The organism is Pseudomonas marginalis (genome assembly GCF_900105325.1).
GTDB lineage: Bacteria > Pseudomonadota > Gammaproteobacteria > Pseudomonadales > Pseudomonadaceae > Aquipseudomonas > Aquipseudomonas marginalis.
Window position 1 is genome coordinate 508,599 of sequence record NZ_FNSU01000001.1, and the last position, 115,343, is coordinate 623,941.

Sequence of the window (115,343 nt, forward strand, 5' to 3'; positions counted from 1 at the left end):
GCTCTGCGGTCGGCAAGGGCCTGGCGCGATTGGAAGCGCGCCTGGGCACATGCCTGTTGCAGCGCTCCACCCGCCGCCAGCGTCTGACCGAGGACGGCCAGGCGTACTACGAGCATTGCCTGCGCGCGTTGGCGGAACTCGAGGCGGCCGAATCGGTGCTGGAAAGCGGCCGGCAACACCCACGCGGCCGCTTGCGGGCGAGTTTGCCACTGGCCTTCGGGCATCACTACGCGGCCCCGGCATTGTGGGGGTTGATGGCGCGCTATCCGGAACTGGAGATCGAGATCAGCTTCGCCGATCGGCTGGTGGACCTGGCACAGGAAGGCTTCGACGTCGCTGTGCGGATCGGCCCGCTGCCCGACACCGACCGCCTCAGTGCACGTCGCCTGGGCGAACAGGCCGTTGGGCTGGCGGCGTCACCGGCGTACTTGCAGCGCGTCGGGCCGATTGAATGCATCGAAGACCTTGCCGGCCATCGCGGCATTGCCTATCGCAGCACGACCTCGCAGCGCAATCCCGTGGCCTCGCCGTTGATGATGGACGACCTCCAGGCGGTGGCCGATGCCGCCATCGCGGGCGTCGGCCTGGCCTGGTTGCCGAGTTGGTTGATTGCGCACTATGTGCTGCGGGGGCAGTTGGTCGCGGTGTTGCCCGGCTATCGCGAGCAACCTGCGCCGATCCATGTGATCTGGCCGACAGCCGTGCATATGCCGGCCAAGACGCGTTGTGCAATCGACGCTCTGGTCGCCGCCACCCCCAGTTGCCTGGCGGGCAGTTAGAACGCGATAGAGGTCTGCACGTACAGCGTACGCGGCTCACCCACGTATTTGCCCTTGTTGTTGTCGTCGAACGAGCGGGTGAAGTACTGCGTGTTGAAGATGTTCTTCACGCCGACCGCCACATTCAGATCCGAAAGTTGCGGGCCGAAGTCATAGGCTGCGCGGCTGCTGAACAGCATGTAGCCGGGGATTCGACCGTTGGCGCCGTCAGCACTTTCTGCCTGAGTGTTGGCGTTGTCGGCGAACTGGCTGCTCTGATAGCTGCTGTCCACATTGAGTTTCCAGCGCCCTTCGGTGTAACCCACGCCAAGGGTGCCCTTGTGCTTGGACGAGAAGGGCACGCGGTTGCCTTTGTTCGGGCCGTCTTCGCGGATGGTGGCGTCGACGTAGGCGTAGGTAGCGTACACATCGAAACCGGCCAACGCCGGGCTCAAGCCATCGAGGGCGTAGTTGACGCTGGTTTCAATACCCTGGTGGCGCGTTTCGCCGCGGGCGATCACCGAATCGTTGGTCTGGTTGCTTTCATACTGGTTGTCGAAGTTGATCAGGAACGCGCCGATCTCTGCGCGCAAGGTGCCGTCGTCATAGCGGGTACCCAGTTCCCAGGTGCGGGCTTTTTCCGGTTTCACTTCACCGCTGGTCACACGGTTGGGCATCTGGCTGTACTGCACGCTGCCGAATGAACCTTCGGTGTTGGCGTACAGGTTCCAGTCGTCAGTCAGGTGATAGAGCACGTTCAACGCCGGCAGCGCGGTGTTGTAGTCGCCTTTGTGTTTGACGTTGGTCAGGTTGTTGCTCTGCTGGGACTCGATCATCTCGTAGCGGATGCCCGGGGTGATGGTCCACTTGCCGATATCAATCCGGTCATCGACGAAGAACGCATTGGCTTCGGTGCCGCCGCGGGTGTCGCGGTCGTTGCGGCTGTCGGTGCTGGGGATTTGCTGGTTGTTGGCGGAAATCGGCGTGCGGTAGCGCAACTCGTGGCCGGCTTCGTTGATGTAGCGGTAGCCGACGCCCACTTCATGGCTGGTCGGGCCGAGGTCAAAGCCTTGGGCGAAACGGGTTTCCAAGCCGCGCACCCAATACTCACGCGGGGACAGCGACAGGAAGGTGCCCTGGTCCAGGTAGCCGCTGCGCAGGGTCTTGGTGAAGAAGCTGTTGACGGTGAATTCGCGGCGGTCCTGCTCGTAGCGATAGCCGACGTTGAACATCGTACGGCGGCCCCAGAATTTGTCGTAGGGACGGGTGGACTGATATGGATCGGCCTTGTAGTCCGCGACGTTCAAGCCCCCAGGCATATCGGCCTGGCCTTCATAGTACTGCGCCATGGCGTTGAAGCTGTTGGCGTCGTCGAGCTGGTATTTGCCTTTGAGGATCAGGTCGTCGATGCGCGTGTTGCTGTTTTCGCGCCAGTCGCCGCCACGGGTGCCGGAATACAAAATCGCGCCGCCCAGGCCATTCTCGGCAGTGCCGCCGGCCAGCAGGTTGCCGGTGGTCTTGAAGCCGTCATGGCTGGAAGACGGGCTGGTCTCGGTCTGCAAGCCACCTTTGACGGTGGGTGCATCCGGGATCGCGCGGGTCACGAAGTTGACCACGCCGCCGACGTTCTGCGGGCCGTAGCGCACCGCGCCGCCGCCACGCACCACGTCCACGGCGTCCATGTTGCCCATGCTGATCGGCGCGAAGGACAGCTGCGGCTGGCCGTACGGCGCGAAGGGCACAGGGATGCCGTCCATCAGCACCGTTGAGCGCGAGGCCAGGCGCGGGTTGAGACCGCGAATGCCGAAGTTCAGCGCCATATCGTGGCTGCCGGTGCCGTTATTGTCCGGAGCGTTGACGCCGGGGATGCGGTTGAGCACGTCCTTGGCCTGGGTGGCGCCCTGGCGTTCGAACTCTTCGCGGCGGATCACGTCACGGGCGCCGGGGTGTTCGAAGACATTGGTTTGCGCCGCATCGCCGAGCCAGTCGCCGACCACGCTGGAGGTCGCCAACTCGACAGCCGCCGGCGCCGTTGCCGGTTGCAGGCTGTAGGCGTTGTCGCCTTCGGCACGGGCTTGCAGGCCGGTACCTTCCAGCAGCTTCTGCAGGCCTTCGGCGGCGCTGTAGCTGCCGGACAAACCACGGCTTTGCATGCCCGCCGTGACTTCGGAACCGAAGGAAATCAACACGCCGGCTTCACGGCCAAACTGGTTCAGGGCTGCTTCCAGCGAGCTTGGGGCGATGTGATACGGCTTGGTATCGGCCGCCATCACGCAAGGCAGTACGGTCAGGCTGAGGCTGGCGCCCAGCAGCAGTTGGCGCAAGGTGCGGGCGAGAAGGGTGGGTTGCTGGGGCATGGAGGGCGGTCCTGAGAAGGAAGGATCAAGGTGGCTTTCCTTCTCTGTCACGCGAGGTGCGGAAAACGGCTCACGGTGGCTGAAAATAATTTATGCACGTGCCTGGACGCTCACCCAATAGCGGGTAAAACGCCGCACCTTGACCGGCAGGCTGACCTCCAGCAGGTCGAGGATGCGTTCGCTGTCGTCCAGCGGGTAGCTGCCGGACAGCAGCAGGTTGGCGACTTGCGCATCGCAATTGAGCTGGCCACGGCGGTAGCGACCCAGTTCGGCGAGAAAGTCCTCCAGGCGCATATGCGCGGCCACCAGCATGCCGTCGGCCCAGGCGCCGCTGTTGGCGTCGGTAGGGCGCGGAGTGTCCCAGCCTTTACGGGTGAAATTGACCTGGCGCGCCGCTTCGACCGTCAGGGGCAGGCCGCTGTAGGTGTTGGGCATCACCTCGACGCGGCCGTCCAAGACCGCCAGTTGGGTGTGGTCGTTGAACTGGCGCACATTCAGGCGCGCCGCCTGGCTGCTGAGCAGGCCCTGGCCGGTCAACACCTGCAGCGGCGTGCTGCCGGCATTGCCGGTGAGCAGGATCTCGCCTTCGAGCAGGCGGATCAGCCGTTGCCGGCCGTCGAAGTGCACATCCACGGCGCTGCTGGTATTGAGCTGTAACTGGCTGCCGTCGGCCAGTTGCACCTTGCGCCGTTGGCCGACGGGGCTGCGGTAGTCGGCGCTCAACGGCGGCAGGATATGCTGCTGGCGCAGGCTCCAGGCGGCGGCTGAACCGGCGCTGAGGATCAGCAACAACTTCAGCGCCTGGCGCCGGCTGCTGGACTTAGGTGCGTTCAACGCCGCATGGACCAGGGGCGAGGGCATGCCGCGCAGGCGCTGGTTGACGCGCTGGATATGGTCCCAGGCGCGCTGATGTTCGCTATGGGCATTCAGCCATTGTTGCCAGGCCGCCTGCTGGCGTGGGTTGAGCGCGCCTTGCTGCATTTCCATCAGCCAGTGCACGGCCTGTTCGGCAACCTGGGTCGAGACATTCATAGGGCGAAATAGCAGCGCATGGCGGCTTTATTCAGGTGGCGTTTGACGGTGGCGATGGAGATGCCCAGTTCGGCGCCGATCTGCGCATACGTCAGGCCGTCGAGCTGGGCCAGCAGGAACGTGCGTTTGACCTGGGTGGGCAAGCCATCGAGCAACTGGTCCAGCTCCAGCAGGGTTTGCAGGATGATCGCGCGCTCTTCTTCTGATGGCGCTACCTGCTCAGGCATCTGCGCCAAGGCGTCGAGGTAGGCGCGTTCCAGGTCCTGGCGGCGGTAGAAGTTGAACAACACACGCTTGGCGACCGTGGTGAGGAACGCGCGGGGCTCGACCAGCGTCGGCGCCTCCCGTGCGGTCAGGACCCGGATGAAGGTGTCCTGTGCCAGGTCTGCAGCACTTTCCGGGCAGCCGAGCTTGCGTCGCAACCAGCCGGTGAGCCAGTGGTGATGGTCGTTGTAGAGCACTTCGACAGTGTTGGACGGCTGCAACGCGATCTCCCTTTTGTGCATGCCGGCAAAATCTAGGCATGCTTTAGAGAACAAGAATTGTTCGCATTGTAGGGCGCCGCCAACCGTTCGGCAATGCGTGAAGGCAGGTGTTTCATCCGTTCTGTTTTGCTTATGAGAATATTTATCATTAATATTGCGCGCTGATGAACCTGGCGCCTCCCGCATGAAAAGCAAAACCTCACTGCCTGCTTCCTATCGTCTCGCTGTCACATCGCGGGTGCTCGCCGCTGTGGTTGGCGGTTACCTGATGGCGTCCCTGGCCAGTATCTGCCTGGCACTGTGGATGCCTGTCTCCCGCGCCGATGCGGTGATCACCGGGATGATGAGTTCGTTCGTGTTCTACCTGTTGGCAGTGCTGTGGTGCTTCGCCTGCCGTACGGCATGGCGCGCGTGGTGCGGCGTGATGCTGCCGAGCGCGGCGTTCGCCACCTTGGCAGGCCTGGGCTTGTGGATGGCACGCACATGAAAGAGGGCTTTCGTCAGGCCATGGCCTGGTTGCATACCTGGGCCGGGCTGATCTTTGGCTGGCTGCTGTTTGCGATTTTCCTGACGGGCACCCTGGCCTATTTCAAGGATGAGATCAGTCACTGGATGCAGCCCGAAGTGCAGGCCCATCCCCTGGATGATGCGCGCAGCCTGAGTGTCGCCCAGGACTACCTGCAGAAGGTCGCACCCACGGCCGCACGCTGGTTCATCACCTTGCCGGATAGCCGCGACCCTGGCCTGTCAGTGATGTGGCAAGACAAAGTCGACCCCGGCAAACGCGGCAATTTCATTCAGAAAACCCTCGACCCCGTGAGCGGGCAGGCCGTAGAGGCCCGGGAAAGCATGGGCGGGGATTTCTTCTACCGCTTCCACTTCCAGCTGCAAATGCCTTACCCGTGGGGCCGCTGGCTGTCGACCATTGCAGCGATGGTGATGTTCGTGGCGTTGATCACGGGCATCATCACCCACAAGAAAATCTTCAAGGACTTCTTCACCTTCCGCCCCCGCAAAGGCCAGCGTTCCTGGCTCGACGGGCATAACGCGGTGGGTGTGCTGGTGCTGCCGTTTCACCTGATGATCACCTACAGCAGCCTGGTGATTTTCATGAGCATGGTGATGCCGGCGCCGATCGTGGCCTCCTATGGCAACGACACCCGGGCCTTCTTCAATGACGTGTTCCCCGCCACCAACAACGCGCCGGCGCTGGGCCAGCCAGGCCAATTGCTGTCATTGCTGCCGATGTACGAGCAGGCGAGGGCGCAGTGGGCGGGTGGGCATGTCGGGCGGCTGGCGGTGAACAACCCGAGTGATGTAAACGCTTCGGTGAACCTGTTCCGTGCCAGCTCCGACCGCGTGGTGCATGACTTCGGCAGTACCGTGTCGTTCAACGGCAACACGGGTGAGTTGTTGCGGGTCAGTGCTGAACAATCGCTGCCGGCGGCGATCGGCGGCAGCTTCTATGGCCTGCACATGGGCCATTTCGCCGGTCCGGTGCTGCGCTGGTTGTACTTTATCTGCGGCCTGGCGGGCACGGCGATGATCGGCACGGGACTGGTGATCTGGCTCGGCAAGCGGCAACTCAAACATGCAAAAAGCGGCGTGATGCCGTTTGAACTGCGGCTGGTGGAAGTGCTGAACATCGCCAGCATGTCCGGGCTGTTGATCGCCATTGCAGCCTTCTTCTGGGCCAACCGTTTATTGCCGGTGGGCTTTGCCGAGCGCTCCGATTGGGAAGTGCAGGCCTTCTTTATCGCCTGGGGCCTGAGCCTGTTGCACGCGATCCTGCGCCGGGGCCGCCAGGGTTGGGTTGAGCAATTGAGCTTCGCAGCACTGCTGTTTGCCGCAATCCCGTTGCTTAATGCCCTGACCACGTCGCAGCACTTGGGCGCTTCACTGGCGACGGGCGACTGGGCCATGGCGGGCTTCGACCTGACCTGCCTGGCCAGCGGTGTGTTCCTCGCCTGGGCAGCCTGGAAGATGCAGCACCGCAAGGCCCCGCAGCCCAAGACCGAACGGGCGCGGCCGCTGCAGCTCAAGCAGGAGGCGAACTGAATGCTCCTCGCGCTGCTGATGTGTTATGCCGGGTTTACCGCCTTGTGCCTGTCCACCGACCGTCACCACGGCGAACTGCTGCACAGCAGGCCATCACCTCGGCGGCGTATTGCTTTGCGCGTCATCGGTTGGCTGCTGCTGACCGTCTCGATCTGGCCCGCTGTGGCTGTCGCCGATTGGGGCCAGGGTCTGGTGGAGTGGTGCGCGGTGTTGATGCTCAGCGCCCTGTTGCTGGTGCTGTTGTTGCCGTATCGGCCAAGGCTGGCCTTGATCCTGGCAGGCGTCGGCCTGCTGGCCTGCCCTGTTGCCGCCTTCGCAACGTTCTGAGCCGCCGCCATGATGATCAGCACCCCACCCGATTCCCAGGACAGCCCCCAGGCTGACGCGGCGGGTGGGCGCGCGCATTTCCTGCAGGTGTTCTTGTCCCAGCGTTCGCAGATGGAAGCGTTGGTGAGCCGCCGTGTCGGGTGCCGCGCCACGGCGGCCGACCTGGTGCAGGACCTGTTCCTGCGGTTTTGGCGTCGGCCATTGGTGCAGGTCGAAGAACTCAGCACCTACCTGTTGCGCTGCGCCGGCAATATCGCCATCGACCACCTGCGCAGCGAAGGCGCGCGGGTGCGCAGCAGTGAAGGCTGGTTGCCGGAACAGCAGGATAACCAGGGCTCCGAACCCCAGGCGGCGCTCGAGGCGGGCAACGACCTGCGGCATGTCGAAGCCGCCCTGCGCAGCCTGCCGGAGCGCACCCGGCAGATCTTCCTGCTCAACCGCATTCACGGGCGCAAGTACGCGCAAATCGCCAAGGCCATGGGCCTGTCCCAAAGCGCCGTGGAAAAACATATGATGCGTGCCCTCGAAGCCTGCAAAGCCAGCCTTCGCGAACCATCGCCATCGCGCACGCCAGGGAAAGCACCGTGAATCCGACCCCCACACCTGACCAGGAACAAGCCGCACTGGCCTGGCTGAGCCTGTTGCACGACCAGCCCAGCAGTGGCGACCAGGCCACGTTCAGCCGCTGGCTAAGGGCAGATTCTGCGCACGTCGAAGCCTATGCCCAGGCCCAGGTGCTCTGGGAGTTGAGCGAAGTGCCGGCACGCCAACTGGCGGATGAAGACGCGCTGGCATTGCAGGGTTACCTCAATGCGATGAACACCCCGACGCGCTCGCGGGTGGTGCGCTGGTCCGGCGCATTAGCCATGGCGGCGTGCCTGGTGTTGATGGTGTCCATGGGCGCCGGTTGGCAGCCTTCGCGGTGGATCGATGACTTCGGCGCCGATTACGTGAGCGCACCGGGAGAAGTGAAGACCGTCACCCTGGCCGATCAATCCCGGGTCACGCTGGATGCGGACAGCGCCATTGCCGTGGACTTCAGCGACGGTGAGCGGCATATCCAATTGCGTCGCGGTGCAGGTTTTTTCAGCGTCACCCACACCGGCGAGTCCTTTGTGGTCGAGGCGGGCGGCGGCGAAGCGCGGGTGCTGGGGACGCAGTTCGAAGTGCGCCTGCAACCGGCGGGGGCCGAGGTGACGGTGTTGTCGGGACGGGTGGGCGTGACCGCGTCGAAACAGGGCCCGCAGCAAATTCTGACGGCGGGCCAGCAAGTGGCCTACGCCGATGGCAGCGCCGATCCCTTGCACGCGGTCGACAGCGAATCCCGCCTGGCCTGGCGGGATGGCTGGCTCAACTACTACAAGGCGCCGCTGGCGGAGGTGGTCAAGGACTTGGGGCGTTACTACCCTGGCCGCATCCTGCTGCTCAACGAAGAGATGGGTGCCAAGCGCGTCAGCGGCAGCTTCCCGAGCAAAGACCCGCAGGCGGTACTCAACGCCTTGCAAGCGGTATTGGGGTTCGAGCAGCACAGCCTGTTGGGGCGGGTAATCGTGGTGCGCTGATTATTTCAGCGCGGCCATGATCGCGTCAGGGTTGTAGTCGCGAATCAGCGTCCCGTTGACGTCCACAAACGGAATCCCGCCACCACCCAGCGCCTCATACGCCTTGCGCGCCTGGGCGTCCTTCTCGATATCGACGGCCTGGTACGGAATGCCCTTCTGGTCCAGGAAGCGGCGGATCTGCTTGCAGTAGCCGCACCACTCGGTGGCATACAGCACCACCCGCGCCGAGGCTCGCGTCTGCTCCGGGACCACCTGGGAGGGGTTGAACAGCCGCTCGATCTTGCCCCAGTTCTGGATAACCACCACCACCAGCAACACCAGCAGGACTTTCTTGAGGACCCCGCCGAGCATCAGTTGCGGCGCTTGAGCTGGTCGGTCAGTTGGGTCGGCAGGCCCTTGATGATCAAGGTGCCGGCGGCCTCGTCGTACTCGATCTTGTCGCCCAGCAAGTGTGCTTCAAAGCTGATGGACAAGCCCTCGGCGCGCCCGGTGAAGCGGCGGAACTGGTTGAGGGTGCGTTTATCCGCCGGGATTTCCGGCGACAGGCCGTAGTCCTTGTTGCGGATATGGTCGTAGAACGCCTTGGGCCGATCTTCATCGATCAAGCCCGACAGCTCTTCAAGGCCCATGGGCTCGCCGAGCTTGGCCTGGCTGCTGGCGTAATCGACCAGGGTCTTGGTTTTTTCGCGGGCGGATTCGTCCGGCAGGTCTTCGCTTTCGACGAAGTCGCTGAAGGCCTTGAGCAGGGTGCGCGTCTCGCCCGGGCCGTCGACGCCTTCCTGGCAGCCGATGAAGTCGCGGAAGTATTCCGAGACCTTCTTGCCGTTCTTGCCTTTGATAAACGAGATGTACTGCTTGGACTGCTTGTTGTTCTGCCACTCGGACACGTTGATACGCGCTGCCAGGTGCAACTGGCCCAGGTCCAGATGGCGCGACGGGGTGACGTCCAGCTCGTCGGTTACCGCCACGCCTTCGCTGTGGTGCAGCAGGGCGATGGCGAGGTAGTCGGTCATGCCTTGCTGGTAGTGGGCAAACAGCACGTGGCCGCCGGTGGAGAGGTTGGACTCTTCCATCAGTTTTTGCAGATGTTCGACGGCGGTGCGGCTGAACGTGGTGAAATCCTGGCCACCCTCGAAATATTCCTTCAACCAGCCGCTGAACGGGTGCGCGCCGGATTCGGCATGGAAGAAACCCCAGGCCTTGCCTTGTTTGGCGTTGTAGCTCTCGTTGAGATCGGCAAGCATGTTCTCGATGGCGGCCGACTCGGCAAGCTCGGAGTCGCGGGCGTGGAGAACTGCAGGTGTGCCGTCGGGTTTTTTGTCGATCAGGTGGACGATGCAATGACGGATCGGCATGGGCTTCTCGGCTGGTTGAAGGGGAGCGGTCGGCCTCCCCGAAAAGTCGCCCAGTGTACCGCACCCATTGGTCAAGACACGCGTCGAAGGGCATTTTGGGTGCTCTCGGACGAGGCATATGCCTTTTTTTCACGGTTTAGAGCGATAAAGCTGACCAAATGGGTAGGTAGAGGCGGATATTTCCCCGTCTCTGTGCTAGTTTTGCCCCGTCTTACGCCAAGTCTCGGCGATAAGCGTGCATTCAGCATCTGTCAGGTCGAACCAATCCCCGTTTCAAGCATCTATAACCCCGATCTCCGTGGTTATAGCCGGGGGTGCCAGGCCATGACGGTCGGGCTCGACGGCTGACACTGCACTCTGCAATCCATATGAATTTGATAGGGAAGGAACACCACAATGGCTATTACTAAAGACCAACTGATCGCTGACCTGGCTGAAGCAGTAGACGCACCGAAAACCACCGTGCGCGCTCTGCTGGACCAACTGAGCCAAGTTGTTGCTGACCAGCTGGAAAACGGCGGCGAAATCACTCTGCCAGGCGTTGGCAAACTGAAAGTGACCGAGCGTCCTGCCCGTACTGGCCGTAACCCTTCGACTGGCGCTGCCATCGAAATCGCTGCCAAGAAAGTTATCAAGCTGGTTGTGGCCAAAGGCCTGACCGACGCTGTTAACAAGTAAGACGCAGCAAAAAAAACCGTGCTCCGGAGCGATCCGGGCACGGTTTTTTGTTGCCTGGGATTTGTCTCTATCGCACCCAGCGCTGGCGCCAGATCTGCTGTTCGTTCTTGGTCTGGAAGGTCCAGGCCACGAAACGGCTCTGCTTCTGGCCCTGGGACATTTCCACCACCTGGCTTTCCAGCACGCCGGCTTTTTTCAGGGCGGTCTCGATCGCGGGCAAGTTTGACGCTTTTGACACCAGGGTGCTGAACCACAACACCTTGTGGGCAAAGTGCGCACTCTCGGCGATCAATTGCGTCACGAAGCGCGCTTCACCGCCTTCACACCACAACTCGGCCGATTGGCCTCCGAAGTTGAGCACCGGCAATTTGCGCTTGGGATCGGCCCGGCCCAGGGCGCGCCACTTGCGCTCGCTGCCCTTGGTGGCTTCGTCCATGGACGCATGGAACGGTGGGTTGCACATGGTCAGGTCAAAACGCTCACCCGGCTCCAGCAGGCCCAGCAGGATGTGCTTGGGGTTTTCCTGCTGGCGCAACTGGATGACCTTGCTCAGGTCGTTGGACTGCACGATGGCCTTGGCGGCGGCCACGGCGATAGGGTCGACCTCCGAGCCGAGGAAGTTCCAGCGGTACTCCATATAGCCAATCAGCGGGTAGACGCAGTTGGCGCCCATGCCGATGTCCAGCACCTTGACGATTGAACCGCGCGGGATCTTGCCCTCGTTGACACTGGCCAGCAGGTCGGCGAGGAAGTGCACGTAGTCGGCACGTCCCGGTACCGGCGGGCACAGGTAATCCGCCGGGATGTCCCAATGCTGGATGCCATAGAAGGCCTTGAGCAACGCCCGGTTGAACACCCGCACCGCGTCCGGGCTGGCGAAGTCGATGCTCTCTTTGCCATAGGGGTTGATGATCACGAATTGCGCCAGTTCCGGCGTGGTCTTGATCAACGCCTGGAAGTCGTAACGGCCTGTGTGGCGGTTGCGTGGGTGCAGGGTAGCCTCTTTGCGCGGCGCGACGGGTTTGGCCGTGGCTGCGGTCTTAGGCTTCTTGCGTGGAGGTTTGGGCGTAGTGGGGGCGGTCATGATGATTCTGGTGTTGGCTCAAAGTGGCGGCCATTGTCACACATTCCCGAGGATAACTCGGTCAAATGTGGGAGCAAGCCCCCTCCCACATTGACCGCAAGCACAAAAAAAGAGACCCGAAGGTCTCTTTTTTCACACGGATTGCCCCTTAGAGGCTGGAAATCCGCGCATGTTGCTCCGCCAGCTTGCCCAAAGCCTGTTCGGCCTCGGCCAGCTTGGCGCGTTCCTTATCGATCACTTCAGCCGGTGCCTTGTCGACGAATGCCGCGTTGGACAGCTTGCCGCCCACCCGCGCCACTTCACCTTGCAGGCGCAGGATTTCCTTGTCGAGACGGGCCAGTTCCGCGCCCTTGTCGATCAAGCCGGCCATCGGCACCAGCACTTCCATCTCGCCGACCAGCGCGGTCGCTGACAGTGGCGCTTCGGCGCCATCCGCCAATACGGTGATCGATTCCAGCTTCGCCAGCTTCTTGAGCAGCGCATCGTTCTCGGTGAGACGACGCTGGTCTTCGGCGCTGGCGTTCTTCACGAATACCGCCAGTGGCTTGCCCGGGCCGATGTTCATTTCGGCGCGGATGTTGCGCGTGCCGAGCATCAGGGTCTTGAGCCATTCGATGTCGCTTTCGGCCGCCTCATCGATACGTGCTTCGTTGGCCACCGGCCAAGGTTGCAGCATGATGGTCTTGCCGTCTTTGCCGGCCAGCGGCGCGAGGCGCTGCCAGATTTCTTCGGTGATGAACGGCATGAACGGATGCGCCAGGCGCAGGGCGACTTCGAGCACGCGTACCAGGGTGTGACGGGTGCCGCGCTGACGTTCGATCGGCGCGTTTTCGTCCCACAGCACGGGCTTGGACAGTTCCAGGTACCAGTCGCAATACTGGTTCCAGATAAACTCGTACAAGGCCTGTGCGGCCAGGTCGAAACGGAACTGGTCGAGTTGACGGGTCACTTCGGCCTCGGTGCGCTGCAGCTGCGAGATGATCCAGCGGTCGGCCAGGCTAAGTTCGATGGCCTCGCCGTTCTGGCCGCAGTCTTCGCCTTTGTCCAGCACGTAGCGCGCGGCGTTCCAGATCTTGTTGCAGAAGTTGCGATAGCCTTCGACGCGGCCCATGTCGAACTTGATGTCGCGACCGGTGGACGCCAGCGAGCAGAAGGTGAAGCGCAGCGCATCGGTGCCGTAGCTGGCAATGCCGTCGGCGAATTCGTCGCGGGTCTGCTTCTCGATCTTCTTCGCCAGTTTCGGCTGCATCAGCCCCGAGGTGCGTTTCTGCACCAGGGTTTCCAGGTCGATGCCGTCGATGATGTCCAGCGGGTCGAGGACGTTGCCCTTGGACTTGGACATCTTCTGGCCCTGGCCATCCCGCACCAGGCCGTGCACGTACACGGTCTTGAACGGTACCTGCGGCGTGCCGTCCTCGTTCTTCACCAAGTGCATGGTGAGCATGATCATCCGGGCAACCCAGAAGAAAATGATGTCGAAGCCGGTGACCAGCACGTCGGTGGAGTGGAATTTCTTCAGGAATTCGGTCTGCTGCGGCCAGCCCAGGGTGGAGAACGTCCACAGGCCCGAGCTGAACCAGGTGTCGAGTACGTCGTTGTCCTGTTGCAACGCCACGTCCGGGCCGAGATTGTGCTTGGCACGTACTTCGGCTTCGTCGCGGCCCACGTAGACCTTGCCCGACTCGTCGTACCAGGCCGGAATACGGTGGCCCCACCACAGCTGGCGGCTGATGCACCAATCCTGGATGTCGCGCATCCACGAGAAGTACATGTTTTCGTACTGCTTGGGCACGAACTGGATACGGCCGTCTTCCACGGCAGCAATCGCCGGCTCGGCCAGTGGCTTGGTGGACACGTACCACTGGTCGGTCAGCCACGGTTCGATCACGGTGCCGGAGCGGTCGCCCTTCGGCACTTTCAGGGCGTGGTCGTCGACGCTGACCAGCAGGCCTGCAGCGTCGAAGGCAGCAACGATCTGCTTGCGCGCTTCGAAACGGTCAAGGCCGGCGTATTCGGCCGGGATCTTGCCGTCGATGCTGTCGTTCAGCGTACCGTCCAGGTTGAACACCTGGCAGGCCGGCAGCACGGCGGCATTCTTGTCGAAGATATTCAACAACGGCAGGTTGTGGCGCTTGCCGACTTCGTAGTCGTTGAAATCGTGGGCCGGGGTGATTTTCACGCAGCCGGTGCCGAATTCAGGGTCGCAGTAATCGTCGGCGATGATCGGGATGCGGCGGCCTACCAGCGGCAACTCGACGAACTTGCCGATCAGTGCCTGGTAGCGCTCGTCGTTCGGGTTGACCGCGACGGCGGCGTCGCCAAGCATGGTTTCCGGACGGGTGGTGGCGACGATCAGGTAATCGTTGCCCTCAGCGGTCCTGGCGCCGTCGGCCAGCGGGTACTTGAGGTTCCACAGGAAACCTTTCTCGTCGTGGTTTTCCACTTCAAGGTCGGAAATCGCCGTGTGCAACTTGGTGTCCCAGTTGACCAGGCGCTTGCCGCGGTAGATCAGGCCGTCTTCATGCAGGCGCACGAAGGCTTCTTTCACCGATTCCGACAGGCCGTCATCCATGGTGAAGCGCTCGCGGCTCCAATCCACGGACGAGCCGAGGCGACGGATCTGACGGCTGATGTTGCCGCCGGACTGGTCTTTCCATTCCCAGATTTTTTCCAGGAATTTCTCGCGACCCAGATCGTGACGGTTCTGGCCAGTGGCTTCGAGTTGGCGCTCCACCAGCATCTGGGTGGCGATACCGGCGTGGTCGGTACCCGGCTGCCACAGGGTGTTGCGGCCCTGCATGCGGCGGAAACGGATCAACGCATCCATGATCGCATTGTTGAAGCCATGGCCCATGTGCAGGCTGCCAGTGACGTTCGGTGGCGGAATCATGATGGTGTAGGACTCGCCCGCGCCTTGCGGAGCGAAATAGTTCTCGGACTCCCAGGTGTTGTACCAGGAAGTTTCAATAGCGTGCGGCTGGTAGGTCTTATCCATGCGCGGCGGGACCCTAGTTGGCATATATTCAGGAAAGCCGGCAAGTATAACGGGGGATAGGGCGCAGGGCGAGGCGAAGGCGGGCTTAAGGTGCAGGCAATCAAATGTGGGAGGAGTTTGCCACCTCCCACAGGGGATCTATGGACGGTTTAAGACTGGTACTGGCTGAGCAGCCGCTCCATCCGCGCATCCATCCGGCGCTTGATCTCGGTTTCGATATGGGGGGCAAAGTCGTCGATCACGTCTTGCATGATCAATTGCGCAGCGGCACGCAGTTCGTTGTCCAGGTGCAGCAGCAGGGCGTCGGGGCCCTTTTCAGCCGCAGCAGGGGCAGCGTCCACCACAACGGGGGCTTCGACAACCGGTTCCGGGGCGACCTGCTTGCCGCCGACCATGTCGAACAACAGCGGAATCTGTACCTCGCCATCGGCCTGTTCGGTCAATAGCGGCGGTTGCAAGTCATCATCACCCAGCAACTGACGGATCGACTCGAGGTCGTCCAGCAGGTGGTCATCTTTTTTTGTCGGGTTGGGAGTGTCCATCATGTACTCAAAGTCGTTGTAGCCGGTGATCTTGCAAAGGATAGCCCTGTTCGCGGTAGAAACGGAAACTCTCCCGCGCGGCCTGACGAATAGCCGGATCTTCCACCACCACTTCCGCCACACGGGCGAAGGCCTTGGCAAAAGGCGGTACTTTCAGGTCCAGGTTGACCAGCAGGTCCTGGTGATTGCCGCAACTGTCCCCCAAACCCAGGACAACCGGGCCTTCGGGTTCTGATTCTGCGGGGCCGTGGGGCACGAAGCTTTCGCCCTTGAAACGCCACAGGCGGGCGTCGAGCTCGTCGCGTTGGGCGGCATCGCTGCAATGCAGGTAGATGCGGTGGCCCATGCGCCAGGCTTTTTCGGTGAGTTTGCAGGCGAAGTCCAGGCGCGCGAGCGGATCGGCGCTGGGCAATATATAGAAGTCGACTTGGGTCATTGCGGTTCCTGGGCTGCCGCGCCTGCCGCCGTCATAATGTAGGAGCGAGCTTGCTCGCGAAGAACCTGAGAACAATGCGTTCATCCAAGATGAACGCGTTATCGTTGACGCTCTTCGCGAGCAAGCTCGCTCCTACAGTTGACCGCGGCAGGCAGCTGGGCAGGTGTTTAGGCTTTGGCGCGGTCCAGCAGGTATTGGGTCAGCAATGGCACCGGACGGCCGGTGGCGCCCTTGTCCTTGCCGCCGCTGGTCCAGGCCGTGCCGGCGATGTCCAGGTGCGCCCAGTTGAAGTTCTTGGCGAAGCGCGACAGGAAACACGCAGCGGTGATGGTGCCGGCTTTCGGGCCGCCGATGTTGGCGATGTCGGCGAACGGGCTGTCCAGCTGTTCCTGGTACTCATCGAACAGCGGCAGTTGCCAGGCGCGGTCGTCGGCGGCCTTGCCGGCGCTGAGCAGCTGCTCGATCAACTCGTCGTTATTGCCCAGCAGGCCCGAGGTGTGGGAACCCAGGGCAACGATGCAGGCGCCGGTCAGGGTGGCGATGTCGATCACGGCCTGTGGCTTGAAGCGCTCGGCGTAGGTCAGGGCATCGCACAGCACCAGGCGGCCTTCGGCGTCGGTGTTGAGGATTTCCACGGTCTGGCCGCTGAGGGTGGTGACGATGTCGCCCGGACGGGCCGCGCCGCCGCTCGGCATGTTTTCGGCGCAGGCCAGAATGCACACCAGGTTGATCGGCAGCTTCAGTTCCAGCACGGCGCGCAGGGTACCGAACACGCTGGCGGCGCCGCCCATGTCGTACTTCATCTCGTCCATGCCCAGGCCCGGCTTGAGGCTGATGCCGCCGGTGTCGAAGGTGATGCCTTTACCCACCAGGGCGTAAGGCTTCTCGGACTTCTTGCCGCCGTTGTATTGCATCACGATCAGGCGTGGCGGTTGGTCGCTGCCCTGGCCCACGGCATAGAACGAGCCCATGCCCAGTTCCTTGATCTTCTTCTCATCCAGGACTTCGACTTTCAGGCCCTTGAACTCTTTACCCAATGCCTTGGCCTGTTCGCCCAGGTAGGTCGGGTGGCAGATGTTCGGCGGCAGGTTGCCCAGATCGCGGGTGAACGACATGCCATTGGCGATGGCCTGGGCGTGAGTCACGGCGCGCTCGACTTCAGCCTGGGCGGCCTTGATGGTCAGCAGGGTGATTTTCTTCAGGGCGCGGGGTTCGGTTTTCTGGCTCTTGAACTGATCAAAAATGTAGCCGCCGTCCACCAGGGTTTCGGCCAGCAGGCGGGTCTTGCCGTAGCTGTCACGGCCTTTTACGACGATTTCATCGAGTGCCAGTGCCGCATCGCTGCCGCCCAGGCCCTTGAGGGTGTTGAGGATGCCGCTGATGATCTTGCGGAACGGACGGTCGCCCAGTTCAGCGTCCTTGCCCACGCCCACCAGCAATACGCGGTCGGCTTTCAGGTTAGGCAGGCTTTGCAGCAGCAGGCTCTGGCCGACTTTGCCGGCCAGGTCGCCGCGCTTGAGAACCGCGCTGATCGCGCCGCCGCTGAGTTCGTCGAGCTGCCTGGCGGCTACGCCGAGCTTGCGGCCTTCGCCGATGGCGACCACGAGGGTGGCGGTTTTCAACGTTTCGGGGCTAACGCTTTTTACAACCAATTCCATTTTCGGGTCCCTTATATAAGGTCTGAGAGCCTGGCGTCTGTACGCAGGCTTTAAAGCGTGGCGGCTGTGTAAACCACCAGCGACAAAGGCCGCAGTTTGAACCTCGCCGACGGAGCCTGACAACCCTTTGTGCCTGCGCATGAGGTTGCGCAGTGACAGGCGCGGTCAATCACAGGATAATGCGCCATCTTTTTAGCCGGCCCGGTGCAAACGGGCTGACTCGGTATGCTTGCTTGTTTGGCCGCCTTAGCCTGACAACCCTGGAGTGTCTGGTTTGATCGTCTTCCGTTATCTGTCCCGCGAAGTCCTGTTGACCCTGAGTGCCGTGAGTGCGGTCCTGCTGGTCATCATCATGAGTGGTCGTTTCGTCAAATACCTGGCCCAGGCTGCCTCCGGCGCCCTGGACCCAGGCTCGCTGTTCCTGATCATGGGCTTTCGCCTGCCGGGATTCTTGCAACTGATCCTGCCGCTGGGCCTGTTCCTCGGCATCCTGCTGGCCTACGGCCGCTTGTACCTTGAAAGTGAAATGACCGTGCTCTCGGCCACCGGCATGAGCCAGCAGCGCCTGCTGGGCATGACCATGATTCCGGCGGCCGGCGTTGCGCTGATCGTGGCCTGGTTGAGCCTGAGCCTGGCTCCCCAGGGCGCGATGCAGTTCCAGTTGGTGCTGAACAAACAGGACGCGATGACCGAGTTCGACACCCTCGAGCCGGGCCGTTTCCAGGCACTCAATGATGGCTCGCGGGTGACTTACACGGAAACCTTGACCGACGACCGCGCCAACCTGGGCGGTGTGTTCATCTCCGAGAAACGGTTTGGCCAGGACAAGAAAGACCGGGGCATTTCCGTACTGGTGGCCGATTCGGGCCGCCAGGAAGTGCGTCCTGACGGCAGCCGCTACCTGATCCTGGAAAATGGCTATCGCTACGATGGCAGTCCAGGCATGGCCGACTATCGCGCGATCAAGTACGACACCTATGGCGTGATGCTGGCCCGCCCGGATATCAGCGACGAAGTCACCGACCGCGACGCCATCCCCACGGCGGACCTGCTCGGCAGCAAGGAACTGCGCTCCATCGCCGAGCTGCAATGGCGGATTTCCCTGCCGCTGCTGGTGTTTATCGTGACCCTGATGGCCGTGCCGCTGTCGCGCGTCAACCCGCGCCAGGGCCGTTTCCTCAAGCTGTTGCCGGCGATCCTGCTGTACATGGCTTACCTCACCATCCTGATTTCCGCCCGTGGCTCCCTGGAGAAAGGCAAGCTGTCGCCGGTCCTGGGCCTGTGGTGGGTGCACGGCATGTTCCTGTTGATCGGCCTGGGGCTGCTGTATTGGGAGCCTATTCGTTTGAAAATGATGAGCCGTCGTGGCCAGAAGGAGTTGGCTCGTGGCTAAGCTCGATCGCTACATTGGTAGCAGCGTCCTGATCGCCATCCTGGCGGTACTGGGCATTATCCTGGGTCTGGCCTCGTTGTTCGCCTTCATCGATGAAGTCGGCAACGTCAGCGACACCTATACCGTATGGGACGTGCTCGGCTACGTGGCACTCACCGCGCCGCGTCGTCTCTACGACATGATGCCGATGGCCGCGCTGATCGGTTGCCTGATCGGCCTGGGCAGCCTGGCCAGCAACAGCGAACTGACCATCATGCGCGCCGCCGGTGTGTCCATCGGGCGTATCGTCTGGGCGGTCATGAAGCCTATGTTGCTGCTGATGCTGTGCAGCGTGCTGATCGGTGAGTACGTAGCGCCGCCGGCCGAAACCACCGCCCAGGCCAATCGAGCCCTGGCCCAGGGCTCGGGCGATGCACAAAGCGCCAAGCATGGCCTGTGGCACCGCCAGGGTGATGAGTTCATCCACATCAACGCCGTGCAACCGGGCGGGCTGTTGATCGGTGTGACGCGCTATACGTTCGACAAGGAACGTCACATGCTGTCGTCCAGTTTCGCCAAACGCGCGCAGTACGGCGACGAAAAATGGCAACTGACCGACGTCACCACGACTTACTTCCGCAATGTCGGCCAAGGCACCAAGGCCAGCACCGAAGTGATCAATGTGCCGAGTGAAGAGTGGGATATCGCCCTCAAGCCGGAACTGCTCAATACGGTGGTGATGATCCCCGAAAGCCTGCCGATCTCCGGGTTGTGGGGCTATATCCACTACCTGAAGGATCAAGGCTTGAATAACGGTCGTTACTGGCTGGCATTTTGGGTCAAGGTGTTGCAGCCGGTGGTGACCGCCGCACTGGTGCTGATGGCGATCTCGTTCATCTTCGGTCCGTTGCGCTCCGTGACCCTCGGCCAGCGGGTATTCACTGGCGTGCTGGTCGGTTTCACCTTCCGCATCGCCCAGGATCTGCTCGGCCCGTCGAGCCTGGTGTTCGGGTTCTCGCCGCTGTTTGCAGTGCTGGTGCCGACGGCCATCTGCGCCCTGGCCGGGTTCTGGCTGCTGCGCCGGGCCGGCTGATACCGCACCGTTGGATAAAAAATGCCCCGCTCGGATGAGTGGGGCATTTTTGTTCTGGTCAGCAAAGATGACGCCCGGCCTGAGCATCAGGTACAATTCCCGGCTATTTTTCAGCGGGCAATCTGCCTGCAGCCTTTTTGAGTGTTGATCCGTGAGTGATTTGAGTCATATCCGCAATTTCTCCATCATCGCCCACATTGACCATGGTAAGTCGACGCTGGCCGATCGATTCATCCAGATGTGCGGCGGCCTTGCCGAGCGTGAAATGGAAGCCCAGGTGCTGGACTCCATGGACCTCGAACGCGAGCGCGGGATCACCATCAAGGCCCACAGCGTTACCCTGTACTACACCGCCAAAGACGGTATCAAGTACCAGTTGAACTTCATTGACACCCCGGGCCACGTGGACTTCACCTATGAAGTCAGCCGCTCCCTGGCGGCCTGCGAAGGTGCGCTGCTGGTGGTGGACGCGGGCCAGGGCGTTGAAGCCCAGTCCGTGGCCAACTGCTACACCGCCATCGAGCAAGGCCTGGAAGTCATGCCGGTGCTGAACAAGATCGACCTGCCACAGGCCGATCCGGACCGCGTAAAAGAAGAAATCGAAAAAATCATCGGCATTGACGCCACCGACGCCGTCGAGTGCAGCGCCAAGACCGGCCTGGGCGTCGACGAAGTGCTCGAGCGCCTGGTCAAGACTATCCCGGCCCCCACCGGCAACTACGAAGATCCGCTGCAGGCGTTGATCATCGACTCCTGGTTCGACAACTACCTGGGGGTTGTCTCCCTGGTACGCGTGCGCCACGGCCGTGTGAAGAAGGGCGACAAGATCCTGGTCAAGTCCACCGGCAAGATCCACCTGGTGGACAGCGTCGGTGTATTCAACCCCAAGCACACCGCGACCACTGATCTGAAAGCCGGTGAAGTAGGTTTCATCATCGCCGGCATCAAGGACATTCATGGTGCGCCGGTGGGTGACACCCTGACCTTGAGCTCCACCCCTGACGTCGACGTGCTGCCGGGCTTCAAACGCATCCAGCCGCAGGTCTACGCCGGCCTGTTCCCGGTCAGCTCCGACGACTTCGAAGACTTCCGCGAAGCCCTGCAAAAGCTGACCCTCAACGACTCGTCGTTGCAGTACACCCCGGAAAGCTCCGACGCCCTGGGCTTCGGCTTCCGCTGCGGCTTCCTCGGCATGCTGCACATGGAAATCATCCAGGAGCGCCTTGAGCGCGAGTACGACCTGGACCTGATCACCACGGCGCCGACGGTTATTTTCGAGCTGCTGCTCAAAAACGGTGAAACGATTTACGTCGACAACCCGTCCAAGCTCCCAGACCTGTCTTCCATCGAAGACATGCGCGAGCCGATCGTGCGGGCCAATATCCTTGTGCCGCAGGAACACCTGGGCAACGTCATTACCCTGTGTATCGAAAAGCGTGGCGTGCAGCACGACATGCTGTTCCTCGGTACCCAGGTGCAAGTGACCTACGATTTGCCGATGAACGAAGTGGTCCTGGACTTCTTTGACCGTCTCAAATCCACCAGTCGCGGCTATGCTTCGCTGGATTACCATTTCGACCGTTACCAATCGGCTAATCTGGTGAAACTGGATGTGCTGATCAACGGCGACAAGGTCGATGCCCTGGCACTGATCGTGCACAAGGACAACGCGCACTACAAAGGTCGCCAGTTGACCGAGAAGATGAAAGAACTGATTCCGCGCCAGATGTTCGACGTCGCGATCCAGGCCGCCATTGGCGGGCAGATCATTGCGCGAACCTCCGTCAAGGCACTCAGAAAGAACGTACTGGCCAAATGCTACGGTGGCGACGTCAGCCGTAAGCGCAAGCTGCTTGAGAAGCAAAAGGCCGGTAAAAAACGCATGAAGCAAGTGGGCAACGTGGAAATTCCACAAGAAGCCTTCCTTGCGGTGCTCAGGTTGGATAGTTAGGTCCTATGTCGCTAAATTTCCCGCTGTTGCTGGTCATCGCCGTTGCCGTTTGCGGTCTCCTGGCGTTGCTCGATCTGGTGTTCTTCGCCCCGCGTCGGCGGGCGGCTATCGCGTCCTATCAGGGCAGCGTCAGCCAGCCCGATGGCATGGTGATCGAGAAGCTGAACAAAGAGCCCTTGCTGGTTGAATACGGCAAGTCGTTCTTCCCGGTGTTGTTCATCGTGCTGGTGCTGCGCTCGTTCCTGGTGGAACCGTTTCAGATCCCGTCGGGCTCGATGAAACCTACCCTGGACGTGGGCGATTTCATCCTGGTGAACAAGTTCTCCTACGGGATTCGCCTGCCGGTGATCGACAAGAAGGTCATCGAAGTCGGTGATCCGCAGCGCGGCGACGTGATGGTGTTCCGCTACCCGAGCGACCCGAACGTCAACTACATCAAGCGTGTGGTAGGCCTGCCGGGCGACGTGATTCGCTACACCAGCGACAAGCGTCTGTTCATCAACGGCGAGTCGGTGGCCGAGAAGCTGATCGGTTCCGAACCGAACAGCCTGGGCAGTGCCGAGCTGTACCAGGAAAAACTCGGTGCGGTAGAGCACGAAATCCGCAAGGAAATGAGCCGCTACCGTGCCATGCCTGATGGTGAGTGGAAAGTGCCGGCCGGGCACTACTTCATGATGGGCGACAACCGCGACAACTCCAATGACAGCCGTTACTGGGATGACCCGAGCATTCCCAAGGACCTGCTGGGCATGGTTCCCGACCAGAATATCGTCGGCAAGGCCTTTGCGGTCTGGATGAGCTGGCCGGAACCCAAGCTCAGCCACCTGCCGAACTTCTCGCGGGTCGGGCTGATCAAGTAATACAAGCGGCGCTGTGCACACAGCGCCGAATGCTTTTCTGGGGCCTGGACATTTCCCGTCCCCGTGCAATACCAACCAGGATTTGAATTTGAACACTGCGTCAATCGTCGATGGCCGCCGGTGCCACCACACAGATATGGGTAAACCGTGACCGTTTCTCTAAGTCGTCTCGAGCGCCAGCTCGGCTACACCTTCAAGGATCAGGAATTGATGGTCCTTGCCCTCACACACCGCAGCTTTGCAGGGCGTAACAACGAACGCCTGGAATTCCTCGGTGATGCCATCCTCAATTTCGTCGCCGGTGAAGCTCTGTTCGAGCGCTTTCCCCAAGCCCGTGAAGGCCAGCTGTCGCGTTTACGCGCACGCCTGGTAAAGGGCGAGACCCTGGCCGTACTGGCCCGTGGTTTTGGCCTGGGTGAGTACCTGCGCCTCGGCTCCGGTGAGTTGAAGAGCGGCGGGTTCCGCCGTGAGTCGATCCTGGCCGATGCGCTTGAGGCATTGATCGGCGCGATCTACCTCGATGCAGGCATGGAAGCGGCCAAGGAGCGCGTCACCGCGTGGCTGACCTCCGAGATCGAAAGCCTCACGCTGGTCGACACCAACAAGGATCCGAAGACCCGACTGCAGGAATTCCTGCAATCGCGCGGTTGCGACCTGCCACGCTACGAAGTGGTGGATATCCAGGGTGAGCCCCATTGCCGCGTGTTCTTCGTGGAATGTGAAATCACCTTACTGAATGAAAAAAGCCGAGGTCAGGGTGTGAGCCGTCGCATTGCCGAACAGGTAGCGGCCGCTGCAGCACTGATTGCCCTGGGCGTGGAGAATGGCCATGACTGATTCAACCGCAACACGCTGTGGCTATGTTGCCATCGTCGGCCGCCCGAACGTGGGCAAGTCCACGCTGCTGAACCATATCCTCGGCCAGAAGCTTGCAATCACCTCGCGCAAGCCGCAAACCACCCGCCACAACATGCTGGGCATCAAGACCGAAGGCAGCGTGCAAGCGGTCTACGTCGACACCCCGGGCATGCACAAGGGCGGCGAGAAAGCCCTTAATCGCTACATGAACAAGACGGCCTCGGCGGCGTTGAAAGACGTGGACGTGGTGATCTTCGTGGTCGACCGCACCAAGTGGACCGACGAAGACCAGATGGTTCTCGAGCGTGTGCAGTACGTCACCGGCCCTTTGATCGTCGCGTTGAACAAGACCGACCGCATCGAAGACAAAGCCGAGCTGATGCCGCACCTGAGCTGGCTGCAGGAGCAACTGCCGAACGCCCAGATCATGCCGATCTCGGCCCAGCACGGCCACAACCTCGAAGCCCTGGAGCGCGTGATCGCCGGCTACCTGCCGGAGAACGAACACTTCTTCCCGGAAGACCAGATCACCGACCGCAGCAGCCGTTTCCTCGCCGCCGAACTGGTGCGTGAGAAAATCATGCGCCAGATGGGCGCCGAGCTGCCGTACCAGATCACCGTTGAAATCGAAGAGTTCAAGCAGCAGGGCAAGACCCTGCATATCCATGCGCTGATCCTCGTCGAACGTGACGGCCAGAAGAAAATCATCATCGGCGACAAGGGCGAGCGCATCAAACGCATCGGCACCGAAGCGCGCAAGGACATGGAATTGCTGTTCGATTCCAAGATCATGCTTAACCTGTGGGTGAAGGTTAAGGGTGGTTGGTCCGATGATGAGCGTGCGTTACGCTCCCTTGGCTACGGCGACCTGTAAGGACACCGCAGGGCAAAAAATGTGGGAGGGGGCTTGCCCCCGATAGCCATGGATATCTACACAATTTTCCGTGGTCTGTGGCGAGGGAGCTTGGGCCCGTGGCGGCCTTCGGGCCGACCGCTTTTTGGGGTTTGGGGGAGTACATATCCGTTGCTGCGGTCACGGCGACTTAGGGTTCCGCCCTTACGGCGGGTCACTTTTGGAAGAGCCCAAAAGTAACCAAAAGGCTCTCGCCCCACCACTCGGTATCTCGCCTAGGCTCGGTATGCCCGAACGCAGGCTTGAATCCGTGGGCCGCCGTCATGGGCCATCCCTGGCCAGGACGGCTAACCCGGCGTCCTGCCGGGTTACCCACGGATTCAAGCCTGCGTTCGGCCAGCGTGGTTAACGGGGCGCCTGAGATCAAGATCAAAAGCCAGAGCCAGAGCAGATCAAAAGATGGCTGACTTCGTCAGCGGTTAAGGAAGTAGAAGCCACACCGCGTACGCTTCAAAGATCAGGTCGGCTTTAAGGCCGCCTCGTCTTGTTTTTGATTTGGGATCGCCCCGTCAAACACGCTGGCCGAACGCAGGCTTTGGAGTGTGGGTAACCCGGCAGGACGCCGGGTTAGCCGCGCTGGGCCATGGATGGCCCATCGCGGCGGCCCACGCTCCAAAGCCTGCGTTCGGGCACACCGAGCCTAAGCGAGGTGCCGAGTGTTGGGGCGAAGGCCTTTTGGTTACTTTTGTGCCTTTACAAAAGTGACACGCCGTAAGGGCGTAACCCTAAGTGGCCGTTACCGCAGCAACGGATATGTACTCGGTCAAATCCAACGACATGGTCGGCCCGAAGGCCGCCACGGGCCCAAGCTCCCTCGCCACAGGCCGCTGAAAAAAGTTGTGTAGATACTTATGCCCCGATAGCGGTGGGTCAGTTAACCAATAAATGACTGACACACTGCCATCGGGGGCAAGCCCCCTCCCACATTAGGTTTGTGTTGTTTTCAAGATAGAGAACCCATGTCCCAATCCCAACCCATCAGCCAACTCGCCTACGTCCTGCACAGCCGCGCCTACCGCGAGACCAGCGCCCTGGTGGATTTCCTTACGCCCCAAGGCCGCCTGCGCGCGGTGTTGCGCAGCGCGCGGGGCAAGGCGGGGACATTGGCGCGACCTTTCGTGGCGTTGGACGTGGAGTTTCGCGGCAAGGGCGAGTTGAAGAACGTCGGCCGCCTGGAAAGCGTCGGCACGTCCGCCTGGCTCAATGGCGATGCACTGTTCAGCGGCCTCTACCTTAATGAACTGCTGATCCGCCTGTTGCCCGCCGAAGACCCGCACCCGGCGGTCTTCGATCACTACGCCGCCACCTTGCTGGCCCTGGCCGAGGGCCGCCCCCTGGAGCCGCTGTTGCGCGCCTTCGAATGGCGCCTGCTCGACGACCTGGGCTACGGCTTCGAACTGCACAACGACCTGCACGGCGACCCCGTCGCCGCCGACGGCATGTATCGCCTGCAGGTGGATGCGGGCCTGGAGCGTGTGTACCTGCTGCAACCGGGACTGTTCCAGGGCACCGAGCTGCTGGCCATGAGCGAGGCCGACTGGAGCGCCCCCGGTGCCTTGTCCGCCGCCAAGCGCTTGATGCGCCAGGCCCTGGCCGTGCACTTAGGCGGACGGCCGCTGGTCAGTCGCGAGTTGTTTCGAAAGCCCTGACATCCCCGTGTATGCTGTGCAGCGTTTCTTTCCCCTTTTCAGGAGCGCTTCCGTGACCACCAGCAATCGCATTCTTCTTGGCGTCAACATCGACCACGTCGCTACCCTGCGCCAGGCCCGGGGCACCCGTTACCCTGACCCGGTCAAGGCCGCGCTGGACGCCGAAGAAGCGGGCGCCGACGGCATCACCGTGCACCTGCGCGAAGACCGCCGCCACATCCAGGAGCGCGATGTGCTGCTGCTCAAGGACGTGCTGCAAACCCGCATGAACTTCGAGATGGGCGTCACCGAAGAAATGATGGCCTTCGCCGAGCGCATCCGTCCGGCGCACATCTGCCTGGTCCCGGAAACCCGCCAGGAACTGACCACCGAAGGCGGCCTCGACGTGGCCGGCCAGGAAGCGCGGATCAAGGCCGCCGTGGAGCGCCTGTCGAAGATCGGCAGCGAAGTGTCACTGTTCATCGACGCCGACGAACGTCAGATCGAAGCGTCCCGCCGTGTCGGCGCGCCGGCCATCGAACTGCACACCGGCCGTTACGCCGACGCCACCACACCGACCGAAGTGGCGGATGAACTGCAGCGCATCATTGACGGTGTGAACTGCGGCCTCAATGAAGGCCTGATCGTCAACGCCGGCCACGGCCTGCACTACCACAACGTCGAAGCAGTGGCTGCGATCAAGGGCATCAACGAGCTGAACATCGGCCACGCGCTGGTAGCCCACGCGCTGTTCGTCGGTTTCAAAGGCGCGGTGGCCGAGATGAAAGCCCTGATCCTGGCGGCCGCCAAGCGCTGATCGCAGATCCGCGGCAATGCGAAGCCTTACTGTTTAGCCAATGCAGGTGTATCGTATCCGCCCTTTGCAGGCCCTGCGCCTGCGGCAGATACGTGAGGTTGTTGTGTCCCGATCCTTTTCCCGTCGACAAATCCTGGGTGGTCTTGCCGGCCTGGCCGTAGTGGGCGTCGGTGCCGGTGGCGCCTACCGCTACTGGCTGGGGAAAGTCGCCGAAGCCGAGGCGGGGCACGATTACGAATTGATCGCCGCGCCGCTCGACGTAGAACTGGTGCCGGGGCACAAGACCCAGGCCTGGGCCTTCGGCCCTTCGGCACCGGGCACCGAGTTGCGCGTGCGTCAGGGTGAGTGGCTGCGGGTGCGCTTTATCAACCACTTGCCGGTCGCCACCACGATCCACTGGCACGGCATCCGCCTGCCGCTGGAAATGGACGGCGTGCCCTACGTCTCGCAATTGCCGGTGCTGCCCGGCGAATACTTCGACTACACATTCCGCGTGCCCGACGCCGGCAGCTACTGGTACCACCCCCATGTGAACAGCAGCGAAGAACTCGGCCGCGGCCTGGTCGGCCCGCTGATTATCGAAGAACGCGAACCCACCGGGTTCAAGCACGAACGCACCCTGAGCCTGAAGAGCTGGCATGTGGACGAAGAGGGCGCCTTTGTCGCCTTCAGCATTCCCCGTGAGGCCGCGCGCGGGGGCACGGCCGGGCGGTTGTCGACCATCAATGGTGTATCCCAGGCGGTGATCGACCTGCCTGCCGGGCAGATCACCCGTGTGCGCCTGCTCAACCTCGACAACACCCTGACCTATCGCATCAACATCCCCGACGTCGAAGCGCAGATCTACGCCCTGGACGGCAACCCTGTCGAACCGCGCCCGCTGGGCAAGGAATACTGGCTGGGTCCGGGCATGCGTATCTGCCTGGCGATCAAGGCGCCGCCGGCGGGGGAAGAACTGTCGATCCGCAACGGCCCGGTGCGCCTGGGCACTTTCCGCTCAGTCGCCAACACCGACGCACCGACCGAATGGCCCCCGGCATTGCCCGCCAACCCGATTGCCGAGCCGGACCTGGCCAATGCGGAGAAACTCAACTTCAATTTCGAGTGGGTCGGTTCAGTGTCGGTGAATGTCGATAATGGCAAGCCGCCGAGCCTGTGGCAGATCAACGGCCAGGCCTGGGACATCACCGACAAGACCTGCGCCGACCGCCCGATTGCCAAGCTGGAAAAAGGCAAGAGCTACATTTTCGAATTTAAGAACATGACCCAGTACCAGCACCCGATCCACCTGCACGGCATGAGCTTCAAGGTGATCGTCTCGAACCGCCATAAGGTGATCCCGTACTTCACCGACACTTACCTGCTGGGCAAGAACGAACGTGCTCGAGTGGCCTTGGTGGCGGATAACCCAGGGGTGTGGATGTTCCATTGCCATGTGATCGACCACATGGAAACCGGCCTGATGGCCGCCATCGAGGTGGCGTGATGCGCCAGTTTCGCCCCACGGCGATTATCGACCGCAGCCGCGATCAGGATTTCATGCGCGAAGCCCTGGCGCTTGCCGCCCAAGGCGCGGCGCTGGGCGAAGTGCCGGTGGGCGCGGTGCTGGTGCAGGACGGTGAAATCATCGGCCGCGGCTTCAACTGCCCGATCAGCGGCAATGACCCCAGCGCCCATGCCGAAATGGTCGCCATTCGCGCCGCTGCGCACGCTGTCAGCAACTACCGACTGCCGGGCAGTACGCTGTACGTGACCCTGGAACCGTGCAGCATGTGCGCCGGGCTGATCGTGCATTCACGCATCGCGCGGGTGGTGTATGGCGCGTTGGAGCCGAAAGCGGGGATCGTGCAAAGCCAGGGGCAGTTTTTTACCCAAGGGTTTCTTAACCATCGGGTGTTGTTTGAAGGCGGGGTGCTGGCCGAGGAGTGCGGCACGGTGTTGAGCGAATTCTTCAAGGCCCGCCGAGCCAAGCCCCCGCTCTAAAGAACACTTCATTTTTTCAGGGAGTTTGGGGGCTTACTTTTTAGCGATGATCACCGCCCGCATCGGCGCCGGCAGCCCTTCAATCGTCTTGCAGTGATCCTGTGGATCGAGGAAGTCGCTGAGGGACTGATACTTCATCCACTCCGTCCCGCGCTGTTCCTCCACCGTGGTCACGCTCACATCCACGCACCTCACATCACTGAACCCGGCACGCCGCAGCCACAGCATCAACGCCGGCACTGAGGGCAGGAACCACACGTTACGCATCTGCGCATAACGGTCTTCCGGCACCAGCACCTGTTGCTGGTCGCCTTCCACCACCAAGGTTTCCAGGACCAGTTCGCCGCCCTTGACCAAGGTGTCCTTCAGCGCCAGCAAATGCTCGATCGGCGAGCGGCGGTGATAGAACACCCCCATGGAAAACACCGTGTCGAAGCCTTCCAGGTTCGCCGGCAGGTCTTCAAACGGGAACGGTAGGTGCCAGGCCTTGGGTTCGGACAGGTAACGCTGTACGGCCTGGAACTGGCAGAAGAACAGCCAGTTCGGGTCGACGCCAATCACGCTGTCGGCCCCGGCGCCGAGCATGCGCCACATGTAGTAACCGTTGCCGCAACCGACATCGAGAATGCGCTTGCCCTTCAGGTCCAGGTGCGGGGCCACACGCGACCACTTCCAGTCCGAGCGCCATTCGGTGTCCACATGCACGCCGAACAGGTGGAACGGGCCCTTGCGCCACGGGCTCAAGCCCATCAGCGCGGTGTGCATTTGCGCACGGGTGGCATCGTCGCAATCGGTGTCCAGCACCAGGCCGTTGAGTAGGTCGACTTCACTGGGCTGGATCTTGGGCAGCGCGTCCAGGGCACTCTGCCAACGCTCCAGGTCGCCATGACCCTTTTCCATCTTGCTATCGAGCTGCGCTTGCAGGCCTTGGGCCCATACAGCCAGGGGGGTACCGACCAGATGGCGGGCGAGGGGGGACAGATCAATCATGGCAAGGCAATCAACGAGGCAAAGTTAAGACACTGGAACCACGGCACGACTTTCGAAAACCCGGCCGCCAGCAGGCGTTCGCGGTGTTCTTCGAGGCTGTCGGGCTTCATGACGTTTTCGATGGCGCTGCGCTTCTGGGCGATTTCCAGTTCGCTGTAGCCGTTGGCGCGTTTGAACGCGATATGCAGGTCGGTGAGCAGCGCATGTTCTTCCAGGTCGTTGAAGCGCAGCTTTTCCGAAAGGATCAGTGCGCCGCCGGGCAATAACGACCGGCGGATACGCCCGAGCAACGCCAGGCGCTCATCCGGGGCGATAAATTGCAGGGTGAAGTTCAACGCCACCACCGAGGCCGGTTGGAACTGCAGCGCGAGGATGTCGCCGTCGATCACCTCGACCGGCAGCAGCTCCTGGAACATCGAGTCCTGGCCATTGAGGTATTCGCGGCAGCGCTCGACCATGGCCGCCGAGTTATCCACCGCGATCACGCGGCAACCGTCGGTGCGCACATGACGGCGCAAGGCCTGGGTCACCGCTCCCAGGGACGAGCCCAGGTCGTAGAGCACGCTGTGTGGTTGGGCAAACTGCGCTGCAAGCACGCCGAGGTTTTCGACAATCGTCGGGTAACCGGGCACCGAACGCTTGATCATGTCCGGGAACACCCGCACCACGTCCTCGTTAAAGGCGAAGTCCGGCACCTGGGGCAGGGGCTGGGCGAATAGGCGATCGGGTTCTTTGCTCACGGTTGTTCCGGCGACGAAGGGGAAAGGCCGGCATTTTAGCCAAGTTGGCCCTCGTGTGCGCGGGTTGTCTGATGGAAAGCCGAGGCGGTGATGCCCCACTGTCCGAGCCAGTAGGTGACGATCAACAAATACGGCGCGGCGTCGAATGACAGCACAAACCGATTGATGCCGATCAGCGTGTCGGAAAACACAAACGACACCGCGCCCGCCGCCGCCAGCAGCGCCGAGCGTTTCGGTACATCGCTGCCCACACGTGCCAGCGCGCGCCAGAGCATGGCGCTGATCACCAGTGCGTAAATCACCACCGGTACCAGCAGTTCGCCAAGACCGTGGGAGATCAGGATGCCCAGCAGGATCGCGCCCACGCCCAGCGCCAACGCCAACGGCAGCAGCGCCAGACGGCGGCAGTCGCTGAAATAGGCTCTGAGATAGGCCAGGTGGGCACACAGGAAAGCGCCGAGGCCGAAGATAAACAGGTCGCCCGGCCAGGCCAGCAATACATCGCCGACCAGGGAAAAAATCAGCCCGAGGCTGATCCAGCGTCGATAGTCGGTCGGCGGCGCATCATGCAGCCAACCCAGCAGCGCCAGCACCGGCAGCGGCTTGACCAGCAGGCACAGCAACGTGGCATGGGTGCTCAGGCCGTAGATAAAGGTGCCTGCGCCCATCAACGCAAGAATCAGCCATGGCATATCAGTTCACCGTAATGGCGCAATCGAAGGTCTCTGCGGGCTCGGCTTCCGGTTCCCAGGGTTGCTGGGAGGTCAGGCGCAAACGACCCTGGCCGGCCGTGAATGCCTGGAAGCGCCAGGTGGACTGGCCGCCGCCGCCGATTACACCGGATTCCGAGCTGCTGTAAACCTCGGGGCCCAGGGCCCGCAATACGCCGCCGGCGGAATCCTGGATGGCCCAGCGGTAGCCGGTGGTGGGGTTGCTCGGCAGGGTGAGGATCAGGTTTTGCCCGGTCTTGAGTTGCAGCGGGCAGGCGCTCTGGTTGTCCACGGTGACGTTTTGCTTCGGCGCACTGGCGCAGGCGGCGAGCAGGCAAAGGCTCAGGGGGAGAAGCAGGCGGGCGGCGATCATGGGGGCTCCGTTGTTTGGCGACGAAGACCGAGCATAACCGAAGATGAGACAAGGTGTGACAAGAGGGCTGCCGGGTGCCGTTTGTGGCGAGCAGGCTTGCCCTGCGTTGGGCTGCGAAGCAGCCCCTCTTAAAAAGCCCCCCATTCTTTCTGAAAGAACAGGGTCGTCAGTTTCGGGGCTGCTGCGCAGCCCAACGCAGGGCAAGCCTGCTCACCACAGGGGCCCACTCGGGCTAATGAGGTATCAGAAGAGCACCTTCGCCACATCCGCAAAGCGCTTGGCAAAGTGCACGGTCATGCCTTCCTTCAGGTACTCCGGCAACTCTTCAAAACTGCCGCGATTGGGCTCCGGCAAAATCAGCTCGTGAATCTTCTGGCGGCGCGCCGCAATCACCTTCTCGCGTACCCCGCCAATCGGCAGCACATGCCCGGTCAACGTCAGTTCGCCGGTCATGGCCACGCCTTTTTTCGGCGCTTGATTGCGCGCCAGGGACAGCAGCGCGCTGGCCATGGTCACCCCGGCGCTCGGGCCGTCCTTCGGCGTGGCGCCTTCCGGTACGTGCAAGTGCACGAAGGCTTCGTCGAAGAACTTCGGATCGCCGCCAAACGACTTCAGGTTGGAGCTGATGTAGCTGTAGGCGATTTCGGCGGACTCTTTCATCACCTCACCCAGCTGCCCGGTGAGCTTGAAGCCGCGATTGAGGGTGTGGATACGGGTCGCCTCGATCGGCAGGGTCGCGCCACCCATGCTGGTCCAGGCCAGGCCGGTGATCACGCCGGTACCCGACAGCACCTGTTCGTTGCGGAACACCGGCATGCCGAGGGAGCTTTCCAGGTCCTTGTTGCCGATCTTGATCACCGAGTTCGGTTCGTCCAGCAGCTTGACCACCGCCTTGCGCACCAGTTTGCCCAGTTGTTTCTCCAGCTGGCGCACCCCGGCTTCACGGGCGTACCCGTCGATCAGTGCGCGCAGGGCGCCGTCACTGATGCTCAGGCTGTTTTTCGAAACGCCGGCTTTTTCCAGCTGTTTTGGCCACAGGTGGCGTTTGGCGATGGCGACTTTTTCTTCGGTGATATAGCCCGACAGGCGAATCACTTCCATACGGTCCAGCAGCGGGCCGGGAATCGAGTCCAGGGTGTTGGCGGTGCACACGAACAGCACCTTGGACAGGTCCAGGCGCAGGTCCAGGTAGTGGTCGAGGAATTCGACGTTCTGCTCCGGGTCGAGGGTTTCCAGGAGTGCCGAAGCCGGATCGCCCTGGAAGCTCTGGCCCATCTTGTCGATCTCGTCGAGCATGATCACCGGGTTCATCACTTCCACATCCTTGAGCGCCTGCACCAGCTTGCCCGGCAGGGCGCCGATGTAGGTGCGGCGATGGCCCTTGATCTCGGCCTCGTCGCGCATGCCGCCGACGCTGAAGCGATAGAACGGCCGCCCGAGGGACTCGGCGATGGACTTGCCCACGCTGGTCTTGCCCACGCCCGGCGGGCCCACCAGCAGCACGATGGAGCCAGCGACCTCGCCTTTATAGGCGCCCACCGCGAGGAACTCGAGGATGCGGCTCTTGATGTCATCCAGGCCGGCATGGTGCTTGTCCAGCACCTTGCGTGCGTGCTTGAGGTCGAGTTTGTCCTCGCCATACACGCCCCAGGGCACCGAGGTGGCCCAGTCCAGGTAATTGCGCGTGACGGCGTATTCCGGCGAGCCGGTTTCGAGGATCGACAGTTTGTTCAGTTCTTCATCGATACGTTTTTTCGCCTGGGCCGGCAGCACCTTGCCTTCCAGGCGTTGCTCGAACTGTTCGACGTCGGCGCTGCGGTCGTCCTTGGTCAGGCCCAGTTCCTGCTGGATGACCTTGAGCTGTTCCTTGAGGAAGAACTCGCGCTGGTGTTCGCCGATCTTGCGGTTCACCTCGGCGGAGAGTTCTTTTTGCAGGCGCGCGACTTCCACCTCCTTGCGCAGCATCGGCAGGACTTTTTCCATGCGCTTGAGCATCGGCACGCAGTCCAGCACTTCCTGCAGCTCATTGCCTGTGGCCGAGGTCAGCGCGGCGGCGAAGTCGGTGAGGGGCGACGGGTCGTTGGGGCTGAAGCGGTTGAGGTAGTTCTTCAGCTCTTCGCTGTACAGCGGGTTGAGCGGCAGCAGTTCCTTGATCGCATTGATCAGCGCCATGCCGTAGGCCTTGACCTCGTCGGTCGGCTCGCTCGGCTGGTGCGGGTATTCCACTTCCACCAGGTACGGTGGGCGGTGGTGCTTGAGCCAGGTCTTGATCCGCACGCGGGTCAGGCCCTGGGCGACGAATTGCAGCTTGCCGTTCTCGCGGCTGGCGTGGTGCACCTTCACCAGGGTGCCGTACAGCGGCAGGGCGGAGGTGTCGAAATGGCGTGGATCTTCCGGCGGCGTGTCCATGAAGAATAGGGCCAGGGAGTGATGGTCGGATTTGCTCACCAGCTCCAGGGTCTCGGCCCACGGCTCTTCGTTGACGATCACCGGCAGCACTTGCGCCGGGAAGAACGGCCGATTGTGGATCGGGATGATGTAGACCTTGTCCGGCAGGTTTTGCCCAGGCAGGGCCAGGCCGGTATTGGACGAAGGGGTTTCAGCGTTTTCGGGGTCGGCGTAATCGTTGAGGTCGTAATCAGGGAATTCTTGCTGGTCGCTCATGGGGCACCTGCATAAGGAAGTATGCAGCTTAGATGGGGCGGGGCAGCAGTGGTTTCAATGGTGGGGGTGAGATAGCAACATATTGCAGGAAATTACTGCGGCGACATTGGTCAATCTGGGTCAGCTGATTTTGTGGAGGTAGGCGGGGAGTGGCTGTTCTGGCAGCACCGAGAGCACTTTCAGGCGCTGCAACATCCGCTGCCGCGCCCGCTGCAAATGCTCGCGCAGGTTCAACGCCGCCGCATCGAATGCGCCATGCAGCAGCAGCTCCAGAATCAATCGATGTTCGGCAAGCATCGCCGGATCAGCGCCGATCCCCAGCAATCGGTAAAAAATCCGGCTGATGATCATCGGGCTCTGGCCCTGGCGAATCAGCGCGGCAATCTTGCGGTTTTGCAGGCCGGCCAGGCAGCGCTGGTGCAGGTCCTCTTCGATCTGCTCGATGGCTTCCAGGCTGCACTGGGGGCTGTCCTGGGCATCCAGCACGCGCTGCAGCATGGCTTCCAGCATGTCGCGGTCGAGGTTCGGGGCACTCTGGCGCAGGGCTTCGGGTTCCAGGCAGGCGCGCAGTTCGTAATCTTCGGTGACTTCCCGCGCGGTCAGGGGCCCCGCCAGCCATTGGGAATAGGGCTCTTTTTCCACCAGGCCGCGGTCGCGCAGGCGCATCAGCGCTTCACGCACCACCGCGCGGCTGACGCCGTAGTGGTCGGCGGCGGCTTGCTCATCCAGGCGGTAATGGCCAAAGGCGATACAGGTGGACAGCGCCGCGCCGATTTCCTCGACGATGCGCTCGCCCAGCGGCCGGGTGTCCACCAGTTCGGCTTCGCCATTGAGGCCCAGGTGCCCATGGCTCAAGGGCAGGCGCAACGGCTCCATGGCCAGGCCGTCGGGGTTGATCAGGTAGCCCCGGCCGTTGAAACGGCAGATCAAGCCCTCAGCGTGCAGCAGGTCCAGCGCCTTGCGCACCGGCACGCGGCTGGTGCCGAACAGCTCGGCCAGGGGCGCTTCCAGCAATACCAGGCCATGGCGGGCGGTGCCATTGACGATCGCGTCGCGCAACACCTGGTGAATCATCGCGTAACGGGAGGCCGAGGCGGACACTGCTTTCATCGATTTCTCAAAGGCATGTAGGACGATGGCCGGGGATTCTCTCATAAGTTGCGCCTGTCACTCTGCGCCACGTCGGTGGCACTTTTTTGGGGCCTTGAATGTAGGAATGTTACTTTTCTGCACCAAAATGTACTTATTAATAAAAGATACATTATTTCATTGAGGACGCTTCGTAACCGTGGCGCAAGATTTTTTTCCATCGATCAACACCATCTATCCTGTAGCTCTGGGTAAGAATGCGTAATCGCGCCAAGAGCGCTACGCAGAGACTGGCACGAAAGCTGCCTTTGTAAAATGTACATTTTATTAATATGTACGTTTTATGAGGTTTCCCTGATGTCAGACGCCACTTCACTGGCCGAGGATTTCGCCAGCGGTCGCAGCGACCCGGTGCAAGTCCTTGAGCAGGCACTCGATCAAGCGAGCCGCTCGACCAGCGTATTTATTGCCCTGACCGCCGAGCGCGCCCGCCGTGAAGCCGAAGCGTCCGCCGCCCGGTGGCGTGCCGGCCAGCCCTTGAGCGTGTTCGATGGCGTGCCCCTGGCCTGGAAAGACCTGTTCGACGTAGCCGGCAGCATCACCACCGCCGGCGCCGCTTACCGCCGTACTGCGCCCGCCGCGTTGCTCGACGCCCCCAGCGTGGGCCTGTTGTGCCGTGCCGGGATGGTCAGCGTCGGCAAGACCAACCTCAGCGAACTCGCCTATTCCGGTTTGGGTCTGAACCCGCATTTCGGCACGCCGCACAATCCCCATGACACGGACCAGGCGCGCATTCCCGGCGGCTCGTCGTCCGGGTCGGCGGTGGCGGTTGCGGCCGGTATCGTGCCGATCGCCATGGGCACCGACACCGCAGGCTCCATCCGCATTCCGGCAGCGCTCAACGGCCTGGTGGGGTACCGCAGCAGCAGCCGACGCTACAGCCGCGACGGTGTGTTTCCCCTGGCCCGTTCCCTCGACAGCCTTGGCCCGTTGACCCGCAGCGTGCGCGATGCCTTGGCCATCGACGACCTGCTCCATGGCCGTGCCCGGCAGCACAGTGCCCGTCGCCTGAAAGGGCAGCGTTTTGTGTTGGAACAGGGTGTGCTGGCTGACGTGGAGCCTGCCGTGCGCAACAACCTGCTGCGCGCCGTTGAGCGACTGAAGGCGGACGGTGCGCTGATTGAAGAGCGTGAAAGCACCCCGTTCCAGGCCACCCTGGACCTGATCAAGCACCAAGGCTGGCTCGGCGCGTTCGAAGCCTTCGCCCTGCACCAGGACCTGCTCGACAGTGTTGACGCCGAACACCTCGACCCCCGTGTGCGCCGCCGCCTTGAAGCCGCGCGCGCATTGCCGGCCAGCCAGTTGATCCACCTGACCGACGCACGCCGTCGCCTGCAACAGCAACTGCTCGACGCGCTTGACGGCGCGATCCTGATCACCCCCACCGTCGCCCATGTCGCCCCGGCGTTGGCACCGCTTGAGGCCGACGACGAACTGTTCGTCAAAACCAACCTCGCCACCCTGCGCCTGACCATGCCCGGCAGCTTTCTCGACATGCCAGGCGTCAGCTTACCCAGTGGCCGCGATGCCCAGGGCCTGCCCACCGGGCTGCTGCTGAGCGCCCCGAGCGGAGAAGACGCGCGGCTGTTGCGTGCGGCCTTGTCCGTCGAGTCCGTACTTAACTTTTAAGGAGACACACCATGGCTAAAGACATCCTCTGTGCATTTGGCGTCGACGTCGACGCCGTCGCCGGCTGGCTCGGTTCCTATGGCGGCGAAGACTCGCCCGACGACATCTCCCGCGGCCTGTTCGCCGGTGAAATCGGTGCGCCGCGCCTGCTCAAACTGTTCGAGCGCTACGGCCTGCGCACCACCTGGTTTATCCCCGGCCACTCGATGGAAACCTTCCCCGAGCAGATGAAGGCCGTGGCCGACGCCGGCCACGAAATCGGCGTGCATGGCTACAGCCACGAAAACCCGATTGCGATGACCGCCGAGCAGGAAGAAATCGTCCTCGATAAATCCATCGAGTTGATCACCCAAGTCACCGGCAAACGCCCCACCGGCTACGTCGCGCCGTGGTGGGAATTCAGCAAGGTCACCAACGAGCTGTTGCTGAAAAAAGGCATCAAGTACGACCACAGCCTGATGCACAACGACTTCCACCCCTACTACGTGCGCAAGGGCGACAGCTGGACCAAGATCGACTACAGCCAGCACCCCGACACCTGGATGAAACCCCTGGTGCGCGGCGAAGAAACCGATCTGGTGGAGATCCCGGCCAACTGGTACCTCGACGACCTGCCGCCGATGATGTTCATCAAGAAAGCCCCCAACAGCCACGGCTTCGTCAACCCGCGCCACCTCGAAGAAATGTGGCGCGACCAGTTCGACTGGGTCTACCGCGAGCACGAACACGCGGTATTCACCATGACCATCCATCCCGACGTGTCCGGCCGCCCGCAAGTGCTGCTGATGCTTGAACGCTTGATCGAACACATCCAGAGCCATGCCGGCGTGCGCTTCGTCACCTTCGACGAAATCGCCGACGACTTTATCCGCCGCCAACCGCGTACCTGATCCCAACCCTGTAGGAGCGAGCTTGCTCGCGAAAAGCCTGAGAGCACCGCGTGCATTCAGGATGCCCGCGTCATCGTTGACGATTTTCGCGAGCAAGCACGCTCCTACAGAAAGCCCACTCCACCTCCCGAGGCGCGATTATGTCCATCTACAACAAGCTTGACCTGACTGGCTGGAAACCCCGGCAACTGACGTCCCAGGAAGTGCGCTTCGCCACCTGGATCGCGTTTTTCGCCTGGGTGTTTGCGGTGTACGACTTCATCCTGTTCGGCACCTTGCTGCCGGAGATCGGCCGACACTTCGGCTGGGGTGAAGTGGAGCAGGCTGAAATCGCGACCTGGGTGGCGGTGGGTACCGCCGTGGTTGCCTTGGCCATCGGGCCGATCGTCGACAAGCTGGGGCGGCGCAAAGGGATTATTTTCACCGTGGCCGGTTCCGCACTGTGCTCGGCGCTGACCGCCATTGGCGGGGCGTGGGGCAAGTCGCCGCTGATTCTGATTCGTTCGCTGGGCGGCCTGGGGTATGCCGAAGAAACCGTCAACGCCACCTATTTGACCGAGCTGTATGGCGCCTCGGAAGACCCGCGACTGACCAAGCGCCGCGGCTTCATCTACAGCCTCGTGCAGGGCGGCTGGCCGGTCGGTGCGTTGATCGCCGCCGGCTTGACCGCGCTGTTGCTGCCGATCATCGGCTGGCAGGGTTGCTTCATCTTCGCCGCGATCCCGGCGGTGGTGATCGCGATCATGGCGCGCAAGCTCAAGGAGAGCCCGCAATTCCAGATCCACCAGCGCATCAGTCAGTTGCGTAAAAGCGGCGCGGTGAAAGAAGCACAAAACGTTGCCGTGACCTACGGTGTGGACTACGACGAACACAGCAAGGCCGGCCTCAAGGCGGCCTTCCGTGGCCCGGCCCGTCGCGCCACCCTGGTGATCGGCGCTGCGCTGCTGCTCAACTGGGCAGCGATCCAGGTGTTCAGCGTGCTCGGCACCTCGGTGATCGTCAGCGTGCACCACATCTCGTTCGAGAACTCGCTGATCATCCTCGTGCTGTCCAACCTGGTGGGTTACTGCGGCTACCTCAGCCACGGCTGGATGGGCGACAAGATCGGCCGTCGCAATGTGATCGGCCTGGGTTGGATGCTCGGCGGCCTGGCGTTTGCCGGCATGCTGTTTGGCCCAAGCAATATGCCGATGGTGGTCGGGTTGTACAGCCTGGGCCTGTTCTTCCTGATCGGGCCGTACTCGGCGGCGCTGTTCTTTATCAGTGAAAGTTTCCCCACCAGCATCCGCGCCACCGGCGGCGCGATCATCCATGCCATGGGCCCGATTGGTGCCGTAGTCGCGGGCTTTGGTGCGACCCAGGTGTTGTCCGCCGGCAGTGACTGGCAGACCGCCGCGCTGTGGTTCGGCGCGCTGCCGTGCTTCTTGTCCGGCGCCCTGATGTTTGCCGCCCGCCATGTGCGTCCGGAAACCGTTCAGTAAGGAGAGTTCGATGAGCCGTAAAGTTGCCTTGATTACCGGCGCCGCCAGTGGCATCGGCCAAGCCCTCGCCGTGGCCTATGCACGTTGTGGCGTGGCGGTGGTGGGCGGGTATTACCCGGCCGATCCCCACGACCCGGGCACCACCGTGTCGTTGGTGGAAGAGGCGGGGGGCGAGTGCCTGATGTTGCCGCTGGACGTGGGCGATACCGTCTCGGTGGACGCCCTCGCCGAACAGGCGGTACAGCATTTCGGTCGGCTGGATTACGCGGTGGCCAACGCCGGTTTGCTGCGCCGTGCGCCGCTGCTGGAAATGACCGACGAGTTATGGAACGAGATGCTCAATGTCGACCTGACCGGGGTGATGCGCACCTTCCGCGCGGCGACGCGGCATATGAACGAAGGCGGCGCGCTGGTGGCGATTTCTTCGATTGCCGGCGGCGTGTATGGCTGGCACGACCACAGCCATTACGCTGCGGCCAAGGCCGGTGTGCCGGGGTTGTGCCGTTCGCTGGCGGTGGAATTGGCGCCCCTGGGCATTCGCTGCAATGCGGTGATCCCGGGGTTGATCGAGACGCCGCAGTCGCTGGATGCGAAGAACTCGCTGGGTCCGGAAGGTCTGGCAAAAGCGGCGCGAGCGATTCCGTTGGGGCGGGTAGGGCGCGCGGATGAAGTGGCGTCGCTGGTGCAGTTCTTGACCAGTGAAGCGTCGAGCTATTTGACCGGGCAGAGCATCGTTATCGACGGCGGCCTGACCGTACGCTGGCCCGACTGACTGATGTACTCAATCCAAATGTGGGAGGGGGCTTGCTCCCGATAGCGGTGGGTCAGTCACAGCAGTTCTAACTGAACCACCGCTATCGGGAGCAAGCCCCCTCCCACATTGAAACTGTGTTTGCTTCAGGAGATTTAACATGTTCCAACTGACTGACCGCCGCGCCGTGATCACCGGCGCCGGCAGCGGCATCGGTGCCGCCATCGCCCGCGCCTATGCCGTTGAAGGCGCGCGCCTGTTATTGGCCGACCGCAACTCCGCCAGCCTCGCCGAAACCGCGATCACCTGCCGTAACCTGGGCGCCGAGGTGGTCGAGTGCGTGGCCGATGTGGGCACGGTCGAAGGCGCCCAGGCCAGTGTCGACCGTTGCGTCGACCACTTCGGCGGCATCGATATCCTGGTCAACAATGCCGGGATGCTCACCCAGGCGCGTTGCGTCGACCTGTCCATCGAAATGTGGAACGACATGCTGCGCGTCGACCTCACCAGCGTGTTCGTCGCCAGCCAACGTGCCTTGCCCCATATGCTCGCGCAGCGTTGGGGACGGATCATCAACGTGGCTTCGCAACTGGGTATCAAGGGCGGCGCCGAACTGACTCACTACGCGGCCGCCAAGGCTGGAGTGATCGGTTTTACCAAGTCCCTGGCGTTGGAGGTGGCCAAGGACAATGTGCTGGTCAATGCCATCGCCCCCGGCCCGATCGAGACGCCGTTAGTGGGCGGTATCAGCGACGATTGGAAGAGCGCCAAGGCCAAGGAGCTACCCCTGGGTCGCTTCGGCCTGGCGGACGAAGTGGCGCCCACCGCCGTGCTGCTGGCCAGTGAACCCGGCGGCAACCTGTTCGTCGGCCAGACCCTGGGCCCGAACTCCGGCGATGTCATGCCATGAGCGGGGTGTAGCCATGTGCGGACTCTGCGGATTGCTCGGCGAAGACCTGCACTGGAGCGACCCCTTGGGTGATGAATTGCCCAGGCGCCGCGAACGCCTGCGCCGTATCGCCGCGATCAACCAGGTGCTGGCGGTGTTCCGGCTCAAGGTCGAAGACTTCCAGGGCGCGTCTTATCTGCTGTTGGGCGCCACCGGTAAACAGGCACTGGCGAGCGGCTTGGATCAACTGTGGCAGGCAGCTGAAGCCATGCTCGGCCGGCCGCTGGATCCCCTTGATCCGCGTCTGCTTGACCACCTGGAAAACACCCCACTGTAGGAGCGAGCTTGCTCGCGAAAAACGTCAACGATAACGCGTGTTGTCTGGATGTACGTGGCGCTCTCGGGTTTTTCGCGAGCAAGCTCGCTCCTACCGGGCGTGGAGGTAAATATGAGCATTGCTCTAAATGTGATCACCGGCTTCCTCGGCAGTGGCAAGACCACCTTGCTCCAGCGCCTGCTGCAAGGCGAAAGCCTGGGCGACACCGCGTTGCTGATCAACGAATTCGGCGATATCGGCATCGACCATCTGCTGGTGGAAGAAGTCGCGCCGAACACTGTGCTGCTGCCCAGCGGATGCATTTGCTGCTCCATCCGTGGCGAGCTCAAGGACGCGTTGCTCGGCCTGTTGCAACGCCGCGAGCGTGGCGAAATTCCTGCGTTCAAACGGGTGATCCTCGAGACCACCGGCCTGGCCGACCCGGCCCCGATCCTCGCCACCTTGAACAACGATGTGCAACTGCGCGGGCGTTTTCATATCGGCCTGGTGGTGACGCTGGTCGACGCCAGCCACGCCGCGTTGCAGGAACGCCTGCACCCGGAATGGCTGGCCCAGGTTGCGGCCGCAGACCGTTTGCTGCTGAGCAAGACTGATCTTGTGGATGACTGCGAACCGCTGCGTGCGCACCTGCAGGCGCTCAACACCGGTACGCCGATCCTCGATACCCACGCTATCCACAGTGGCGACCAACTGTTGCTCGGCGAAGGCCTGCGCAGTGCCGAACCCGCCCTGGAAGTCAGCCGCTGGCAATTGCACCAGACCACCAGCGCCAGCCATGGGGCGGCCCAAGTGTGCAGTATGACCTTTGACCAGCCGCTGGACTGGGTCGGCTTCGGGGTGTGGTTGTCGATGCTGTTAAGATGCCACGGCGAACGAATCCTTCGCGTCAAAGGACTGCTCAACGTGAACGCCAGTAACGCCCCCATCGTCATTCATGGCGTGCAGCATTGCCTGCATGCCCCGGTCCATCTGCCCACGTGGCCAGGCACCGAGCGGCAATCGCGGCTGGTGTTTATCCTGCGTGGCCTGGACCCCGCGCTGCTGCAGCGCTCGTTTGAGGTGTTCTCGCGGCGGTTCGCCGAATGATCACCTTACGAGTGCTCGGCACCTCGGTCACTTTGCTCGAATGCCTGCGCGTGCGCGCCGAACAGGAACTGGGGATTCGCCTCGTGTACCAGGTGCACGATGTGGAACAGGCCCAGCGCATCGCAGTGATGCAGCCCGACAGCTACGACCTGTACGACCAATGGTTTCACAACGTCGACTTCGTGTGGCCGGCCCGGGCGATCCAGCCCATTGACACGCGGCGCATCGCGCTGTGGCACGAGATCAACGACTTGCCCAAGCGCGGTCGCCTGTCACCCAACGACCGGCTGGGCAGCGGCAGTGTGCCCAGTGAGCGGTTGTTCGTGCAGCACGATGGCAGCCTGGGCAGCACCGTCACCGAACGCATCAGCATGCTGCCCCTTACCCACAATGCGGACAGTTTTGCCTACCGCCCCGAGCGCCTGCCCGAGGGTTTTTGCCACGGCAACGAAAGCTGGGGCTGGCTGCTGGACCCGGCCTGGCGTGCCCGCACGGCACTGCAAAGCGACGCCGCCATCGGCGCCCTGGATGCGGCGCTGGCGGTGCAGGGCGCGGGGCTGGCGCGCTTCAACGACATCGGCAATATGAGCATCGAAGAGATCGACGTGCTCGCCGATATTCTGGTGCGCAAGCAGAAGGAAGGGCATTTCGCTGCGTTTTGGTCCGACGATGAAGAGGCGGCGCAACTGATGCTCAGCCCGAGCATCGATATCCAGAGCCTGTGGTCGCCAACCTTGATGCGCCTGCACCGCGCCGGGGTGAAATACCGCCTGGCGGTGCCCCGCGAAGGCTATCGCGCCTGGTTCGGCGGCTTGTCATTGTCGCGCCATGCCCAGGGGCCGGTGCTGGACGCGGCCTACGCGTACCTCAATTGGTGGTTGTCCGGCTGGCCGGGCGCGGTGATGGCGCGCCAGGGTTACTACATCGGCAACCCGGCGCGCAGCCGTGATCACCTGAGCAGTGCCGAGTGGGATTACTGGTACGCCGGCAAGCCTGCGCGGGAGGAGCTGCTCGGCAGTGATGGGTTGCCGTTGATCGATATCGGCGAGGTGCGCGATGGCGGCTCCTATGAGCAGCGCATGGGGCATATTGCGGTGTGGAACTCGGTCATGGATGAGCACAACTATCTGGTGCGGCGTTGGGGGGACTTCATGCGCGCCCGCAGCTGACAGGTGGGTATGGCCAAGCGGTTGTCGCCAATAAAATGACAGTTAAATCCCCGGTTTTATTCGGTGCGCTTCTGCTCTGTCCCAGCTACTCTGCTAAAACAAAATGTCCAGTCTAAATAGATGTTTTTTTGACGGCGGGTTTGGGCGCAGGGACTGCACATGACTAAGGGACGCGGCGGCAGAGAGAGGCGAACGCTGCCAGAGGGCACTGCCATGACATGGCGCCATACCTTTCAAACCCGCATCGCCGGGGTGTTGGCGCTGTTGCTGCTGGTGGTGGTCGCCGCCACCTATTTCGCCGTCAAGAGCGCCACCCGCCGTGCCGTGGAGAACCAGGCACAAGTCCAACTGAAAACTGGAACCCAGGTATTCGAGCGTCTGCTGGACCTGCGCGGGCGGCGCCTGCAATACGGGCTCGACTGGCTCGCCGGCGATGGTCCGTTCAAGCAGGCCGTGGCCGGAGGCAAGCCCGCGCCGATCCTGGCGGCACTGCGTCGCCACGGCACCGGCATCCGTTCCAGCGACGTGTTTGTGCTGGGCCTGGATGGCAAGGTCATGGTCAGCACACTCCCTATCCTCACCCGCGGCCAGCCGTTCCCCTATGACGCCGCCTTGCGCCATGCGCGGCGCAATGGCCTGCACATGGTGATCGTGGCCCTGGATGGGCGGCCTTACCTGCTGGTGCAGGATGAAGTGCGCGACCCGTTACCCATCGCGCGCATCGTGATGGGCTTTGCCATGGACCAACTGTTCGCCTATGAACTGCGCTCCATGAGCAACCTGGAAGTGTCGTTTCTCAGTGTGCAGGACGGCACGCCCGGCCCGCTGTTCAGCACCCAGCCCGACGCGTACCGGGCCACCGCCCTCAGCCTGCTGCACGACGCTCCGCTCAACCCTGAGGCACAGATCCATGGGTTCCACGGTCAGCGCGTGCTCAGCCGCGTGCTTCCATTGGCCAATACCGGCGACGGCGATGACGTGCGCGTATTGCTGCAAAGCCCGCTGGACCATGCGCTGGAATCCTTTGCGCCGCTGGACCGGCAGTTTCTCGGGATTGCCCTGGCGGTGCTGCTGGTGTCGTTGGCCGGCGCGTTGTTCCTGGCGCGGCGGGTGTCGCGCCCGCTCAACGCCCTCGTGGAGGCGGCGGGGCGCATCGGCGCCGGTGATTACCGCACGCCGGTGCGGGTACGCAGCCACGATGAGTTCGGTTTGCTGGCCCGCGCCTTCAACGCCATGCAAAGCGGCATCGCCGTGCGCGAACGGCAACTGGCCCACAACGCCCTGCACGACCCACTCACCGGTCTACCCAACCGGGCGCTGGCGATGGAGCGCCTGGGCAGCGCGATCAGTGCGCGGCGGCCGGTGGTGTTGCTGTACTTGGGCATCGAGAACTACCGGGTGATCAACGAAGGCTTCGGCCCCGAGGGCGTGGAGGAGATGATGCGTGAAGCCAGCCGGTGTTTGTCCATGAGCCTTCTGGCCAGCGATACCGCGGCGCGCATCACCGGCAGCGAATTCCTGCTGTTGCTGGAGAACACCGAGATCGACCGTGCAGTGACCCGCGCCGACCGCCTCTACGCACTGCTCACCGAGCCCCAGCGCATCGGCAATGACGAAGTGCGCCACGAAGTCAGCATCGGCATCGCCGCCTATCCCGCCGATGGCCAGCAGGTGGAAGAGTTGATCAGTCGCGCCGCCATCGCCCGCCACGATGCGGCGACGCTGCCGGGTTATCTGCAGATCTACCAGCAGGACCGCGACCTCGCCCACCAGCGCCAGATCACCCTGATCCGCGACCTGCGCCGGGCCGTCGTCGAAGGCGAGTTGTACCTGTGCTACCAGCCCAAGCTCGACCTCAAGCTTGGCGAGGTGTGCCAGGCCGAAGCCCTGCTGCGCTGGCAGCATCCCACCCTGGGGCTGGTGTCGCCCGCCGAATTCATCCCCCTGGCCGAGCGCACCGGCAGCATGGGCGGCCTGACCCTGTGGGTGATCGAAGAAGCCATCCGCCAGATCGGCGAGTGGTCGCAGCGCGGCATGCACATTCAGTTGTCGGTGAACATCTCGGTGGATGACTTGGCCGATGATGACCTGGCGACCCGCGTCACCACCTTGCTGGCGCACTACCAGGTGCCCGCCCAGCAGCTGATTTTCGAGATCACCGAAAGCGCGATCATGCACAACCCGCAACAAGCCTTGAGCGTGCTGGAGCAACTGCGCGGCTGCGGCATCAGCCTGTCGGTGGATGACTTCGGCACCGGCTACTCCTCACTCGCGCAATTGCAGCGCCTGCCGGTGCAGGAGTTGAAGATCGACCAGTCGTTCGTGCGCAACCTCGATAGCGCCACGGGCGACGGCGTGATCGTGCGCTCCACCATCGAAATGAGCCACAACCTGGGGCTCAAGGTGGTGGCCGAAGGGGTGGAGTTCGAGCCTAGTCTCAAGTTGCTCAAACAGTGGAACTGCGACACGGCCCAGGGCTATCTCATCAGCCGACCGTTGAATGCCCTGGCGTTCGAGCGGTGGATGCGGCGTGAGCGGGTGGCACCGTGACTGACCTATTCCATGCCGTTTTGGCTGGGTGAAACAGCTTCTAAAATTTTCGTCTCGCCGATTTTTCTCCAAGTTGCACTCAGGTTACTCCGGAACTCTCTCCGGCCTTTCCTAACCTTGGCCCGCTCTCGGCGGGCCTGTGAGGGGCAATTCATGCGCACCATTCCTACAACCGTCCTCCCTGGCCAATCTCGCCCTGAACTTCAGTCGCCCCTGCCCTGGGAAGGGCATCAGCGCGAACCCATCCAAATCCATGATTCAAGCTCGCCACCCGCAGCCGTGCAGGTAAACCCTGGGCGCTCGCTGCAAAGGTCACTGTCTAGCTCTGAACAGAGCCTGGATGAAGCGAGAGAACGGCTTGGCAATACCCGCAACACGCAGAGCCTGATAACGGCCTTGGGGGCGGTGCAAAAGGCCGCGCTGGAAAACCCGAGCCTGAAGGTTGCAACCTTGTTGGACCGTCAGATGATGCCTGCTGATGCCCTTTCAACGTTTGGACGCGAAAATCGGCTTGAGCCTGCTTCGCAAGTGCCGGTGGCCTGGTTTCTAAGGGAGTCCGGCTTGAATGTTCCACACACCCCGGAACAACTGGCAGACCTGCTCTACGCGAGTTCAAACCCTCTGCCCGAGCCGCTTGAACGGGGCAACTACTGGGGCCTTTTGTCCACGCCGCTTGCGCTGGACGCAGAGCAAAGGCGTCGGCTGCAGGCGATGGTCTCGCAGACCCTGGCCGAGGTTTCGCCTGGCAAGGGTTTGTTCGCGCTCTTTCAGGAGAAACACGTTGATTCAAGTCGACCCGCAGGCGTCGTGCAGCGGATTGAACAGATGATTGAAAGTCCCGAAGTCCAAGCGTTGGGGAAAAAACTCGAGGCGGCTTTCGACGGCGTATCTACACCTTCCAGCGCCGCTCAATGGGCGATGGCAGCGATGGTGCTGGAACTTGACCCGCACGCAGGCAGCCAACGCGGGCAGGTGGCCGGGTATGACTTGCTGGCGCCGGCCAACTGGGGGGTAAGCCCGGCCGTGGTAGTGGAGCGATTGAGCCAGCACTTGGTGGCGCAGGGCAAAGTCACCTCCGCCTTGGCTCCTGCGGCGGCCTGGCTGCTGCTCGTGGGCGCGGCACCGACCTTTCTTGTGCCTGATATGCCCGCCAATCTGGTGGTGGGGTCACCCGCCTGGATGAGGCTCACGGCAGTGGTTGAGGCCAGCGAACACGCGATACCGGGTGTTGCCGCGTGCATTCCTTTTGGCGAGTGGATGACGCGTGAGAGCCATGGTCCGGTCTCGCTGACTCAGGCAATCGTCGAGCGTCACGCCCAGGAGCAGGCGCTGGTCGATTGGGGCATTGCCCAGGGCAGAGTCCCGGCCAATCCGAGGGTGTATACGCCCGAACAACTGGATGGGTTACGGACAACCTTCAATGAAACCATGACCAGGCTGCAAAAGGCGCAGAGTCAGTTGGCCGCGACGATGCCCACCCGAAGAGACATTGCGCTTGCCGAACTGAAAAAAGCCTATGGAGACGATGTTTCTTTTGAAGTCCCAAACATCAGCATCACCCACATTGATGCCAGCGAGAGTGAGCTGCACTCACTGCTGGACATTTACATGGCCGGCAAAATGGACCGTATCCCGCGAGGGGTGCGTCACGATTTTTCCCTGGGTAATCGGCATTACAGGGTCACGCCGCTGCCTGACGTTGGAAAAATCTTCGATGAGCAATTCGATGCATACGTGAGTGGCCTGAAGGCGAGTCTCACGACATTGGTCGCACATCAACTCTCGCAATTGCCGCTGAGCGACAGGCAAACCATCGCGTCCGGCCAGGTAGAGTTTTTTTCCTTGCGCAAGGCCAGTGAGGCCCAGGCCGAGGGGCTGGAGTCCGACGCCCAAGCGCAGGCCGCCGTGGCGCGCTACGGTTTGTGGATGCGGGTCCTGACCCCAAGGGACAAGCGTGACACTGGCCGGGCCTATGCCGACTTCAAGCATGCGTCCTATGAGTTGTTCCCGTTGCAGGGGCTCATTCGAAAGCGCGAGGACCTGCCCAGGAATCCGCCGAATCCAGCGCCCCGAGTGGCGGATCCTGAGGGGTATGCAGCCCGTCAAGCCAAAGGGATCGGCGAATGGCTGGACTACGAGGCTTACCGTTCAGGCACTGCCCCGCGACCGGGCACGTACTCCCATGATTTATTGACCGAAAAACTCAATGCGCCGCTCTTGCCCGAGGACAGAAAGGCGATGGACGACGCGGTTCCGACTATCGACCATCCTCGCTTCGGCCAGATTGCTGAGGTCATGGCCAATCACCTGCTGTATGACCCAGCAGCGATGAAAGCGGCCGCACGCGGGTCGACGGCGGTGGAAGATGAGGAGGCGCAGATCAAGGCCGGACATGATTTTGTCACGGGTTTGATTCCGCTCAAAAACGCGATCGAGAATGCCGCCAACGGAAACGTCGGTGCTGCTGTGCGCGATTTTGCGCTGGATATCTTTGGTTTCGTCGTGCCAGTCGGCAAGGGGCTGGGTTCGGCGGCGAAGGTGGCTGGCAAAGTGACTGAGCGGCTTGGAACGCGAGCGTTCAAGGCGTCTGACATCCTGTTCCGGGCCGCCCTCAGCGGTCTGAACCCGGTGGAAGGTCTAGGGGGCTTGGGGCTGCGGGCCACCCAAGGCATCAAAACGCTCTGGCAGGCCGGTCACAGGGAACTGAAATGGCTGCAGGGGCAGGGTTTCAATCTCAACGCCTACGCAAAAATGTCGGGTGCTGTCGAAGGTGAGATGGGTTTGGCGAGTGCATCGACGCAGGGATTGAAGGTTATTGCCAAGCGTCATCGGGGCAAGTGGCATGCCTACGATGTCACTACTCGCACGGCCTATGGCCCGGCGCTCAAGGATTTTCGCCCTGTCAGCCCACCCGCAGTTGCGCCGGGTGCCGTTGATAATGTGCACTTCGACAAGTATGCGGTCAGTAAAGCGAAGTTGGCGGGGTTGACGCCTGACAGCCAGGGTATCTACCGAGGGGAGGACGGCGCACAGTACATTCGCAACGCGGACGGCTCGGGGAAAACCTCGGTTTATAAAGTTCGCGAGGTGTCGCAGGCCGGCAGCCCGGGGAGTGTGCAGGCGCGGCTGATTAACCCGAAGACCAACCGGCAAACCGAGTTCCTGTTCAGCAACCGTGGCAACGAACAGTGGCGTCGCTTGGGGTTACAGGGTGGAGACGGCATTGCGTCACAGGACTACAAGCTGGTTGAACTGCCGATGGACGAGGTTGAGCAAGTGGTGAGGAGGGATGGGCAAATAACCTTTCTCGCTAACTTTACGACTGAAGTCAGGTTTGATGCCGAACTGGGCGCTTGGCGTAAAATCGGCCGGGGCGATGCGCTGGGTGATGTTTTCTGGCGAGCCGGGCCTTACGACTGGCGCGCCGGGCCGTTACAGGAATACTTGAAAGTCAAAGACACATTGCCTTCGCCCAGCAGTATCAGAACCGTGCGCGTTGCAGCGCTGCCTATTCCCCAGGCAGCCACCGCCATCCCCAAGGAGATCAATTACATCTGGGCGGGCGGCAGCATGCCGGATGATCGGCTCGCCACTGTTCTGAGTAACGCAGAAAAGACCTCTGCTTATAAAACCATTGTGCATATCGATGCGGACACACCGCAGGTGTTTGAGCAGATAAAAGCGCAACTTCAGGGCAAAGGCCGCAACCTGGACGTGCGTAACTTGAACGATGATGCCTTTTTCAAAGCCTTCAAGGCATCGGATTCCGGCGAGGTTTATCAGTTCTTCCGCCAAGGCGCGGGGCAAAACTACGCGGCGGCCAGTGATGCATTACGTTACCCGCTGATCAATCACCGGGGCGGTATTTACCTGGACAGTGATGACGTGGTCACGGCCAATATCGGTGAGGTGGAGCTCAAGGCGACGGGTAATCAGGTGTTATTGAACTCGCATGTTTCCTATGCAGACACCGATTTTATTGGCTACAACACCAGTGTGTTTGCAAGTCATCCCAATAATCCTGTGCTGCGCGATATCAGCGATGAGCTGTACCGTCGTTTCAAAGGCAATCAGCAATGGCTCGAAGGTAATCGCCCTTACTTGAAGGGAACCCCTACCGCCGAGCAGATAAAGACGTTCAATGAGTACCAGACCAGGATTTTTGAAGTCACGGGGCCGACCTTGTTCAACGACGTGCTGAGGAAAACCATGGGCAGCGCCTATGACTTGAGTTGGGCGGCAACGGATCCGTCGCTCGCGGGTATCAAGCTGTCTTCTTCAGACGCCACAGCCTTTGCCGAGGCTTACAACCATTACTTGCCCTTCAACAGCAAGTTTGCGGTAGAGATCGGTTCGCAAACCAGCATGGCCAGGGCAGTAGATTGAGGTAGCCGTGGCGGCCGGAAAAAACGGGCGCTCGGCTACAGCTTTCTCTTGAATGGTCGACATCCTCTACAGAGCTTGACCGATTGCATAGGTTTTTGCCGACCAACGGTCAAGCCTCATCTCATAATCAGTGATGGCATTTTGCCTTGCTTGCGGCATCATGGCTGTGCTTCGTTGTGCCAGGGCTGGCCGCTCTTTTTCCATTTTTTGCGGATATCCCATGGCTCGAATGACTGACTTCTTATCCCGTGTAGCGCTGGTGCTGGCAGTGGCATGCCCCGCGTCGGCGGCCACGCTTGAGGTCTCGATGCGCCAGGCCGATGGCAGCCCGGTTGCCGATGCAGTCGTGACCCTCCAGGGCCCGGCAGGCGCGCCTGCCGGTGTGCTCAAGGCCAATATGGACCAACGTGGCCAGCGTTTTGCCCCACATGTGCTGGCGGTCCATACCGGCACCCAGGTGCGTTTCCCCAACAGCGATAACATCCGGCACCAGGTGTATTCCTTCTCCGCGGCCAAACGCTTCGAACTGCGCCTGTATGAAGGCACGCCCAGCGAGCCGCTGCTGTTCGACAAGCCCGGCGTGGTGGTCTTGGGCTGCAATATCCATGACTGGATGCTCGGCTATATCTACGTCACCGACGATCCGCACTTTGGCGTCAGCGATGCCCAGGGCCAGGTGCGCCTGGAGCAACTGCCTCCCGGCGATTACCACGCCACCCTGTGGCATCCGCAATTGGCGAATATGCAGCCCTTGGATGGCGGCACCCTGCATGTTCCCGCCGCCGGCCTGAGCCACCGCGTGGTGCTGGCCCTTGAGCCCGCGTCCGAAGATCTTCCACCCACACCGATGCCAAGCGCCTTTGGCGATGCCTTCAACCGAGCTGCCCGTGAACCTGCGCAGTAGTTTCCAGGCGCGGGTCGCCAGCGTTCTGATCCTGCTGCTGCTGGTGGTGATCGGTGCGCTGTACTTCAGCGTCAAGGCCGCCACCAGCTCGGCGGTGCGCAGCCAGGCGCTGGCCCAGTTGGACGTGGGCGCGCGGGTGTTCGAGCGCTTGCTGGACGCACGCGGCCGGCGCCTCGCCGACGGCGTGCAATTGCTGGCGGCCGACTTCGGTTTTCGTGATGCGGTGGCCAGTGGCGATTCGGCGACGATGCGCTCGGTGCTGCTCAACCACGGCAAGCGCATCAACGCCAGCGACATGATCCTGCTGGGCATGGACGGCAAAGTCCTGGCCAGCACCCTGAGCGAAGTGCCCGAAGGTTCGACCTTCCACTATGACCAATCGCTGCGCGAAGCCCGGCGCAATCGCCAGGCCATGCTGATCGTGCCGCTGCAAGGCAAGCCGCACCTGCTGGTGGAGGCCTCGGTGCTGGCGCCGTTGCCGATTGCGCGGGTGGTGATGGGCTTCAGCATGGACGGCGTGTTCGCCGATGAGTTGCGTTCGTTGAGCAACCTCGAAGTGTCGTTCCTGGCGATTGATAAAGACCAGCCCGGCGAGTTGGTCACCACCCAGCCCCAGGCGCTGCGCGGGAGTATCCTGAGTCTGATGCAGGGCGATTCCACGCGCCGTGGCGTGTCCACCACCGATCATCTGGAGCAGAGCTTCCTCAGCCAGTCGCTGGTCTTGGCCAGTGATGAAAACGGCAAGGTCCTGGCCTTGCTGCAAAGCCCGCTGGATGCGGCGATGCAGGCCTTTGTGCCGTTGGATGAAAAGATCCTCGGTATCGCATTGATCGCATTGCTGGCCTCGTTGATCGGTGCCTTGTTGCTGGCGCGCACCGTATCGCGCCCGGTGCAGGCGCTGGCCCTGGCGGCCGAACGCATTGGCCAGGGCGATTATCAGACGCCGGTGGCCCTGGCCCGCAGCGACGAACTGGGCTTGCTGGCCCATGCGGTCAACTCCATGCAAAGCGGGATCGCCGAGCGCGAACAGCAGCTTGCCCACAACGCCCTGCATGATCGGCTCACCGGCCTGCCGAACCGCGCGCTGGCCATGGAGCGCCTGGGCAGCGCCATTGCGTTGAATCGGCCGGTCGCGCTGATTTACCTGGGCATCGACAACTTGCGCGCCGCCAGCGAAACCGCCGGGCCGGATGCGGTGGACCAATTGCTGCTGGCCGTCAGTCGTCGCCTGGAGGCGGTGTTGCGTCCCGGCGATACCCTGGCGCACTTGATTGCCGACGAGTTCCTGCTCCTGCTCGAAGGCGCCGGCAGCGACGAGGCGGTGGGCATGGCCGACAAACTCCAGCAACTGTTGCTGCGCCCCCAGCGCATCAACGGCCATGACCTGGCGCTGGACTGCCGCCTGGGCATCGCGGCATTCCCGGCCGATGGCGAAAGCCCGCACACCTTGCTCGAGCGCGCAGCCATCGCCATGAAAGACGCCGCGCAAATGCCCGGCCGCCTGCAAATCTACGAGCAGGGCCGCGACCTCGCGCACCGCCGCCAGATCACCCTGATCCGCGACCTGCGTCACGCGCCCAACCAGGGCCAACTGCTGCTGCATTACCAGCCCAAGCTGGACATTCGCCAAGGCCATGTGCGCCAGGCCGAAGCCTTGCTGCGCTGGCAGCACCCGCAGTTCGGCATGGTCTCGCCAGCGGAGTTTATCCCCCTGGCCGAACGCTCGGGCAGCATCCAGTTGTTGACCCATTGGGTGATCGAGGAAGGCATTCGTCAGTTGTGTGAATGGAACCGCCGTGGCCTGTACCTGCAGCTGTCGTTGAACATCTCGGCAGACGACTTGCTCGGCGATGAGCTGGCTCACCGAGTCTTGGCGTTGTTGCGGCGCTATAACTTGCCGGCGGAGCAGTTGGTGTTTGAAATCACCGAGAGCGCGGTGATGCGCGAGCCGGAAAAAGCCCTCAAAGTCCTGCACCTGCTGCGCAATTGCGGCATCAGCCTGTCGGTGGATGACTTCGGCACTGGCTACTCGTCCCTCGCGCACCTCAAGCGCTTGCCGGTGCAAGAATTGAAGATCGACCAATCCTTTGTGCGCAACCTCGATGAAACCAGTGAAGACGCAGTGATCGTGCGTTCCACCATCGAGATGAGCCACAATCTGGGCCTCAAAGTGGTCGCCGAGGGCGTTGAATACGCCCACAGCCTGCGTCTTCTGGAACGCTGGCAGTGCGATACGGCCCAGGGTTATCTGATCAGCCGGCCCTTGAGCGCCGACGCTTTCGAAGCCTGGGTGGCCTTGCCCCTCAGTGCGCAAACTTCCCTGGTTCATTGAGTGGCTGACGTGCGTCTTTCTCTAGTGATCGGCTGCCTGGCCGCCCTGACGGTGCAAACCACCCTGGCCGATAACGGTCGCCTGATCGCCACCGGCGGTGCCAGCAGCATCGAGGGTACGGCCGGCGGTGGGATCACGCCGTGGGCGGTGTTGACCGGCTACGGCGAACAGCACGAGTGGGGTGCCACGGCGTTCGCCACCACGGTCAACCTGCCGGATTATCGGCTGGACGTGGCCGGGTTGGCGCTGGCCTATGACAACCGGGTCGAAGTGTCTTTCGCCCGCCAGCGCTTTGACCTCGGTAGCCTGGTGCATAAGCTCAACCTGCCCGAAGACAACCTCGGCCAGGATGTACTGGGCGTGAAGGTTCGCCTGTTCGGTGACGTGATTTACGACCGCTTGCCGCAGGTGTCCCTCGGCCTGGAATACAAGCACCAGACCAATTTCGATATCCCCAGCCTCGTCGGCGCCAAGCGCGACAGCGATGTGGAGGGCTACCTCGCCGCCAGCCGCTTGTTCATGGGCGCCGCGTTTGGCTACAACGTGCTGGTCAACGCCAGCCTGCGCTACAGCCGCGCCAATGAAACCGGCCTGCTCGGCTTTGGCGGCGACCGTCGCGACAGCCGCAGCCTGCTCAAGGAAGGCTCGCTGGCGCTGCTGTTCAACCCGCGCTGGGCGGTGGGCGTGGAGTACCGCGAGAAACCCGACAACCTGTCGTTCGCCGGCGAAAGCGACTGGGCCGATGTGTTTGTCGGCTACTTTCCCAATAAACACCTGTCGTTTGTGCTGGCCTACGCCCACCTCGGCGAAATCGCGACCTTGGATAACCAGAACGGCACCTACCTGTCGGTGCAGGGGAGTTTCTGATGCGCTTTCTACCCATCGCCCTGGTGCTGCTGCTCAGCGCCTGCGCCCAGCAACCGCCCAAGGACGACAGCCTGTACCGCGACCTCGGCGCCATGCCCGGCATCACGCGGATTGTCGAAGGCATGCTGCTCAACATTGCCCGCGATGAGCGCATTGTCGAACGCTTCCGACGCATCGATATCCAGCGTTTGCGCAACAAGTTGATCGAACAGTTCTGCGTCGAGGCAGGCGGGCCGTGCACCTACACCGGTGACAGCATGGCCGAGAGTCACAAGGGCCAGAACGTGAGCCGCAGTGACTTTAATGCGTTGGTGGAGGATTTGATCAAGGCGATGGACCGCGAGGGCATTGCGGTAGCGGTGCAAAATCGATTGATTGCCCGGCTGGCTGCGATGCGTGGAGAAGTGATCGAGCACTAGTCTGCTGAACACCACATTCAGTCCTGCATCACACATGAAAAAGGCGGCTACCTGTTGAGGGTAGCCGCCTTTGTTTTACCGCCAGTCTTGCTTAATCCGGCAGTTTAAACGCCATCACATAGTCACCCTGCTTGGTCCCCAGGGAACCATGGCCACCCGCCACGACCAGCACGTATTGCTTGCCGTCCTTGCCGGTGTAGGTCATCGGTGTGGTTTGCGCGCCGGCTGGCAGGCGGCCTTCCCACAACTGCTTGCCGTTTTTCACGTCATAGGCCCGCAGGTACTGGTCGAGGGTACCGCTGAGGAACGACACGCCACCGGCCGTGGTGAAGGTGCCGCCCAGGCTCGGTACGCCCATGGTCAGCGGAACCGGAACCGGCGAGCTGTCACGCACGGTACCGTTCTTGTGCATCCAGATAGTCTGGTGGGTGGTCAGGTCGACCGCGGCCACATAACCCCACGCCGGTGCCTGGCACGGCAGGCCCAGGGGCGACAGCAGTGCTTCGAGGATCACGCCGTACGGCGCGCCTTTGTTCGGCTGCACGCCCTGGGTTTCGCTGACGCGAGGGCCTTGCTTGGCGATATCGGCCGCCGGGATCAGCTTGGATTTGAACGCCATGTAGCTCGGGTTCACGAAGGCGATCTGGCGTACCGGGTCGACGGAAATACCACCCCAGTCGAACACGCCAAAGTTACCTGGGTAAACGATCGAACCTTGCAGCGATGGCGGGGTGAACGGGCCGTCGTAGCGCATGGATTTGAAATCGATGCGGCACAGCAGTTGGTCGAACGGTGTCACGCCCCACATGTCACGCTCCTTGAGGGGCGGTGGCATGAAGTTCAGCTCGGACTTCGGCTGGGTCGGGGAAGTACGGTCGCCCGCGACAGCGCCCTGGGGCACGGCCACTTCGTGGATCGGCACCACCGGCTGGCCGGTGGCGCGGTCCAGCACGTAGATGCTGCCTTGCTTGGTCGACGCCATCACCGCTTGCTTCACGCCGGCTTCGGTCTTGATGTCGATCAGCGACGGCTGGCCGCCGACGTCCATGTCCCACAGGTCATGGTGAGTGAACTGGAAGGTCCACTTCACGTGGCCGCTGTCGATGTCCAGGGCGGTCAGGCCCGCAGCGTATTTCTCGGAATCGTCGGTACGATCACCGCCGTACTGGTCGGGCATCTGGTTGCCCATCGGCAGGTAGAGCATGCCGAGTTTTTCATCCACGGCGAACATGGACCACATGTTCGGCGAGTTGCGGGTGTAGGTCTTGCCTTCGGCCAACGGGGTAGTGTCGTCCGGGTTGCCGCTGTCCCAGTTCCACACCAGCTTGCCGGTGTGTACGTCGAACGCGCGGATCACGCCGCTGGGCTCGTCGGTGGAGACGTTATCGGTGACGTGTCCACCGATCACCACCAGGTTTTTGGTCACGGCCGGTGGCGAAGTGGAGTAGTAACCGCCTGGGGCGAAGCTGCCGATGTTGGCACGCAGGTCGACCTGGCCTTTGTCACCGAAGTCTTCGCACATCTTGCCGGTGTCGGCGTTCAGGGCGATCAGGCGGGTGTCGGCGGTCGGCACGAAGATGCGTTTCGGGCAGGCATTCGGTGCGGCGGCCGGGCTGGCGCTGCCGGTCGGGCTCTGCTCGGAAGCGTAGGCGGCGTCATCGTGATACGACACGCCACGGCAGGTCATGTGCGCCCAACCCTTGAAGTTCTCGGCACCCTGGCTGCTGATCTTCGGATCAAAGCGCCAGATTTCCTTGCCGGTGTCCGGGTCCAGCGCAATCACCTGGCTGTGGGGTGTGCACACGTAGAGCATGCCGTTGACTTTCAGCGGGGTGTTTTCCGCGGTGGTCTCGCCTGGATCGTTCGGGCCGGGGATGTCGCCGGTGCGATAGGTCCATGCCGGTACCAGCTGGTGCGCGTTTTCCGGAGTGATCTGCGCCAACGGCGAGTAACGATCACCGTAGGCCGAGCGGCCATAGGAGTTCCAGTCGCCATCGGCCTGGGACGGTGCAGCGCTGGCCATGCCCGGTACCGCGTCGCGGTCCAGTTGGCCGGTCTTGACCATTTCACCGGGGTTGGTGAATTGGCTGGCCAGGGCGGTTGCACCGGCCAGCACCACGGCCACGCTCAGCGCACCAGTGCCCAGCGGGGCAGGTTGGCCGCGCAGCAACGGACGGCGAAACCACGGGAGCAGCATGACGATGCCCAGGGCGAACAGCAGCGCCAGGCGCGGCACCAACTGCCACCAGTCCAGGCCGACTTCCCACAAGGCCCACACGGTACTGGCGAACAGCACCAGCGCGTACAGGCCCAGCGCTGCGCGGCGGGTAGCCAGCAGCAGGAGGCCGGTCAGGGTGATGCCGATACCGGCCAGCAGGTAGTACAGCGACCCGCCGAGCAGGCTCAGCTTGACGCCGCCGGCCAGCAAGGCCAAGCCCATGATCAGCAGCAAGATCCCCAGCAGCCTGGGCAGCAGGCGGCTTGGGCTCGAAGCACCATCAGTGCTCATAGTGTGTTTCTCCGTGACGTTGGAATAATTGTGTAACCCCGTGCTTCATTCACTGTAGATGACGATTCGGCACGGGCTTGGTTCAGCGTTAATTCGGTTTTTCTGGGGAAAGCGAGGTTATCCACAGGCAGGTGATATATCCCCAGGCGCAGGTCGATGTAAGACAGCGCTGTCTTGGTGGGCAGGAATAATCAGCAAGATAGGATCGACCGGGGAAGTGAAACGTTTCAGTTTATTGCCGACAAGGATAAAGCGCGGACGCGCCGAGAGAAAGCGCAAATCGCAAGATGCATCATTTCCGATTTGGTAACAGTGACAGATCGTCGCTGCCAAATAACGGTGGGAGGGGCAAGCCTCCTCCCACAGGGGAATTTCAGTGTGTTTAGAAGGTGGTGCGGATGCCCAATTGCACACTGCGTCCCGGTGCCGGCGCGATATCGCGCAGGATCGAGCTGGCATAGCGCACGGTCTGGTTGGTCAGGTTTTCACCGTTCACAAACGCCAGCCATTGGCTGCCGCCGACATTGAAGTGATAACCGGCGCTCGCGCCCAATGTGGTGTAGCCATCGGTGCCGCTTTCGTTATCCGGCACACGGCCCTGGCCAGCGGCGTGTTCGACGTCGATGCGTGCCTGCCAGCGGTCCAGTTCCCACAGCAAACCGCTGTTCAAGCGCAACGGGGCGATGCGCGGCAAGGCTTCGCCGGTGTCGAGGTTGGTGGCGCGGGTGTAGTCGCCTGACAGCTCCAGCGCGAATTTGCCGTAGGCGCCTTCGCCGAGCTTGATGTGATCCTGGGCTTCGAAGCCGGCGAAACGTGCCCGCACGCCGGAATATTCGTACTCAGGAATGCCATCCGCGTCTTCTTCGCCTTCATCGTTCAGCGTACGACCCGTGCCCAGCAGGCCGATGTAATTGGAGAAGCGGCTGTAGAACACGCCGAAGCTGCCCTTGTGCGTGCCATTGTCAAAGCGCAGGGCCAGGTCGCTGGACACGGCCTTTTCTTTTTTCAGGTTGGCATCGCCCAGTTCATAGGTGCCGGTGGCGACGTGGGCGCCGTTGGCATACAGCTCGTAGAAGGTCGGCGCGCGCTCGGTGTAGCCCAGGGTCGCGGCCAGGGACCAGATGGGCGTCAGCGTATACACCGCGCCGGACGACAGGCTGCCGGCGGTGAAGTCGTTGGTCTTGTCGGCACCGGCAAAACGCGCGTTGCCCTTGGCGTCCGGGTCGACGCTGGTGTGCTCCAGGCGCCCGCCGAGGCTGAGCTTGAGGCGCTCGGTGGCCTGCATTTCTTCGAGGATAAACAGCGCGCCGGCGTTGGTGTCGGTCTGCGGCACGAAGGCTTCTTCACCGAGGGCCGAGAATTCGTTGCGGGTTACTTGGGCGCCCACCACGCCATCGAACGGGCCAACGGGCTGGTGACGCGCTTCGACGCGGGCTTCATAGCCTTTGTTCTTGAAGATCGTGCCGGTTTCGCCGCCTTCGATTTCGCGGTGCTCGTAGTCGGTGTAGCCCGCGTCGAGTTTGACCGAGGTGAACGGGCCTTGCAGGTTGCGGATCTCGGACGCAAAGGCGTAGTGCTCCTGCTTCATGCGGATGCGCACTTCCTGCTCGGCCGGCGAGCCGTAGTTGCTGTCGTAGTTGCTGTAGGACAGCCCGGCGTAACCGTCGTCCCAGGTGTAGGAGCCGCCTACCGCACCGCCGTCCTGGCGCCCGTCGCTGTTGCCCAGGCGGCCGTTCCTGCCGGGTGCGTCATCGCTGTCCGGGGCGTGGCGGCTGCGGGCCTGGCCGGGGATTTTCAGGTCGTTGAATTCCCGCGCGTTGGCGTCCAGGTGCAAGGCGAAGGTGCCATTGCCCGCTTCCAGCTTGCCCGCACTGCTGCGCGTGGTGTCGGCGCCGCCGTAACGCAATTCACCGGCGCCGTGGATGCCCTCGATGGCTTCGGTGGGGATGCGGTTGTCGAAGGTGTTGACCACGCCACCGATGGCGCTGCCGCCATACAACAGCGCTGCCGGGCCGCGTACGATTTCAATGCGTTCGACGTTGACCGGGTCCAGCGGCACCGCGTGGTCATAGGACAGCGACGACGCATCCAGCGCGCCCACGCCGTTGCGCAAAATGCGTATACGGTCGCCGTCCTGGCCACGAATGATCGGCCGGCTGGCGCCTGGGCCAAAGTACGAGGAGGACACGCCCGGTTGCTTGTTCAGGGTTTCGCCGAGGCTGCCTTTTTGTTGCAGGGTCAGCTCATCGCCCTCCAGCACGGTGGTCGGCGAGGCGAGTTGCTCGCTGCCCAGCGGGTTGCCGGTGATGACTTGGGGTTGCAGTTCCAGGGCGTGGGCTTCCGAGCTGATCAACAGGGCGGCGGCGAGCGGCGACAAGCGCCACAGGGAGGAGAGGGACATCGGACATTCCTTGGCAAAACGACGAAAAAGATTTGAGATTTATAGTTACAATATAACATCTCTTTTTTGCCGGGAGCGGGAACTTTTTTTACCTGCCAGGGCGGAGTGATAAGGTGTGCGCCTTCGTGAGCACTTTTTCATAGGCCCGGCATGACCGCGACAAACAACGACCCCCTCCACGGCGTGACCCTGCAACACGTCCTCACCACCCTGGTGGAACACTACGAATGGGCAGGCCTGGCCGAACGCATTGATATCCGTTGCTTCAAGAGCGACCCGAGCATCAAGTCGAGCCTGACTTTCTTGCGCAAGACCCCATGGGCGCGGGAGAAGGTCGAAGGCTTGTACGTCAAGCTGATGCGCACCAAACGCCCGCTGGATTGACCTCATGAAGCGGTATGTGGCGGCAGCGGCGCTGGCCGGTTGGGTGGGCCTGGCGATTCAGCAATACCTGATTTTCTATTCGCGCTGGGAGTCCGGCGCCAGTCTGCTCGGCGGGCTGATCAACTTCTTCAGTTTCTTCACGGTGCTGACCAATACCCTGGCAGCGGTGGTGCTGAGCTATGCGTGGGTGAAGCGCGATTCTGCAGCCAGGCGGTTTTTCCTCGCCCCCGGCGTCAGCAGCGGCATCGCCGTCAGCATCGTGGTGGTCGGCTTGGCCTACAGCCTGTTGCTGCGGCATCTGTGGCAGCCCGAAGGCTTTCAATGGATCGCCGATGAACTGCTGCACGACGTGATGCCGCTGCTGTTCGTGCTGTACTGGTGGCGCTGCGTGCCCAAGGGCCAGTTGCGCCTCAAGCACATTGGCCTGTGGGTCATCTACCCGCTGGTGTACTTCGGCTATGTGCTGCTGCGCGGGGATTTGCTCGGGCAGTACCAGTACCCGTTCATCGATGTCGGCACCCTGGGTTATCCACAAGTGTTTGTGAATGCCGGGGGGATCCTGCTGGGGTTCGTGCTGGTTGCCCTGGCGGCGGTCGGCCTGGACAAGACCTTGAAGTCACCCCGAATTTAACCTGTACGGATCTCTGGGCAGGGAGCAACTCCCTTCTCCCAGGCTTTAAGCCTCGTCATTCCCCCCGCTGCGCACCGTCAATGGTTTTCCATTGAGCGGTGTTTCGCCACGTCGCGCACTTATCAACACGTTAGTTGATGTGCTCCAGTAAATGTTGTTATTTTTCGTTGAGTGTAATCCCTCTCTTACAGTTATATCTGAAGACAAGCTTTTGCAACTAAGGCCGATGTAGTCCAATTCTTACGGATGTTTTTAAAGTTTTGGCAATTTGCCATGTTTTTCCTATGTGTTTAAGTGTTGCAGGGCTACGTAATTAGAAGAACTGGCCGACTTATGTTTTTGGAATCTGGTCGGGATAATCGCCTGGCTTCAAATGAGCTGGTTTGCAATACAAGTAATTGGAATAAATAGAGGAATTCTGTGCGCCACGGCGGCGGAATCACTTAAACGACGTTTATTACTAATGTGGGCATCTATAAATGAAAGCTAAAATGAAAACCGCGCTGTTCTCTATCGGGCTGTTGGTGGGGTCGATGTCCGTTGCCCAGGCGGCGGACGGAACTGTCACGTTCTTGGGGTCGGTCCATTCGGGTGCCTGCTCTATCAAGCCTGATTCGGTCGATCAGACCATTCCCCTTGGCGCAATCGCCAAACATCAATTGCAAGCGGGCGGGAAGTCCGAGCCGCGTCGCCTGCTGATTGAACTTGAGGGCTGCGACCTGGCGGGTCTCACCGATAACACCGTGACCACCACCTTCACCGGAGCGCCATCGAGCGTTGTGCCGGGTGCGCTGGGCACCGTCGGGAGCGCGGGCAATGTGGGCATCATGATGACCCATGGCAGTAAACCCGTTGAATTGGGCGTGGCTACCACGCCGCAAGTGATTGCCGCCGGTGACAACACGCTGGAGTTCGGTGCCTATGTACAAGGCGCTGCCACGGGCGACATCGTGCCAGGCGACTTCAGCGCGGTGACCAACTTCACCTTGGCTTATCAGTAAGCGTTTTCCCCCGCCACCCAGCGTGGCGGGGGAGGCTGGTGGAGGCACAGGTGAAAACATTCATAAGTCTCGCTATCTCCTCTTCTTTGGCGATGTTCATCAGCCCTGGGGTGGTTGCCCAGGAGCCTGCTCAAGGTGATGGGCTTGTCACGCTGGGAGGAGAGGTCGTCGACTCGGCCTGCGGGCTGGAGTTGGTCAGCGTCGATCAAACCATCGATACGGACCCCGAGCCCATTGGCCGGTTCCTGCGGCGCGCCAGGGGCCAGGACCAGTCCTTCCAGTTGCGCCTGGTCAATTGCACCTTGAGTCGTACCGATCCATCCCGTCCAGGGGTGACGCTGCCCGACTGGCAGCACCTTCGGGTGACGTTTGACGGCCCCACCGACAGAGGCGGTCGTTCTTTTGCGGTCTTTGGTGGCTCCCAAGGCGTTGCGATGAATATTGAGGATTCCGCTGGCCAGTTAAGTGTTCCGGGTCAGCCGATGACTCCACATCCGTTAACGGAAGGCGATATGACGCTGCACTACACGCTTCATTTTGTCGGTAACGGATTGCCCATAGTGGCCGGAGCCCACCGTACTGCCGTGCGGTTCAAGTTGGAATATTTTTGAACGTTGATGGGTTGCTTGCATGTTAAATACAGCGAAGGTCAAAAATACGCTGCGCCCAAGCCTTTTTGGCGGGTTGATATCATTGGCAGGCACTGCACTGGCTGCTGGGGATATTGAGTTTAATACTGATGTTCTTGATCTGAGTGATCGCACTAATATTGACTTGTCTCAGTTTGCCCGCAGCGGGTTTATTCTGCCGGGCACCTATTCGATGGTAGTGCAGATCAATGCCCAGCCCATTGCTGAGCAATCGGTGGCTTTCTATCCCCCGATAATGACCCTAAAGGCAGCCAGGCATGTTTGTCGCTGGATCTTGTCGATCAATTGGGTCTCAAGGCGTCGGACGCGGCCAAACTCAAATGGTGGAAAAACGGCGAGTGCCTGGATACCGAAAGTTTGCCTGGCATGGAGGTCAGTGGCGACCTGGCCACCTCCACACTGAACATCAACCTGCCCCAGGCCTACCTCGAGTACAGCGCCATCCATTGGGATCCGCCGTCCCGGTGGGATGAGGGGGTGCCGGGGCTGCTGGTTGACTACAACATGACGGCGCAGTCCAGCTATCAAAAGAATGACGGCACCCGCAACAACCTCAGTGGTAACGGAACCCTTGGCGCCAATGCCGGGGCCTGGCGCCTGAGGGCCGACTGGCAGGGGCGGATCGAGAAAGGCGTGGAAGGGGCACCCAGGGATCAACAACAGTTGGAGTGGAGTCGCTACTACGCCTATCGCGCAGTGCCTGCACTGAAGGCACGCTTGACGGTCGGAGAGGACTACCTGTACTCGGACATCTTCGACAGCTTCCGTTTTACCGGGGCTTCGCTGATCTCGGATCAAAGCCAACTGCCACCCAACCTGCGTGGCTACGCACCGGAAGTCGTCGGGGTCGCCAAGACCAACGCAAGAATCATCATCAGCCAGAAGGGCCGCGTGCTGTATGAAACGCTGGTCGCCGCAGGCCCTTATCGCATTCAGGACCTCAGCGACGCCGTGAGTGGCACTCTGGATGTGCGGGTCGAGGAGCAGGACGGTTCGGTTCAGACCTTCCAGATCGATACGGCAGGCGTTCCCTACCTGACACGTCCTGGGCACGTTCGATACAAGCTGGCGACCGGGCGCCCGTCCGATCTTCAGTACGGTGCCAACGGCAGCGTTTTCGGCACCGGCGAATTCTCCTGGGGGATCAGCAATGGCTGGTCGCTGTTTGGCGGCGGGATAACGGATAACAACTACCGCGCATTGTCTGTCGGGGTCGGTCGCGACCTGCTGGCGTTCGGCGCCGTATCGCTGGATGCCACCCAGTCCCACGCCAGTGTGTGGAACCAGGCATTCTCGGGCAAATCCTACCGCCTTCAATACTCCAAGCACTTCGAGCAGTACGACAGCCAGGTCACGTTTGCCGGTTACCGGTTTTCCGAGAAAAACTACTTGAGCATGAGCGAGTACCTGGACGCCCGTCATTACGGGTTGAACGGTGAGCGCGGCGGGATCGAGCGCGGTGAATACATCGAGGGCTGGAAGCCGATTGGCGACAGCAAGGCCCTGTATACGGTGACGCTCAACAAGCAGTTTCGTGACCTTGGGGCGACCGTCTACGCCAGCTACAACAAGCAGACGTATTGGGGGCGCCCGGACACTCAGCGTTGGAACCTGTCGATGTCGCGCTACTTCAATGTGGGAACCGTCAGGAACATGAGCCTGTCCCTGAACATGTTTCGCACCCAGGAGTATGCCTACAAGGATAACGGAATGGCGCTGACGGTCAGCCTGCCGTTGGGGCGCAGCGGCACCCTGTCGCTGGACGCCAACAGGACCTCGGGTAAAGAGAGTTTCTCGACGCGCTACAGCGATCGCCTCGATGAGCGCAACAGTTACCAGCTCAATGCAAGCGACCGCTCCGCCAGCGGCTATCTGAGTCATATCGGCGACCAGGCCGACATCGATCTCAGCGCCAGCACCCAGGAAGGCAGTGGCAGGACCCTCAGTGCATCCATTCGCGGCGGCGGCACGCTCACGCCCTACGGTGCGGCGCTGCACCGAACCAATGGCACCGGTGGCACCCGCCTGATGCTCGACACCGGAGGTGTGCCCGATGTGCCTGTGCGTGGTTACGGCACATCGACCCGCACCAACGCGTTCGGCAAGGCAGTGATTTCCGATATCAGCAGCTACCAGCGTACGGCCGCCAGTGTCGACCTGGAGAACCTGCCGAGCAACGTTGAAGCCACTCAATCGGTGACCCAACTGACCCTTACCGAAGGGGCCATTGGTTATCGGTCCCTGGACGTGATTGCCGGTGAGAAGGCCATGGCTGTCCTGCGCCTGCCGGATGGCAGTGCACCGCCCTTCGGCGCGACGGTGAAGAACACCAAACAGCAGGACACCGGGATTGTGAACGACGGTGGCGCTGTTTACCTGAGCGGTATTCAGGCCGGTGAGCAAATGATCGTCAGTTGGGGCGGCATCGAACGCTGCCTGCTCACGCTGCCCGTCGCGCTGCCCGCAGACAGTTTGACCGATGCCTTGCAATTGCGCTGCCAGAGCGTAGCCACTGATCAATCCTCACCCGAGCCAGCAGCGCTGACCGGGAAGCGTACCGATACGGAGAACAACGCCTCATGATGCTCAATACGCACCCCACACTCCTGGTCTTCGCACTGCTGGCTCTGGGTCTGAGCCAGAGTGCCGGCGCCGCGGTTGGCCTGGACCGAACCCGGGTGATTTTTGACGGTGGCAAGGATGCGACCAGCGTGAATATCACCAATAACAACACCCAACTGCCGTACCTGGCCCAAGGCTGGATCGAGGACGAGGAGGGCAACAAGATCACCTCGCCCTTGATCGTGCTGCCGCCGGTTCAACGTTTGGAGCCCGGCAAGCAAAGCCAGGTGAAAGTGCAGGCGTTGCCGGCGGCCAAGTCGTTGCCGCAGGATCGCGAGACGGTCTACTACTTCAACCTGCGGGAGATTCCACCGCGCAGCGACAAATCCAACACCCTGCAAATCGCGCTGCAGACCCGGATTAAATTGTTCTACCGACCGCAGGCCATCGCTCCCAGTCAGCAAGACCTGTCCAACCCCTGGCAGGAAAAGCTGACCCTGACCCGCCAGGGCGACCGTTACCAGGTGAACAACCCTACGCCTTACTACGTGTCTCTGGTGGATGCTCGCAGCAGCAAAGACGGCAAGACCGTGCCGGGTTTCGAGCCCGTGATGATCCCGCCTAAAGGCACGCAAACCCTGGGGCCGACGGCCAAGGCGCTGGGCAATTCACCCTACCTGGCCTACGTGAATGACTACGGCGGGCGTCCATTACTGGCGTTCACCTGCACGGGCGAAACATGCAAGGTGAACTTGCAAGTCTCGACGCCTAATGAGTAGCAGCCTGCAGCGGGAGAGCGTCATGAAGTTGCACAACGTGAAAGTCCTGGGCTGTGTGTTACTGGTCCTGGCAACGCGCGCGGGCGCCGAGGATGACGATGGAATCGATGGCCAGCGTGGCCGGTTGAACGTTTCCGGATCCATGCATGAGTCCCCTTGCACGCTGGAGATGACATCGCTGCATCAAACGGTCGACTTGGGCGCCGTGTCTGCCAGTCAGCTGCAACGACCTGGCGATCAGGCCCCATCGAAGCCGTTTCAACTGCGTTTTCAGGATTGCCAGCGCACCGCAGGCAGTATCCGCAGCGAACGTACCGGGAACCTGGCATGGAGCGCTCACCAACCGGTGTTGTCGGTGACGTTTGTTGCCCCTGCCGATGCCGACGACCCACGACTGGTCAAAGTGCAAGGCATCACCGGGATGGGACTGCGGTTGACCGATGCCCTGGGGCGCGATGTACAGCTGGGCTCCAGGGGCGAACCGTTGTTTCTGAGCGAGGGCAGCACGACCCAGACGTGGAATGTTCAACCCACGCGTACCTCCGCGCCGTTGACCAGCGGAGCGTTTCGGGCCGTGGTGGATTTCAGGCTCAGTTATGAGTAAGGGCAAAACAATGGCTAAGTCAGTCGGCTCGCGGGCCATTCTTATCGTGGGGGGCCTGTTGTGGGCGGTCAGTCAAGGCGCGCAGGCCGAGACCAGCCTGATCATCCGCGCAGTCATCATTGCGCCTCCGCCCTGCGTCATCAATGGCGGCGGTACGCTCAATGTGCCTTTTGGCAATGACCTTCTTACGTCACGGATCGACGGGGTCAACTACCGTCGCAACGTGCCTTACACCGTCACCTGTGACGCCCCGTTCAGTAACGCGATGACTCTCCAGCTCAGGGGGACCGGGGCTTCGTTCGATGGGCGTGTGCTCTCGACCCGCAACCCGGACCTGGGGGTCAAGCTGTCGCTCAATGGCGCTGACTGGGCGCTGAATTCGAGCGTGAATTTTACCTATCCGAACTTTCCCGTGGTGCAGGCGGTGCCTGTCAAGCGCGCGGGCAGCCGGCTGGTGGGAGGCGCATTCGACGCTGCCGCCACCTTCGTGATCGATTACCAGTGATGAGGAGCGCGCAATGACATGCTGGCAGCAGCGAGCCTTGCTCGCTTTGTGTTCCATCGGCCTCTGCCATAGTGCGTCGGCCAACGTAACGTTCAGCGGAACGCTTAACGAGCCCCCGCCCTGCACCATTGATGCGGGCAACAAGATTGAAGTCGACTTTGGGGATGTGGGGGTCAAGCGGGTCGATGGGGTGAAATATCGCCGGGGGGTGGGTTACACCATCAATTGTGGCGTCGACACGCTCCCGTGGGTACTCAAGTTGAGTGTCAACGGTACCCCCACGACGTTCGACGGCGCGGCATTGCAGACCAGTGCACCTGACCTGGGTATTCGGATATTCCAAAACAACCTGCCGTTTCGACTCAATACGCCACTGGACATCACCCTGTCTTCCCCGCCGGTATTGGAAGTCGTGCCGGTCAAACAGCCCGGTGCAACGCTTGCCCCCGCCAGGTTTACCGCGGTGGCGACGTTGTTGGCCGAGTACCAGTAGGAGTTGGATATGGGACATGAAACTGTTCGTAGGGCCAGGCTGTACGCCGTGCTGGCGTGCCTGCCGGCCCTCGGCCTGATCTGCGAAGCACACGCGGCGGATAACCTGAATTTCAAGGGCAACCTGGTTGAAGAAGCCTGCACCATCCGCCCGGGTGACGAGGCAATCAGCCTGGAACTCTGGGACCTGACCAGCAAGCACCTCTACATCAATACGCGTTCGGTGGGCAAAGGTTTCAAGCTGCACCTGGAGGACTGCGACACCACCATCGGCGACACGGTGACCATCACGTTCGGCGGCGTAGAAAACCGGGAGCTTCCGGGGTTGCTCGCACTCGATGGTGGAAGCGGCGCCTCCGGTATCGGGATCGGTATAGAGACGCTGGGTAACAAGCCCTTGCCGCTGAATAAAACCAGCGACGAACAGGTACTGAGCAATGGCAGCAATGTCATCGAACTCAAAGCCTACGTGCAAGGGGAGCCGATGGCCATCAGGGACCAGACCATAGGGCACGGCAGCTATACCGCGACCTCTACTTTTACGCTGGATTATCCGTAATTCAAACGCTCGACAACCGGGCGCATACGCATGGGGCTCCAGATCAATCAGGTCTGCACGAACTGATTGTTCGCTGGATGGCGCCTGTGTAGATAAGCAACGAGAGATCAACATGAAACGACTATATGACAGCGCCACTGTGCTTCTCCTGCTGATTGGCGTCAGCACGACCGCGCAGGCCGTAGACTGTCGGGTCAATGGCGGTGAGTGGGCGCGCGTCACTCATCTGACCGTCCCCGTAACGGTACGACTCGATGCGGATCGCACGAGGATCCTGATGGAAGGTGCCCGGCTCGAATGTCGGTTTACGGCTGGAGCAGGCCCGGCTTGGGGGGCGGACTATTGGGAAACCGGCAATGCCTCTGGGACACCTTGGACATCCGGCCCCAAGTTCGTCAGTGAACGGAGTGGTTTGCGTATCAATGGCGCTTTCCTCAATACCCCGGTTCCGGCGGGTATACGGGTGGCTACCATGCCCAACAACGGGATCGGCTATCCGATCAATATCACCCCTTACATCCTGGTGCGTCACAGTCCCTCCAATCCGATCGATATACGAACAGGAGATACCCTCGGCCTGTTGCGTCTCACCAGCTCGAACAATTACGACGCGACACGGCCGCAACTCACGGTCACGTATACGGCTGCCAACAACTTCACCATCTCCCCGTCCACCTGCACGATCAACAATAACAACCCGATCGAGATCAACTTCGGCAATGTGCACCAAAGAGCAATAGGTACCGATCCGCTGACCACGACCATCCGCAGCAACCGCCGGCTCACCTATTCATGCCCGGACGGCGGGATTACCACGCCGATCACCATCACCTACAAAGGTACCGCCTCGTCGTTCGACACGCGCCTGCTGCGCATGACCAACCCGGACGTGGGCACGGCCCTGGTTCGTGGCGCAAGCGCGGTTCAAGTCGGTGGTTCATTCCTGACCCAAATCACCAACAGTGTGGGGAGCGACGATGTGACGTTTTCCCTCGTACGGCGTTTCGGTTCACTGCCTGCCGCTGGGGTTGTCAGCGGCAGCGGCGTCCTTGTAATGGGGGTGCCCTGAGGCTTACTCCTCTTCGCTGCCTTCCGCACGCCAGTAACCCACCGCCTTGAGGAACGCCTCATTGACCTTGTGTGTGTCCAGCAGCACCCGGCGGACCTGGCGCGACAGCCTGGTTTCGGTGGCGACAAAGCTGTACAACGAACCGCTCGGCAGCGTCAGTTTCTGCACGGTGTCGAGCAGGTCGTCCTGGCCGCGCACGATCCATTTCACCTCCACATCGGCAGCACTTGCCAGTGCCTGCCGTTCCGCCGCATTGGCGATTTCGATCACCGCCAGCACCTTGCGCCCGGCCGGTAATTCTTCCAGGCGCCGAGCAATGGCCGGGATCGCCGTCTCATCGCCGATCAGCAAATAGCTGTCGAACATATCCGGCACGATCATCGAGCCCCGTGGCCCGCCGATATACAGGTGCTGGCCGACCTTGGCCTGTTCAGCCCAGGTGGAGGCCGGGCCGTCGCCGTGCAGCACGAAGTCGATGTCCAGTTCGCCGATGTCCAGGTCGAAGCGGCGTGGCGTGTAGTCGCGCATCGCCGGCTGCGGGCCGTCGCCCTTGATGTTGAAGGTCGGGCTTTCCAGCGCCGCTTGTTCCGCAGCGTTCTGTGGGAACAGCAGCTTGATGTGATCGTCACTGCCCAGGCTGATAAAGCCCGCCAGTTCCGGGCCGCCCAGGGTGATGCGGCGCATGCGCGGGGTGAGGTCGACTACCCGCAATACTTCAAGGCGGCGGCGTTTGATTTCGTGGGTGACACGGTGGATGGCTTGCGTATTCATTGAGCTGTCCCGTCGGCAATGGCTTGGGCGGCGCCGTTGAGCAGCGCCGCGACACGAACGATTTCTTCCGGGCTCCAGCGCCCGTGGTGCGAATGCAAGGCATGGCGCAGGTTGTGCACGGCCTCGTGGATTTGCGGCGGGCGGTCATGACCGCGCAGCGAGCGTTTGCTCAATTGGATGCGCATGCGCACACCGTCCAGCGCAACCGCCTGTTCGCTTAAGAAGAGACGTCCGGCGTCGGTGATTGTGTAGCGTTTTTTTCCGCCTTCGGCGTCGCCGCTGATCAATTCGCTTTCTTCCAGGAAGGTCAGCGTCGGGTAGATCACCCCTGGGCTTGGGGTGTAGGCGCCGTCAAACAGGCCTTCGATCTGGCGGATCAGGTCGTAGCCGTGGCACGGCTGTTCGGCGATCAGGGCGGGCAGCAGCAGCTTCAGGTCGCCCGGCGCAAAGACGCGCGGGCCACGGCCGCCGCGTTCGCGGACGGGGCGTTTTTCGAAGCCGTCGCGGTCGTCACCGTGGTCTCGGTGGTGATGAGGGTCTCTCATGATCGTTCTCTCCTGTCTAATTAAGATACAACTTAAGATATATCTTATGAAGAGCGCAAAATCGTCTGACGAACGGTAGCGCAAGCAAATCTGCGCTTGGCGGGTGGTCGGTAGGGGTGAGCGGAGCGTGGCACTGCTCGCCTTTAAGTGGGCGAAAACATGGCATTTGCATGAATATTAAATACAGTTGTTAGTTGGAGTGTTTGCTCTAGAAGTATGCAGACTCAAGCCCGCTCTAGTTGTGTGGCCGATCTCCTACAGCTTTATGATTTATATAAGTAGTATCGGTGATGTTTGGATGTAATTAGTGGATGACAGTTAATATTTATAATATTGAATATTAAGGTTTTTTTCTTTCTGGTCGGGTCGAGATTTATTACGCGCTAAAGCGAAGTTGCTGGCATCGTAAAGTGTGATTTCCAAGCACTATTTGCCTGCGTCGCAAGACCCGGTTTATTCGTGTTTTGTCGCATTGGGAAAATCGGTTTCCCAACCAACATCTAATGCCACAACAGGTACTTAAAATGCTTAAGAAGACCGCTTTCGTACTGCCGTTTCTCGCACTGGCTTTCAGCACGTCCAGCGTGTTCGCCGCAGGTGAAGCCAGCAGTGTCATCAACATCAAGGCAACGATTCCGACCAAGCAGTTCCACGCGCAGCCACGTGACCCCAACTTCGGTCGTGACGAAACCATGAACTACAACACCGTCACCGGCGAGTTGAGCCAGTTGCGCGCCACCTACGATGTGAAAAACACCGACGGCTCGATCAAGGCTTACATCGAGGGCGGCCCTGCTTCGTTGACCAACGGTAGCGACGCGATCGCACTGACCAACACCTTCAACGGTGTCGTACTGACCGGCTCGCCGCTGGAAGTGGTCGATGATGCCAGCTCCACTCCAGGTACCCAGGCGGACCTGGTAGTGGCCGCTGCCAAACCTGCGGATGGCGTTTCCGGGCTCTTCACCACCAACTACACCATCGTGTTCGACCACGAGCCGCGCGTCACGCCGTGAAGCCAGGCTCGTTGAGCGGTAAGCACCGGCCTGTGGCTCGGTAGTCAAACCGGTCGGCAGTCAGTCTCTGTCTGTCGGTCGGCCGGTTTTCTCGTATTGAAATTCGAAATCAGAGTATTCCGTTCATGTTCCCGATGACTCCCATCGCGGCAGCGCTTGCCTTGTTGTTTTGTGCCAACGCGCTGGCGGCAGGTACTGCCGACGGCACTACACCTCGTAGTCTGCTTTCCCAGGCCAAGGGACTACCGGCGGACTTTGAAGAGCATTTCTTCGATGTGCCCCTGGCAGTCAAGGTGGATCTGGACCAAGAGTTTGTGTCCGAAGCGATGATCGTATTGACCCGTGATGACGGGCTGACCTTACTCGACTTTACCGACCATGACGGCAGCGTGATCAAGGATGACGAGCGTGACCGCTGGGGCGAGTACCTGAAACAAGGCGTGCCCCTGGGGGCATGCGAAACCAATTGCCCCGACGGGCTCATGGCCGTGCATTACAACCTGGAAAACTCCACGGTTTCCCTGCTGACCGAAAATGCCGAGCGCGACGCCGAGGAGCAGCGCTACTACTTTCTGCCCACCGGCGGCAGCACCGGCCTGATCGTGCGCAACCAGATGAACCTCAGCGGTGGCGAAGGGCAGGACCTGGGCGGGCGCTTCGGCATCGATGCCAGCAGCAGCCTGGGCCTGTGGAGCCAGACCCTGAACATGCAGTTCTCGCGTCTCGGCGGGCCGGACGACGATGACCTCAACCACGCCGTGTATGCGCTCTATACCCAGCGTGAACTGCAGGGCAATTTCCTGCGCCTGGGCTATTTCACACCCAATGCCGAAGGCCTGACCCGCCAGTTGCGAACCTTCGGGGCCAGCCCGGACACCGCCGTGGGCGTGATGTATGGCAGTTCCGACAGCCTGATGATCAATAATTCCAAGCCTGCCGTTTACCCGATCTATGTCACCGCCAGCCGCCAGGCATCGGTGGAGATTTATCGCAATGGCCTGCTGATCAACACCCAGCCGGTCAGCAGCGGCTTGCACAGCCTGGACACGCGGCCGCTGCCCGGTGGCATTTATGAAGTGGAAGTACGCCTGGTGGAGGACGGCCAGATCACCAGCACCACCCAGGAGTTGGTGTACAAGCCCAACAACTGGCGCAACCACGACGAGCGCTGGCGCTACAACCTGTTTGCTGGCCGGGAAAGCAAACTGCTGAGCAACTTTGATGAGCAGAGCAGCGGCAGCCCGACCGCAGGCATCTCGGTGAACTACCTGGCTCACCCCCGTGTGGTGTTGGGGGCGTCCGGTCGCCAGGTCAAGGACAACATGCAATACGGCACCTCGGTCGACTGGACCCTCGCCGACCAGGCCAGCCTGTATGCCAACGTCTACTGGACGGAAAAATACGGCACCGGCCTCGACCTCAACGGCCTGTACAACTACGGCCTGGGAAGCGTCGTGTTCAACCACACGCGCAGCTGGCTAGACACCCGTAACACCTATGAAACCCTGCCGGATGGCACGCGCATTCGCCAGCGCGATGTGTTTGTGGGCCAGACCAGTAACTCATCGATTTCAGTCAACCACCGCTTGAGCAACCTGCGCTCGATCAACGCTCGCCTGTTCTACAGCGAAGGCAACAGTGAAGGCGTCGGCCTGGACCTGGGCTGGACCGAGCGCACCCATATGTTCGGCAACGACGCCAACTGGCGCGTGTCGGTATTTGACCGGCCAGCCACCGCCAGCACGGGCGACCGGCGCAACCGTGGGGTCGACCTGAGCATCAGCCTGGCCCTCGGCGCCCCCGGCGAGCAGTGGTCCGCCAGCATCGGCACGCGTACCTCCCGCGAGGGCACCCGCGACAACAATGCCTCGCTGACCTACCGCAAGGACCTGCAAGACCACATGCTGCAAAGCGTCTCCGCCACGGCGATCACTGACACCTACGGCATCGGTTTGTCCGGCATGGCCAGTTTCGAGAACGAGTTTGTCAGTGGTGATGGCTACGTCCAGCGTTCTTCATTCAACAATGAGCTGGCGGGCGGCCTGAACCTGGACAGCACCTTTGCCCTGGGCCAACAAAAAATGGTGCTCACCAGCCAATACCACGGCACCGGCTCCGGGTTGATCGTGGATGTCGAAACCGACGTCGACGACATCGCCCTGCGCGCCGATGACTTGAGCGGCGGTAGCACGGCCCTGCGCCCTGGTCGAAACTTCATCCCGATCACCGCCTACAAAGGCAGCTCGGTGAGCTTCGACTTCGAAGGCAACCACGCCCCCTCGGCCTCGATTCAACCGCCGCGCACGCGCTACCACCTGAACAAGGGCGGCGTGGAGTACCGCAAGGTCAGCGTGATGCAAACCGTCACCGTGCTCGGGCGCCTGCTGGACCCCCAGGGTAAACCGCTCAAGGGCCTGCATGTGATCAACCACGCCACGCGTGGGGTGAGTGAGGTCGACGGGTTCTTCTCTCTGGAAATGAATGCCAGTTCGCCGACCCTGGAAGTGCGCCGCAACAACCAACTGCTCTGCCAGTTCAGGCTTGATCCTTCCAAGGCGCGCCTTGAAAACAGTGTGCTGATGATCGGGGACTTGCGCTGCACGCCGGATACGTTGGCGGAGTCCACAGTCACCGAACAGATTGCCGGTTGAGCATGAAGATGAGAACACGCACAGTCATGAAAACGCTTCTTTCCCGCGCCACCCAACGCCATGTAGTGGGTACGGCGATGCTCCTGTGTTCCTTCGCGGCGCTGGCCGACGAGAACATCACCGCACGGTTCAGGCCGGACCCCGGCAACCCCATGGTGAACAGGTTCGAGAACACCACGCCGATCAGTTCGATTTGCGCCGCGCACATTCCGGCCCGGTGCAAGGCGTTGAATATCTTCAGCCTGCGCGACACCAACTTCACGGCAGCCGCCATTGCGCCCATCCAGGCCAACCATTCGGACGAGCGCCAAGGCTTCATGGTCAAGGTGCCGTCTGATTGGCGTGACTTGACCGTGACGCATATGGTCACCCAGGAGACCGAGACCGTACAGGTCAGGATCGCCGGCGTCGGATCGCTTTGGTATGTGCCGCGGCCACCTGGCGTTTCGGCGTGGGCACAGCCTGGGGTGAGCTGGCAAAGTCGATGGACGACGGCGCCCGCGCCCTGTCAGAGCACCGGCCACCTTGCTGCCGGCACTTTCTTTGCCTCGTACTTCTGGCTGACACCCGAAGGTGCGGGCCCCTGCAGTCGGCAACCGTCCCAGGACTTGGCGACCGTGCGTTACAACACCATGGAGTATGCCTACGAACTGCGCACTCCCAACCCGTTGGGCATGTCCAGTGGTCACTACACCGGAAGCATTACGTACACCATGGGCCCCGGTGGCGATTACGATTTTGGCGATGTCGTGATCCCCTCGAAAAATGCCCTCACCTTCAATTTCACCTTGAGTGTGGAGCACGACCTGAAAGTCGAGGTGCCGCCGGGAGGCACCCGCATTGAACTGGTACCCCAAGGCGGTTGGCAGGCTTGGCTGAACCAAGGGCGCAAGCCGGCGCGGCTGTTTCGCGACCAGACTTTCAATATTTCCGCTTCGTCGCGTTTCAAGATGCAGTTGGAGTGCGAGCGAGTGATGGGCAATACCTGCGCCTTGAGAAACGCGGCCGACCACCAGGTTCCCGTGAATATCAGTGTCTCCTTGCCCCACGGCCTGAACCGCCCTGACAGCTCTGCCGTCAATCGCCAGCCGCTGTTGTTGAGCGGTGCCGGCACCGAGCAATTCCAGCCGGGGTTCTATGTGAACCGCCGCCCTGGAACCTTGCATTTCGAGGTCGCCAAGGAACATGTCGACGCCATGCTCAGCCAGGGCGGCAGCACCTATTCGGGGCAGGTCACGGTGATCTGGGATTCGGACCTGTAAACGGAGAGCGTTATGTGGATCAAGTATGTGTTGGCCCTGTGGGTGCTCGGCGGCTTGCCGCTGTGGGCACACGCCGGCCCGAGCCTCAACGTCGGGGCGTTCTACGACTACCTGGAAGGCGATAAGAGTACCTACCTCAAGCGGGTCTTCAATGCTGGCGACAGCACCGCCTTTGTACGGATCCAGGTGCAGGAAATCCTCTACAACAATGACGGAACCTCCGAAGAGGTGGCGCTAAAGCCGGCCGCCGACCCCAGCATTCGTGACGGCCTGATGGCCAGCCCGACGCGCTTGATCGTGCCGGCCGAAGGCATGCAGGGCACGCGCCTGTTGTACCTCGGCGAGCGCGAAAAAGAGCGTTATTTCCGCGTGCGCTTCGTGCCGGTGATGCCAGAAAAGGACGACGAGTTTGCGGTTTCGAATGAGGAACGCGAAGCCTACAAAACGTCCTTGTCAGCCGGGGTCACGGTATTGGCAGGGTTCGGCACGGTGTTTTTCGTGAGGCCCAAGGTGACGCGCTTTGCGACGGGCACCGATGACAGTGCCGGGAGCTACCGTCTGCGTAACGACGGCAATAACGTGGTGGTGATCGATGAGTTCAAGGACTGTTCCACCGCCGCGCCCCAGGACTGCCAGCCCACCACCAAGCACCACATTTTGCCAGGCCGCGCGTTTGACTTTGACAAGCAGGCCGGGCGGACTTACCGCTTCACTCTGATCGAAGGCGGTGACAAAAAACCTTATGAGGTCAAAGGATGATGAGCAGTGAAACAACCCACGTCGGCTGGCGCGGACGGCCGTCGGAGACGCTGTACAAAGGCCTCGCGTGGGCGGTGTTGTTGGTCGCCGTGCTGTTCAGTTCATCGGCGCTGGCGGTTCGCGAAGCGCGGGTGTTCGATGTGTCGGTGACCATCCCGACCTCGGACTTTTACGTACTGCCGATCACCCCAGGGTTCCTGGAGCGTGAGCAACAGATGGTCTGGGACCTGGTGCCGGGTCGCCTGCGTCCGCTGCGCGAACACTTCGACGTGAGGAGTTCGGCGGGCGGGATCAACGCGCGGCTGGGCGCGGTGCCCATGTTGTTCAACGGCGGGCGTACCTATATCGACTTGAGTGTCACGTTCAATGGCCAGGCGCTGAGCCTCGACGACACCCTGGTGGTGCCCCAGGACGAAGCGCGCCAGGGCAAACGTGTGCTGCTGGACATCTCGGCGGTCGAGCCGGCGGATGGGTTTACCCCCGGCGAGTATTACGGCAGCGTCGAGTTGCTGTTCGACGCGGTACGCCCATGACGATTTTTAAAGGAGGGGTTATGAAACGTGTAGCGGCAATGCTGGGCTTGATGGTGTGTTCGTTGAGTGCCCAGGCCGGGCCGAACATCAACATTGGCGACTTTTACGACTATTTGCGTGGCGATAAAAGCACCTACCTCAAGCGTGTCTTCAACGGCGGCACCAAGACTGCCTTCGTCAAGGTCAACGTCACCGAAATGCTCTACAAACCCGACGGCAGCTATGACGAAGTGCCGCTCAAGCTCGAAGCCGACGGCAGCGTGCGCAATGGTCTGGTCGCCAGCCCGGCGCGGCTGATCGTGCCGGCCGATGGCATGCAGAGCACACGTTTTGTATTCATCGGTGAGCGCGATAGCGAGCGCTATTTCCGGGTACGTTACCTGCCAGTGGCGCCCGAGAAAGACGACGGCTTTGGTGTCACCGATGAGGAGCGCAAAGCCTATGAAGAGACCTTGGTGGGCGGTGTGCAGGTGATGGCTGGCTACGGCACCGTGTTCTTCGTGCGGCCCAAGGACAGCCGCTTCGATACGCGGGTCGAAAATGGCGGGCAGCGTTACACCTTGCGCAATGCGGGGAATACGGTGGTTGTGGTGGATGAGTTCAAAGATTGCGCGGCCAATGACCGAACGTCGTGCGCCCCCACCACCAAGAATCATATTTTTCCGGGGCGGGTGTTCAGCTTTGAAAAACAGGCCGGGCGTACTTATCGGTTCTATCTGGTAGAGGGCACTACCCAAAGAATCGTCGAAATCAGTGGCTAGCAGCGGTGCACAAGGTATGGCTGCCCGGTTGCAGATAGGGCATCAGCACCGGCGCCATGCCCTTGAGCACCTGCACCGGCAGCGCTGAGGTAAAGGTGAAATTCTGCGCGCCGCTGCCGGGAACAAAGGCAGTCAGGGTGCCGAAGTGGTGTTCACCGATGTAAAACACAAAGGTCGCGGTGCGGTTGATTGCCTTGGAACTCAGGACCCGCCCACCCGCGCCAATCGCCTCGATGCGGTTATCCCCGGTGCCGGTCTTGCCGCCCATCGCCAAGGGGCTGCCATCGGCCAACTTGAAACTGCCGGAGACACGTTTGGCGGTGCCTGCGTCCACCACTTGCGACAAGGCCCCACGCAAGGCGGTGGCCACTTCGCTGGGCATCACCCGTTTGCCGCGATTCGGGTCATTGATCAGGCGGGTTTCATAAGGTGTGCCGGCGGCAAAGTGCAGGCTGTCGATGCGCAGGGTCGGTTGGCGCACACCGTCATTGAGGATCGTGCCCACCAGTTCGGCGAGGGCCGCGGGCTTGTCGCCAGAACTGCCGATGGCCGTGGCCAGGGACGGCACCAAGTGATCGAAGGGGTAGCCGACGGCTTTCCAGCGCTGATGAATATCCAGGAACGCTTCGATCTCCAGCATGGTGCGGATGCGGCTGTCGCGGGCGCTTTTGTGCCGGCTCTTGAACAGCCAGCCATAGACTTCCTGGCGTTCATGCTCGCTGGCCGCGACCGCCTGGGTAAAGGTCGCGTCGGGATGGTTGAGCAGGTAACCGAGCAGCCATAGGTCCAGTGGGTGAACCTTGGCGATATAGCCTTGGTCCGGCAGGTCGTAGGCGCCGGGGCCGTAGCTCAGGTAGAGTTTTTGCAGGCGCTCGTCGCTGAGTTTTTCGCTGGTCTTGCTGCCGCTCAGGTGGGAGCGGATGAAACGGTCGAAACTCTCTTGGCTGGCCTGGGGCAGCAGGTAGCGATGCACGGCCGCCAGACGGATGGCGGTGGGGTGCAGGCCGTCGAGGAAGGTGTTGAGCCGGGCCTGGGTGTCCTTGTTGCGGTATTTTTTCCAGAAGCGCAGCAAAAACGTCGTGCCCTCGCGGTCGGCGAACTGGGCCAGGTATTCCTGGCGCCGTGGGTCGCTGTCGTCCTTGAGTAATTGCGCGCTGTTGCCCGGGGCCTGGTAGGTGCTGTAGCGCACCAGGTCGCGCATCAGGCGGATGAAGGGCAGGTTGATCGACTCGCGCAGGGCGTCACGCAGGGTCGGGCTGCGGCCGTTGTCTTCGTTGCGAAAGTTGTGGAAGTGATGCAGGCCGCCACCGGTGAAAAAGCTTTCGCCGGGGCTGGCCGAATATTGCCGATCAAGGGCTGCGTCGAGCATCTTCGGCAGGCTCTGGTCGCTGTTCTGCGCCAGGTAATCCAGGGCCCAGCGGGACAGGCGATCCTGGTCATCGATCTCGATTTTTTTCAGCGCAGCGGGCGGCTGGCCGGCGTATCGATCATGCAACTCGCTGATGATTTGCAGGTAGGTGGTCAGTACCCGCAGCTTGGCGGTGGAGCCCAGTTCCAGCTTGCTGCTTTCGTTGATGTCGAACGGTTGGTCGGTGTTGTCGGTCTGCACCCGTACGCGGGCACCGTCGGGCGTCATCTCATACAGGGTGAAGCTGTAGTGCACTTGGGCGGTGCTGCTGGGCGTCAGCAGGCGCGGGCCGAGTAGCCCCAGTTGGCCGGCGAAGGCCGGGTCTGCCAGGCGTTTGAGGTAGTCGGTGGCCTGGGTTTGCAGGTCGCTGTGCAGGGTGCTGGTGGCGGACAGGTCGAGGCGGTCCAGGTCATACAGCGGCCGGTTGAGCAGGGAACCCAGGCGGCTGCGGGCAACGTTGATGCCTTTGTTGCTTTCGATGGGCTGGACCGTGGGCTGCTGCTGCCAGTCCCGGTACGTGACCCGGCTGGCGAGTGCGGCCTCGGACAGCCCTGGCTCAATCACCCCGTTCTGCGCCAGCAAACGCAGATGACTGTCGGTCAGTTGCTCCAGGTCGGCACGGCCCTTGGCGAGGTAGTAAGACGGGCGGCGCTGGGCAATCATCAGGGACAACACTTCGCGCAGGGCCAGGCCTTTTTGCTTGAGCGTTTGCGGGTCGTCACTGGCGAGCAGGGCGTTGGTCTGGTTGAAGTCGGCGCCATACCAGACCCGCAGTCCTTCTGCCAGGCCATGCACCTCGCCGTGGCCGGGCACCGCCGACAGCGGCACGCTGTTGAGGTAGTCGCGCACCACATCCTGACGTGCTTGCAGGCTGTCCGGCCCGCCCTGATACGCCCGTACACTGGCGGAAATCATCTGGCGGATTTTCTCACCACCGCTCAGGGTCAGCCCATCGGGTGAGTGGCGGTATTTTTCCAATTGCGTGGCCAGGGTACTGCCACCGGCACTTTGGCCAGGCAGGTGCAGCAAGCGTGCGACCTGCGACCACGCGGCCTTGGCAAAACGTGGCCAATCCACGGCGGGGTTGGCTTGGGGTTGGTCGGGGTCGAGCAGGTCGCGGTTCTCGATAAACAGCAGGCTACTGACGATCACGGGCGGGATGGCGCTGAAACGCGGGTACGCCTGTTGCGGGTAATTGAAGCGGTACACCGGGGCGGCCCGGCAATCGGTAATCGTCAGACCAGCCTGGATTTTCTCGCGGTAGGGAATGAACAGGCCGTGATCGCTGTAGTCGATCAGCGCCGTGGAGAAGCGTGCCTGACGTTCGATCAGGTAGTTGCGTTTGAGCAGGCGCGGCAGGAACTCACCCAGGGCGCTGTAGCCCAGGCGCCGGTCGAACGGACCGTCGCCGGGATAGACAATGGCGTCGCTGGCACCGGGTTGTACCGTATAGCTCAACGCGTGGGCGAGACGGCTTAACTCTCGGGCTTGCCAGTGGGCCGTGCGCATTTCCCGATGGGCGGCAAACCCCAGCGCGATCAGGCCGATCAGCAGCAGTAACCAGACCATTCGCCACGCATACCGCCGCTTGCGGGGGCTTTGCGGCAATGGCTGTTCATCCAGGCTGTCGGCGGGGCCAGCAGCCTTGGGTGAATCGGTTTGCCATAAAGCGCCCATAGTCGATTGATCCATTCACGCAGATTGATCGGACTTGATTCAAGCGTAGACGTTGATTGAGGCAGACAAGGGATTTGTCGCAAACCCCTAGCGGGCTACCGCAGGTGCGTGGAAGGCAAGCCATAGCCTGCGAGGTCAATCGGACCGATTTCCGGTGTCCGTTACCAGGAGCTCCCTCATGTCTCAAACCCCCCCTGTGCCCACGTTGCGGCGTGCGCGCATCGAGCGGATCGTCAATACGTTTTCCTCTGTGCCGAGCTTGCGTACGGTAGCGCAGGCCCAGATCCAGGCGGCACTGGATCGGCAGTACCCTTCCTTGCACTATGCCGCCGCACACCTCGCCATTGGCATACCTGTAGGTCAGGGTTATCGCTACAGTGCACTGGCCGACGAAGTGCTGGCGCGCCTGGCCCGTGCGCGACCGGTTCGGTATGTCGAAGACTTTCACCAGGTGATGCAGCATCAACGGGAGGTCTACGTGCAGGGCGGGCCGGGGCTGGTCGATCTGGAACGGCTGGTCAACCACGCGGGAGGCGAGTTGTTGGATGCCTGGCTCGCACGTTTGCGGGATTGGTGGGGGGCACCGCGAGGGGAGGGGACGAGCCGCTGGGCTGAGTTGTCCGATGAATTAGTGGGGTTGCTGTATGAATGCCAGATGCCTGCGGGCATGAGTGCAGAGCACTTTTCACGGCTGTTTCCACGTCAGGCGCTGCACCCCAGCCGACCTGATCGTACGTGGCGTTCGCAGGGTGAGACGTTGACGGTACGTACGCTGTCGGTGCGCCGTGGCCAGAGCACGCAACCCCCTGACATGGTGCCGGTATTGATCCTTGATCACCGGCTGCTGGGGGCCGAACTGCGCACGCTGCTCGTGTTCAGTCCCGCCACGGGGATTCATCCGTTGCAACAGTTGGAGGATATCGAACCCCTGATCCCCGGGTTCGTGAGCGCCTCGCTGGCACACGGGGCCGTGGAGTGGTTTGTCGAGGAACTACCCGGCGACCCGTTCGATGCGTTGGCGGCCTGCTTTGCCCAACAGCAGAGCGCCGAAGTCATGGCAATCGACCGCTCAGTATCACGTACGCCCGAGCAGTGCCAGGCAATGCTGGACTACGTGACTGACCCCCATCGTTGGTTCGAGTCGGCCCTCACACCTGAACAGCAACGCTTGCAAGATCGATTACCGCTCTGGCTCATCCATGCTTCGCCGGACGACAGCCTGGCCTATGCTCGCCTGCTACAGGGGCTGGTCGCTGCGCAAACAGCGGCGGCGGGGCACACCTTTCTCGACGGTATCGCGCCGATTCGCACGTTCACCGCCCAGGCCCTGACGCACTGCCTGGAGAAGGAGCCCCGCGCCAAGGCGATCAGCCCGGATCACATTGAACTGACCTACAGCCTTGTCACGGCGGTGATGTTGCCAGGCGGTTTTACCAGTGGTGATGCCCACCGGGTGACACTCACGCTGACGGAGCTGGCCCTGGAAAACCTCGGCGGTTTCCCCCATGCGCCGTCCCGGATAAAACTCAACGGCGACGTGGCGCCCGCTTGGTTGAGCGCCTCTTTGTTGACCGGCTGCGTGACCGAGACGGACGTCGGCCAGGCGTACCCCGACCTGTTGCGCAAAAAACTGATCGACGACCCGATTGAATCGGCCCGCCGCGAGAAGCTGTTCAGTCGGCAACTGCGGGCGCAACTGCCGCTGCTGGCGCTGGAGCTGAAGCTCAAACGCGAGGGCGGCTTGAGCCAGGCCGGTTACCGGTTGGTGGAGGCGGCCGTCCAGGCCAGTGCGGATGGACGCGCGGCGGGTATGTGGTCGCTGGCATTCAAGGCCACGCCAGCTGCGACGGCGGACGAGGTGGTCGGTTTTTACGTGATCGGCCCACGTGACACCGAGCACGGGCCGCATCTGTTGTACCGGCCGTTGTCGACCCCAAGCCTGCGTGAGTTCGAGTCGCAGCAGGCGTTGTTGGAGGCCATCAAGACGCCAGGGGAATTGCACGACAGTGTCCTCGCCTGGATGGCCCCTGCCCGCCAGCCGGTGTATGCCAACGGTGGTTTCCAGGAACCGCATGTCGCGCACTTTCTGGCCGGTGATGAGTTCAGCGTGCCGGATCGGCCAGCGCCGGCACAGCTCAGTAAGCGGCTGGAGGAAGGCGACCCGTTGCCTGGCCTGTTTGTCTCGACTGCCCAGGCGTTGGTCAGCCTGGCCCAGGCTCAGTCGGTGTCCAATGCTCAGCAACGCTGGCGGACGTTAAAGGCCGGCGGTTGGTTGCTGTTCAATACACTGCTGCCGTTTGTCCGGGGGCCGGCACTGCTGGCGGGCTGGATGGTGCAGGTGATGGACAGTGTCCAACGGGATGTGGCGGCATTGGCCAGTAACGACTCGGTCATGCAGACCCAAGGTGTGATAGACCTGTTGACCAATCTGGTGATGATCCTGGCCCATCGGGCCTCGCCTCATGAGTGGCCGGCGATGCTGGACCAGCAAGCCTCAACGTTTGCTTCGCCAGCGTCGATGCAGCGTCCGCCCGCAGTGATACTTGGCCCTGCCACCGTGCAATTGCAGCCTCCCTTCAGTTGGAGTAATTCGCGCGATACGCTCACACCGTCCTTGCGCGCCCGGCTGGAGGGTATGAGTCTTAAGGCCTTGCCCCAACCTTGGCCATCACGGCTGCCAGGCGCACAGGCTTCGGGGATACACGAAGGCTTGCTACTGGATACGGCGTCGACCCCGGTCCACTGGCAGGCGTTGGTGCGCGGTCATGTGTACCGCGTGCAAGTGGCCCGTGACCGCGTGCGAGTGGTCAGCGCCGACGGTAGCGCGAACGGGCCGTGGCTCAAGTCGCTGGGGGGCGGTGCATGGGATGTGGACTTGGGCTTGCGCCTGCGCGGCGGGCAATCGGATACCCCGACCGGCCTGGTTGACAGTGAGTCACGCCGTCAGCAACTGGAGCAGGATTACCGCCAATCCACCGAGCGCCGGGAAACCGCAGACCGTGCCCTGACCACGGCCCGCATGCTTAGAGACAGTGAGGATACGCGCGTCACCGAACAGCATCGCGCCACGGCGGGCGCTCGCTATGTGCAGGAGCTTCAGAACAAACTCGAGGCCTCATTGCTTGAGCTGGAGTGCCTCAGGGCGCTGCAGGTCATCAGGCGCCGACCCGGTTATGCGAGAGAGTTGTCCACGTTGCTGGAAGGGACGGCGCTCACGTTGCAGCTATTGCTCCAGCACGCCCGCCAACAGACCGTCGCGATCCACCGCAGGTTGGTGCCGCTGCTGGAGCTGGTGCAATCGCTGAGCGCGCAGGAGGCACTTTTGGATATCTATCAGCAGCCCCACCGGCAGATCATGGAGGGGCTGCGGCAGTTGGCCGACAGTAATGAGCAAGCCATTGACTGGCGCGGCCTGCAACTGGGTTTGCTGGATGAACTGAGTCAGGTGCCCAAGTATGGGCGGGACAAGGCCCAAGCCTTGCGCGAGAGCGAGTTGTCCGCGCCGACGGTGCTCGAACTGCAATCGCTGCAGGTCACCGCCTTGTGGGCCGTGGCGATCAATACCGAAGGGCCGACGCTGGAGGAAGGTTTTTTTCAAAGCCTGGACGACACCATTCACCGCGCCCGTTGGGCCAGTGGCTCGCAGGCGCACTTGGACGAGCTGGCGCCGCAAAGTGCGGAGCTGCGTACCGAGTTGCTGGAGAGTTTCGACCGTGTCTACGCCTTGAGCGATGATCGGATTGAGTTCTGGCGCGCTATGGCCCCGGAGCGATTCGATCTCAAGTACCTGGAGAAGCTGCAACAGTTGCTCGCGCAATTGCACAAGGAGGTTCAGCGTGAGCTGGCAGCGGTGCTGGTTCCGACAGCCGCCGCGACGCCTGCTGTGGGACGTGCGCGGGTTCGGCAGAAAAAAATCATTCGCGTGCGCAACCAGGACATGTACGTCGCCCAGGTCAAAGTGACAACCGGCGAGCATCCCCAGGAAGTGGCCGAAGTCACGGATGCCCAGGACGCGGTGATCGCCACGTTTACCCAGGCCGACGATGGCATTTGGGAGCCGGTCAAGGCACCCGCCCCGGCGCTTCCTGGGCCGCTGCCCAACCTGGGCCGGCTGGTCGAACAGGGGCAGGCGTTACGCGCACCGGTGGAAAAGGCCATCGCCGAGGTACTCAAAATGGCCAGTCGGGCCAATGAGCCTCAGTCGTTGCAGGACCTGCTGGAGCAGCGCGCCGACAAGTTGCGCCAGTGCGCCGAGGCGATCCAGCAGCGGTTGCTGCACAGCGTGCCGGAGCGCCTGGCCGCGACGCAGCGTGCCCGGGCCACAACCGAGGCCGATGAGTTGCGCGCGGCCGCCAGCCGCTTGTCCGAGCAAGGTTTGCAGGCACGCCTGGCTGCAATCAAGGCGCGCCTGCCGACCCAGGCCGGGGTGGAGGTGCTGGTCAGTCATCACGAAGCGCGCATCTTTCGCCAGGGGGCGCGGGTCGAACTCGCCGGACGGTCCAATGACTGGTTGCAAGCGTACGTGGTGATGGACGCGCAAACGCGTCAGGCCCTGTGCTACGGGCATTTTCACTACGAACGGCCGACCGGGCCGGACGACCATTTCACCGCTGCGCACCTCAAGACACCCGCGCAACATCGAATGGGCAAACAGTCCCAGGCCCAGGCCCGTGCCCAGGCATTCGCCAGCATGCAGGCGGGGCAAAGCGGGCGTGTGACGCAAACTCTGGAGATCCATCGGGGCGAAATCAACCTCAGGATGGCGCGCAGGTTGTTTTTCGATGCGCCGCAGTGGACCGGCGACTGGTGATCGATACGGACCCTCGGGCTAGAGCGCTCCAGCTCCGGTAAATACGACCAGGGCAGGGGCATGACGGTGCACCGATGCTGTGCAATACTCGCCGCCGTTTGCGACAGACTATTCCTACAGTTCCCAGGTGATGCCCCTCCGCAGAAGCGGCATTTGCCGAGGAATCTCGCTGAATTTTGTTGCTTATTGAGTGAAAAGCCCTGCTTGCGGCTTTCTATACTGCACGCCCCCTGAGCTGGCCGGTGTGTCGGCCGGACGGGTTTACCCACGAGGTGAGCCCGCTAGGACAGCGTCACGGCGACCCGCTGTGGCGCTGAACACTCGGTGGTTCAATCCAATAACAAAATGAGGTTGTATCCCCATGCCAGCTGGCAACCACCTGCCCCATGGCGAGACCGCTTCTGGCGGCCCGCTCAAACGCGAACTCGGTGAGCGGCATATCCGCCTGATGGCCCTCGGCGCCTGTATCGGTGTCGGCCTGTTCCTCGGTTCGGCCAAGGCCATCGAGATGGCCGGCCCGGCGATCATGCTCTCCTACATCATTGGCGGCCTGGCGATCCTGGTGATCATGCGCGCCCTCGGCGAGATGGCCGTGCACAACCCGGTCGCCGGTTCGTTCAGCCGTTATGCCCAAGACTACCTTGGCCCGTTGGCGGGCTTCCTGACCGGCTGGAACTACTGGTTCCTGTGGCTGGTGACCTGCGTCGCCGAGATCACCGCCGTGGCGGTGTACATGGGCGTGTGGTTCCCCGATGTACCGCGCTGGATCTGGGCCCTGGCGGCCCTGGTGAGCATGGGCACCATCAACCTGATCGCCGTCAAGGCCTTCGGTGAGTTCGAGTTCTGGTTCGCCCTGATCAAGATCGTCACCATCATCGCGATGGTCATCGGCGGTGTCGGCATCATTGCCTTCGGTTTCGGCAATGACGGTGTTGCCCTGGGTATTTCCAACCTGTGGGCCCACGGCGGCTTCCTGCCCAACGGCGTGCAGGGTGTGTTGATGTCGCTGCAGATGGTGATGTTCGCCTATTTGGGCGTGGAGATGATCGGCCTGACCGCCGGTGAGGCGAAGAACCCGCAGAAGACCATCCCCAATGCCATCGGCTCGGTGTTCTGGCGGATTCTGCTGTTCTATGTCGGCGCGTTGTTCGTGATCCTGTCGATTTACCCGTGGAATGAAATCGGCACCCAGGGCAGCCCCTTCGTGATGACGTTCGAGCGGTTGGGCATCAAGACCGCCGCCGGCATTATCAACTTCGTGGTGATCACCGCTGCGCTGTCGTCGTGCAACGGCGGCATCTTCAGCACCGGTCGCATGCTCTACAGCCTGGCACAGAACGGCCAGGCTCCGGCGACGTTCGCCACCACTTCCAGCAATGGCGTGCCGCGTCGCGCCCTGTTGTTGTCGATAGGCGCGTTGCTGTTGGGCGTGTTGCTCAACTACCTGGTGCCGGAAAAAGTCTTTGTGTGGGTGACGTCCATCGCCACCTTCGGCGCGATATGGACCTGGGTGATGATCCTGCTGGCGCAGCTCAAGTTCCGTCGCGGCCTGAGCCCGGATGAGCGCGCCGGGCTCAAGTACCGCATGTGGCTGTACCCGGTCAGTTCCTACCTGGCGCTGGCGTTCCTGGTGCTGGTGGTCGGCTTGATGGCCTACTTCCCGGACACCCGGATCGCGCTGTACATCGGCCCGGCGTTCCTGGTGCTGCTGACCGTGTTGTTCTATGTGTTCAAGCTGCAGCCGGCCCAGGCTGGCCAGGGTTCGCCGCGCTCGGCATGACCCCCTGAACGATGGCCTGCCTGCCCCTTGCGACAGGCAGGCCACAGGTCAGACGTGTTGCAGGGTCAGTTGGGTGCCTTCTGTCAGTTGCCGCACCAGGCGGTTATGTTCACTTCGTTCTTCCTCGGCCAGTGACTGGCGGCGCTCCAGGTACGCATCCGAACGCTTGTCCGGCAGTTGCTGCTCGAGCACGCTGACTTTGTAGCTCATGGTGTCCTTGATGGTCAGAAACGGCTCCGGCTCGCTACTTGCCAAATATTCGATCCAGAATTCGCTCATCAAGATCCACTCCTGCAAGGCGGGCGACTCGCCAAGCCGGAGCAGGGTGTTGCGCGCAGTGTTGACCACCTCGTCCGTGACGTAGTCATTCACGGTGTACAGCAGTTCCAGCGGATAAAACGGCAGGTCGAACTCACGGGCCAGTTTTTCGCGCAGGTACACCGTTACCTCGGCTGGGTCGACCGTCAGGTTGGCCCGTTCACGCTCAAGAATGAACTGATCGGCAAAGTGATCCAGCTGATTGAGGTAGAAGCAACTCTTGGCCAGCGCCAGCAAGGCCCTGTCGGCCATGTAACTGCGGGGTTGCTGCTTGGCCTGGTGGATACGGTGATGCAACTCCATGTTGGTGAACGCCAGCAGCACACTGTCGCCGCAGTCGCCTGAGCCGTAGGTGTTGAGGCATACCGTGTCGCGCAGTTGCCTCGACTCGCCCATGGCGCTCAGTAAGGTCCAGACTCTGTGGGTCAATGCTCTCCTTGGGGTGTCGCCGTGGATGTAGGCGTAGGTCCGCGTCAGGTCCTGCAAGACCCGGAACACATCATCGGCACTCGCCGTCTCATTGGTTTTCAAACCCTCCCACAGCGCTCTGCGTGCCGGTACATCCTGGAGCGGCACGCCCATCAGCCATTGGCTGAGGTCGTCGACGGCCACAGCCGTATGCCGAGGCGTACGCAGTTGGCCACCCAGGCGAATGCCGGTATCCAGCCGGTACGCTTCGATACTCGCCAGGGTCGGTGCCGACAGCGGGTTTTCATGCAGGAGCGTGTTGCGATTGGCGGCTTGCAGCCAGGGGTTGGTGAAGACTTCTTCTGGAATGGTGGAGATCTGGTTTTCCTGCAGGTGCAACTCCATCAGGTACGGCAGCGCACTGGCGCCACGGGGCCATTGCGTGATGCCGGTGTTACCCAGGTGCAGGATGCGCAGTTGGGTCATTTGACTGACATCCGGGGCGAGTGCCAGGTCCGGGTTGTCGCTGAAGTCCACGTCGCGCAAGTTGACCATGGTTGCCAGGCGTTGTACCGCCTCTTCGGTCAAGCGGATGTCGTTGTCGTTCAGGTCCAGGTAGGTGAGCGAGGTCATATCCGTAATTGCACTGGGCAGTTCGGTCATCCGGCAATCGAGGTGCAATGCCTTGAGCTGGTTGAATTTAGCGAGGAATTCAACCGCCGAAGACGGGAAGGCATTGCCGGAAATCCGCAGGTGTTCAATATGGCTGAAACCGCTGGTACCTGTGATGAACGAGGCGGGTGGCAGGCCACCATCGTCCAGTTGCAACTCCAGGGAGTACACGTGGAACAGCCCGGCGATGTAGACCGCCCTGTTGTCCCGCCGCCATGCCTGGCGCAATTGGTCGGCAATGTAGCGGCGCCGCGCCTGGCGCTGCCCGGCGGGGTCGTCGATCACGTTGTCTTCATCCAGCGCGGTCTCGCTCCAGCGCCGCAACTCCAAGTCCATGGCCTGGTACTCGGCCTTGCGACGTTCGAGCTCAATCAGCACCGCCGGCTCACTGAGGTTCAGCGACTGGATCAATTGTCGCGCGTCGTCGCGGGTGAAACGCGGATAAATCTCTTGGACCTTGGCCACCAGGTCCGGCGGCCTGGGGCCGTTGAACGGCCAGAAACGTGACCAGAGCGGGTACACCAGGAACGAACGCTCCAGGCCCATCGCCGGTTGCATCCAGGGTTGCAGGTGCGGGATATCCAGCAGGCCCTTGATCTCTACGCGGCGGGACAGGGCGATATCGGCGAGTTGCTGGCGCAGTTCGGTGATGCCGGTTTCATCGGTAACGCCCAGGACCGTTTGCTCGCTCGCCGACAAGGTGCTGAGAATCACCCTCAGCAAGTCGTTCGAAGGTTGGCCAAGGGGCACGCTGTTGGCGTCATAAGCCTGATAGCCACGATGGGTCTTGGCCACGGTCTTGCGCGAGGTGCCTACCAAATGACCGGCCGTTTTGAGCAGGCGCCCCTGTTCGTCCCGTTCACGAATATCGATGCGCACATGCCTCGGCCAGGTGGGCAGGAGTTTGAGCAAATGCAGGATAATCCGGTCGCTGTCGGCATTGGCGCAGGCAGACACATGCAAGCCCTCATAGGCGCGGTTCAGTCGCAGGTCGTGGCTACTCAAGCGCGCCTGTTCCGCGAGTCGCAGGCTCAATTGGTTGTTTTCATGCAGTTGCTTGAGTTCGCGTGGCGAGGCGTGGCCAAGAATCGCCGTGACGGTGCTGGTGGGCAGATCGGGATGCTTGGCCTTGAACCGTCGCACCGACTCGCTGCCCCCGGACTCGCTGCGTTGGTACAGCGAGTGCAGGATCTGCGCCTTTTCCCGGTCGGTGTACTCGACGATCCGGGTGATCAACTGGAACAAGCGCTGCTCGTGAGTCGTCGGCAATTCACCGAGCAGGGCCAGGGTCACGTCATCGTGGGTGATAATGTTTTCCAGCAGCCTGGCGTTTTTGAAGTCGGATTCGGTGATCTTCACCGTCAGGTCGTCCGGGCTGCTGCGTTGCGGGTATTGATGGGTGACCTGGTGGTTGTCATCGACAATTTGCAGTACGTGGCTGTCGGGCCATTCCGGCAGGCTGGAGAGCACCAGTAATTGCAAGTCCGGTCGGGCGTTGGAGGCGATGGGGGTTTCGTACATCGCGTCGATGAACTGGTCGATTTCCTGGTCGATCCGAAAGCGTTTGCAGGTGTCGACCAGCAATGGCGGCGCTGCACGGCCGCAGCGGTGAACCTGGCGCAATAGGTGGGCAGGGGTGTCGGTCAGGGCGAGGATGTTTTTGGACATGTCCTGGGTGAAGCTGTGGTGATCGCCCCCCAGGCGATAGAGCAGGCTATGGTCGTCCCAGCTCATCGGGTTCTCGCTGGACAGGCGCCAGGCACCGTGACCGTTGTGCTCCAGGGTCGGGGTGTCGACGCCGACCTTCTGCGGGTGCTTGAGCCGCCATTTAAAGCTGCGCTTATCATAGATGATGCGGTACAGAGAACCGAACAACGGCAGGTAGTGGCGGCCTTCCAGGGGGAAAATACCTTGGGCATCCGGTTGCAGGGCGGGCGGCAAGGGCAATGTGTGTTCGTACTGCGCCAGTGACCCGTTGACCAGGCTCACAAAACCTTCGGGGGTGCGTTGGCTGCTCATGTAGTCGCCCAGGGTGTGGCGCAGGCCCAGCGCATCGGTCGCACTGTGCATGCCCAGCGCCTGGTGCTCGTGGGGTTGCAGTACCGAGCCGATGGCCAGGTAGAAACTGTCGACGACCGGGGACACGGCAATCGTGCCGGCATTGCGCATGTCGTAGGCCTCATAGGCGCCGTCGCCTGAGTGCCGCAGCTCTACGGTTCGGTCGTCTGGGCCGCTGGAGCGATAGGGGGTGGCGATGGCTCCGGCATGCACTTCTGTGATCACGAAGTCGCGCTTGAGCCGATGGCGTACCAGCGCCGATGCGAACTCCCTGGCCCATTGGTCGGCGTCAGTGTTGTAGGGCCTTGGGTGATAAAGCCCGTCGATTGCCGCGTCGATACGCAGGGCGATGCGGTGGTTTTCCAGTTCTTCATGAAAGTGGCTGGGCAGCGCCCCCTCCTGCAAGTAGGCCTGCTGTTGGCGCGGTGTCAGAGGGTGCTGCTGCAGCAGGCGTTCCAGCAAGGCTGGGGACAAGGGGCGATTGAGATCGCGCAGTTTCTTGAGCAGCGGCGTGACCGCCACCAGCGGGGCCGATGCCTGGATGGGCAAGAAGCGTCGGGCATTGATGGGCGGGAGTGGTTCACTTTTTTCATACCCGGCATAGCTGAAGATTGCCGCGAACAACGCCATCCGCTCACGGCTCGCCAGCGCGGCCACGTCCCGGCGAACGCTCATGATCCGCTGTTCGGGCGAGGCGTCGGCCTGATCCGCCAGGCCCAGCCGTGAGTGGGCCGGTTGCAGGCTGATGATCAGGCTCAACAGCGGCTCGGCCCGATAGGGCGGCTGGCCACGATCCCCTTCGACCTGGTAGCCACTGTCTTCACTGCGGATGAGGGTCAGGGTCTTTGACTCGGCCACCGTGTGCTCGAGGTTGCCGAAGGTTTCGATCACGCTGCGTTGCGGGTCGCTGATGCTCAGCAGCAGGCTGGCGGGCCAGTCCGGCAGTTGGGTCAGCAGGCACAGCACCAGGCTGTCACCGTAGGGCGGCAGGTAACCGGGCTCAGGGAAACGTTCGATGATCTGCTGGATCACCTGGTCAGCCTGCAGGCGCCGTACGCCCTCGATCAGGTTCAACGGTGCCGGTTCGCCACGCCAGACCCGATCCAGGGTGGTGCGGGTGGTTGCGGTGCTGCGCAGCATGCGTTCCAGGTCGAGCTGATGGATGACCGACGAACCGTTGGGCAGCATCCGTTGCAGCAATTGGATATCCGAGAGGGTATGAGCGTTGTGCAGGTCGAAGGTCCAGGCCTGCAGCGCGGGCTCGAACACAATGGGTGGCTTGTAGCTGCTGCGACCACTCTTGAGCACGTAGCGCAGGCTTGGCACCTCGTGGCTCACTTCGGCTACCAGGGTCTGGCCTTCATGATGCAGCTTGACGTATTGCTTGCCGTGTACGGTGAACACGCCCAGGGCATCGGCGCTTTTGCCATCCAGTAGGTATTGCCGATCATGGGCATAAGGGCCTGGGTCGGCCTTCCACAGTTCATCCACGCCGTCGGGGCGCGTGACCTTGCGGGGGTTGCCCAGCCGTTGCAGGTGTTCGAGCATGCGTTGGCGATGGGCTTTACCCGCGACATTGATCAGGCGTCCGCTGATTGCCAGGTCGGCGACGTCGGTCAGGGTCGAGGCAAAGCCGCTGGCGTCGCCCTTGGCGGCTTCATTCAGGCCGACGCTGACGCTGTAGGTCATGCTGCCCAGCACCGCCAGTTGCATGATTCGGTTCATGCCCGTGACGCCACCGGGCAGGGGGGTCAGCAGCAGTTGCAGGACTTCGGATGCAATGGCGGCGGCGGCATCCTTGACGGCTTGCCAATCGGCTTCGGAGCGGCTGCTGGCGAGGGTGTCCATGTCGGCCTGGCAACGCTGCAACTGACGATATGCCAGGGCTTGGCGCAATGTCTCGGCGGGGCCGGCATGCGGGTCGGTGGCGAAGCGGATATCGTTGAGTGTGCGTTCCGGGAAGGCGTTGTGAAACCCGTCGTACAGTGTGCCCGCCAGCCAGTTCATGCCCTCGGGGCGTTTTTCCTGGGTCAGCAATGACTGGAAGGCCGACAAGCCCACCAAGGGCAACTGCCGGGAAAACCAGCCGAGGTCGCCTTGCTGGTGACTGTCCAGCAGTTGCTGACGAAAGTCGGCTTCTGCCGAGCGGGCATCGTCGTGGTAGCGAAACGCGCCGCCAGGGCGGAAAGGAAAATAGGACAGCACCCCGAGGCTGGCAATCTTGATCAGCATCAAGGGCACGGGAATGTAACTCTCCCACGCCACGAACGGCACGGAGACAATGGGCGTGACGCCTGAGGTCAGGCTCAGGCTCTCGATCGACAGCTGCGTCCCGCTGCCGTCGATCGATGCCCTGAGGCGCTCATACATCGTGCGGGTCAAACCGTTGTGGGCGCGGTTGCGCCAGGCGTCTAATACATCGAACTGCAGCAGGGCCTGCGCGGCGTCATTCATCAATTGACGCAGCGTGCCATGCTCGCCCAGCGTGGCTCGGATCGTAACGTGCAGTTGGTGACCCAGGTCCAGCTCGCGGGCGATGCCGATGAACTCGCGGGCACTCAGGCTTCGGTCGCCGTCGGGACCGACCACGCGGCTGGCATCAATCAGGGTATAGCCGGAATCCGTGCGAGCGTACGCGGTGAAGCCGAAGTTCACGCAAGCTGCCTCCCACAGCGACAGGCTCTTGACGTGTTCGATATGGCGCAGGTCCATATCCGAACGACGCGGCACTCGGATGTGGCTGCCGGTTCGCCGCTCCCATGGCAAGGGTTGTTCCACTTTTTCCAGGTAGGTGGTTTCGAAGCGGTACTGTTCCGGGTCGCGCCCGCCGATCCTGTCGCGCAATTGCGCCAGGCCCTTGGTCTTGAAGGCACTTACGACCCGTTCTTTCTCGGTCTCGACTGCCGTCAAGGCCGCGAGGGCCTGGCGTTGCAGGTTTACGAAACGTCGCTTTTCCTCGTCGTCCAGGCCATCCAAGGCTTGGATCACGTTGCGCTGGATCAGCTCCAGTGCCTGTTGCTGGGTCCAGGAGGTACTCGATTGCAGATTGCCGGACAGGCCGTTGAGTAATTGTTGAGTCGGCATGCGCTCTACCTTTCACGATAAGTGGAGGGCAGATGGAAGCACCGCGCATGCCGGCGCTGGGGCTATCTATTTAAGGGCCGGCGCTTCGCCGCGCAGCGCCAGGTCCAGGCGCTTGTTGAACTCCAGCCACGCCGCCAGCCCGGCCATCAGCGCCAGGCCCAGCAACGCGCTGAAAACCTGCATCGGCCAGGCATCCTCGACCTGGGCGTTGAGCATGTCCGCCAGCGGCGCCAGCAGCACGCCGAGGCAGAACACCTCCAGGGAGTAGCGGCCCATGCGACAGCTTTGTTGCGCCCACCAGGTTTGCGTCCAGCCGCGACCCGGCAACAGCTTGGCGGTGACATAGGCCAGGGCCAGGAAGTGCAGCAGGCGCAGCGGCGACAGGTCGGTCTTGCTGATGGGGTAGATCAGGTCGCTGAGCCACGACGGCATCAGCGCGTCATGCACCTCGGGCCAGCGCCATGACAGGGTCAGCACACACGCCACCACGGTGTACACCGCCGCCGCCATGAACAACGGCTGGCGCTTGAGCGGGCGCTGTTCCGGCGGGCGCGCCTGACTGGCCTGCAGCGCCGCCGCGCCACCGAGGATAAACAGGAACTGCCAGGTCACCGGGTTGAAGTACCACACGCCGTCGGCAATCGCCCGCAGGTTCCAGCCCATCCACGGCGCCAGCAGATACACCGTCGCCGACGCGGCCACCACCAGCCAGGTGTGGCGCAGCAGCAGCGGCAACACCAGCGGCAACCCCGCCAGCAGCACGATATACAACGGCAGCGGGTCCATCAGGTTGGGCTTGAAGCGCAGCAGCAACTCGTCGGTCAAGGCTTGTTGCGGGTTGGTGATGAAGTGCGTCAGGCCCATTTCCTGGACGAGGTCGCGGGTTTCCACCTTGCTGTTGGCGAAGAACACGATGCCCATCAGCATCGCCAGCAAAAAGATATGCACCACGTACAGCACCCAGGCGCGGCGCAGGATCTTCAGGCAGGCCATCCAGTAGCCTTCGCGTTGCAAGACCTTGCTGTAGGCCAGTACCGAGGCGTAGCCGGCCAGAAACACAAAGACTTCCGCAGCATCGCTGAAGCCGAAGTTGCGCAGGGTGATCTGGCCGAGGGGGTTGTGGGGGACGTGATCCCAGAAAATGAAGATCAACGCCAGGCCCCGAAAAAAATCGATGCGCGGGTCGCGTCCGTTCAGCATGGCAGCGGGCTCTTGAACAAAAGGTTTAGTAATGACCGGTGAGCGCGCAGGTTGTCGTACGCCGCACGTCGGGCGGGCGCAGGTTGGCGGTATTTGTAAGCAATTGCAAAGGTTGGGTATTACTGAATGTCTCTAGGCGTCAATGATCACCAGGGTGCCCTGGCTACCTGGAAGTACGGCATGAGCGGTGCCTGCTTCCACGAGGTACATCTGGCCGGTCTCTACGTGGATCTCTTCATCAGCGATGCTCAGGAGCAAATGGCCGCTGATCACCAGTAGCCCTTCGTTGTAGTCGTGCACCTCTTCTTCGTAAGCCTGCTCATCCATGCGCAACACCTTGATCCGCGCCGGGCCGACCTGGCCCAGGCGTATCGATTTCCAGCTGTCAGGCAGTTGCCCGGCGAGTGCAGCGAAGTCCAGTAACGGCATGTGAATCTCCTTGTTTCTACGATGCCGTCGGTGGTCCGGTTCAGCGGGGAAGAGGTGGGTCAGAACGCATCCATCAGCAGCACTTTGCACGGCTTGGCCTGGTGCTCATTGATCTGCGGCACCAGCCGGGTGAAGTGTTCGGTCTGGCAATGGGTGTCGAGCGCGGCCTGGTCGGGCCATTGCTCGATGAAAATGAAGTGCCCTGGGTCTTTCTGATCGACAAACAGATCGTAGGCGATGCACAGCGGTTCCTGGCGGGTTTTTTCCACCAGTTCGGCGTACCAGGGACGTACGGTGTCGAGGTATTCGGGTTTGATGAAATCTTCGGCGATGACTTTCAACACGATCTGGGTCCTTAAGCAGCGGCGACTTCATGGGGCTCAAAACTGTCCGCCCGCGCCATCTGCCACATGCGCGAATAGAACTCGCCATTCACTTCGCCGGTGAGCAACTCGCCAGGCTTGAGGAACACATGCAACTGCGAGAACAGCTTGATCTCGGTGGCCGACATGCGTCGTACCAGATGCTTGGCCGACAGCTGCGACGGATGATCCAGGCCTGCCGCCGCGAGCATTTCGGCCAGGGCCTTGAGGGTGTTGCGGTGGAAGTTGAACACCCGCTGGGCCTTGTCCGGTACCACCAGGGCACGTTGGCGCAACGGGTCCTGGGTGGCGACGCCGGTCGGGCACTTATTGGTGTGGCACGACTGCGATTGAATGCAGCCAATGGCAAACATAAACCCCCGCGCCGAGTTGGCCCAGTCGGCGCCAATGGCCAACACGCTGGCGATATCGAAGGCGCTGACGATCTTGCCACTGGCCCCCAGCTTGATCTTGTCGCGCAGGTTCAGGCCTACCAGGGTGTTGTGCACGAACAGCAGGCCTTCGCGCAGCGGCACGCCGATATGGTCGGTGAACTCCACGGGCGCGGCGCCGGTGCCGCCTTCCTTGCCGTCGACGACGATAAAGTCCGGGAGGATGCCGGTTTCGAGCATGGCCTTGGCAATGCCCATGAACTCCCACGGGTGGCCCAGGCAGAACTTGAAGCCCACCGGCTTGCCGCCGGACAGTTCACGCAATTGGGCGATGAATTGCATCAACTCGATGGGGGTAGAGAACGCGCTGTGACGTGACGGTGAGATGCAGTCTTCGCCCATCAGGATGCCGCGGGTTTCGGCGATCTCTTGAGTCACCTTGTGCTTGGGCAGGATGCCGCCGTGGCCGGGTTTGGCGCCCTGGCTCATCTTGATTTCGATCATGCGCACCTGCGGGTTCTGCGCCTGCGCGGCGAAGCGCTCCGGGTCGAAGCGGTCGTCGCTGGTGCGGCAGCCGAAGTAGCCGCTGCCCAATTCCCAGGTCAGGTCGCCGCCGTTTTCGCGGTGATAGGGGCTGATGCTGCCTTCGCCGGTGTCATGGGCAAAATTGCCAAGCTTGGCGCCTTGGTTGAGCGCGCGGATCGCATTGGCGCTCAACGAGCCAAAGCTCATCGCTGAGATATTGAACACCGACGCCGAATACGGCTGGGTGCATTGCGGGCCGCCGACCATCACGCGAAAGGCGCTGGGGTCGCTCAGGGGCGCGGGGCGCATGGAGTGGCCGATAAATTCGAAACCCAGCTGGTACACATCGATCAGGGTGCCGAAGGGTTTGTCGGCGGTTTCGTTCTTGGCTCGCGAGTACACCAGGGATCGTTGCGAGCGCGAGAAGGGCAGGGCGTCGCTGTCGGACTCCAGCAGGTACTGGCGGATTTCCGGGCGGATAGCTTCCACCAGATAACGGATATTGCCCAGGATCGGGTAGTTGCGGCGCACCGCGTGGGGGCTTTGCAACAGGTCGAAAATACCGATCAGGCTCAACACGCCGGTGACCAGGGTGATGGGCCACAGCCATTCGTGTTGGATAAAGGGCAGGCTGGCGAGGGTGAAAATGACGCACACGGCAAAGAAGGCGTAGCGGCTTAGCAAGGACAGGCTCATACGGTTTCCTTGGGTTCGGACTCTCAGGTCGATCCGGCATTCTGCGCCAGTAACGAAACGCCAGACAACCTGCAGGTGTACTCAGTTTGATCCCGGTGATGGGACGGACTGGCCCGAAATAGACAAGGCGCGGCTATCGGTCAGTTCAAACCGGGCCTGGTTTTCGGTGGTCGAATCTGCCCCGACGAAGACGGTGAACGTACCGGCCTCAATCACCGGCGAAAAGTTGCTGTCCAGCAGGGCGAAGTCTGCCTGGTCAAGGGTGAAGGTCAGCTCCCGCGCCTCGCCGGGCGCCAGCTGCACTTTGCGGAAACCGCGTAGTTGGCGAACCGGGCGGGTCACGCTGGCGACATCATCGCGCAGGTATAACTGCACGATTTCTTCGCCTGGGCGCGCTCCGGTATTGGTGACGGTGACCGCCACGCTCAGCACTTGGGTGGAAGCCAGCCGCTGTGTGCTGAGCCGCGGTGCGGAGTAACTGAACGAGGTATAGCTCAGGCCGAAGCCGAAGGGATACAGCGGCGTCCAGTGTTCATCGATGTAGCCGGAGGTATACCTTTCATCGCCGCTGGGCGGACGCCCGGTGCTTTTGTGCGCGTAGTAGAGGGGGATCTGCCCCACGTTGCGCGGGAACGTGATCGGCAGTTTGCCGCTGGGGTTGACGTCACCAAACAGGATATCGGCCACGGCATGGCCCATCTCACTGCCCAGAAACCAGGTTTCCAGCAGCGCCGGCGCCTGGCGCACGTTTTGCGAGAGCACCAGCGGGCGGCCATTCATCAACAGGATGACCACGGGTTTGCCGCTGTCCAGCAGGGCACGCAACAGCGCTTCCTGGGCACCCGGCAGGCCCAGGTCCGCGCGACTGCGGGCTTCGCCACTCTGATCGGCGCGCTCGCCGAGCACGGCGACCACCACTTCGGCGCGGCGGGCGGCCTGCCGGACCTCGTTGAGGTTCTGCGTCTCGGTGCTGATGGGCGAAGCGCCGGGCAGGTAAACCACCTCGGTGCCAGGGGCGACGGCACGGCGTATGCCCTGCAAGACCGTGATCGAATCTTCGGGATGAGCCGCCAAGGCCCAGGGGCCGATCGTGGCCTCGGCGTCCGTGGCCAGGCTGCCGACCACCAGCACGTTGCGCAGGTGCTTGGACAGCGGCAGCAGGGCGTCGGTGTTTTGCAACAATACGATGGACTTCTGTGCGGCCTCGCGTGCCAGTGCCCGGTGCTGCGGTGTCAGGACATTGGCCCGTTGCCGCGCCTCGTCGCTGTAGCGGTAGGGATCGTCAAGCAGTCCCAGGCGCTGCTTGGCCTGGAGTACACGGCGCACCGCATTATCCACGGCGGTCAGGGGAACCTGGCCAGTGCGCACCAGGGTGGGCAGGTATTGGCGGTACGTCTGGCTGACCATGTCGATGTCCACCCCGGCGTTGAACGCCAGCCGTGCCCGGTCGGCCGGACCGCCGGCGATGCCGTGCTGGCTCAGCTCCCAAATGGCGTTGAAGTCACTGACAATGAGGCCACGGAACCGCCACTGATTGCGCAGCACACCGGTCAACAGCGCGGTGTTGCTGTGCAGGGGCGTCCCGGCCAGTTCGTTGAACGAGGGCATGATCCCATCGACGCCAGCCGCCACGGCCGCCTGGAAAGGCGGCAAGTACACTTCCCGCAACGTGCGTTCCGACACGTCGGCGACGTTGTAGTCGCGCCCGCCTTCTGCCGCGCCGTAGGTCACGAAGTGTTTCGCGGTCGCCAGCATAAATGACGGGTCGGCAGGCCCGGCGCCGTGGAACCCCCGCACCTTGGCGCTGGCCAGCGCTGCGCCCAGGAACGGATCTTCGCCGGTGCCTTCCACCACACGGCCCCAGCGCGGGTCGCGGGCAATGTCGACCATGGGCGCGAAGGTCCAGTGTATGCCGCTGGCCGTCGCTTCAACGGCCGCCGCGCGAGCGGTCCGTTGTGCCAGGTCAGGGTCCCAGGCAGCGGCTTGCGCCAACGGCACGGGAAATACAGTGCGAAACCCGTGGATCACATCAAAGGCAAACAACAACGGTATAGGCAGGCGCGAACGGGTGACGACGTGTTCCTGCAACCGGCGGGTCTGTTCGACGCCGTAGGCGCCAAGGACCGAGCCCACGGTGTTCATGGGCAGTTGCGCCAGCTCGCCTTGGTCAATGACCGGGCCTGTAGGTGTGTCCTGGACGCCGAGCTGGCTGAGTTGGCCGACTTTTTCTTCCAGCGTCATCTGCTGCAACAAGGCCTCTACGGGGTCCTGCTCGCCGGCGTGGAGAGCGTTGCCGCTGACACTGAGCACCACGCAGAACAGCGCCCATTGGCCGCCGAGCCTCATGGACTATTGCCGGTGTCGGCCGTTGAAGGGGTACCGATTGCCGTCGATTCCGAATGGAAGGGATGGTACTGATACAGCCAGGTCTCTGACAGCGGCTGGCCGTCCAGGCGCAGGAACAGGCGCAATTCCACCGGCTCCTTGCCGTCGACGTTCAGGTCGAACTGTGCTCGCCAATGGCCGGCGACGCCGTCCGGCACCGCTTCGGTAAAGACCCGGCTGAGGGCGCCTCTGGAGCAACTGATCACGGCCTCGGGCTTGACCCCCGGTGCGAGTTTTTCCAATGGGGCGCCCTGGAATTCCACCACGAATTTACGTACCCCCAGCGGGCGCGGCTCGCCCGGTGAGCCGCCTTTGCCCAGGCGAGTGGCCACGCACACCGCCAGTGGCGAAACGTAGGGCTCCCGGGCCAGCCAGTGCAGGCGATACCGCAGCGCATAGCGGTTGCCCGCTTCCGCCGGGGCCGAGGGCACCCACATCGCGACGATGTTGTCGTGGATCTCGTCGTCGGTGCCGTTTTCCATCAGTTGCACGCTGCCTTCGCCCCAATCGCCCAACGGTTCGACCCACAGACTGGGGCGCCGCTGGTAATTCACCCCATCGAGGTAGTGGTCGAAATTACGGTCGCGCTGTAACAGGCCGAAGCCCTTCGGTTGCCGGTCGCTGAACGCCGAAACCAGGGTGCGTGGCGGGTTGTTCAAGGGCCGCCAGATACGTTCTCCGTTGCCGGTCCAGAGCCCCAGGCCGTCACTGTCGTGGACCTCGGGGCGCCAGTCGGCGGCGGTGCGCTTGGCGGTTTCACTGAACCAGAACATCGAGGTCAGCGGCGCAATGCCCAGCCGGCTGACGTTCTTGCGCAGGAAAAACGTGCAGTCGATGTCCATGACCACGCCCTGTGTGCGGTGGATCTCGAAACGGTAGGCGCCGCAGATACTGGGGCCGTCGAGACGCGCGTAGAGGGTCATGGTGTTTGTGTGCTGGTTCTTTGGCGGCTCGAACCAGATGTGGGTGAAGTCGGGGAATTCTTCGGCCTTGCCGGCTTGTGCCACATCCAGGGCAATCGCCCGTGCCGACAGGCCGTACTGGTACAACTCGCCGATGGCCCGGAAGTACGACGCGCCAAGAAAGGCCACCCAGTCGTTCTGTTGCCACGCCAGCCTGGCCTGGTCGCCCAGGCGGCTTTCCTGGATACGAAAACCGGCGAACCCGCTGTTACGGGGCAGGGCATGGGCCGGGCTGTCGCCCGGCATATCGAAGTGCGCCGGGTCGTAGACGATCTCGCGGGCGATGCCGTTGTCCAGCACATACAGCCTGACGGGCGTGCGAAAAAACGACCCCAAGTGAAAAAATGTCACAGGGAACTTGCCGGGGCCTTTGGCGAACAGGGCGTGCTCGGGTTTGAAGCGGATCTGGCCATGGGCGGCGTAGTCGAGTCGCGCCAGCAGCGCGGCCGATGCGGTGCTGGGGTAGGTGTAGGGTTTCAAGGCATCGGCTTGTGCCTGTTCGATCAAGCCTTCGAAGGAAAAAGTACTGGACGGGGCGGCTGTATCGGCCGCGAGGGCGTCCCTGCCCAGTGGCATGAGCAAGGCGCCCAGTGACGCGTATGTGAGGAAGTCGCGGCGCGTAGACATGCTGTCCTTTCCTTCGGCGATGAGGGTCCAGGCCTCACGTTCAGCACGCCACCGGCATGCAATCGTGTTGCTTGTGTGGAGTCTCGAGTCGGGAAAAGGGGCTGTCTACTGTCAGAAATAACAGGGTGCGCAGGGGCGGATGATTCGGCGGCGTGTCCTACGCCGCCGTCTGCCGAATCGGCAATACCACGCGAAACTTCGTGCCCTTGCCCAGTTCGCTGCTGACAGAGATATCGCCATGGTGTTTCTTGACGATGCCGTAGGAGAGTGACAGTCCTAACCCAGTGCCTTCGCCCACCGGCTTGGTGGTGAAAAACGGGTCGAAGATTTTCTGCACCGCCTCGGGGGCAATCCCGCAGCCGTTGTCCGCCACTTCCAGCCACACGTTCTCGCCTTCCACGCCGTTGCTGATGGTGATGATGCCGCGCTCCGGCCCCATGGCCTGCGCCGCATTGATCACCAGGTTCATCACCACCTGGTTGAGCTGGGAGGCCAGGCATTCGATCTCTGGCAGCGGCGCGTAGTGCTTGACCACATCGGCCTTGTACTTGAGTTCGCTGGCAACGATGTTCAGCGTCGAATCGATGCCCTGTTGCAGGTTTGCGAATTGCCAGGTCTGGTCGTTGTCCACCCGCGAGAAGTTTTTCAGGTCCTTGACGATCTGCACCACGCGGCCGATGCCCTCCTTGGACTCGCGGATCAACACCGGAATGTCTTCCTGTAGAAACTCCAGTTCCAGGCGGGTGCGCAAGGCCTTGAGCTGCTCGTGCTGTTCACCCGTGGCGAGGCTTTCTTCGGCCTGCCGGTAAGCCTCCAGCATCTGTTGCAACTGGTTGAAGTAGCCGTCGAGGGTGCTGAGGTTGGAGGAGATAAAGCCTACCGGGTTATTGATCTCATGGGCCACGCCCGCGGCGAGTTGCCCCAGGGAGGCGAGTTTTTCCGACTGCACCAGTTGGCTTTCCAGGTGCTTGCGCTCTTCGATTTCCAGCTGCAGCGCGTGGGTGCGTTGTTCCACCAGCCGTTCCAGATGAGTGGTTTGCAGGGTGGCGCGACGTGCCATGTCCCATTTATTGGCCAGGGTGTTGGCCATCTGCTGGACTTCGATGTTATCGAACGGTTTTTTCAGGATCAGCAAGCGATCATGGCCTTGCAGGCGGTCGAGCAGGTCCTCCCAGGAATAGTCCGAGTACGCGGTGCACACCACCACTTGCAGGTCGGGGGCGACTTTCCAGAGCTCTTCTATGGTCCTCGCGCCGTCCCAGCCCTGGGGCATGCGCATGTCGACAAACGCCAGGGCATAGGGCTGCTGGTGCGCCATGGCGGTGATGAGCAACTGCAGGCCTTCTTCGCCGCCGTAGGCCGAGTGCAGGTCGAAAGGGGGGGCCGTGGGTTTGCTGGTTTCACCGAACAGTGCCGACTCCATGTCATCCAGCTCCTGGTTGGATTCAGTGGGCGGCATCAGGATCTTGCGGAAATCCTCATGAATCGACGGCGTGTCATCAATCAACAGGATGCGCCGGTTGGGAGGCTGGTTCATACGAGGCTTCCGGCAGGAATGAGGGGGATAGTCAGGGTGAATAGCGCGCCCAGGCCCGGCCCGTCGCTGTGGGCGCTGAGGTGGCCGTCCATTTCGACGGCGGCCAGGGCGCAGCTGTGCAGGCCGAAGCCGTGACCTTCCTTGCGGGTGGTAAACCCGTGGGTAAATATCCGGGTCATGTTCTCGGCCGGTATGCCTTCGCCTTCGTCCTTCACGCTGATCTGCAACCTGTTGCCCTCCAGCGACTGGACTGTCAGGGTCATCTGCCGTGGCCGGTCGGTGAGGTTGGACATGGCGTACTTGGCGTTGCTGATCAGGTTGACCATGATCAGCAGCAAGCGGTGTTTGTCCCCGAGGACTTCCGGTACCTGCCCATAGTGCTTGACCACCGTGACATTGTGCCGGCTCAGTGCCCCCGCGTTCATGCGCAGGGCGTCTTCCATCAAGGTGCTGATCTGCACCGGTTCCTTCATCGAGGGCGCGCCCGCATAGGATTGTTGGGTGGAGACGATGTCCTTGATATGGTCCACGCTCTTGCTCAGTTGCCCCAGCTCCTCGATCAGGCCTTGCTGCTCGACGGCAATGGCGTCCACCAATTGGTTCAAGTAGCCGGGCAGCAACTTGCCCTTCTCATCCTCGGTGATAAAAGTGCCCAGGTCGCCCTGGCGTTCGTTGATCAACTGCATGGCCTTGCCCAGGCCCATTGCCTTGCTGCTGCGCAGTTTGCGGGTGACCAGGTCGGCGGAGATGTTCACGCTGTTAAGCACATTGCCGACGTTGTGCAGCACGTTGGTGGCGATCTCCGCCATGCCGGCCTGGCGCGCGCTGTCCATCAGCTCGCTCTGGGCATCCTTGAGCTGTCGGGTACGTCGTTCCACACGCTGTTCCAGGGTTTCGTTCACCGCCTGCAAGGCGCGGTTGACGCGGTTGATCTCGGCGAAACTACGCAGCAGGCGAACCGCCAGGAACAGCAGCAGGGCCACCAGCATGGTCGAGAACACCAGCAGGTAACGGTGGTATTGCTGCTCGACCAGGTCGAGGGCCTGTTGGTCCTGGTTGAGGTGGGTGGTCAGGTCATCCAGGCGTTCGGCTACCGGAATGGCGGCGATCTGTTCGAGCAACGTGTTCACCACCGGCTGCTCGCGCAGGATCAGTTCGATGTGATTGCTCAGGATCTCCACCGGGCCGCGGAATTCGCTGGGCAGCAGTTCCTGGTTGACGGCCAGCTTGCCCAGGCCGACGAGAATGTCGGCGGCGCGCTCGTCGCTGGTGACCTGGGCGAATTCAAGGCTGCTGAGCAGCAAGTCGTAGGTGTCGGTGGCCACGCTTTGCAGTTGCGGTTTTGTATCGTCGTTCACCTGGTTGAACTGCGCCTGGATATCGTCTTCGGCGGTCGGCAGGAAGGCCAGGGAGTTGCGCAATACCGCGTTATGGGACTTGAACTGGTCGACGCGCCGGGCCTTTTCCTGGATGGCCGCCTGATAAGCCTGTTGGCTGGCTTGCCAGGCGGGCAGGTCTTGCGGGCTGTGGTACGAGCCGCGTGCTTCCAGTTCGGCCCACAACCGGGTCATTTCCGTCAGGGGCGTCACCAGGGGGTCGTAGTTGTGGGTGATGGCGATCCTGGCCTTGAGGACTTCGCTGTCCCACTGGGCATTGAGTTGCTGCAACTGCCGGATCAGGTCCCGGGAGTGGGTGTAGGAAGACGACTGGTCGCTGGACGACTTGATGTACAGAAAAATCAGGGTCGAGGCCAGCAACAGGGTGATCAATCCCAAGGCCAACTGGCTGGTGCGGCGGCGAGAAAGGGTCATGACGGTCTGCTCATAAAGGCTTGCCTTTCCATTCGCCGGTCAGGGTCTTGAGAAACTGGATGATCAGGTCTTTATCCTCCTGTGAAGGATTGCGCCCCAGTTGGAACTTGAACATGACGTCGACGGCTTCTTCCAGGGTCTTGGCCGAGGCATCGTGAAAATACGGGGCCGTGACCGCGACGTTACGCAGGCTGGGGACCTTGAACACGTGCCGGTCTTCCTCATCCTTGGTCAGCAGGTAGCGCCCCAGGTCCGACTCGACGGGGTTGCCGCGGACCTTGAAGTAGTCGCCCATCACGCCGAATTTCTGGAACATGTTGCCGCCGATGTTGATGCCCTGGTGACAGGCGATGCAACCGTAATCCTTGAAGCGCTGGTAGCCGTACTTTTCCTGGATCGTGAGGATGTCCGTGTTGCCCAGCAGGTACTGGTCAAACCGTGAGTTGGGCGTCAGCAGCGTGCGTTCATAGGTGGCCAGGGCGTTTTGCACATTGGCGGCGGTGACGCCATCGGGGTAGGCCTGCTTGAACGCCGCCTGGTAGGCGGGCAGGGCGGTCAGGTTCTGCACCACGGTGTTCCAGTCGCTGCCCATTTCCACCGGGCTGATGACCACTTGCTCGACCTGCGCTTCCAGGGTGTCCACGCGGCCATTCCAGAATTGTTTGAAGTTCAGGCTGGCGTTGAAGACCGACGGCGTATTGATCTCCACGGGTTTGCCGTCGAAACCCAGGGAGAAGGGCCTGGTGTCGGCGCCCCCGGATTCGAGGTGATGGCAACTGGCGCAAGACAGCGTGTTGTTCACTGACAGGCGCGGCTCATTGAACAGCTGGCGGCCCAGCTCGACCTTGGCCGCATCGAGGTGCGGCACCGGCGGCAGGGGTTTGAGCGCTTCGTCCAGCGGCGCGGCCGTCACGGTCGTCCCCAGGCACAGCCCCAACGCGAGGATGGAGCCGAAATGGTAGGTTGAAACGTCGCTCAAGCGAGCACTCCTTGCAGGCATAGGGCTATTGGTCGGGCATCAGTGTGGGGCTGCCCACCTGCAGCAACTGGGCGAAATCCTTCGCAGGCACGGCCTTGCTGAACAGAAAGCCCTGGCCTTCTTCACAGTGCTGGGCTCTCAGGAAGTTCAGCTGTTCGACGGTCTCTACCCCTTCGGCGATGATGTTCAGCTCCAGGCTCTTGCCCATCCCGATGATAGCGCTGATCAGTTGCGCGTCCTGGCTATTTTCGTGCAGCCCGCGCACGAATGATTGGTCGATCTTCAGCACATCGATGGGAAAGCGTCGCAGGTAGCTGAGGCTGGAGTAGCCGGTGCCGAAATCATCCAGGGCCAGGCGCACGCCCATGGCCTTGATCCGGTTCAGGATATCGACCGTCTCGTCGACATTCTGCATCAGCACGCTTTCGGTGATTTCCAGCTCCAGCTGGTTGGGCGGCAGGCCGGTCTGCTTGAGGATGGCGGCCAGGTTGTCGACAAACTCCCGCTGGCGGAAGTCGATGGCCGAGATGTTCACCGAGATGCGCAGCGGCGCCAGGCCCATGGTGCGCCAGGCCTGTGCCTGTTCGCAGGCGTGGCGCAGCACCCACTGGGTCAAGGCGACGATCAGCCCGCTGTCTTCGGCCACCGGAATGAAGTCGGCCGGGTGGACCCAGCCCGAGCGCGGTTGAAACCAGCGGATCAGCGCCTCTGCGCCGAGGATCCGCCCGGTTTTCAGGTCCAGCTTGGGCTGGTAGTGCAGCGCAAACTCATCGTGCTCCAGGGCCTGGCGGATCGCGCTTTCCAGGTTCTGTTGATGCCGGGCGCGCAGGTTCATGTCTTCGGTGTAGAAACTCAGGTCGTCCGGGCCACGCTCCTTGGTGGTGTGCATGGCGGTTTCGGCGTGCTTGATCAGTTCCACCGCAGTGCTGCTGTCATTCGGGTAGATGCTGATGCCGAGGCTGGCGGTAACGCTCAGGTCGTGCCCCGCGACATGCCGGGTAACGCTGATGGCCTGGAGCACCTTCTGGGCGATGTGCTGGGTTTGCTGGGGATGCTGGACATCATTGAGCAGGATCACAAACTCGTCCGAACCATAGCGAAACACCGAGTCAGACTCACGCACGGCCGCCACCAGGCTTTGGCTGACCTGCTGGAGCACCTCATCCCCCACCGGATAACCCAGGGCGTTGTTGATGCGCTTGAAGCGGTCGAGCCCGATAAACATCACCGCCAGTTGCGTATCATGGCGCCGGCCCAGGGCAATGGCCTGGGTCAGGCGGTCGCCCAGCAGCGTGCTGTTGGGCAGCTCCGTGAGCGCGTCGTATTGCAGCAGGTGCGAGACTTTCAGCAACTCCTGCACGCGCTCCTCAATCGTGCGTTCGAGCCCGATCACCTTGAGGGCGGCATCCTGGGCGAGCTGCCATTTCCAGGTCAGGGCGCTGGCCATCTGGCGGATTTCCAGGTGGTCGAAGGGCTTTTTCAGGATCAGCAACTGGTCGTTGTACTTCAATCGCGCCTCGATCGCTTCAAAGGAATAGTCGGAATAGGCGGTGCACAGGGCGATCTGCAGGTTGGGATCGACGTTCCACAACTGCTCGATGGTTTGCAGGCCGTCCCAGCCGGGCGGCATGCGCATGTCGATGAACGCCATGGCGTAGGGGGTGTTGGTTGCCAGGGCCCGACTCACCAGATCCAAGGCCTCCTGGCCCTGGTAGGCGGAATCGAGGATAAACGCCTGGCGAGCAACGGCCGTTGTGCCGAACAGGGTCTGCTCAAGGGTATCCAGGGAGGGCTCGGCGTCGGCGTCGGCGCACAGGATCTTGCGAAAGTCCAGGTGGATGGACGTGGCATCATCGACGATCAGGATGCGACGGTTGGCCCGCCCTGCGTTCGGGTTCATAGTGCGCGCCTTATCTGCAAACGGTTCGACGGCATAACCATTCCTTCCTTGGTTCCATGGCTGAGCGGGGCGCAGACCTGCCGTGACAGTGTAGTCGAGGTCCCTTGAATTCGGCGGCCAGTTGGCGTCAAATCAACTCCGCGCCTTAAGCGAGGGAAGATGGCTTGGCACAGGGGTTCAAATCAGCTCAATTCAGTTCAATGTGAAGGCGCAACAGGCATGGATGAACAACTTGCGACGAAACCCACTATTTTGCTGGTCGACGATGAAGAGTCGATCCTCAACAGCTTGCGCCGCCTGTTGCGCGGCCAACCCTTTGATGTCGTGCTCGCGGGCGGCGGCGCCCAGGCCCTGGAGATCATGGCCGCCCAGCCCATCGACCTGGTGATGAGCGATGCGCGCATGCCCGGCATGGACGGCGCGCAGCTGCTGGCCGAGGTTCATCGCCTTTATCCCGCCACCAGTCGCATCCTGCTCACCGGCTACGCCGACCTGCCGACGATCATCAAGGCGATCAACGAAGGGGCGATCCACCGCTATATCGGCAAACCCTGGAACGACGACGAACTGAAGCTGATCCTGCAGCAGGCCCTGGAATTTCAGCGGCTGGAGCGCCTGGCCCATCAGCAGAACGACCAGCTCAAGCTGTTGAACGCCACCTTGGAAAAACGCGTGGCAGCACGCACCAGTGAGTTGCAACAGACCGCCGACATGCTCGACCTGGCCTACGACGAGCTCAAGCGCAGCTACGTGACCGGCACCGAAGTGTTTTCGTTGCTGGCCAACCTGCGCCTGCCCAAGAACAAACAGACCAACCGCGCACTGATCGAACTGGTGCGAGTGTACTGCACCGCCCAGTCCATAGACGAAGCCAGCGCCCGCGACATGGCCATGGCCGCCGCGCTGTACAACATCGGCAAGCTGAGCTGGAGCGACAGCATGTTGATCGAGCCGGCCGACAAGCTGCACAGCACCGATCGCGAGCGCTACCGTGGCTATCCGGCCCAGAGCGAATCGCTGCTGATGACCCTGGAGCCGATGAAGGATGCGGCGCGGATCATCCGTCATCACCAGGAGCGCTGGGACGGCAGTGGTTTTCCCGACCACCTCAAGGGCGATGCGATTCCGTTCGGTTCACGCCTGCTGAAACTGGCGGTGGACTTCATCGAGTTGCAGAAAGGCCTGATCCTTGAGCGGCACCTGAACAGCGATGAAGCGCTGTTGTATATCCGCAAGTATGCCGGGCGTCTCTACGATCCGGACCTGGTCGAGGACTTCATCCTGGCGTGCGCTGCGTTTCTCAGTGACGTGACCCTGGGCGATCCGACCGTCAAGGTGCTCACCACCCGTGAGCTGGAAGACGGCATGGTCCTGGCGCGTAACCTCAACGCCGATAACGGCATGTTGCTGCTTAACGCCGGCAAGGTGCTGAACCTGCCGTTGGTGGACAAGCTGATTGCGTTCGAGGCGATGGAAGGCGCCAAGTACAGCGTGTTCATCAAGGAGCCGGACGAGAGCGAAGGGGTGCTCCATTAATTTTCATTTTTTGAGTTCAAGGTTTTCAGTTCATGCCTAGCACTATCCGTATCGCCGCTGCCCTGCTGATCGGCAGCGATGGCCACACCTTGCTGGTGCGCAAGCGCGGTACCCAGGCCTTTATGCAACCCGGTGGCAAGATCGACGCCGGTGAGCAGCCCGTCGAGGCCCTGGCCCGCGAGCTGTACGAAGAGCTGAACCTGCGCATCGAGCCCGGCGACGCGGTCTACCTGGGTCACTTCTCGGCCCCTGCGGCCAACGAACCGGGGTTTACCGTGGACGCTGAATTGTTCCAGGTGCAGATCGATGCTCCGGTCAGCCCGGCCGCTGAAATCGAAGAGGTGCGCTGGATCGACCCGGCCGGTGATGGCGGCCTGGTGCTGGCGCCCTTGACCCGTGACCTGATCCTGCCGTTTTACCGCGCGTCACTGACCACGCCGGCCTGACGCGAATGAGCGTGCGTGCGCTGGGGGCCAACGATGCCGAGGCTTATCGGGCGTTGATGCTGGAAGCTTACGGCGCCTATCCCCAGGCGTTCACTTCCAGTGTGGCCGAGCGTGCGTCGATACCGTTGAGCTGGTGGGAAAAGCGCCTGGAGAGTCCGCTGGATCGTTTGCTCGGCGCGTACGTCGACGGGGTACTGGCCGGCATCGTCGGCCTGGCCTTCGAGCCTAGGGAGAAGGCACGGCACAAGGTGACCCTGTTCGGCATGTACGTGAACGCGGCTTACCAGCAGAAAGGCTTGGGCCGGCGATTGGTCGAGGCAGCGCTGGATGAAGCGCGCCGACATCCGCGGCTGAAAGTGATCCAGCTGACCGTCACCGCCGGCAACGATGCAGCGTTTGCGCTGTACCGCCGCTGCGGGTTTATCCAGTACGGCCTGGAACCGTTGGCGGTGCGAGTGGGCGTGGACTACTTCGACAAAATCTACATGTGGCGCGAACTCACGGCTCACTGAGATCCAATGTAGGAGGGGCTTGCCCCTCTCACATTTGGAACTGTGTTGTTTCAGCGTACCGCGCTCACGCCATCCAGCGTTGAAAACGACGTATCTTTTGCCGTCAGCAAAAAATCGCGCATATACGGCGCATCCAGCATGTCCGCACGAATCCCCGCATACAGCGTCGCAAACAAGCCTTTCTCGCCCAGGCGCTTGGCCTTCACGTAGCCGCGCGAGCTGTATTCATGCAGCGCCCAATGGGGCATGCCGCACACGCCACGGCCGCTGGCGACCAGTTGCATCATCATCACCGTCAGTTCCGAGGTGCGCACCTGGGCCGGTTCCACATCGGCCGGTTCCAGGAAGCGGGTGAAGATGTCCAGGCGGTCACGCTCCACCGGGTAGGTGATCAGGGTTTCGCTCAGCAGGTCTTCGGGCACGATGTACGCCTTGTTCGCCAGCGCGTGCTGGTTGGCCACGGCGAGCATGGCTTCGTAGGTGAACAGCGGCACATAGGTGATGCCCGGCAGCTCCAGCGGGTCGGAGGTCACCACCAGGTCCAGGTCGCCACGGGCCAGGGCCGGCAGTGGCGCGAACGCAAAGCCCGAGGCCAGGTCCAGCTCGACTTCCGGCCAGGCATCGCGGAATTGGTCGATGGTCGGCATCAGCCATTGGAAACAACTGTGGCACTCGATCGCCATGTGCAGGCGTCCGGCGGTGCCCCCGGCCAGGCGTGCAATATCGCGCTCGGCACCACGCAGCAGGGGCAGGGTGGCGTCGGCCAGTTGCAGCAGGCGCAGGCCGGCGCTGGTGAAGCGCACGGGTTTGGTCTTGCGCACGAACAGCGGCATGCCCAGGCGCTCTTCCAGCTCCTTGAACTGGTGGGACAGCGCCGACTGCGTCAGGTGCAGACGCTCGGCGGCCTCCACCAGGCTGTCGGCTTCGCGCAGGGCGTGCAGGGTCTTGAGGTGACGGATCTCGAGCACGGGCTCTCCATGAAGAAAATTTGTGACGAAACGGAATAGCGTGAGTTTGTCTCATGTTGCAATCCATGTCGACCATGACCGCCGGGCACTCTTCATCAAACTGTCATGGAACTGTGGCAGCGCCCTTGAACAAACTTCATCAGACTCGCGCTCTACTGGGGTTCTGCGTTTCGGTGTTTTTCATGCGCGTGTTGTTTTTACTGGCCGCTCTACTGTTCGGCCTGCCGTCTTTTGCGGCGTCTCGATGTGATGTCAATGTCCCGACCCAAACGGTCGACCTGGCCCAGGTGAGCATCGCCTACCAGAGTATCGGCCGTGCGTCCGACCCGGCCTTGCTGCTGGTGATGGGCTTGGGCGGGCAACTGATTCACTGGCCCGACGAAGTCGTCGTTGCCCTGTGTCAGCAGGGTTTCCGGGTGATCCGCTACGACAACCGCGATGTCGGCCTCTCCACCTGGCGCCAGGCGCCGGCGAACGCCAACCTGACCTTTGAAGTGCTGCGCTACAAGCTCGGCCTGCCGGTATCGGCGCCGTACACGCTGACGGATATGGCCGATGACGCCCTGGGCCTGATGGACGCCTTGCAGGTCCAGCAATTCCACGTACTGGGCGCAAGCATGGGCGGCATGATCGCCCAGCACCTGGCGGCGATGGCGCCCCAGCGCGTGGAAAGCCTGACCCTGGTCATGACCAGCTCCGGCGCCGAAGGCTTGCCGGCCCCGAATGCGGCGCTGGTGCAATTATTGTCGCGACGCAGTGCGCCGAATCGTGAAGTGGCGCTGGAGCAGCAGGCCGATTTGCTCGCGGCGCTGGGCAGCCCGACTGTGAAGGACGATCGCCAGGTGCTGCTGCACCAGGCGGCGCTGTCCTATGACCGCGCCTTCAACCCGGACGGCGTGAAGCGCCAGATCATGGCGATCCTCGCCGAACCCAGCCGTGTGCCGCTGCTCAACCAGCTGCGCGTGCCGACACTGGTGGTCCACGGCACCGCCGACCCGTTGCTGCCGGTGATGCACGGCGTGCACCTGGCGGCGCATATCCAGGGCAGCCAGTTGAAGTTGATTCCCGGCATGGCCCATCGTTTCCAGGAAGCGTTCAAGGCGCCGCTGCTGACGGCGGTGTTGCCGTACCTGCAGGCTCATCGTGAAGATGCCGCACATTGGGCGCAGATTGACCCGGTCGCGCCTTCGAAGCTGCTGTGACATTGGTGTATCGTGCACCCTTTACGGCGTATTGAAGCCTGCGAGGTTGCCTGTCATGAGTACTCCCCTGAAAATCGATTTCGTCAGCGACGTGTCCTGCCCCTGGTGCATCATCGGCCTGCGCGGCCTGACCGAAGCCCTCGACCAGCTTGGCACCGAGGTGCAGGCCGAGATCCATTTCCAGCCGTTCGAACTGAACCCGAACATGCCCGCCGAAGGGCAAAATATCGTCGAACACATCACCGAGAAATACGGCTCCAGCGCCGAAGAGTCCCAGGCCAACCGTGCGCGTATCCGCGACATGGGCGCCGAGCTGGGCTTTGCCTTCCGCACCGACGGCCAGAGCCGTATCTACAACACCTTCGACGCACACCGCCTGCTGCATTGGGCCGGGCTCGAGGGCTTGCAGTACAACCTCAAGGAGGCGTTGTTCAAGGCCTACTTCAGCGATGGCCAGGACACTTCCGATCACGCCACCCTGGCGATCATCGCCGAAAGCGTCGGCCTGGATATCCAGCGCGCCGCCGAGATTCTCGCCAGCGATGAATACGCCGCCGAAGTCCGCGAGCAAGAGCAATTGTGGACCTCCCGTGGGGTGACGTCAGTGCCGACCATCGTGTTCAACGACCAGTACGCCGTCAGCGGTGGCCAGCCGGCGGAAGCCTTTGTGGGCGCGATTCGCCAGATCATCAACGAAGCTAAAAACTAAAATCGGACACTGATCCAAATGTGGGAGGGGGCTTGCCCCTCCCACATTTGTTTCTCACTGTCCTTGAGGTAAGCGCTGGCCCGCCCCTTGCATCGACCCCCTAAAGCCATAGGGGAAACATGACCTTGAACATTCTCGACCTCGACCACAGCCTCACCGGTCAGGCACCGATTGCCCGGCGTCTGGCCAGTGGCCGTGCCACGCGTATCGACCTGCTGGACCTGGGCCCGAAGCTGCGCCTGTGGTCCACCGAAAAAACCTGGAAGCGCTTCGCCGAACGCCTGGCCCGGCGGCCCCGGCCCACGGATGCGCGTCCGGAAATCCTGTTCGTCGGTTCCGGCGATTATCACCACCTGACGCCGGCGTTTCTGGCCGACCTGAAAGAACCCATCAGCCTGATCCACTTCGACAACCACCCCGACTGGGTGCGCTTTGCGCCCAGGCGCCACTGTGGCTCGTGGGTCAACCGCGCATTGAACATGCCGGCGATCAAACGCATCGTCACCCTCGGCCCCTGCAGCGATGACCTGCATAACCCGCAACTGCGTGGCGGCAACCTCGGTGCCCTCAAGCGCGGGCGCCTGCAACTGTTCCCCTGGCAGCACCCGCCGTCGAAAGTCTGGGGCCGGGTCGGCGATGGCGCCGGCCACCAGCAGCAGGAAAACCACCTGCACTGGCGCAACCTGGCGGAGCTGGACTGGCCGGCGTTTCTCGAGCAGATGATCGGCAGCCTGCCCACCGAAGCGATCTGGATCACCATCGACAAAGACGTGCTCGCCAGTGAAGACGCCGCCACCAACTGGGACCAGGGCGGCATGCGCCTGACCCACCTGCTGCAAGCCCTGCGGGCGCTGGCGGCGCGCAAGCGCATCATCGGCATCGACGTGTGCGGCGAGTTCGCCACGCCGGCGTTCAGCAACGCGTTCAAGCGTTGGGAAGCCAAGTCCGACCAGCCGCCCGCGGAGCGCTGGAGCCCGGAGGATCTGCAGCGCAACGCCGCCACCAATGAAGCCCTGATCGACCTGTTTGAGGAGCTGTTCCCGTGAGCCTGACCGTGGTGTTACTCGTGGCGTTTTCCATCGTGCTCGATGTGATCGGCCAACTGTGTTTCAAGCTCGGCCTGGACCGTTTGCCGGAGTTGGAGGGCGGCTTTCGCCTGAATGCGTTCTGGGGCCAGGTGTTCAATGCGCCGTTGCTGTGGGCGGGGATCGGTGCCTATGTAATCGAGTTTTTCGTGTGGCTCGAAGCGCTGTCTCGTGCGCCGTTGAGCCTGTTATTCCCGGCGGCGGCCCTGGCTTATTGCGGGGTGGTGCTGGCGGGCAAGGTGGTACTGGGCGAAACCGTCAGCCGACGTCGTTGGCTGGGCACGCTGGTGATTACCTTGGGTGTGATGCTGGTAGCGATTGCTGGGAGTCAGGCATGAGTACGCAAACGATGCATACCGGTTGGTTGCATGGGCGCCTGGGCACGGTGGTGCTGTGGGCCTTGCTGATCTGCACCGAGAGTGCCGGGCAGCTGTTTACCAAAGTTGCAGGGGACCAACTGGGGCAGATGGATTTCAACTGGCAGTGGTTGTCCGAGGTGGCGCGTAACCCGGGGATCCTGGCGGCGATCGCCAGTTACATCGGCGCGTTTTTCGTGTGGATGCTGATCCTGCGGCGCAGCAGCCTGTCCCTGGCGTTTCCGCTCAGTTCGCTGGTGTTTGTGGTGGTGTTGCTGGGTTCGTGGCTGGGGCTGGGGGAACATATCAGCCCGCTGCACTGGGTAGGCGTGGCGGTGATCATCGGCGGTATAGCGCTGCTGGCCGAAGGCGAAGAAAACTGAAACACGAATTCATGGGGAGTGGGCTTGCCCCTCCCATATTTTGTTCGAAGTGATCAATCGAACTTGTAGCTGATCGCCGTTTGTACCTGGCCCTGGTTCACGTCGCCGGTCTCCTTGACGATGCTGCTGTTGGCCGCCGAACCCACCAGGTGCACCCAGCTGGCGCTGGTCAGCAGTGACCAATTGGAGGCCAGGGGGAATTCGAAACTCTGGGTCAACGTGAGGTTCTGGAAGCCGCCGTTGGCGTTATACGGACGAATACCAGAGGCCGCGGATTCATTGGCGTCCACCCCGAAATAAGTCTGGGTCTGGCGCGCATCGGCGAAATTCGCCGCCAGGCCGCTGCTGCCGATCACCCCGCCACCCAGGGGGTAGCCCAGCTCGCCGCCGACCTTGCCCAGCGCGCCGCTCTGCGAGTGCCCGCCGCCCACGGCCTGGCCCATCCGGGCGTACACGCGCCAGAAGTCGGCCGGCGCGTATTGGATGAAGCCGCCCACTTCCGCCATGTCCGACACATTGCGCAGGCCTTGCAGCTCACCGTTGGAGGTACGCCCCTGCAGGTAG

General features: G+C 62.0%; 91 protein-coding genes and 2 pseudogenes (2 of these 93 cut by a window edge). 58 read left to right on the forward strand and 35 right to left on the reverse strand.

The annotated features are described in order from the left end of the window. Positions 1 to 779, forward strand: partial view of a LysR family transcriptional regulator gene (locus BLW22_RS02525; protein WP_065924193.1) — the 3' portion only. Its footprint begins 94 nt before the window's first position; 779 of the gene's 873 nt are visible here — the last part of the coding sequence; its start codon lies beyond the left edge, outside the window; the stop codon is at positions 777 to 779. Here BLW22_RS02525 and fecA read toward each other — a convergent pair. From fecA to BLW22_RS02540, 3 genes are all read right to left on the reverse strand, one after another. Beyond that, complete coding sequence (gene fecA, locus BLW22_RS02530) at positions 776 to 3,115, reverse strand: TonB-dependent Fe(3+) dicitrate receptor FecA (RefSeq protein WP_074843994.1); 2,340 nt, start codon at positions 3,113 to 3,115, stop codon at positions 776 to 778. The two genes, BLW22_RS02525 and fecA, sit on opposite strands and share 4 nt — an antisense overlap. A gap of 90 nt (positions 3,116 to 3,205) precedes the next feature. Next, positions 3,206 to 4,147 carry a FecR domain-containing protein gene (locus BLW22_RS02535; protein ID WP_074843996.1) on the reverse strand — a complete coding sequence of 314 codons (942 nt, stop codon included), beginning with the start codon at positions 4,145 to 4,147 and terminating at the stop codon, positions 3,206 to 3,208. Further along, positions 4,144 to 4,632, reverse strand: a complete 489-nt coding sequence (locus BLW22_RS02540; RefSeq protein WP_065924325.1) for a sigma-70 family RNA polymerase sigma factor — start codon at positions 4,630 to 4,632, stop codon at positions 4,144 to 4,146. Before BLW22_RS02540 ends, BLW22_RS02535 begins: the two co-directional genes overlap by 4 nt. Before the next feature lie 184 nt (positions 4,633 to 4,816). On the opposite strand from BLW22_RS02540, the gene BLW22_RS02545 reads away from it, so the two are divergent. Genes BLW22_RS02545 through BLW22_RS02565 form a run of 5 tightly spaced genes read left to right on the forward strand, consistent with a single transcriptional unit; the run spans position 4,817 to position 8,579 of the window. Next, complete coding sequence (locus BLW22_RS02545) at positions 4,817 to 5,119, forward strand: DUF3649 domain-containing protein (protein ID WP_065924190.1); 303 nt, start codon at positions 4,817 to 4,819, stop codon at positions 5,117 to 5,119. Beyond that, positions 5,116 to 6,690 carry a PepSY-associated TM helix domain-containing protein gene (locus BLW22_RS02550; protein ID WP_065924189.1) on the forward strand — a complete coding sequence of 525 codons (1,575 nt, stop codon included), beginning with the start codon at positions 5,116 to 5,118 and terminating at the stop codon, positions 6,688 to 6,690. The genes BLW22_RS02545 and BLW22_RS02550 overlap by 4 nt, the downstream gene beginning before the upstream one ends. Then, positions 6,691 to 7,017: a DUF3325 domain-containing protein gene (locus tag BLW22_RS02555; RefSeq protein WP_065924188.1), complete on the forward strand. Its 327-nt coding sequence runs from the start codon at positions 6,691 to 6,693 to the stop codon at positions 7,015 to 7,017. 9 nt (positions 7,018 to 7,026) lie between these two features. Beyond that, positions 7,027 to 7,605 (forward strand): RNA polymerase sigma factor, encoded by a 579-nt coding sequence (locus BLW22_RS02560; protein WP_027604674.1) that lies wholly within the window; start codon positions 7,027 to 7,029, stop codon positions 7,603 to 7,605. Then, entirely contained in the window at positions 7,602 to 8,579 is a 978-nt protein-coding gene (locus BLW22_RS02565) for a FecR family protein (protein WP_065924186.1), read from the forward strand. Before BLW22_RS02560 ends, BLW22_RS02565 begins: the two co-directional genes overlap by 4 nt. On the opposite strand, the gene BLW22_RS02570 is transcribed toward BLW22_RS02565, so the two are convergent. Next, positions 8,580 to 8,930: a glutaredoxin family protein gene (locus tag BLW22_RS02570; protein WP_065924185.1), complete on the reverse strand. Its 351-nt coding sequence runs from the start codon at positions 8,928 to 8,930 to the stop codon at positions 8,580 to 8,582. Further along, entirely contained in the window at positions 8,930 to 9,934 is a 1,005-nt protein-coding gene (gene yejK, locus BLW22_RS02575; RefSeq protein ID WP_012722392.1) for a nucleoid-associated protein YejK, read from the reverse strand. The genes BLW22_RS02570 and yejK overlap by 1 nt, the downstream gene beginning before the upstream one ends. 396 nt (positions 9,935 to 10,330) lie before the next feature. Between yejK and BLW22_RS02580 the strand changes: the two genes are divergently transcribed. Continuing rightward, on the forward strand, positions 10,331 to 10,612 hold the full coding sequence (locus tag BLW22_RS02580; RefSeq protein ID WP_003188840.1) for an HU family DNA-binding protein: 282 nt from the start codon (positions 10,331 to 10,333) through the stop codon (positions 10,610 to 10,612). A gap of 67 nt (positions 10,613 to 10,679) precedes the next feature. Here BLW22_RS02580 and rlmF read toward each other — a convergent pair whose 3' ends face one another. The 5 genes from rlmF to BLW22_RS02605 all read right to left on the reverse strand — a co-directional run bounded on the left by rlmF (position 10,680) and on the right by BLW22_RS02605 (position 17,327). Further along, on the reverse strand, positions 10,680 to 11,696 hold the full coding sequence (gene rlmF, locus BLW22_RS02585; protein WP_027604671.1) for a 23S rRNA (adenine(1618)-N(6))-methyltransferase RlmF: 1,017 nt from the start codon (positions 11,694 to 11,696) through the stop codon (positions 10,680 to 10,682). A gap of 148 nt (positions 11,697 to 11,844) precedes the next feature. Next, entirely contained in the window at positions 11,845 to 14,691 is a 2,847-nt protein-coding gene (locus BLW22_RS02590; protein ID WP_074843998.1) for a valine--tRNA ligase, read from the reverse strand. Between the two features lie 149 nt (positions 14,692 to 14,840). Beyond that, on the reverse strand, positions 14,841 to 15,233 hold the full coding sequence (locus tag BLW22_RS02595) for a DNA polymerase III subunit chi (protein WP_065924183.1): 393 nt from the start codon (positions 15,231 to 15,233) through the stop codon (positions 14,841 to 14,843). A gap of 7 nt (positions 15,234 to 15,240) precedes the next feature. Then, positions 15,241 to 15,669, reverse strand: coding sequence for a DNA polymerase III subunit chi (locus tag BLW22_RS02600; RefSeq protein WP_074844000.1), 429 nt, complete (start codon positions 15,667 to 15,669; stop codon positions 15,241 to 15,243). Positions 15,670 to 15,836: 167 nt separating this feature from the next. Beyond that, complete coding sequence (locus BLW22_RS02605; protein ID WP_065924182.1) at positions 15,837 to 17,327, reverse strand: leucyl aminopeptidase; 1,491 nt, start codon at positions 17,325 to 17,327, stop codon at positions 15,837 to 15,839. A gap of 274 nt (positions 17,328 to 17,601) precedes the next feature. On the opposite strand from BLW22_RS02605, the gene lptF reads away from it, so the two are divergent. The 10 genes from lptF (at position 17,602) to tadA (ending at position 28,802) form a co-directional block, all read left to right on the forward strand. After that, complete coding sequence (gene lptF, locus BLW22_RS02610; RefSeq protein WP_065924181.1) at positions 17,602 to 18,720, forward strand: LPS export ABC transporter permease LptF; 1,119 nt, start codon at positions 17,602 to 17,604, stop codon at positions 18,718 to 18,720. Then, positions 18,713 to 19,792, forward strand: a complete 1,080-nt coding sequence (gene lptG, locus BLW22_RS02615) for an LPS export ABC transporter permease LptG (protein WP_065924180.1) — start codon at positions 18,713 to 18,715, stop codon at positions 19,790 to 19,792. Before lptF ends, lptG begins: the two co-directional genes overlap by 8 nt. 151 nt (positions 19,793 to 19,943) lie before the next feature. After that, positions 19,944 to 21,743: a translation elongation factor 4 gene (gene lepA / locus BLW22_RS02620; protein ID WP_027604664.1), complete on the forward strand. Its 1,800-nt coding sequence runs from the start codon at positions 19,944 to 19,946 to the stop codon at positions 21,741 to 21,743. Between the two features lie 5 nt (positions 21,744 to 21,748). Further along, positions 21,749 to 22,603 carry a signal peptidase I gene (lepB, locus tag BLW22_RS02625; protein WP_027604663.1) on the forward strand — a complete coding sequence of 285 codons (855 nt, stop codon included), beginning with the start codon at positions 21,749 to 21,751 and terminating at the stop codon, positions 22,601 to 22,603. A gap of 147 nt (positions 22,604 to 22,750) precedes the next feature. Further along, positions 22,751 to 23,440 (forward strand): ribonuclease III, encoded by a 690-nt coding sequence (gene rnc / locus BLW22_RS02630; RefSeq protein WP_027604662.1) that lies wholly within the window; start codon positions 22,751 to 22,753, stop codon positions 23,438 to 23,440. Then, positions 23,433 to 24,335 (forward strand): GTPase Era, encoded by a 903-nt coding sequence (gene era, locus BLW22_RS02635; protein ID WP_027604661.1) that lies wholly within the window; start codon positions 23,433 to 23,435, stop codon positions 24,333 to 24,335. The genes rnc and era overlap by 8 nt, the downstream gene beginning before the upstream one ends. 998 nt (positions 24,336 to 25,333) lie before the next feature. Beyond that, positions 25,334 to 26,023, forward strand: coding sequence for a DNA repair protein RecO (gene recO, locus BLW22_RS02645; protein WP_074844002.1), 690 nt, complete (start codon positions 25,334 to 25,336; stop codon positions 26,021 to 26,023). 52 nt (positions 26,024 to 26,075) lie between these two features. Continuing rightward, positions 26,076 to 26,819, forward strand: a complete 744-nt coding sequence (gene pdxJ, locus BLW22_RS02650; protein WP_027604659.1) for a pyridoxine 5'-phosphate synthase — start codon at positions 26,076 to 26,078, stop codon at positions 26,817 to 26,819. Positions 26,820 to 26,922: 103 nt separating this feature from the next. Then, a complete protein-coding gene (locus BLW22_RS02655; protein WP_074845135.1) occupies positions 26,923 to 28,305 on the forward strand; it encodes a multicopper oxidase family protein in 1,383 nt (460 codons plus the stop codon). After that, positions 28,305 to 28,802 carry a tRNA adenosine(34) deaminase TadA gene (gene tadA / locus BLW22_RS02660; protein WP_074844004.1) on the forward strand — a complete coding sequence of 166 codons (498 nt, stop codon included), beginning with the start codon at positions 28,305 to 28,307 and terminating at the stop codon, positions 28,800 to 28,802. The genes BLW22_RS02655 and tadA overlap by 1 nt, the downstream gene beginning before the upstream one ends. A gap of 33 nt (positions 28,803 to 28,835) precedes the next feature. Here tadA and cmoB read toward each other — a convergent pair whose 3' ends face one another. From cmoB to BLW22_RS02690, 6 genes are all read right to left on the reverse strand, one after another. Continuing rightward, positions 28,836 to 29,792 (reverse strand): tRNA 5-methoxyuridine(34)/uridine 5-oxyacetic acid(34) synthase CmoB, encoded by a 957-nt coding sequence (cmoB, locus tag BLW22_RS02665; protein ID WP_074844007.1) that lies wholly within the window; start codon positions 29,790 to 29,792, stop codon positions 28,836 to 28,838. Beyond that, positions 29,789 to 30,532 carry a carboxy-S-adenosyl-L-methionine synthase CmoA gene (gene cmoA, locus BLW22_RS02670; protein ID WP_074844009.1) on the reverse strand — a complete coding sequence of 248 codons (744 nt, stop codon included), beginning with the start codon at positions 30,530 to 30,532 and terminating at the stop codon, positions 29,789 to 29,791. The genes cmoB and cmoA overlap by 4 nt, the downstream gene beginning before the upstream one ends. A 35-nt stretch (positions 30,533 to 30,567) precedes the next feature. After that, complete coding sequence (locus BLW22_RS02675) at positions 30,568 to 31,224, reverse strand: lysoplasmalogenase (RefSeq protein WP_065926592.1); 657 nt, start codon at positions 31,222 to 31,224, stop codon at positions 30,568 to 30,570. 1 nt (position 31,225) lies between these two features. Continuing rightward, positions 31,226 to 31,615 carry a protease inhibitor I42 family protein gene (locus BLW22_RS02680; RefSeq protein WP_065926591.1) on the reverse strand — a complete coding sequence of 130 codons (390 nt, stop codon included), beginning with the start codon at positions 31,613 to 31,615 and terminating at the stop codon, positions 31,226 to 31,228. A gap of 243 nt (positions 31,616 to 31,858) precedes the next feature. Beyond that, positions 31,859 to 34,279 (reverse strand): endopeptidase La, encoded by a 2,421-nt coding sequence (gene lon, locus BLW22_RS02685; protein ID WP_065926590.1) that lies wholly within the window; start codon positions 34,277 to 34,279, stop codon positions 31,859 to 31,861. Positions 34,280 to 34,399: 120 nt separating this feature from the next. Continuing rightward, entirely contained in the window at positions 34,400 to 35,389 is a 990-nt protein-coding gene (locus tag BLW22_RS02690; RefSeq protein ID WP_065926589.1) for a GntR family transcriptional regulator, read from the reverse strand. A gap of 336 nt (positions 35,390 to 35,725) precedes the next feature. Here BLW22_RS02690 and BLW22_RS02695 point away from each other — a divergent pair, with 336 nt between their 5' ends. The 14 genes from BLW22_RS02695 to BLW22_RS02760 all read left to right on the forward strand — a co-directional run bounded on the left by BLW22_RS02695 (position 35,726) and on the right by BLW22_RS02760 (position 55,118). Continuing rightward, entirely contained in the window at positions 35,726 to 37,057 is a 1,332-nt protein-coding gene (locus tag BLW22_RS02695; protein WP_074844012.1) for an amidase, read from the forward strand. Between the two features lie 11 nt (positions 37,058 to 37,068). Beyond that, positions 37,069 to 37,947, forward strand: a complete 879-nt coding sequence (locus tag BLW22_RS02700; RefSeq protein ID WP_003234086.1) for a polysaccharide deacetylase family protein — start codon at positions 37,069 to 37,071, stop codon at positions 37,945 to 37,947. A gap of 140 nt (positions 37,948 to 38,087) precedes the next feature. Beyond that, the gene (locus BLW22_RS02705; RefSeq protein WP_065926587.1) at positions 38,088 to 39,428 is read left to right on the forward strand and encodes an MFS transporter; all 1,341 of its coding nucleotides are present in this window, start codon (positions 38,088 to 38,090) and stop codon (positions 39,426 to 39,428) included. Positions 39,429 to 39,438: 10 nt separating this feature from the next. Further along, positions 39,439 to 40,200, forward strand: a complete 762-nt coding sequence (locus BLW22_RS02710; RefSeq protein WP_065926586.1) for an SDR family NAD(P)-dependent oxidoreductase — start codon at positions 39,439 to 39,441, stop codon at positions 40,198 to 40,200. A 139-nt stretch (positions 40,201 to 40,339) separates the two neighbouring features. Next, positions 40,340 to 41,089, forward strand: a complete 750-nt coding sequence (locus tag BLW22_RS02715) for an SDR family NAD(P)-dependent oxidoreductase (protein WP_074844014.1) — start codon at positions 40,340 to 40,342, stop codon at positions 41,087 to 41,089. Between the two features lie 13 nt (positions 41,090 to 41,102). After that, a complete protein-coding gene (locus BLW22_RS02720; RefSeq protein ID WP_065926584.1) occupies positions 41,103 to 41,405 on the forward strand; it encodes a hypothetical protein in 303 nt (100 codons plus the stop codon). A gap of 111 nt (positions 41,406 to 41,516) precedes the next feature. Next, positions 41,517 to 42,491, forward strand: coding sequence for a CobW family GTP-binding protein (locus BLW22_RS02725; RefSeq protein ID WP_065926583.1), 975 nt, complete (start codon positions 41,517 to 41,519; stop codon positions 42,489 to 42,491). Next, positions 42,488 to 43,660, forward strand: coding sequence for an ABC transporter substrate-binding protein (locus BLW22_RS02730; RefSeq protein ID WP_065926582.1), 1,173 nt, complete (start codon positions 42,488 to 42,490; stop codon positions 43,658 to 43,660). The genes BLW22_RS02725 and BLW22_RS02730 overlap by 4 nt, the downstream gene beginning before the upstream one ends. Positions 43,661 to 43,873: 213 nt before the next feature. Beyond that, complete coding sequence (locus BLW22_RS02735) at positions 43,874 to 46,210, forward strand: putative bifunctional diguanylate cyclase/phosphodiesterase (RefSeq protein ID WP_074844017.1); 2,337 nt, start codon at positions 43,874 to 43,876, stop codon at positions 46,208 to 46,210. Between the two features lie 153 nt (positions 46,211 to 46,363). Then, positions 46,364 to 50,596, forward strand: a complete 4,233-nt coding sequence (locus BLW22_RS02740; protein WP_159440230.1) for a glycosyltransferase — start codon at positions 46,364 to 46,366, stop codon at positions 50,594 to 50,596. Between the two features lie 220 nt (positions 50,597 to 50,816). After that, positions 50,817 to 51,500 (forward strand): methylamine utilization protein, encoded by a 684-nt coding sequence (locus BLW22_RS02745; RefSeq protein WP_083221283.1) that lies wholly within the window; start codon positions 50,817 to 50,819, stop codon positions 51,498 to 51,500. After that, complete coding sequence (locus BLW22_RS02750) at positions 51,484 to 53,832, forward strand: bifunctional diguanylate cyclase/phosphodiesterase (RefSeq protein WP_065949016.1); 2,349 nt, start codon at positions 51,484 to 51,486, stop codon at positions 53,830 to 53,832. The genes BLW22_RS02745 and BLW22_RS02750 overlap by 17 nt, the downstream gene beginning before the upstream one ends. Positions 53,833 to 53,841: 9 nt before the next feature. Then, on the forward strand, positions 53,842 to 54,699 hold the full coding sequence (locus BLW22_RS02755; RefSeq protein ID WP_074844021.1) for a DUF3034 family protein: 858 nt from the start codon (positions 53,842 to 53,844) through the stop codon (positions 54,697 to 54,699). After that, on the forward strand, positions 54,699 to 55,118 hold the full coding sequence (locus BLW22_RS02760) for a group I truncated hemoglobin (RefSeq protein ID WP_065926577.1): 420 nt from the start codon (positions 54,699 to 54,701) through the stop codon (positions 55,116 to 55,118). The genes BLW22_RS02755 and BLW22_RS02760 overlap by 1 nt, the downstream gene beginning before the upstream one ends. Positions 55,119 to 55,209: 91 nt before the next feature. On the opposite strand, the gene BLW22_RS02765 is transcribed toward BLW22_RS02760, so the two are convergent. After that, positions 55,210 to 57,627: a glucose/quinate/shikimate family membrane-bound PQQ-dependent dehydrogenase gene (locus BLW22_RS02765; RefSeq protein ID WP_074844023.1), complete on the reverse strand. Its 2,418-nt coding sequence runs from the start codon at positions 57,625 to 57,627 to the stop codon at positions 55,210 to 55,212. Positions 57,628 to 58,009: 382 nt separating this feature from the next. Further along, complete coding sequence (locus BLW22_RS02770; protein WP_074844026.1) at positions 58,010 to 60,028, reverse strand: TonB-dependent receptor; 2,019 nt, start codon at positions 60,026 to 60,028, stop codon at positions 58,010 to 58,012. Positions 60,029 to 60,178: 150 nt separating this feature from the next. On the opposite strand from BLW22_RS02770, the gene BLW22_RS02775 reads away from it, so the two are divergent. The 11 genes and pseudogenes from BLW22_RS02775 to BLW22_RS02825 all read left to right on the forward strand — a co-directional run bounded on the left by BLW22_RS02775 (position 60,179) and on the right by BLW22_RS02825 (position 69,264). Beyond that, positions 60,179 to 60,412: a VF530 family protein gene (locus BLW22_RS02775; protein WP_027604640.1), complete on the forward strand. Its 234-nt coding sequence runs from the start codon at positions 60,179 to 60,181 to the stop codon at positions 60,410 to 60,412. 4 nt (positions 60,413 to 60,416) lie between these two features. Further along, on the forward strand, positions 60,417 to 61,043 hold the full coding sequence (locus tag BLW22_RS02780; RefSeq protein ID WP_065948890.1) for a Pr6Pr family membrane protein: 627 nt from the start codon (positions 60,417 to 60,419) through the stop codon (positions 61,041 to 61,043). Between the two features lie 491 nt (positions 61,044 to 61,534). Beyond that, positions 61,535 to 62,044: a fimbrial protein gene (locus tag BLW22_RS02785; protein ID WP_065926573.1), complete on the forward strand. Its 510-nt coding sequence runs from the start codon at positions 61,535 to 61,537 to the stop codon at positions 62,042 to 62,044. A gap of 50 nt (positions 62,045 to 62,094) precedes the next feature. Beyond that, a complete protein-coding gene (locus BLW22_RS02790) occupies positions 62,095 to 62,655 on the forward strand; it encodes a fimbrial protein (RefSeq protein ID WP_065926572.1) in 561 nt (186 codons plus the stop codon). Positions 62,656 to 62,674: 19 nt separating this feature from the next. Then, positions 62,675 to 65,277, forward strand: a pseudogene (locus BLW22_RS02795) (outer membrane usher protein). After that, complete coding sequence (locus tag BLW22_RS02800; protein ID WP_065926571.1) at positions 65,274 to 66,035, forward strand: fimbria/pilus periplasmic chaperone; 762 nt, start codon at positions 65,274 to 65,276, stop codon at positions 66,033 to 66,035. Before BLW22_RS02795 ends, BLW22_RS02800 begins: the two are co-directional and overlap by 4 nt. A gap of 22 nt (positions 66,036 to 66,057) precedes the next feature. Further along, on the forward strand, positions 66,058 to 66,639 hold the full coding sequence (locus BLW22_RS02805) for a fimbrial protein (RefSeq protein ID WP_065948889.1): 582 nt from the start codon (positions 66,058 to 66,060) through the stop codon (positions 66,637 to 66,639). 10 nt (positions 66,640 to 66,649) lie between these two features. Next, a complete protein-coding gene (locus BLW22_RS02810) occupies positions 66,650 to 67,144 on the forward strand; it encodes a fimbrial protein (protein ID WP_065926569.1) in 495 nt (164 codons plus the stop codon). 13 nt (positions 67,145 to 67,157) lie between these two features. After that, positions 67,158 to 67,637 carry a fimbrial protein gene (locus tag BLW22_RS02815; RefSeq protein ID WP_065926568.1) on the forward strand — a complete coding sequence of 160 codons (480 nt, stop codon included), beginning with the start codon at positions 67,158 to 67,160 and terminating at the stop codon, positions 67,635 to 67,637. 9 nt (positions 67,638 to 67,646) lie between these two features. Beyond that, a complete protein-coding gene (locus BLW22_RS02820; protein ID WP_074844028.1) occupies positions 67,647 to 68,195 on the forward strand; it encodes a fimbrial protein in 549 nt (182 codons plus the stop codon). Between the two features lie 112 nt (positions 68,196 to 68,307). Beyond that, positions 68,308 to 69,264 carry a fimbrial protein gene (locus BLW22_RS02825; RefSeq protein ID WP_074844030.1) on the forward strand — a complete coding sequence of 319 codons (957 nt, stop codon included), beginning with the start codon at positions 68,308 to 68,310 and terminating at the stop codon, positions 69,262 to 69,264. 3 nt (positions 69,265 to 69,267) lie between these two features. Here BLW22_RS02825 and BLW22_RS02830 read toward each other — a convergent pair whose 3' ends face one another. Together BLW22_RS02830 and BLW22_RS02835 are read right to left on the reverse strand one after the other, a co-directional pair. Beyond that, positions 69,268 to 70,035, reverse strand: a complete 768-nt coding sequence (locus BLW22_RS02830) for a siderophore-interacting protein (RefSeq protein ID WP_065926565.1) — start codon at positions 70,033 to 70,035, stop codon at positions 69,268 to 69,270. Next, positions 70,032 to 70,580 carry a PadR family transcriptional regulator gene (locus BLW22_RS02835; RefSeq protein WP_065948887.1) on the reverse strand — a complete coding sequence of 183 codons (549 nt, stop codon included), beginning with the start codon at positions 70,578 to 70,580 and terminating at the stop codon, positions 70,032 to 70,034. The genes BLW22_RS02830 and BLW22_RS02835 overlap by 4 nt, the downstream gene beginning before the upstream one ends. A gap of 524 nt (positions 70,581 to 71,104) precedes the next feature. Here BLW22_RS02835 and BLW22_RS02840 point away from each other — a divergent pair. The 6 genes from BLW22_RS02840 (at position 71,105) to BLW22_RS02865 (ending at position 77,562) form a co-directional block, all read left to right on the forward strand. Further along, on the forward strand, positions 71,105 to 71,596 hold the full coding sequence (locus BLW22_RS02840) for a CS1 type fimbrial major subunit (RefSeq protein ID WP_065926563.1): 492 nt from the start codon (positions 71,105 to 71,107) through the stop codon (positions 71,594 to 71,596). A gap of 125 nt (positions 71,597 to 71,721) precedes the next feature. Beyond that, entirely contained in the window at positions 71,722 to 74,247 is a 2,526-nt protein-coding gene (locus BLW22_RS02845) for a CS1-pili formation C-terminal domain-containing protein (protein ID WP_074844032.1), read from the forward strand. Positions 74,248 to 74,273: 26 nt separating this feature from the next. Beyond that, positions 74,274 to 75,509 carry a hypothetical protein gene (locus BLW22_RS02850; protein ID WP_074844034.1) on the forward strand — a complete coding sequence of 412 codons (1,236 nt, stop codon included), beginning with the start codon at positions 74,274 to 74,276 and terminating at the stop codon, positions 75,507 to 75,509. 12 nt (positions 75,510 to 75,521) lie between these two features. Further along, positions 75,522 to 76,268 (forward strand): pilus assembly protein, encoded by a 747-nt coding sequence (locus BLW22_RS02855; RefSeq protein WP_074844036.1) that lies wholly within the window; start codon positions 75,522 to 75,524, stop codon positions 76,266 to 76,268. Further along, positions 76,268 to 76,801 carry a CS1 type fimbrial major subunit gene (locus BLW22_RS02860; RefSeq protein ID WP_174562723.1) on the forward strand — a complete coding sequence of 178 codons (534 nt, stop codon included), beginning with the start codon at positions 76,268 to 76,270 and terminating at the stop codon, positions 76,799 to 76,801. The genes BLW22_RS02855 and BLW22_RS02860 overlap by 1 nt, the downstream gene beginning before the upstream one ends. 20 nt (positions 76,802 to 76,821) lie before the next feature. Next, positions 76,822 to 77,562 (forward strand): pilus assembly protein, encoded by a 741-nt coding sequence (locus tag BLW22_RS02865; protein ID WP_065926559.1) that lies wholly within the window; start codon positions 76,822 to 76,824, stop codon positions 77,560 to 77,562. Here BLW22_RS02865 and BLW22_RS02870 read toward each other — a convergent pair. Beyond that, positions 77,552 to 80,647 carry a transglycosylase domain-containing protein gene (locus tag BLW22_RS02870; RefSeq protein WP_074844038.1) on the reverse strand — a complete coding sequence of 1,032 codons (3,096 nt, stop codon included), beginning with the start codon at positions 80,645 to 80,647 and terminating at the stop codon, positions 77,552 to 77,554. The two genes, BLW22_RS02865 and BLW22_RS02870, sit on opposite strands and share 11 nt — an antisense overlap. Positions 80,648 to 80,825: 178 nt before the next feature. On the opposite strand from BLW22_RS02870, the gene BLW22_RS35180 reads away from it, so the two are divergent. Both BLW22_RS35180 and BLW22_RS02880 read left to right on the forward strand, forming a co-directional pair. Then, positions 80,826 to 85,457 carry a sbcc family protein gene (locus BLW22_RS35180; protein ID WP_074844040.1) on the forward strand — a complete coding sequence of 1,544 codons (4,632 nt, stop codon included), beginning with the start codon at positions 80,826 to 80,828 and terminating at the stop codon, positions 85,455 to 85,457. 361 nt (positions 85,458 to 85,818) lie between these two features. After that, entirely contained in the window at positions 85,819 to 87,237 is a 1,419-nt protein-coding gene (locus BLW22_RS02880) for an amino acid permease (RefSeq protein ID WP_065926556.1), read from the forward strand. A 48-nt stretch (positions 87,238 to 87,285) separates the two neighbouring features. Here the strand turns inward: BLW22_RS02880 and BLW22_RS02885 are convergent, their stop codons facing one another. From BLW22_RS02885 to BLW22_RS02935, 12 genes and pseudogenes are all read right to left on the reverse strand, one after another. Next, the gene (locus tag BLW22_RS02885; protein WP_074844042.1) at positions 87,286 to 93,777 is read right to left on the reverse strand and encodes an NEL-type E3 ubiquitin ligase domain-containing protein; all 6,492 of its coding nucleotides are present in this window, start codon (positions 93,775 to 93,777) and stop codon (positions 87,286 to 87,288) included. A 66-nt stretch (positions 93,778 to 93,843) separates the two neighbouring features. Then, on the reverse strand, positions 93,844 to 94,977 hold the full coding sequence (locus tag BLW22_RS02890) for an OpgC family protein (protein WP_065948881.1): 1,134 nt from the start codon (positions 94,975 to 94,977) through the stop codon (positions 93,844 to 93,846). A 132-nt stretch (positions 94,978 to 95,109) separates the two neighbouring features. Next, positions 95,110 to 95,406: a cupin domain-containing protein gene (locus BLW22_RS02895; protein WP_074844044.1), complete on the reverse strand. Its 297-nt coding sequence runs from the start codon at positions 95,404 to 95,406 to the stop codon at positions 95,110 to 95,112. 59 nt (positions 95,407 to 95,465) lie between these two features. Next, positions 95,466 to 95,750 carry a putative quinol monooxygenase gene (locus tag BLW22_RS02900; RefSeq protein ID WP_065926552.1) on the reverse strand — a complete coding sequence of 95 codons (285 nt, stop codon included), beginning with the start codon at positions 95,748 to 95,750 and terminating at the stop codon, positions 95,466 to 95,468. Positions 95,751 to 95,761: 11 nt separating this feature from the next. Beyond that, complete coding sequence (locus BLW22_RS02905) at positions 95,762 to 97,381, reverse strand: FMN-binding glutamate synthase family protein (protein WP_074844046.1); 1,620 nt, start codon at positions 97,379 to 97,381, stop codon at positions 95,762 to 95,764. An 81-nt stretch (positions 97,382 to 97,462) separates the two neighbouring features. Continuing rightward, positions 97,463 to 99,727, reverse strand: coding sequence for a glycoside hydrolase family 3 N-terminal domain-containing protein (locus BLW22_RS02910; RefSeq protein WP_074844048.1), 2,265 nt, complete (start codon positions 99,725 to 99,727; stop codon positions 97,463 to 97,465). Beyond that, positions 99,724 to 101,304, reverse strand: a complete 1,581-nt coding sequence (locus BLW22_RS02915) for an OpgD/OpgG family glucan biosynthesis protein (protein ID WP_235865566.1) — start codon at positions 101,302 to 101,304, stop codon at positions 99,724 to 99,726. Before BLW22_RS02915 ends, BLW22_RS02910 begins: the two co-directional genes overlap by 4 nt. 208 nt (positions 101,305 to 101,512) lie before the next feature. Continuing rightward, a complete protein-coding gene (locus BLW22_RS35780) occupies positions 101,513 to 102,175 on the reverse strand; it encodes a sensor histidine kinase (protein ID WP_370671269.1) in 663 nt (220 codons plus the stop codon). A 60-nt stretch (positions 102,176 to 102,235) separates the two neighbouring features. Next, positions 102,236 to 102,319 (reverse strand): annotated as a pseudogene (locus tag BLW22_RS35785) (hypothetical protein); the annotation flags it as partial. 569 nt (positions 102,320 to 102,888) lie between these two features. Next, the gene (locus tag BLW22_RS02925; RefSeq protein ID WP_074844052.1) at positions 102,889 to 104,703 is read right to left on the reverse strand and encodes a DAHL domain-containing protein; all 1,815 of its coding nucleotides are present in this window, start codon (positions 104,701 to 104,703) and stop codon (positions 102,889 to 102,891) included. Between the two features lie 10 nt (positions 104,704 to 104,713). After that, positions 104,714 to 105,682, reverse strand: coding sequence for a cytochrome-c peroxidase (locus BLW22_RS02930; protein ID WP_065948876.1), 969 nt, complete (start codon positions 105,680 to 105,682; stop codon positions 104,714 to 104,716). 25 nt (positions 105,683 to 105,707) lie between these two features. After that, positions 105,708 to 107,582 (reverse strand): putative bifunctional diguanylate cyclase/phosphodiesterase, encoded by a 1,875-nt coding sequence (locus BLW22_RS02935; RefSeq protein ID WP_074844054.1) that lies wholly within the window; start codon positions 107,580 to 107,582, stop codon positions 105,708 to 105,710. Positions 107,583 to 107,801: 219 nt separating this feature from the next. Between BLW22_RS02935 and BLW22_RS02940 the strand changes: the two genes are divergently transcribed. The 3 genes from BLW22_RS02940 to BLW22_RS02950 are packed head-to-tail and all read left to right on the forward strand — an operon-like array spanning position 107,802 to position 110,076. After that, on the forward strand, positions 107,802 to 109,118 hold the full coding sequence (locus BLW22_RS02940) for a response regulator c-di-GMP phosphodiesterase, NosR family (protein ID WP_065926546.1): 1,317 nt from the start codon (positions 107,802 to 107,804) through the stop codon (positions 109,116 to 109,118). 32 nt (positions 109,119 to 109,150) lie between these two features. Then, entirely contained in the window at positions 109,151 to 109,564 is a 414-nt protein-coding gene (locus tag BLW22_RS02945) for an NUDIX hydrolase (RefSeq protein WP_065926545.1), read from the forward strand. A 5-nt stretch (positions 109,565 to 109,569) separates the two neighbouring features. After that, positions 109,570 to 110,076, forward strand: a complete 507-nt coding sequence (locus BLW22_RS02950; RefSeq protein ID WP_065926544.1) for a GNAT family N-acetyltransferase — start codon at positions 109,570 to 109,572, stop codon at positions 110,074 to 110,076. Between the two features lie 50 nt (positions 110,077 to 110,126). Here the strand turns inward: BLW22_RS02950 and metR are convergent, their stop codons facing one another. Further along, on the reverse strand, positions 110,127 to 111,044 hold the full coding sequence (gene metR, locus BLW22_RS02955) for a transcriptional regulator MetR (RefSeq protein WP_027604617.1): 918 nt from the start codon (positions 111,042 to 111,044) through the stop codon (positions 110,127 to 110,129). 182 nt (positions 111,045 to 111,226) lie between these two features. On the opposite strand from metR, the gene BLW22_RS02960 reads away from it, so the two are divergent. The 5 genes from BLW22_RS02960 to BLW22_RS02980 all read left to right on the forward strand — a co-directional run bounded on the left by BLW22_RS02960 (position 111,227) and on the right by BLW22_RS02980 (position 114,779). After that, the gene (locus tag BLW22_RS02960) at positions 111,227 to 112,246 is read left to right on the forward strand and encodes an alpha/beta fold hydrolase (RefSeq protein WP_065926543.1); all 1,020 of its coding nucleotides are present in this window, start codon (positions 111,227 to 111,229) and stop codon (positions 112,244 to 112,246) included. A gap of 55 nt (positions 112,247 to 112,301) precedes the next feature. Then, the gene (locus BLW22_RS02965; RefSeq protein WP_074844056.1) at positions 112,302 to 112,955 is read left to right on the forward strand and encodes a DsbA family oxidoreductase; all 654 of its coding nucleotides are present in this window, start codon (positions 112,302 to 112,304) and stop codon (positions 112,953 to 112,955) included. A gap of 125 nt (positions 112,956 to 113,080) precedes the next feature. Beyond that, complete coding sequence (locus tag BLW22_RS02970; RefSeq protein ID WP_065926599.1) at positions 113,081 to 114,001, forward strand: arginase family protein; 921 nt, start codon at positions 113,081 to 113,083, stop codon at positions 113,999 to 114,001. Beyond that, positions 113,998 to 114,378 (forward strand): DMT family transporter, encoded by a 381-nt coding sequence (locus tag BLW22_RS02975; RefSeq protein WP_065926541.1) that lies wholly within the window; start codon positions 113,998 to 114,000, stop codon positions 114,376 to 114,378. Before BLW22_RS02970 ends, BLW22_RS02975 begins: the two co-directional genes overlap by 4 nt. Beyond that, a complete protein-coding gene (locus tag BLW22_RS02980; protein WP_065926540.1) occupies positions 114,375 to 114,779 on the forward strand; it encodes a DMT family transporter in 405 nt (134 codons plus the stop codon). The genes BLW22_RS02975 and BLW22_RS02980 overlap by 4 nt, the downstream gene beginning before the upstream one ends. A 53-nt stretch (positions 114,780 to 114,832) precedes the next feature. On the opposite strand, the gene BLW22_RS02985 is transcribed toward BLW22_RS02980, so the two are convergent. Continuing rightward, positions 114,833 to 115,343: the 3' portion of a MipA/OmpV family protein gene (locus BLW22_RS02985; RefSeq protein ID WP_065926539.1), read on the reverse strand. Its footprint extends 260 nt past the window's final position; the window shows 511 of its 771 coding nt (coding positions 261-771); its start codon lies off the right edge, out of view; it ends in the stop codon at positions 114,833 to 114,835.

Bases quoted from the DNA above. Each gene is read 5' to 3' on its own strand.
- fecA (WP_074843994.1), bottom strand. From the start codon at position 3,115: ATGCCCCAGCAACCCACCCTTCTCGCCCGCACCTTGCGCCAACTGCTG.
- BLW22_RS02535 (WP_074843996.1), bottom strand. From the start codon at position 4,147: ATGAATGTCTCGACCCAGGTTGCCGAACAGGCCGTGCACTGGCTGATG.
- BLW22_RS02545 (WP_065924190.1), top strand. From the start codon at position 4,817: ATGAAAAGCAAAACCTCACTGCCTGCTTCCTATCGTCTCGCTGTCACA.
- BLW22_RS02550 (WP_065924189.1), top strand. From the start codon at position 5,116: ATGAAAGAGGGCTTTCGTCAGGCCATGGCCTGGTTGCATACCTGGGCC.
- BLW22_RS02555 (WP_065924188.1), top strand. From the start codon at position 6,691: ATGCTCCTCGCGCTGCTGATGTGTTATGCCGGGTTTACCGCCTTGTGC.
- BLW22_RS02560 (WP_027604674.1), top strand. From the start codon at position 7,027: ATGATGATCAGCACCCCACCCGATTCCCAGGACAGCCCCCAGGCTGAC.
- BLW22_RS02570 (WP_065924185.1), bottom strand. From the start codon at position 8,930: ATGCTCGGCGGGGTCCTCAAGAAAGTCCTGCTGGTGTTGCTGGTGGTG.
- yejK (WP_012722392.1), bottom strand. From the start codon at position 9,934: ATGCCGATCCGTCATTGCATCGTCCACCTGATCGACAAAAAACCCGAC.
- BLW22_RS02580 (WP_003188840.1), top strand. From the start codon at position 10,331: ATGGCTATTACTAAAGACCAACTGATCGCTGACCTGGCTGAAGCAGTA.
- rlmF (WP_027604671.1), bottom strand. From the start codon at position 11,696: ATGACCGCCCCCACTACGCCCAAACCTCCACGCAAGAAGCCTAAGACC.
- BLW22_RS02590 (WP_074843998.1), bottom strand. From the start codon at position 14,691: ATGGATAAGACCTACCAGCCGCACGCTATTGAAACTTCCTGGTACAAC.
- BLW22_RS02595 (WP_065924183.1), bottom strand. From the start codon at position 15,233: ATGGACACTCCCAACCCGACAAAAAAAGATGACCACCTGCTGGACGAC.
- BLW22_RS02600 (WP_074844000.1), bottom strand. From the start codon at position 15,669: ATGACCCAAGTCGACTTCTATATATTGCCCAGCGCCGATCCGCTCGCG.
- BLW22_RS02605 (WP_065924182.1), bottom strand. From the start codon at position 17,327: ATGGAATTGGTTGTAAAAAGCGTTAGCCCCGAAACGTTGAAAACCGCC.
- lepB (WP_027604663.1), top strand. From the start codon at position 21,749: ATGTCGCTAAATTTCCCGCTGTTGCTGGTCATCGCCGTTGCCGTTTGC.
- era (WP_027604661.1), top strand. From the start codon at position 23,433: ATGACTGATTCAACCGCAACACGCTGTGGCTATGTTGCCATCGTCGGC.
- recO (WP_074844002.1), top strand. From the start codon at position 25,334: ATGTCCCAATCCCAACCCATCAGCCAACTCGCCTACGTCCTGCACAGC.
- tadA (WP_074844004.1), top strand. From the start codon at position 28,305: ATGCGCCAGTTTCGCCCCACGGCGATTATCGACCGCAGCCGCGATCAG.
- cmoB (WP_074844007.1), bottom strand. From the start codon at position 29,792: ATGATTGATCTGTCCCCCCTCGCCCGCCATCTGGTCGGTACCCCCCTG.
- BLW22_RS02675 (WP_065926592.1), bottom strand. From the start codon at position 31,224: ATGCCATGGCTGATTCTTGCGTTGATGGGCGCAGGCACCTTTATCTAC.
- BLW22_RS02680 (WP_065926591.1), bottom strand. From the start codon at position 31,615: ATGATCGCCGCCCGCCTGCTTCTCCCCCTGAGCCTTTGCCTGCTCGCC.
- lon (WP_065926590.1), bottom strand. From the start codon at position 34,279: ATGAGCGACCAGCAAGAATTCCCTGATTACGACCTCAACGATTACGCC.
- BLW22_RS02690 (WP_065926589.1), bottom strand. From the start codon at position 35,389: ATGAAAGCAGTGTCCGCCTCGGCCTCCCGTTACGCGATGATTCACCAG.
- BLW22_RS02695 (WP_074844012.1), top strand. From the start codon at position 35,726: ATGTCAGACGCCACTTCACTGGCCGAGGATTTCGCCAGCGGTCGCAGC.
- BLW22_RS02700 (WP_003234086.1), top strand. From the start codon at position 37,069: ATGGCTAAAGACATCCTCTGTGCATTTGGCGTCGACGTCGACGCCGTC.
- BLW22_RS02705 (WP_065926587.1), top strand. From the start codon at position 38,088: ATGTCCATCTACAACAAGCTTGACCTGACTGGCTGGAAACCCCGGCAA.
- BLW22_RS02710 (WP_065926586.1), top strand. From the start codon at position 39,439: ATGAGCCGTAAAGTTGCCTTGATTACCGGCGCCGCCAGTGGCATCGGC.
- BLW22_RS02715 (WP_074844014.1), top strand. From the start codon at position 40,340: ATGTTCCAACTGACTGACCGCCGCGCCGTGATCACCGGCGCCGGCAGC.
- BLW22_RS02720 (WP_065926584.1), top strand. From the start codon at position 41,103: ATGTGCGGACTCTGCGGATTGCTCGGCGAAGACCTGCACTGGAGCGAC.
- BLW22_RS02725 (WP_065926583.1), top strand. From the start codon at position 41,517: ATGAGCATTGCTCTAAATGTGATCACCGGCTTCCTCGGCAGTGGCAAG.
- BLW22_RS02730 (WP_065926582.1), top strand. From the start codon at position 42,488: ATGATCACCTTACGAGTGCTCGGCACCTCGGTCACTTTGCTCGAATGC.
- BLW22_RS02735 (WP_074844017.1), top strand. From the start codon at position 43,874: ATGACATGGCGCCATACCTTTCAAACCCGCATCGCCGGGGTGTTGGCG.
- BLW22_RS02740 (WP_159440230.1), top strand. From the start codon at position 46,364: ATGCGCACCATTCCTACAACCGTCCTCCCTGGCCAATCTCGCCCTGAA.
- BLW22_RS02745 (WP_083221283.1), top strand. From the start codon at position 50,817: ATGGCTCGAATGACTGACTTCTTATCCCGTGTAGCGCTGGTGCTGGCA.
- BLW22_RS02760 (WP_065926577.1), top strand. From the start codon at position 54,699: ATGCGCTTTCTACCCATCGCCCTGGTGCTGCTGCTCAGCGCCTGCGCC.
- BLW22_RS02765 (WP_074844023.1), bottom strand. From the start codon at position 57,627: ATGAGCACTGATGGTGCTTCGAGCCCAAGCCGCCTGCTGCCCAGGCTG.
- BLW22_RS02770 (WP_074844026.1), bottom strand. From the start codon at position 60,028: ATGTCCCTCTCCTCCCTGTGGCGCTTGTCGCCGCTCGCCGCCGCCCTG.
- BLW22_RS02775 (WP_027604640.1), top strand. From the start codon at position 60,179: ATGACCGCGACAAACAACGACCCCCTCCACGGCGTGACCCTGCAACAC.
- BLW22_RS02780 (WP_065948890.1), top strand. From the start codon at position 60,417: ATGAAGCGGTATGTGGCGGCAGCGGCGCTGGCCGGTTGGGTGGGCCTG.
- BLW22_RS02785 (WP_065926573.1), top strand. From the start codon at position 61,535: ATGAAAACCGCGCTGTTCTCTATCGGGCTGTTGGTGGGGTCGATGTCC.
- BLW22_RS02800 (WP_065926571.1), top strand. From the start codon at position 65,274: ATGATGCTCAATACGCACCCCACACTCCTGGTCTTCGCACTGCTGGCT.
- BLW22_RS02805 (WP_065948889.1), top strand. From the start codon at position 66,058: ATGAAGTTGCACAACGTGAAAGTCCTGGGCTGTGTGTTACTGGTCCTG.
- BLW22_RS02810 (WP_065926569.1), top strand. From the start codon at position 66,650: ATGGCTAAGTCAGTCGGCTCGCGGGCCATTCTTATCGTGGGGGGCCTG.
- BLW22_RS02815 (WP_065926568.1), top strand. From the start codon at position 67,158: ATGACATGCTGGCAGCAGCGAGCCTTGCTCGCTTTGTGTTCCATCGGC.
- BLW22_RS02820 (WP_074844028.1), top strand. From the start codon at position 67,647: ATGGGACATGAAACTGTTCGTAGGGCCAGGCTGTACGCCGTGCTGGCG.
- BLW22_RS02825 (WP_074844030.1), top strand. From the start codon at position 68,308: ATGAAACGACTATATGACAGCGCCACTGTGCTTCTCCTGCTGATTGGC.
- BLW22_RS02830 (WP_065926565.1), bottom strand. From the start codon at position 70,035: ATGAATACGCAAGCCATCCACCGTGTCACCCACGAAATCAAACGCCGC.
- BLW22_RS02835 (WP_065948887.1), bottom strand. From the start codon at position 70,580: ATGAGAGACCCTCATCACCACCGAGACCACGGTGACGACCGCGACGGC.
- BLW22_RS02840 (WP_065926563.1), top strand. From the start codon at position 71,105: ATGCTTAAGAAGACCGCTTTCGTACTGCCGTTTCTCGCACTGGCTTTC.
- BLW22_RS02845 (WP_074844032.1), top strand. From the start codon at position 71,722: ATGTTCCCGATGACTCCCATCGCGGCAGCGCTTGCCTTGTTGTTTTGT.
- BLW22_RS02850 (WP_074844034.1), top strand. From the start codon at position 74,274: ATGAAAACGCTTCTTTCCCGCGCCACCCAACGCCATGTAGTGGGTACG.
- BLW22_RS02855 (WP_074844036.1), top strand. From the start codon at position 75,522: ATGTGGATCAAGTATGTGTTGGCCCTGTGGGTGCTCGGCGGCTTGCCG.
- BLW22_RS02860 (WP_174562723.1), top strand. From the start codon at position 76,268: ATGAGCAGTGAAACAACCCACGTCGGCTGGCGCGGACGGCCGTCGGAG.
- BLW22_RS02865 (WP_065926559.1), top strand. From the start codon at position 76,822: ATGAAACGTGTAGCGGCAATGCTGGGCTTGATGGTGTGTTCGTTGAGT.
- BLW22_RS02870 (WP_074844038.1), bottom strand. From the start codon at position 80,647: ATGGGCGCTTTATGGCAAACCGATTCACCCAAGGCTGCTGGCCCCGCC.
- BLW22_RS35180 (WP_074844040.1), top strand. From the start codon at position 80,826: ATGTCTCAAACCCCCCCTGTGCCCACGTTGCGGCGTGCGCGCATCGAG.
- BLW22_RS02880 (WP_065926556.1), top strand. From the start codon at position 85,819: ATGCCAGCTGGCAACCACCTGCCCCATGGCGAGACCGCTTCTGGCGGC.
- BLW22_RS02885 (WP_074844042.1), bottom strand. From the start codon at position 93,777: ATGCCGACTCAACAATTACTCAACGGCCTGTCCGGCAATCTGCAATCG.
- BLW22_RS02890 (WP_065948881.1), bottom strand. From the start codon at position 94,977: ATGCTGAACGGACGCGACCCGCGCATCGATTTTTTTCGGGGCCTGGCG.
- BLW22_RS02895 (WP_074844044.1), bottom strand. From the start codon at position 95,406: ATGCCGTTACTGGACTTCGCTGCACTCGCCGGGCAACTGCCTGACAGC.
- BLW22_RS02905 (WP_074844046.1), bottom strand. From the start codon at position 97,381: ATGAGCCTGTCCTTGCTAAGCCGCTACGCCTTCTTTGCCGTGTGCGTC.
- BLW22_RS02910 (WP_074844048.1), bottom strand. From the start codon at position 99,727: ATGAGGCTCGGCGGCCAATGGGCGCTGTTCTGCGTGGTGCTCAGTGTC.
- BLW22_RS02915 (WP_235865566.1), bottom strand. From the start codon at position 101,304: ATGCCACTGGGCAGGGACGCCCTCGCGGCCGATACAGCCGCCCCGTCC.
- BLW22_RS35780 (WP_370671269.1), bottom strand. From the start codon at position 102,175: ATGCTGGAGGCTTACCGGCAGGCCGAAGAAAGCCTCGCCACGGGTGAA.
- BLW22_RS02925 (WP_074844052.1), bottom strand. From the start codon at position 104,703: ATGACCCTTTCTCGCCGCCGCACCAGCCAGTTGGCCTTGGGATTGATC.
- BLW22_RS02935 (WP_074844054.1), bottom strand. From the start codon at position 107,582: ATGAACCCGAACGCAGGGCGGGCCAACCGTCGCATCCTGATCGTCGAT.
- BLW22_RS02940 (WP_065926546.1), top strand. From the start codon at position 107,802: ATGGATGAACAACTTGCGACGAAACCCACTATTTTGCTGGTCGACGAT.
- BLW22_RS02945 (WP_065926545.1), top strand. From the start codon at position 109,151: ATGCCTAGCACTATCCGTATCGCCGCTGCCCTGCTGATCGGCAGCGAT.
- BLW22_RS02950 (WP_065926544.1), top strand. From the start codon at position 109,570: ATGAGCGTGCGTGCGCTGGGGGCCAACGATGCCGAGGCTTATCGGGCG.
- BLW22_RS02960 (WP_065926543.1), top strand. From the start codon at position 111,227: ATGCGCGTGTTGTTTTTACTGGCCGCTCTACTGTTCGGCCTGCCGTCT.
- BLW22_RS02965 (WP_074844056.1), top strand. From the start codon at position 112,302: ATGAGTACTCCCCTGAAAATCGATTTCGTCAGCGACGTGTCCTGCCCC.
- BLW22_RS02980 (WP_065926540.1), top strand. From the start codon at position 114,375: ATGAGTACGCAAACGATGCATACCGGTTGGTTGCATGGGCGCCTGGGC.